The sequence below is a fragment of the Alkalimonas amylolytica genome, from assembly GCF_900107845.1.
GTDB classification, from domain to species: domain Bacteria; phylum Pseudomonadota; class Gammaproteobacteria; order Enterobacterales; family Alteromonadaceae; genus Alkalimonas; species Alkalimonas amylolytica.
The window spans coordinates 41747-157089 of sequence record NZ_FNRM01000001.1; the positions used below are offsets into that span (position 1 = coordinate 41747).

Consider the following 115343-nt stretch of genomic DNA (forward strand, 5'->3'; position numbering starts at 1 on the left):
TGGCGGAGCGGACGGGGCTCGAACCCGCGACCCCCGGCGTGACAGGCCGGTATTCTAACCAACTGAACTACCGCTCCAAACCAAGGTGCAAAGCACATCTTGTCAGGGATGTTGCAGTGCGGCGGGAATGATAAGGGTTCGGGTTTTCTGCGTCAACACCTTTTTAGCCGCAATTGCGCAAAGCTTAATCATCCGGTAAGGATAAGTCGAGAATATCGTCCAAATCGTCATTTTTTGCGGCAGGGCCTTGCTGTTTAGGCTCACCGTCTTTTTTCGATGTGCTGTTGTCAGCTGCCGATGCGGCTTTTTTCTTAGGCAACAAATCACGTATTGATTTGCCGGTGAGCATGAGCCAAATAAAAAAACCACCTAGCGATAAAATTAAAACATTCACGCTGATCACCCAGCCCCAAGGAAATGCCGGTACTTGTTCCAACTCTCTTCTGGCGGCTTCTTCAGCCAGGATCTCCTCTGGCAAACGCTCCAGCTCAGGGGCCTGAAAGGTTTGGAGATTCACAGAAAAATCTACATTGGGCAGAGTGAGCATAAACTCCCGGCCATTACGGAGCTCACCAAATGCCTGCACTTCAATCATGTAGCTACCATAGCCGCGATGCTCCAGTTGCAAACGATGAGCACCAAACTCTGGCCGCTGTATACTAAAAGAGTCGGTATCACCATCTGGATAACGTACCCTTCCTTGCAAGATTAGGCTTTGCACTTTGACCTCATCATTCACTACTACAAAATTGATCTGGTGCTTACCCTCTAAATGTTCGGCTTTGGTTAGCTCTACTTTAATTGGGAGTGGGTGAATCAAAACAGGAGCCTGCTCTAATTCTCTGGTATAGAGTGGTGTCTTCACCAGGTATTTAGGGATCCACTCACCGGCTGCAAAGTTCAACTGAAACTCGCCGGTAAAAACACCATCCCGGGCACGTTCATCGAAGCCTCGGCCGTCATCCCGAAATTGAGCTACCTGCACGATGCCGCGGCCAAAATTGTCATACTCCGGGTTATTGGTACTGATAAAAATGACATCCAGCGTCAGGATTTCCCGAAAGTCCCGGGCATTGATGGGCTCACCAGCATTTTGCAAACGAGCTGTCACTTTCAGAGTTTCACCACTCATCAGATGCGCAGGCAAGGGATCGACATCCAGAATAATATCGCTTAGCACCATAATTCGGCTTTCCGCTAAAATGCGCCCTAGCGCCTGCCACGGACCAGCCATTGGTCGGGGGATATTGATCAAATCGTAGTTACGACTGGCATGCCATTCTACTTGCTGCTCTTCAGCATTACGAACATTGATCTTGCTGCCATCTGGCCGCACCAGAATCACAGAAGGAGAACCGGGCCGGCGAAACATCAGTAAAGTAATATCATCCACTTCGCCGTCAATTCGAAAGCGATTTTCAAACAGCGAAATTTGGTTGCGGGTTGGCAGTTGCTGCAACATCTCAAAGCCAACATCAAAAGGAGTATCCTCCAGCAATTCTGGAAAACTCAGCTCGAGCTGCTCCAGCTGTTCCATGGTTAACTCTGGCTGCGACTCCGGATCTGGCTGAGCCGATACTGCCCAAGTTAACAATACCAGCAGGCATAGCAAATAACTTAGTGCTCTGGCCATAACACAGCTCCGGATTTTTTAGCTATAAGCTGCAAACGCTCCTGATGCGCCAGCAACTCCTGCTCGCTGGCAGCAATCACTTTCAAGGCCCCATTCCGTCGGATCTGTATCGGTTGCCGTTCACCACGACTATCGTCTTGCTGCTCTGACGCCAGATTAAGACTCACCTGACCACCGGTCATCCGCAGATAAACATCCGCCAGGATCTCAGCATCGAGCAAAGCCCCGTGTAAGGTGCGATGACTGTTGTTAATATCGTAGCGACGGCAAAGTGCATCCAGATTGTTTTTCTGACCTGGATGCAGATCCCGTGCCAGCTTCAAGGTATCCAGAATAGCGCAGTAGCCAGCCACAGCTGGCAAGGCTGGCCGGAGCATACTGAACTCGTGGTCAATAAAACCAACGTCGAAGGCTGCGTTGTGAATAACCAGCTCGGCCCCTTGAATGTATTGATAAAAGTCATGGGCAATGTCCCGAAACTTCGGCTCGTGCATCAAGCGTTCATTGGTAATACCGTGCACCGCAATAGCCTCGGCTTCAATGTCCCGCTCCGGGTTGATATAGACATGGTAATTGTTGCCGGTAAAACGCCGATTCACTAGTTCCACGCAGCCAATCTCAATGATGCGGTGCCCTTCTTTGGGGTTAATACCGGTTGTTTCTGTATCGAGTACTATTTGACGTTTTGCCATCTGAGGTTCCGCTACCATCGCTTTTACGGTAAATTATAACAACTAAGCCTCTGCTCTGCGCTACTTGCCTGCGAAGCCAACTCATTCAAGGACATCTGTATGCAAAAAACCGTCACCATCTTTACAGATGGCTCTTGCCTTGGCAACCCTGGTCCTGGTGGTTATGGCATCGTACTGCGCTATCAACAGCATCAAAAAGAATTAAGTGCTGGCTTTTTGCAAACCACCAACAATCGAATGGAACTGCTGGCTGCCATTGTTGCGCTGGAAACCCTGAAGTCGCCATGTCAGGTTGAGTTGTTTACCGATAGCCAATACGTGCGACTTGGCATTACTCAATGGCTGCCAGGCTGGAAACGCAACAACTGGCGTACCAGCCAGAAAAAACCAGTGAAAAACCAGGATTTATGGCAACGGCTCGATACCGCCAGTCAGCGCCATCAGATTAACTGGCACTGGGTAAAAGGCCACTCTGGCCATCCGGAAAATGAGCGCTGTGATGAATTGGCACGTGAAGCGGCAACGCATGGCGCTACCGCTGTTGATGAAGGCTTTACTGTCAGCCAGGATCAATAAAGCTTAACCGCCTTGCGCCAAAAGCTTTTCCAGCTCGGCAATAAAGCTGGCATCTGTCGGGCTGGTGCGACTGCCAAAATGCAACACTGTCTGCTCATCGGCACTGACCAGGTACTTATTAAAGTTCCAGGATGGCTGCTTGCCACTTTTATCAATCAAGGCGCGAAATACCGGATTGGCACTGCTACCACGTACCGATGTTGTGGTAAACATTGGAAACTGAACGCCATAATCTAAGTAGCAAACCTCAGCAGTTCGTGCTTCATCACTGTGCTCCTGGCGAAAATCATTCGACGGGAAACCAAGTACCACCAGTCCCTTGTCACGGTAACTGTCGTGCAATTGCTGCAACGCTTCAAACTGGGGGGTGAAACCGCACTTACTGGCCGTGTTCACTACCAATAGGGTTTTGCCTTTGAACTGCTCGCACAAGTCGACCGTTTCACGGGTATTCAGCTGCTGCATGGAATGCCCCAGCACAGCACCACATTGACTGGCCAGTACTGGACCGCTTAAGGCCGCCGTCACTGCAACGGCTAAAAACCATTGTTTCATCATGTTCTCCTGAAAACTGCTATTACTACAGTCTGGCTGATACGCGCTGTCAGCGCAAATGGATCAGCTAAGCGCCCATCCAGAAACAACTTTTTGGATAAGAGTGATGGAATAAACCAACATTTGATGCTTGATTGGTCTACAATAGGAAACATTGATAATGAAAGTATCTGCGATGCACTCAATCTCTGCAATCACCTATCAGCACACTATGACCCAAATAATTACAACACCATGAAAATTTTGCGTAAATTATCGCAGCATAAATACCATCCGCTCGCAATAGCTACTTTGCTGGCAGCTTTATTGATCAATACCGCTTTTGTCTGGTATCTCGAGACACAGCGCAGCCAACGCCAGCAACTGGCCATGAACCAGACAGCCCAGGCATTTCTAAATCAGTTGCAACTTCGGTTGGAGCGCAGCTTCACAGCGGCTTATGCTATAGCCGCCGGCATCAACCAGGCTGGCGCAGAGCAAATCGAATTTAAAGCCTATGCCAGAGAGCTGCTGAGTTACTATCCTGATATTCTTGCGATTTCACTGGCTCCAGATGGAGTGATAAACGATGTCTACCCTTTAGAAGGCAATCAGCAGCTACTTGGCTTTGATTTATTTGCTCACCCGGAGCAAAGCAAAGAGGCAGAGCGTGCTAAAGCAGCCGGCAAGCTAAGATTAAACGGGCCCTTTCCTTTGGTTCAAGGCGGCATGGGTGTTGTGGCACGCTTGCCTTTGTTTCAGCTATCGGATGTAGTGAGCTTCCAGGGATTTATCAATGTCACTTTGCGGCTTGATCCAATACTGGATAGCCTGCACCGTGATTATTTCCAACAAAGCCACTATGCCTACCAGCTATGGCGTTACGATGCCGATGAACGCCGTCAAATCATATGGCGACACGCTAATCTGCCTCCAGGCAGTACTGCATTTACACTGGCATTAGCTGATAACCCCTGGCAATTGGATATGCACTATCAAGCTACTTGGCAAGAACGGCTCACCTTCTGGCTTGAAGTGATGTTTGCGCTTTTTTCCAGCCTGCTGCTCTATAGCTTTGCCTTATTTTACCTGCAACTGAGCAGTCAGCGCGGCTTACTTAAGCATCAGGTAGCCGAACGTACCGAAGAGTTACAACAAACACTGCAGCGCTACCGCTCTTTTGTACAGGCATCCAATACCGGTGGTTGGGAATACGATCAAAGCCGTAATTTCCTGCAATGTAGTCAGGAGTACTTCAGTATGCTGGGGCGAAAGCGGGATCAGTACGATCAATCTGGCCAGGATAATCTGAGTACCTGCTGGCTGGATTTACTGCACCCGGATGATGTTACGCCAGCAAGTAAGGCTTTTATTGATTACTTGCAACAGCCAGTTAGCATGTACGAGAGTCAGTTCCGGATGCGCCATCAAGATGGTCACTGGGTATGGATTTTATCGCGTGGCCGTACCATGCTGAACGAGGATGGTAGCCCATCCACTATTACGGTTGGCACTCATATTGATATCAGCACACAAAAGCAGGCCGAGATGAGGCTACGGCTGCTGGAGCAATTATTTGAGCAAAGCTCCGAAGGTATGCTGGTAACGGATCCGAACCATACCATCTTATTGGTTAACAAAGCCTTCACCACCATCAGTGGTTACAACAGCGATGAAGTCATTGGCAAAACCCCCAAACTGCTTTCATCCGGCAAACACAACAAAGACTTTTATGAGGCCATGCAACAAGCCATTCAGCGCCATGGTAACTGGCAGGGTGAAATCTGGAATCGCCGCAAAAATGGCGAGCTTTATCCGGAGTGGTTAAGTATTTCACAAATCCGGGACACAAGAGGCCAACTTAGCCACTATGTCGCGCTGTTCAGCGATATCAGCAATTACAAGCAAAATCAGGAAAAGCTCAATTTGCTGGCGCATTTTGACACCCTGACTCAATTACCAAACCGCACTTTACTGATTGACCGGACCGAACAAGCCATTCAGCGAGCCAAACGTGCTGGTCATCAGATTGCCATGTTGTTTATCGACCTGGACCGCTTTAAAAAGATCAACGATGCGCTCGGCCACGAGGTCGGTGATGAGATCCTGGTACAGGCTGCCCAGCGCTTGCAAACCATGACCCGCAGCCAGGATACTCTCAGCCGTCTTAGCAGCGATGAATTTATCCTGTTACTGCCTGATACCAACCAGGAAGCTGCCGGCCGGCTGGCAAAGCGAATTCTTGAAACCATGCAAACGCCCTATCAATTTGCTAGAGATCCACTCAGTATCTCAGCCTCTATTGGCATCGCTATCTACCCGAACGATGGCGATAACTTCTTTGAGCTAAACAAGCACGCCGATATCGCCATGTTCAAAGCCAAAGAAGATGGCCGCAACAAATACTGTTTCTTTACCGCCGGCATGCAAAATCAGTTCAACCGTCAACTGCAACTGGAAAACGCGCTGAGACTGGCGATTGAGCACAATCAACTGCAGCTGGTGTATCAACCTCAGCTCTGCCTCAACAACAACAAACTTACTGGCTTTGAAGCCCTGCTACGCTGGCAGCATCCGGAGCTGGGTTTTATCTCACCGGCAGAGTTCATTCCAGTAGCCGAGCAAAGCGGTTTGATGATCAAGCTCGGTGAATGGGTATTGCAGCATGCGATTCAACAGCAAAAAAAATGGTTCCAGCAAGGCTATACCGAGTTGGTGATGGCCATCAACTTATCACCAGTTCAATTTCGTCAGCCTGAGCTGCTCACTATCATCAGCACCCAACTTGAGCTTGCTAAGCTGCCAGCGCAATGCATTGAACTTGAAATTACCGAAAGTGCTATGGTCGAGGATGCCGAGCAAGCCATCAAAACAGTCGATGCTATTCGCCAGAAAGGGATTTGGATTGCGATTGATGATTTTGGTACCGGCTACTCCTCGCTCAGCTATTTAAAACGCTTTCATCTCAACAAGCTGAAAATCGATCAGTCTTTTGTACGTGAACTGTTGGATAGCCTGGAGGATCGCGCCATTGTCACTGCCATTATCCGGATGGCGCAGAGCCTGGGGTTAAAAACGATTGCCGAAGGGGTAGAAACTGCCGAGCACCAGAGCTTGTTGCAACAATTAGGCTGTGATGAAATTCAGGGTTACCACTATGGTCGCCCCATGCCAGCTGAAGCTGCCACCGCATTTTTGCAACAACAAATTGCCTCCCCTCCCAGCCAGCCTTGATGCAATCCGTGCTGGTTGAAAACATCCTTCTCGTTCGAAAAAGTAGATAAAAAATATCTAATTTTTTATCTACTTAAAAATCATAACCTTAGGTTAAACCCCGTACCTTTATTGCTTAATTTTTGCTCCCCCTTAAAACCGTTTGCTGCGCGGACCAGTACAAATATCTGAACATTGACCGGAGATAGCAAGTATGCGTAATTTCAACCACGTCTTTTTAGACATGAGTGTACAAAAGAAGTTGTTCAGTGGCTTTGGCGTTGTACTTGCCATCTTAGTTGGCATCAGCTGGTTAAGTTTGCAAGCACTTGGCAGCCTGAATGAGCGTTTTGCCCTGCTCAATAAGGTGAAAACCATCAGTATTTTAGTAGGCGAAGCCAGGCAGCAGGAAAAGAACTTCATGCTGCGACAGGATGAAGCCTATATTCAGGATGCCAATGCCCTGATCGATCAAAGTCTACAGATTGCTGAACAATCGCTGAGCGCCTTTACCACATCAGAAAGTATTCAATTAATGCAAACGCTACAGCTTGAAGCCAGAGCCTACCAACAGGAGCTGCAAAACTACACCGGCCTGGAGCAACGCAGCCAGCAGCGGCAACAGCAAATGGAACAAAGCGCCCGTCAGGCGCTGCAGATCTTTAATGAGCTGGAGCAGGACTTTAACAGCAGAGCACTGAACGAAATTCAGCGTCAGGGCGATCAAGCCAGTATCGAAGCTTTGCAACTGTCGCTGCTCGCCAGTGAAGCGGCCAGAACCTTGCTGGAAGCGCGGCGGCTGGAACGTACTTTTGTACTGACCGAATCGGCACAGGATTATCAGGCGTTGCAGCAACAATTAAATCAGCTGGATCAACTGATCAGCCAGTTACAACAAACAGGAATAAACGGTGGTCTGGGTCAGCAATTAACGCTGGCGAGCAGTCAGCTTAATCAGTACCGTAGCGAATTTACCGAGTTCCGCCGCTTGGTTGATGCAACCAATGCTTCTGAGCAGCAAATGACAGAGCAGGCACGAAATGTAGTTACCGGAGCAGAAAGCTCGCTTGAACGTCAACTTGAACAAATGCAACAGCAGCAACAACAAGTTCGCTGGATGTTGATAAGCGCCAGCTTACTGGCCCTGCTGATTGGCCTGGTCGCAGCCTTGGTGATCACTCGGTTAATCGTGCGCCCACTGCAACAGGTGGTTGCTGTAGCGGATAAAATTGCCGCCGGTGACTTAACTACGGATCTAAGCAGTGATCGCAAGGATGAGCTGGGCCAGCTAACCAATGCGATGCAGCGTATGACGGTCAGTCTGCGTCAGCTGATTCTCCGCCTGTCCAGTGGCATTACTCAGCTTGCCAGCTCAACCGAGGAAATGGCGGTAATTTCTCAGCAAACCAGCGCCGGGGTTAGCCAGCAAAAAGTCGAAACCGAGCAGGTAGCCGCCGCCATGAATGAAATGACAGCTACCGTGCAGGAAGTGGCCCGTAGTGCGGAAGAAGCATCTATGGCAGCAACCAACTCAGCAACACAAGCCGAACTCAGCAATCAGATCCTGGATAAAACCATGACCGGCATCAAGCAGTTGGCAAAAGATGTCAATCAATCCGCGGTGTCCATTGCCGAGCTAAAAGAGGAAGCCGACAGCATCGGTTCCATTTTGGATGTGATTACTAACATCACCGAACAAACCAATCTACTGGCGCTCAATGCGGCCATCGAAGCAGCGCGGGCTGGTGAAGCGGGTCGCGGCTTTTCTGTGGTAGCTGACGAAGTACGGCAGCTGGCAACCCGGGCGCAGGCTTCGACCACGCAAATTAATGAAGTCATTCAGCGCCTGCAACGTAAAGCCGAGCTCGCTATGACAGCCATGCAGGCCAATACCGAACGGGCCAATGAAGTGTTTGAGTCCACAGATGATGCCAGCGAGGCAATTGAAAACATCTTAAAGGATATCCAGAATATCCAGCAAATGAACCAACAAATTGCCGCTGCAGCACTGCAGCAAAGCACGGTGGCAGAGGAAATCAACCGCAGCCTGACCAATATTCAGGTAGCCACCGAGCAATCCTCCGTCGCCATTGAAGAAACCGCCAAGACCAGCAGCACTCTGAGCCAACTGGGGCTGGAGCAACAGGAACTGACCCATCAGTTCCGCTTATCAGCCGCCTAGGCAACCCACTGGCGGCTTAGGCCGCCAGTCATTTCAGGAGGTGCAGCATGCTGGAATCATACGCCAGACTAACCCCAGGTGCTTTTTATCTATTTCAAGCTGATAGCTTAGGCCGTTATAGTCTGCCAGCCATCAGTGAGCAAGTCGAAGCCATCTTAGGCTACAGTGCCACCGAGCTGAGTGCCAAACCGGAGTTAGTCTTTGATCGCATGCACCCGGACGATCGCAAACGCGTGCAAACAGATATTCAACATTCGCGCTGCAACTTGAGCATGTTTCACTGCGAATACCGGGTAAAACATCGTCAGGGACACTGGGTCTGGTTGGCTGCTCATTCCGAGCCTGAGCAGCTGGACCAAGAGTACACGTTGTGGCGCGGTTTTTTATACGATATAAGCGCCCAAAAGCAGGCTGAACAACAACTGCTGCAATCCGGCAAAGAAGCCAAAGAGTTGTTGAATCATATGATGGATGCGGTAATCAGCACCGATCAGTCCGGCAAAATTCTAAGCTTTAATCGCTCGGCACAGCTACTGCTTGGCTATAGAGAATGCGAAGCGATAGGCCAGAACATTGCCCTGATCATGCCCAGGTCGCATGCAAAGCGACACGACAGCTATCTGGAAGAGTACCAGCAACATCAAATACCAAAGGTTGTTGGCAATAAACGCCAGCTGGAAGCCAAACACAAAGACGGTCAGTTGATCCCAATTGAACTTAGAGTCAGCGAAATCAGCGACCAGGAGGGCAAACGCTTTTTAGGCGTATTGCGTGATTTATCCGCGCACCAGCAGCAAAGCAAAATGCTGCAACAATTGCAGCAACGCGATCCGCTGACCCAGCTCCCCAATCGACAAGCGTTCTTAAAGGCCCTGGCCGAAACGGTTCGCAGCAATCTGCAGAGCCCAATGCACCATGGCCTGGTTTTGCTGGATATCGACGCCTTTAAACAACTGAATGATGCAACCAGTCATAGCTTTTGTGATCAGGTGCTGCTTGAGTTGACCAAACGCCTGAAACAACAGCTGGGAACCATGCAGCAGCTGGCCAGGGTCGGCGGTGATGAATTTGCCATTATCTGGCCATTGCTTTCAGCCGATGAGACTGAAGTGCTACCCACTTTATGCGAACAGGCGGAGCAGATGTTAAACCTGCTGGCCAACCCCATCCGATGTCAGCGTCAGGGCTGCCGCCTGACCGTCAGCATTGGCATCTGTTTGCTAAGCCCCGGTATGCGGCCCGATCAATGGCTGCACTACGCAGAATCAGCAGTGCAGCATGCCAAACTGCGGGGCAAGAATAACTACCAGGTATTTACCCCTGAGCTTGCCAGGAAGCAGCGAACGGAAGCCCGACTGGCGCTTGATCTTCGCGATGCCCTAGAGCAACAACAGCTCGAACTCTTCTTGCAAGGGCAGTTTGATCAGGCCGGTCAGCTAACCGGGGCGGAAGCTCTGCTGCGCTGGCATCATCCGGAGCATGGCTTGGTTCCGCCCGATACCTTCATCCCACTGGCCGAAGAGTCCGGCTTGATAGTGCCCATAGGTCGCTGGCTGGTTGAACAAGCCGGCCAACTGCTGGCGAGCTGGCATAGCAACCCACTCAGTCAATCACTGCAACTGGCCATCAATATCAGCTCGCGCCAGTTTAGCGACCCTTCTTTTGTCAGCGACCTGCTTAATTGTCTGCAGCGCTATCGCTTTAACCCTAACTTGCTGCATCTGGAGCTGACCGAAAGCTTGTTGATAGACAATGCCAGTGAGGTCGCTGATATCATGATGCGTCTAAACAGTCAGGGGCTCACTTTTTCGTTGGATGACTTTGGTACCGGTTATTCATCGCTGGCCTATCTGAAACGTTTGCCACTGCAAACACTTAAAATTGATCGTAGCTTTGTACGGGATCTATTAAACAACCCCAACGATGCGCTGATTGCACGTAGTATTGTCTCACTGGCGCACAACCTTGGCCTGAGTGTCATTGCCGAAGGTGTGGAAGAGCAGGCTCAGTTGCAGGCATTAACCCAGATGGGCTGTGGCTGTTTTCAAGGCTACTACTTTCAACGCCCCATGCCAGTAGCGGAATTCGCCGCCCGCTATTTGCAGCACAACGCGCGCTCCACCGCCTGACAACATCAGCTATAACAGACGGCAGCCACATGGCTGCCGTCTGTTATGCTCAATTTAACTGCCGTAATAAAGTCAACTAAGCCGTGAAAAAAACTCCGCCCGGGTGCGGGCATCTTCACGGAAAGAGCCGCCAAGGGCGGTAGTCTGGGTTTTCGAGTTCACATCCATTACACCGCGTGCTTTAACGCAGTAGTGCACGGCTTCGATGCTGACTGCAACATTGTCAGTTTCCAGCAGGGTTTGCAGCGCCACCAGCACCTGCTCAGTTAAGCGCTCCTGCACCTGAGGACGCTGGGCAAAAAAGCGCACAATGCGGTTGATTTTCGATAAACCAATCACTTTGGTCGACGGAATGTAAGCCACAGTGGCCGTACCATCGATGGTGATAAAGTGGTGCTCGCAGGTACTCGACACACCGATATCCCGCACCTTGATCATCTCTTTGACATTCATTTTGTTGTCAATCTGAGTGACTTTCGGGAAGTTGCGATAATCCAGGCCAGAGAAAATTTCATCGACGTACATTTTGGCAATGCGATGCGGTGTTTCCGCCAGGCTGTCGTCTGCTAAATCCAGGCCCAGGGTTTGCACCACCTCAGTCATTAAAGCCGAAATTTTCTGGTACTTCTGATCACGGCTTAGCCCGGTCTCCTGCATCGGAGTTTCCAGGCCCTTTTTTTCAAGTGCGCTGCGAACGCGTATGGCTTCTTCAGATAACATAGCTTTTCCAAAACAAGGGGGAATCTACCCCTTTATACAGCGGCCCCCTGCAGCTGGTTCAACCGGAAGCTGCCACGGGTGCAAAACAACCGACTATTGTACCAGACGAAGCGCTGCCAGCAAAACCGTCGGCTCCACTTCCGGGCCATTCAGCTCACTGTCCCAGTTGGTGCCAATTAAAAGGCCATCGTCGTACATTTCTTTTAACCAGCCATCACAAAACACATCCAGCGGGATGGCTTCGGGCTGATAATCGGCCCATTCATCGCTGCAATGCGCTTTGGCATCGGCTTCAGAGGACCAAAATGGGATCACATCGGTCTCTTCAAATTCAACCGACTCCACCACCAGCAAATCTTCACCCTCTGCCAACGCATAAACCACCCCATTGGTTTTAGCGGCTTCAACAAACTGTTGATATTTCGGATCGTGCTGTGCTTCAGACATAAGGCTTCACAAAGTTGACATCAATACTTCCTATTAGAACAGAAATCAGGGGCAAAGTGCCAGTGTTATCGGCTGCACATCGGGTACTCAACCATCAACAAATGAACTAAGCAGCGCAACTGAATTCGATGATAGAGCTAGATAGCAGCCAACCACACCCTCGGCTGAACATCAGCCTTGGTCTGCTGATCAGGTAGAAGACTTGTTAAAAAACATCGAAAGAACCATAGCTACTTTAGATGAACTTTCAAGACGGACCGGGATCCCACAAGATCTGAAGCAGAAAATCCTAAAAAGTACAGCATGGCTAACCAGCCAGGCATCCTGGCTGAAAAATACTACTACGGTGAGCAATCAAATTATTAATCAGAGGTTTTCTCAGATACCAGTGGAATTAACATCAATCTTAATCTCATCAGGTATAGTAAAAGCAACATCGACCAGGCCAAGCTGGCAACTCTTAGTGGGCTTAGCAGTTACTGCAACTCTGGATGCACTTGGCAACTATATAATCCAGGAAATTAATCGTAACTCCCCACCTGAAACCAGAGACTGGACAATTGAAGGTTGGGTATGCGGTATAGCAGGCATGCATCGCTTCCGTTGTGATGGCGACGGACTCATGATTCCCTAAGGAGACAAATATGTTTTTTCCAATTATTGTGTTAGATATTGATAATCAAGGCATTGAATTTATCAGTGCCGCTCAATCCAAAGTAACCGTTTTTCATAATATGGCCTTTCATCAAACGGGCTGGATTGATACGCGAAGCCCGGTGCTGGTGCTACTACCGGAAGGGCAAAGCTGCCCTTCTCAAGTTAGAGAAACGTTTTTTGCTGTAGACGAGGAGCGGCCGTCCAATGCTTACGCATTGACAATTTTTGATACAAACAAGGATACGCGCATTGATGCCAACGATGACTTTTACCCCTACCTGCATCTATGGCTTAGCCGAAATAAAGATGGCGACTGCCAACCTAGTGACGTTTTCCCTTTATCTGCCTTAGGCATTACCATTAATCTGGATTTTGAGCGGGTTGATGAATGGACTGTAGAAGGGCATAAAATAAACTATAGCTTTACCTTTGATATGGACTATACCGACAGGCATGGCAATCCGGTGGTAGTGCACGGGTTGCAAGGACTGGATGTGGCCTTGCATTCAATCCCTGTTCGAAATTAAGATCGTGAATGCAGGCAATTCTACTTGCCTGCATTCTATTGAGAGCGTTTATGCAGATTGTATTTACAAAAAAATTAGGGCTTTGGTGTTTAAGTAACGGCATTATCGTTGCCAGTGCCCTCCTGGCTACTTGGCTGGCTTTTTTAGATTACCTTGGAATTCTAGGTGCTTCTACAAGGCGCTATGGTGATCCTGCTCTATGGATGATGTTTTTAACTGGTGTTGCTTTACTAGGCCTTGTTTTACTGATCTTTTGGCTTGTGCGCTACCCAAAAACCATCAGCCTTGATGTTGCGCAAAATACTCTAATGCTTGGCAATGTCTCCAAGTCGCTGCCAGACACTGTGTCATTTCATATCACCAGTCACAGCTACGACAATCTAAAATGGTTTGGATTACGCTGCAAAGTAGGCAAAGTGACCGTCTTAAAGTTGCCGGTTGGGTTTGAAGCCAATACAAATTATCCAGAACTACTCAGCTACCTCGAGCAAAGAAACCGGCCCTTTGAGCTTCAACACGCACATTGGTTTACCAACCAACAACAACGCGATGAGGACAAAGCGCTGAATGAGCGTGGCAAGGCGTTTCTAAAAAGTAAGGATGATAAAAATAACGATGTGTAATACTCTGAATGCTACCAAGAAGATTCAGCCAGTTTATTCATACATACTACGCGATTATTTCTACCGCTATCTTGCTGGAGATATCGTCCTTCGTGAAGGGCGTACTGTTTCACGCCGGCAATTTATTATGGCTAAATCGGGCATTAAAAACCCTGACTCTATAGCCATTGGGGTAGTAGCTGCCACCCAACGATTTTCTGATGCGGTTGCATTACTATGTCATAACCCAAAAATCGACATGGCTTTGCTCTGTGAAGTAAACAGTCTGCTCAGAGAGCGTACAACTCGTTTACCTGTTATACGCTCCAACCCACTACAGCTTCAATCAGCCTGCGGCCTTTATCAGCATGACTGTCCTGCGCCATCTTTATCATTGAAGATAACACAACAAGCACTCAGCGAGTTTGAGAATACCACAGCAACGATAGAGCAACTGATGGCGCTGATGGCTTCCATCATCAATGCACACCCTTTTTCAGATGGAAATGGCCGCACAACCAGAGCTATTTTTGAGGCTGTCTGTAACGCAAAACAGTACCCTCACTTGTCTCCATACATCTTTGTATTAACCAACAACAATATGGATGAGTTATTGAGTTTTCACCGCTCGCTTTGCAATGATAAGTTTCAGGTGAGAGGCCAAAAGTTTCTTGATAATTTCTTAGCCTGGAATGTATTGTTTCAGCAAAAGCTGAACACTTTACTCCATGAAACAACCGCAAAAATAAGCAGCAAAATGCTGCTTATGCAAACCGGCAATTGGTTTCGACCTTTACTTACCAGCTTCTGGCAGAATCCTATCATCAGCGTAAAAAGCATAACAACCAAAACAGGGGATATTGCCGACGCCAAACAAGGACTGGATACCCTACTAACCCAGCGCGTTCTCACACTTCACACCATTGCCAATGAGCTATGCTTCGTTGCTGAGGATATACTGAGTCTTCACGAAGCAATTGAAGCAATGTTGTTTGCTAACGATAATAATTAACCTTTTGTATTACCATTAGTCGTGACTTCACTGCCTGTCTTAAATCACGTACAATCCCAGCAATTGCAACCAATGATGTGGACGCTATGGCACAGTATATTTACACCATGCATCGGGTCTCGAAAGTAGTCCCGCCGAAAAAAACCATTTTAAAAGATATTTCGCTGTCGTTTTTCCCTGGTGCCAAGATTGGCGTACTGGGTTTAAATGGCGCTGGTAAATCCACCCTGCTGCGCATTATGGCTGGGGTAGACCAGGACTTTGAAGGCGAAGCCCGGCCGCTTGCCGGCACCAAAATTGGCTATTTGCCGCAAGAGCCGGTACTGGATACCAGCAAAACCGTGCGGCAAATCGTTGAAGAAGCCGTGGCCGATGTGAAGCAGGCTTTCAGCCGGTTGGATGAAGTCTATGCCGCTTACGCCGAGGAAAACGCCGATTTTGATGCGCTGGCCAAAGAACAGGGCGAACTGGAAGCGCTAATCCAGGCCAAAGATGGCCACAACCTCGACAACACGCTGGAACGGGCCGCCGATGCACTACGCCTGCCTGCTTGGGATGCCAGCATTGAACATTTGTCCGGTGGTGAGCGCCGCCGGGTGGCTATTTGCCGCTTATTGTTGGAGCGGCCGGATATGCTGCTGCTGGATGAGCCAACCAACCACCTGGATGCCGAATCTGTGGCCTGGCTGGAGCGCTTCCTGCACGATTACCCGGGCACAGTGGTCGCCATTACCCACGACCGTTATTTTCTCGACAATGTTGCTGGCTGGATTTTGGAGCTGGACCGTGGCTATGGCATTCCCTGGGAAGGCAACTACTCGTCCTGGCTGGAGCAAAAAGAAGCCCGGTTGGCACAAGAAGAGCGCAGCGAGCAAGCCCGTCAGCGCTCCATTAAACAGGAGCTGGAATGGGTTCGCACCAACCCGAAAGGCCGCCATGCCAAGAGCAAGGCGCGGATGGCCCGCTTTGAAGAGTTGCAAAATACCGACTTTCAAAAGCGCAATGAAACCAACGAACTCTTTATTCCACCAGGCCCACGCTTGGGTGACAAGGTGCTGGAAGTCAGCCATTTACGCAAAAGCTTTGGCGATCGCTTGTTGATTGAAGATTTAAGTTTCAGCATCCCGAAAGGCGCCATTGTCGGCATTATCGGCCCGAACGGTGCCGGTAAATCAACGCTGTTTAAGATGATCACTGGCTCCGAGCAAGCGGATTCCGGCAGCATTGAGCTCGGCGATACCGTACAGGTGGCGTCGGTTGAGCAGTTCCGTGACAGCATGAACGCTAAAAATACCGTCTGGCAGGAAATCTCTGACGGCCAGGACATTTTGCAGATTGGCAATTTCCAGCTGCAAAGCCGGGCTTATGTCGGTCGCTTTAACTTTAAAGGCAACGATCAGCAAAAATTCATTGGCGATTTATCCGGTGGTGAGCGCAACCGGGTGCATTTAGCCAAGCTGCTGCGCGCTGGCGGCAACATGCTGCTGCTGGATGAACCGACCAACGATTTGGATGTGGAAACCTTGCGGGCACTGGAAAACGCTTTGCTGGACTTCCCGGGCTGCGCCATGGTGATCTCGCACGATCGCTGGTTCCTCGACCGCATTGCCACCCATATTCTGGATTACCGTGATGAAGGTCAGGTGAATTTCTTCGAAGGAAACTACTCGGATTACGAAGCCTGGATGAAAGAAACCCTGGGTGCCCAGGCACTGGAACCGCATCGTATCAAGTACAAGAAGATCTAAGCCCTACCGCACAGCCACGCTCTACTCAGCGCGTGGCTGTTTCTTTTCCAGCGCCTGCATAATATCGCGCCAGCTTAAGATGCCAAGCGGCCGGTTAAAGCTATCCACCACCGGAATGCAAGACACGCCTTCGCGGTTAAACAGCCGCACGGCATCCATCACCTCAGCCCCTACCGACAAACTAATGGGCTGGCGATGCATCACCTGATGCACCCGCTTTTTCAGTGTTGCCAAATCTTTGGTGGTCTCAGCGGCAGTGCCAAGATTCGGGCTTAAGGCTTTAAACAAATCCCGGTCAGAAATCACGCCCATTAACTGTTTATTATCCACCACCAGCAAATGATGAAATTTCACCTGATCGAAAATTTCTTTCACCACCGCCAGGGTATCATCGGGTGAGACGCTGACCGGGTTACGACTCATCAACTGAGTGATAGCAGGCATGTTAAGGTGTCCACGATACAATAACTAAGCTAAGTGTATGATCATTTGCCGGAAAAACAAAAGCCGCAACACTACCAATAAAGGAGTAACTGCGGCTTTGTAAAGCGAAGTAGCGCTTACTTCAGTACTGTGGCTACGGATTTGGCAAAATAATCGATGTTGCTGTGATTCAGGCCGGCAATGCTGACCCGGCTGGAACCTACCATGTAAATACTGAACTCATCACGCAACCGGTCGATTTGTGCTTTATTGATGCCAAGGAAGCTGAACATGCCATGTTGACGGGTAATAAAGCTGAAATCCTGCACTATGCCTTCGGCTTTGAATTTATCCACGATCAACTGGCGGTAGTCGTTGATGCGGTTACGCATCTCGGCCAGCTCCTGATGCCACAGCGCGGTCAGCTCCTGACTATCCAGAATATGGCTTACAATGATGGCGCCATGCGCTGGTGGCATCGAGTAAATGCTACGCACCACGCTCAATAACACCGAACGGGCTGTTTCGGCGGCCTTGCTGTGCTCAGTCAGCAGGGTACAGGCACCGATACGTTCACGGTACAAGCCAAAGTTTTTCGAACACGAGCTGCATAAAATCAGCTCTGGCACTTCGGCAGCTAAGTGACGCAGACCAGCGGTATCTTCATCAAGACCAACACCAAATCCCTGATAAGCCATATCGACCAGCGGAGTAAAGCCGCGCTCTTTGGCAAGCTGAGTAAAGCGCTGCCACTGGGCAAAGGTTAGGTCCAGGCCGCTTGGGTTATGACAGCAGGCATGCAGTAAAACCACATCGCCCGGCTCAACGTGCGCCAACTCAGCAAACATTTGCTCTTCCAGCAAACCTTTGCTGTTGTAATCGTAGTAGCTGTATTCTTTAACGGTAAGACCGGCCGCCTGAAACAACGAAATGTGATTGGCCCAGGTCGGAGTAGTGACCCAAATGGTCGCTGAAGGATTGGCTCGTTTAATAAACTCAGCCGCAACCCGCAAAGCACCGGTTCCGCCTGGAGTATGGGCTGTGGTGAGGCGCCCAGCCAGCAAAGCCGGATGTTCCTTGCCAAACGCCAGCTGCTCAATGTGCTGGTTAAAATTCAGATCGCCAGCCATGCCAATGTAGGTTTTACTGTCTTCTTTCGCCAGACGCAGGGCTTCGGCTTTTTTCACGCACTTGAGTACAGCGGTGTGCCCTTGCTCGTCTTTGTACACCCCAACACCCAAATCAATTTTATGCGGGTTTGGATCCTGCTGATAAGCAGCCATCAGGCCAAGGATCGGATCTGTTGCCACTGGCTGTAACTGAGAAAACATAGTGCTCACCTGTTTTAATCACTGCATGGTTGATCTGCTGCTGGCAAGTACGCCGGTACCATCAAGCAAATGGCAATCAGCAAGGCCAGGGCAGCAGGGTTAAAGACGTCTTTTTGAAAAGCTTCGGCATCAATAATGCCAACTATTCTGCCTGATTGATCAAACAGAGGCAAACAAGCTTCGGCTAAAACTTTGGGATCGCACGTGTAGTAATCACCGCCCTGTGCCAGGTACTCTGGGATATCATTAATCACCCGCGCCTTACCCGTCAACCCAACAGTGCTGTTGTTGCTCATGCGGGCAAAATCCGGCGTTAACGGAAATTCAGGCCGGGAAGGAGCACCATAATAAGCGAGCTTGACCAACACCGCTTGCTGCTCCCGATTGGATCGGGCCTGATAAATACCAAACCACTCCATACCGGTGCGGGTTTCAAACGCCTGACAAAATAACTGCAGTAACTGTAAAGCCTGTTCGGTCTCTGTACTCTGCCCACCCAGGATGACGGTTAAATCATAGGGTTGGTCAGCTAACTGACCAAAGAGTGAGCAAGCCCCGCCCTCACCGAGCTCAGGAACAAGGTAACTCCAGCGAACCTCAGGGCGAACAGCCTCATCCAGAAAGTGTTCCAGCCACTGTACTTCCCGCTCAATTTCATGATCATCCAGCTGCCACACCGTATCTAAGCCAGTTTGCTGAATGTATTGGCGGATCAATGGATTATGCTGAGACAATTTAGACATCCAGATTTCTAAAATAATGATGCGCCATTCTAGGCAAAAAATGGCAAAATGCCAACTAGATTTGAAGCGAGACATCAAGCGGAGCAAGCATGAACCGTAAAACCCTATCCTTAGCCGACTGGCAGCAACAAGCCGGCAAGAGCATTACCCCTACCCCCTCCTCTAAAGAGGCGCTGGTGTATAGCACCGATACCGGTAAGATAGTGGCAGAAAAACCAGTAAAGGCTGAGGGTCAGGCTTATGCCGATGGTAAGCTGCGGCTGCAACGTCAGACTAAAAAACGTGGTGGTAAAGCTGTCATTCTAATCAGTGGCATTTCAGGCAGCCAAGATGAATTGCAAGGAGTGTGTAAAGCATTAAAGCAGGTATGCGCCTGTGGCGGCAGCGTCAAAGATGGCGCTATTCTGTTGCAAAACGATCAACGCGCTCAGGTAGAGGCTGCTTTGCACAAATTGGGCTACACTACTGTTTGGGCAGGTGGTTGAGCGAACCAGGCAATTTAGTGTCTGCTTTTTTTACATCAAGGCGAAAGAAACACAAGCTGCCACTAAGGTAATTACCATAATAAGATGATTTTATTTAAGTAATTATTTAAGGAATGAATTTTGCATTAATTTTAACCACTGAAGGTTTCAGGGATGCTCAGTACCTTCGCAGTTCAGTAATCAGTAAAAAGGATACGCCAACTATGGGTTTTAACAAATCAGCTGTTTTAGGTTCCGCCGTTGCCATCTTGTTTAGCGCAACTGCCGTTGCAACCCCTATTCAGGTTGATACCGGTACTATTTATAACATCAGCATTGTCGATGACTTTAGCAATCATCTGGACTTGGATGGTATGAAAGTGACGGCTTGTTTTACAACAGGTAGCTGTGAGCAGGTGGTTTTTAATGGTGCCAATGCTGCAGCTGTTGGATCAGGCTGGTCTCTCTCGCTGTTTGGCGATACCTTCATTAACCCATTCTTGTTTTCTACTGATGTAGCCGCAACATCGCTGACACTAAATGCATGGTTTGCCGGATCCGTTTTTGATATTAAGACGGGTATTGCTGGCTCGCCTGGTAGTATGTCTGGCAGCCCTTATACCATTGAAGATGATTTCCTCTTCAATGATGATGATTTCGGTTGGGCAGATTTTGCCGCTGAAAGTGTTACATACAGCAATGAGGCCTGGCTCAATGGGCAGTTCTATGGTGATTTATACACCAGTATGCGAATTGAGTTTAATAGTGCTGGTGTTACCGGCAAGATGTCTTTCATTACTGATACCGATAATGTCACCTTTGTTGTGCCCGCTCCTGCCACCACTTTTTTATTGCTGGTTGGCTTGACTGGTCTGGCAATTAAACGCAGATTGCAATTTCGCCAGCGTTAAACGCAACACATCTCGAACGAAGGGTGCCGCTATGGCACCCTTTTTTGTGGAAGAAATTTATTGTTGATAACGCTGTTGATAGCGCCGATGCAACTGCTTATGACGGTTATCCAAATCAACCGTTCGGCCATCAATCCACATCCGCTCAACTCTGTGTCCCAGGTAATCAAAAATATCACCATCGGACACCACCAAGCTGGCGCTTTTACCCACTTCAATAGAGCCTAAACGATCGGCCACCCCGGCAATGCGGGCTGCATCCAGGGTTAACGCTTTCAATGCATCAGTCTGGCTTAAACCATAGCGGGTGACATGACCGCTGGCAAACACCAAATTGCGCGTATCCCAGAAACCATCCAGTGATAACGCAAGCCGCACGCCGGCATCACGCAAGATCCCTGGTGCCGCAAAGGCCTGATCATAAGCTTCATCGCCTCGGGTCGGTAAACCAAAGGGAGCCGTGTAAATCACATCGACATTGGCCGTGGCCAGTTCATCGGCCATACGCCAGCTGTCACGACCACCAACAATCACCAACCTTGCCTGATAGTGCTTTGCCAGCAACATCGCCTGGCGGATTTGCCGTGGATCATCAGCATGCACAAACAGCGGCAACTCGCCTTTGAAAAAGGGCAGCATCCGGTGCCAGCGCGAGTCCAGGCCATGATTCAAACCTGCCTGTTCCGCTTTAAAGTAAGCGTGGGCCTGTTCAAAGTAGCGGTGCAACTGCTGCAATTGCTGTTGCTGCTGCTCCCGCTGCTTATCCGGGCTTTGACTGGCTCGCCAACCGGTACGAATCGTCATAGAAGGCCAGTTAATATGCAGCCCAACATCGGATTGCACCAGAGCATCTTGCCAGTTCCAACCATCGAGTTGCATCAAAGCAGAACGTCCTGTAATCATAGCACCGGATGGATAAATCAGGCTGTGGCTAAAACCATTGCTACGAATGGTTGGGATCACCACAGAGTCGGCATTAAAGGCCACTTCTACCCGTAAGTCCGGATTGGTGTTGCTAGTCTCCCGATCATCCCGGGTGGCACGCACTGCTTCTACCTCAATCAGACCCAGCTGGTTGATCAACGCAATTAAACCGGGATACAGATGCTTACCGGTCAAGTCATGCAGCTCAGCACCTACTGGCACCTGCAATTGAGGACCAATGGCAGCAATCTTACCATCGACCAGCAATACATCCTGCACCTTCGGCTCAGCGTCAACCACAGTATGCACCAAAGCGTTCTGCAATAGGATGGGGTGCTGCTGCGGGGTACCTGGCACCGGATTAACAGCCAGCACAGGCAGCGCCACTGTCATCGCTACGAACAGGGCCGGCAAACTGCCACAAAGCTTAGAGAAAATTGTCTGCATCTTCATTGGTTTGCTCCTGCATGATGATGTCCTTGATGGTGACCGTGGTGACCATGCTGATGGTAGCGCTGATGACCGAAGCGGATTTGCAGCCAGTCTTCGTGATCATCACAATGCCAGATTGGGTCCTCATCTTTATACCCTCCACTACTACCCTGCCGAGCTGACTCACCGGCCGTCAGTACTTTTTGGATCAGTTGTAAGCGCTCCTGCTCCAGTTGTTCGCGCTTCGCGATATCGCTGGCGCGATCAAAGTAACGGGCTCCTTCAATCCAGGTTTGCTGCACCTGGCTGTATACTGACAGCGGATGACCATCCCACAGCACAAAGTCCGCCCGTTTACCGGTCTCAATCGAACCGACCTGATCGGCAATTTTCAGCTGGATGGCCGGGTTGATGGTGACCATTTTCAACGCTTCGTGTTCATCCATATCGCAATACATCACTGACTTGGCAGCTTCCTGATTGAGACGGCGCAACAAGCCTGGATCATCGGAGTTGACACTGACATTCAGCCCTTGCTCGTGCATCAGACAGGTATTGGTTGGAATGGCATCATTCACTTCCATTTTAAAGCCCCACCAGTCGGCAAAGGATGAAACAGAAGCACCATGTGCCTTCATTTCACTGGCAACTTTGTAGCCTTCAAGAATATGCGTAAAGGTCTGAATGCGGAAACCCATCTCTTCAGCCAGCTCCATCAGCATCAGAATTTCAGATGCAACGTAGGAGTGAGTATGGATGTGACGCTCACCATTGAGTATTTGAACCAGAGTATCCAACTGATAATCCCGTCGTGGTGGCGCTACCTGTGCCCTGTCACGCCGTGATAAGCGTTCATAGGCCTGCCATTTGGCTTGATACTCTTTCGCCGCCTGGAATTGATCACGGATAAAAGTTTCCACCCCAACCCGGGTTTGTGGATAGCGGCTGCTAAACTGAGCACCCCAGTTCGATTGTTTGACGTTCTCACCCAGTGCAAATTTAATGCTGGGCGGCGCGTCTTTAAACTTCATACCTTCGGCATCCTGTCCCCAACGCAGACTTAGAATTTGCGCCTGCCCCCCGATCGGGTTGGCACTGCCGTGCAGCAATTGAACCGCGGTGACACCCCCGGCTAAGCCGCGGTAAATATTGATATCATCAGGGTTCACCACATCACCTAAACGTACCTCAGCAGTATTGGCATGCGATCCTTCATTGACCCCCTGGGCAGTAGCAATGTGGGAGTGTTCATCAATGATACCTGGCGTCAAATGCAGGCCTGTTGCATCAATCACGTTGTACCCTCTGGGCGTAGCCAAGCCCTGACCAATGCGTTGAATACGGCCATCCCTGATAATGACATCGGTTTCTGTTAAAACACCGGCATCGGCAGCCGTCCAAACAGTTGCATTGCGAATATGCAGGTTTTGCCGACTTGGTAGCTCGGCCAGCCCAAAAGCACGATTTGGATAGGTAAGCTGTGAAATCATAGGGGCCGGTTCCGTTGGCTCAGTAGCCTCTTTGGCTGGCGAAGGCTGTCGGCTGGCTTGCACCATATTGCGCTGACCATTGGCTTCAAGCCAATACCCCGTTAACTGATTGTCTGACAGCACCCCACTGAATTGGATGACCTCAGTGCGCTCTAGCAGCTCTTTTAAAGCAAGACTGAACTGCAACTGAGGGCCCTGCTGCTGAAGATGCTCCAGTTTGACGCTCTTATCCGCCAGTTTCAATTCACCTTTGTAAGCCCCGGAGCGACCGGTCAGAGTCAATTCTGCCGGCTGACCAGCTAGCTGTACCGAATAACTCCCACTAAAATCCGGGCCTGGTGCTTGATGCAGCACCGGCTGACCACGCAGCCAGGTTGCGACAATAGCACCATCATCAAACAGATTGCCACGGCTAACCACCAGATCAGCCCGGTAACCCGGTTGCACCTTACCAAGCTGGCTGGCAACGCCAAGCAAATCGGCTGGAACTGTGGTCAAGGCAGCGAGCGCCTGTTGCTCAGTTAAGCCATACTGCATAGCACGACGCAGATTCGGCCAAAAGTCTGCGACTTTATCCAGGCCGTGGCTGGTTAGAGCAAAGCGAACACCAGCCTGAGCTACAGCGGCAGGGTTTGCCGGTGCTCGCTCCCAGTGTCGTAAATCAGCCAGGCTGACATCCAACTGGGCATCAACGTAGTGCACATCCGGTGCTGCTGGGAAGCTAAGCGGTAAAACTAAAGTACGGTTGCTGGCTTTTACCTGCTCCAGCCGGCTGTACTCATGGCCCGAACCAAGCAAAGCGACCCGCTCCAAACCAAACTCGGCCAGCAACTGGTGGGCTCGCAACAAAGACTGCTCATCGCTGGCTTCAAACAATACGCCCTGCTCAGGCAACGTAGCTAATGCTGCCAAGGCTGCATTGTATTCAATCGGCTGACTATGAAAGCGTAAATCCGTCTTACCATAAGCACTTTGGTACCAGTTTGCATCCGATAAAGTCTGACGAATAAGCGCCATACTGCCCATCAACGAAGAAGGGTAACTCTGGGTGGAGCTGCCCTTGCTAAAGGACATAAACTGCTTGCCATTGGCTTTTAAGATCACTTCATTAGGCAGGCCTTCAGCTAAAGAAGCCACTACGGCTGAACCACGGAAGATGCCGTCGTGCCGCGCCGCCTGAACGGTGGTAAAGCCTTGCTCAATCAGTGGTTTTGCCTGACCTGCATTTGGTTTGAACTCATCAGCCCAACGACGCTCTGCATGGATGGCAGCATTGCTGGCATTGCCACCTTTACGCTCATTTTGATACTGAGGGGGTTCACCAAAGCGAAAGCCCCCAGCAGCTGTTGCCTGTTCCACCCCATATTGGGTGAAAGGGTCTATAAAGCCTGCGTAAACATAGTGACCACTTAAATCATGCTGTTGGTAGCCGGCTGGAACAGAGCCACCAGAGCGAACCGACTCAATCACACCATTACGAATTAAAATGGTGGCATTGGGTACCGTCCGGCCTGGCTCGGTTGTGACTGTGGCATTGGTTAGTGCGACCAGATTCGGAGTTTTATCCCGGATCCCCAGTTGCGGGGTGGTCTGTGCGGCATAGAGGACAGGCGCTGCCAAGGCAACGGCCACCATACCAACCCAGGGAAATTGTTTCGTCATTGTTGTGTTCCTGATGTTGGGATCAGTTGATTGTAAATTCCAGTTGATTGAGCTCCTGCTCAGCCAAAGGCATACTAAAATAATAGCCTTGCACCAAAGTGCAATCATGCTGCTTTAGAAATGCGACCTGCTCGACGGTTTCTACCCCTTCGGCCACCACCCTCAAATTCATTTGCTGTGCCATAGCGATAATGGCAGATACAATATCCATATCATTGGTGTCTTCCGGAATATCCTGCACGAACGAACGGTCAATTTTAAGTTCATCGACCGGGAAGCGTTTCAAATAGCTCAGCGAAGAATAGCCTGTACCAAAATCATCGATAGATAAAGAGACCCCCAGGCTTTTCAGCTGATTTAACTGATGAATAGCCGCATCGGTATCGCCCATCAGCATGCTTTCGGTAATTTCAAAAATAATTCGCTTAGGCTCTACCCCGGTGCGTTTTAAAATTCGTTCCACCGTTTCTGCCAGGCTGTTATCGCGGAACTGTCTGGCTGACAGGTTGATAGACAGGTCCACATTTAAACCGCGGCTGCATTGGCGCGCCAGAAAGCGACAGCCCTCCCAAAGGACCCATTCCCCAATTTGTACAATAAGACCCGTGCTTTCAGCTACTGGGATAAATCGAGCTGGTGGCACCAGCTTATTATCAGGTCGCAACCAGCGTATTAAGGCTTCGTAGCCGACAATATGATTGGTGTTCAAATCGATTTTAGGCTGGTAATACAACATAAACTGGTGTTCGCGAATGGCTTCTCTAAGCTGGCTTTCCAGCTCAAGTCGCTCTTTTGCTGCTTCATTCAGATCCTGACTGAAGAAATGAAAGGTATTCTTACCACGGGCTTTGGCCTCGTACATGGCTAAATCGGCATGTTTAAGCAGCAGCTCCTCATCACCAGCATCTTCCGGTGCCATGGTAATGCCAATGCTGGCACTGATGGCAACCTCTTGTGAACCCAACTTAACCGGCATAGCAAAGGAATGCTGCAAATTCTCTGCGATCAAAGCTGCCTGTTGCCGGCTTTCAATGCCACTTAAAATTACTGCAAATTCGTCGCCACCGAGCCTGGCGATGGTGTCCTCTTCCCGCAAACGGCTAATTAACCGCTTCGCAACCTCTTTGAGCAATTCATCGCCTGCATCGTGACCAAGGGTATCATTGATCAGCTTGAATTCATCCAAATCAAAGTACAGCAAAGCAAAGGCATAATGGCCGCGCTGGGACATCGCCAGCGCCTTGCGCAGTTGCTCACGGAAATACCCTCGATTAGCAAGTCCTGTCAGGACGTCGAAGTAGGCCAATTGCTCCATCTTCTGCTGACTCTCTTTAATAAAGGAAATATCCTGCAAAGCACAGACGTAATTGGTCACAGTACCTTTTTCATCTCGAATCGGCGCAATGGCCATCGACATCCAGCACTGTTGGGCCTGATGTGCCAGCAAAATATCACCGCGCCAATGGTGGCGTGACAGAATGGTTTGCAACATTTCCTCACGCACAAAAGCCATTTCGGTGGCGATTAAATCGGTGATGGATTTACCTGCAGCCTCTTCTGCAGGCAACAGCAATAAATCCACCAGAAAGGGGTTAAGGTATTCAATGCCCAACTGAGCATCGGTTAACACAATACCTGAGCTGGAAAAGGCTACTGCTTTGGTCAGTTTCTTGGTGGAGCGCTCGGCTTGTTCCTTTTCAGCTATTCGGGTATTTAAACCTTCCAGTAACTCAGCAATTTCCCCCGACATACCTTCGACAGCACGATTCAGCACACCTATTTCATCACTGCTCTGATCAAGCTTTAAGGTATGGTAGCCCCCCCTACCTAGCCGCACAATAGCATCCGATACCCGGTTCAGACGCTTTAACACCAGCCGGTAGATAAAGAATTGCAGCAGCACTGCCACAATCAAAGCAATCAGTACGAAAAGTACGAACACCTTGGATTGAATACTTTGCAAGGTTTTAAAGGTGTCGGCTTTAGGCCGGTAAACGGTCAAAAACCATCCCAGGCGCTCAATGGGGGCCGCTTGCAATAAATACTGTTCGCTACTGGCGCTAAGAAACTGATTGCGTTCCGGCTCTGTTAGTAATTGCTGCTTAAAAGCTTTTAGCTCTGGATCTGAAATTTCCATGCCTTGCAGTAAGGTATTCATCCGGGCATCGCGCTGTGGCTGATGCCCGGGAGCAAGTAACAGATTGCCAGATCGCTCAAACACCATCAGTTGGTACTGCCTGCTCAGTAAAGCTTGTGAGGCCAGGTCAGCAAAGAGATCGTCCAGAATATAGTCGGCTCCGGTCACGCCAACGAACCTATCATCAAGGTAGACAGGTACAATCAGGCTGGTCATCCAATGTTGCCAGATGTCATCAAAATACACGGGGGTCCAGCGCGGTACGCGCGCCGGATTCTGTTCTGGCGTTGCCAGCCTAAAGAATACGTCCTGATCAAAATTGTGTTCCGCATCGACTTCCAACGCCCAGTCTGCCGGAGAAATGCGGATAAAATGATCGTGACTGATAAAATAGAAATTAAAAAAATCCTGTCGCATCATCGCAGCCAGCTCAGGCCAACTGCCCTTGCTGGCTGAAAACCAGCGCTCCGCTGATGTGCCAACCTGTGCTGCAGGCAAAAAAGCGCCTGAGACAGAATCGCGGATCCGCACAGCGCCATCCGCTTGCGGCTGCATTGCCATGCCAGGTGAACCACCATCTACAGACAAAGCGCGGGTAAAAAGCTGATTGGCGGCCAGCGCTTTTTTTTCTTTTTGCGTGATCAGTTGCTCGACTTGCTTAGCCGTATGCTGCGCCATCTGAGCCAGACTGGCTTGCTCTTGCTCCAAGACCACAACGCGTTGCAAAAACAACACACCCGACAAAACCGCAATACCAGCGCCAAGCGTACAAATGAACACCAGCAGCGCTAACTTAACGCTGAGTGAACGCATTCCTGTGGGTTTTTGCAAATGCAGATCTTTCACTACAAAGGAGCCTGTTGTTGTTTTTGCTGGCCAAAACTGTGGTTAGATCCTGACCACACTTTAAGATACTACACTTTTTGCTACAAGTCCCTTAGTATACTAGAGAACCAGCCAACAGGAGTTACCATGAAAAAAGCTCTCATTTCAATCGCCTTGCTTTGTTCGGGCGTTTTATTAAGCCAGGGCGCTCAAGCCAATGCCTTTGTCAATGGCGAGGATGCGGTAAGCTACCGTCAGGCAGCCTTCCAGACGATTCGGTTTAATCTGGTGGATATCAACGACATGTTTCGCGGCAATGTACCCTACGATCTGGAGCGGGTTCAACGCCGGGCTGAAGCACTGGCCACTCTAACTCAGTTGCCATGGGAGGCGTTTAATATCCCTGGAGCCGATCATGCCAGCGGCAAGGTGAAAGCTGCGCTTTGGCAAAATCTGGAGGACTTTAACCAGCGTGGTGAGAAATTCGCCGCCGATGCTGCTGCACTGCATGAAGCGGCTCAAGGTGGCGACCGTCGTGCGATCCAGGGTGCTTTCCGTGAATTTGCTAATAACTGCAAAGCCTGTCACGACAACTACCGGGCCGACTAAGCGTCTCAGGGGTTTAACACAAAGGGGCCTTGTTGGCCCCTTCACTTTATTAATAGGATAGCATCCGAATTAAATCCGCTCCTTGCCACCAGTAAAATGCCAGCCAAAAGAGCACAACCAGAATAAAGTAACTCCAACCAGCTTTGGGTGTCGGCACTCCCATATCTTTGGGAGCACTCAGCTTGCCATGCAGCATGCCCAGAATCACATTGTGATGGCGCCAGCTATGCCAGACAGCAGCCACTACATGCACTGCCACTGCTATCAACAAAATATCAATCCCTAACTTATGCCAGCGGGTGGCTAAAGACACCACATCGCTGGAAACATAGCGCACCAGCGGGCCATCGGTAAAAATATGGTCGGTGGTCATTAAGCCAGATACAAACTGCAATAAGACCAACAGCAACAAAGCAAAAATCATGTAAGATGAAGCCGGATTATGCCCCATGACAGGCTCCGGCCGGCGTAAATAGCGGAGCGCTTTTAGCGGGCTGGCAGCAAACTGACTAAAGCGGGCACTCTGACTGCCATAAAAGCCCCAGCAAATCCGTGCCAACAGCACCGCAGCCAAGGTATAAGCCAACAATTGATGCCACTCCATCAAGCCTTCGGTACCGGTATACCAGAGCCCGGCCAACAGTATGAATTGGCTCCAGTGAAAAAAACGTACCGCCGGATCCCAGACTTTTTTCATCACCGTCATGCACAACTCCCAAATTATGCTAACCTTCTGATTTCATGCCAAAGAGTTTAGCACATGCGCTGGTTAAAATGGATGCTCGGTGGCTTACTGCTGCTGGTTCTGATCGCTATGATGACCGCTTATTTGTTGCTGCGTGCCAGTTTGCCACAGTATCAGGGCGAAGTGCTGGTTCGGGTAGCCGATGAGGTATTGATCAGTCGTGATCATACCGGTTTTGTCCAAATCCAGGCACAGACAAGGCAAGATGCCGCCTATGCGCTCGGCTTTGTTCACGCCCAGGAACGTTTTTTTCAGATGGATTTGCTGCGCCGAAATGCGGCCGGCGAACTATCCGCCTTGTTTGGGCCACTTGCCCTAAGTGCCGACCTGGAGTTACGGCAGCATCGTTTTCGCAATCGGGCTGGTGATATTTTGATGCAACTACCCCTGCCAGAACTGCAGTTACTCACCGCTTACAGTCAGGGCGTCAATGATGGTTTGCAACAACTGACTGTTCGCCCTTTTGAGTATTTCCTGTTGCAAGCCAAGCCTGAACCATGGCGCGAGGAGGACTCGCTGTTAACCATTTTCAGTATGTACCTTGAGCTGCAACGAGGACACGGCTTCGATGAGCTGGCGATGGATGCTCTAGCCAAGGCCATTCCTGAGGACTGGCTGGCTTTCTTGCAACAGCATCATGAGCAGTATCAAGCTGCCATCGATGGTAGCACCAAGCCCGCAGTACCTATGCCCTTATCCCCCTACCCTGAGATGCTGCGCCAACAAGCAACCGCCTGCCGTGATTGTAGCATCAAAGACAGTGTTGATATTGGCAGCAACAACTTTGCGGTGGCTGGCGCTTTGACCGAGCATGGCAGTGCTATCCTGGCCGATGATATGCACCTTGGCATCCAGGTCCCTGCCACCTGGTACAAAGCGGATCTGCACTGGTCAAGTGATCATGGCTCAGAACGTGTTACCGGACTAACCTTGCCTGGAGCTCCCTCCATGGTAGTAGGCAGTAATGGCCATATCGCCTGGGGCTTTACCAACAGCACTGCCGATTGGCACGATGTGATTGCCTTGCAACTGAGTGAAGACGGCGACCAATACTTTACGCCTGATGGTTGGCAAGACTTTATCTGGTATGACGAAGTGATTGAAGTCAAAGGCCAGGCAGCTACCCAGCTTAGACTGAAAGAAACACAATGGGGCCCATTGCTTCCGGCTGCTCCCGGGCAACCGCGATATGCACTTCGCTGGGTTGCTTATGATAGCGAAGCGGTCAATATGCAGCTAATGCAACTGGAAACAGCCCGAACGGTGCAAGAAGCACTTAGTATTGCTCCAATGGCGGGCATACCAGCGCAAAACTTACTGGTAGCCGATTCAATGGGACAAATTGGCTGGGGCCTTATGGGCCCGATACCAAAACGCCAAGTCACTGACTGGGACACGCCGCAGGACTGGAGTAGCGGCGATAATAGCTGGCTTGGTTATCTGGCTGCTGATGAACACCCGAAATTAATCAATCCAGAGCTGCATCGGCTGTGGTCTGCCAATGCCAGGGTAGTCGGCGGCAGCTCCTATCAACTGCTTGGTAATGGTGGTTATGACATGGGAGCCAGAGGCTGGCAGATTCAGCAACGCTTGATGGCCAAAACACAGTTTACTGAACAGGATCTGCACGCTATTCAGTTGGATCATCAGGCAAAAATGCTAAGACCCTGGCGACAACTGTTGCTTGAGCAGCTAAGCCCGGAGTTTATCCAGCAGCATCAGCTGCAAAGCTATCAACAGGAAGTTGCGGCTAGCAGTGACTATGCTGCCACCGATGCCATCGGCTATACCCTGGTGCGTGCCTTTCGGCTAAAAACGCTGCAGTTGATGTTCGCACCACTGAGCGCTTATCTAGAGTCTGAGGGATTTTACAGCTACCAGTTAAAATACCCATTAGCAGCTCCTGGCTGGCAGATGCTGCAACAACGGCGGAACGATACCTTACCAGCGGCTTTTGGTAGCTGGGATGATTTATTGCAAGCGGCTGTGCTGCAAAGCTATGCTGAGTTAACCGTTGAACAGCAAACATTGAATGAGTTGAGCTGGGGCCAGCAGAACAGGGCGCGCTTTCGGCATCCATTGGCAAATGCTGTACCACTGCTTGGACGTTATCTGAATATGCCAGCCGATCAACTGGCCGGTGATAGCCATATGCCGCGCGTACAGCGACCTGGCTTTGGTCAATCACAGCGCATGGTGGTTGCCCCCGGCTTTGAACAGCTTGGCATACTGACGATACCAACGGGTCAGTCCGGTCATCCGCTGTCGCCATTTTATCGGGCCGATCATCACTATTGGCTGCACGAGCAGGAGTTAGCTTTTCTGCCTGGCCCGGAAAAATACAGTTTGCTGCTGCGACCAGCACATTAGCAGTTGACTTTAGCCATCCAGACTGATAAAAAAACAGAATGAAACGCTATCATGCCAACGCACTCTTTTTTCGTTTTTTTACCACCCGACCTGGGAGGTAGTGTTGCGCGCGTGCAGAACACCAAAAACCTCCCCCGACGGGAGGTTTTTTTTTGTTATCAGATAACGACCCAATGCAACGAGGATGATCCGTCATGGAACTAACTGAAGTACGACAACAAATCCAACATACTGATCAGGAGTTGCTGCAATTGCTGGCAAAGCGCCGCAAACTGGCTTTGGCGGTTGCCGAAGCAAAGATCAGCCAGAATAAATCTATCCGTGATCAACAGCGCGAAGAAGAGCTACTGCTACGGTTAATTGAGAGCGGCAAAGCATTAGAGCTGGATGCTCACTACGTTACCCGCTTGTTTCATGTGATCATCGAAGATTCCGTACTACAGCAGCAAGCCAAACTGCAGGGCGAGCTCCGTGGCATGCAGGGGCCCTCAGTCAAGGTGGCGTATCTTGGTGGTCAGGGCTCTTACAGTTACTGGGCCACCCAAAAATACTTTACCCGCCGGGCAGAGCAAATTATTGATATTGGCTGCGACAGCTTTAACGAGATCATCAAGGCGGTTGAAACCGGCCATGCCGATTATGCAGTATTACCGATTGAGAATACCTCCTCGGGGAGCATCAACGAAGTCTATGACTTGCTGCAACACACCCGCTTATCCATTGTCGGTGAGCTAACGCATCCTATCGATCACTGTGTGCTAGGTTTGCCCGGCGCGCCACTCAATCAAATTCGCCAGATTTGCGCACACCCCCAGGTTATTGCCCAATGCAGTCAGTTCCTGCTTGGGCTTACCAATATCAAGGTCGAGTATTGCGATAGCTCATCTGATGCGTTTCAGCGCGTTCAGAAAAAGCAAGATCCAACCATCGTTGCTATTGGCGGAGAAGCTGGCGGTAAAATTTATGGCCTGGAAGTTCTGGCACGCGATCTGGCCAATCAAAAGGACAATGTCAGTCGCTTTATCGTAGTCGCACGCAAAGCAGTGACCGTTGCCAAAGCCATTCCAGCCAAAACCACCTTCATTATGTTTACCGGCCAGCAGCCCGGAGCTTTGGTCGATGCCTTAACCGTGCTAAAGCGTCATGGTATCAGCATGGCTAAATTGGAGTCCCGTCCAATTCCAGGCAACCCATGGGAAGAGATGTTTTACGTCGATGTGCTGGCCAATGCCAACGATTACGCCATGACCCGAGCGCTGGAAGAGTTAAACCGGATTACCAAGTTTATCAAGGTACTGGGCTGCTATCCCAGTGAAGATATTCAGCCAACACAAGTACCGGCTTAAGCGGCACTATAGATGCGGATCTCAGCGGGAGCCGCTGGTCGCTTCCACCTCGGTGTTACCCTGGCTGACATTGCGTCGCCAGGGCGCCTTGCATTGAAAGCGCCCAGCGACTCTTAAGCTCGCATCTTGAGGTGACTTGGGTATAAAAAAAGGCACCAAACAGGTGCCTTAAAAAAACAGGGAGGGTGAAATCAAAAATTAGCTATTAGCACGGGCACGGATAGCTTCAATCACCGGTGAGCCAGAGAAACCATTGCTTTCTGCCCATTCAATATCACCAGAAGAAGCCACTTGGCTGCCTGGCAACTGACGGATAATAAAATCCGCAGTATCGTTCGCATTGTGGCGAATGGCGTGACGCACCAGTGGCAAGCCATCACACAGGATACCGTCGTAGACATTGCGCAGGCGCAGACGGTGATCACTCAAAGTTTTACGTAAATCGTTACGACTATCCGCTGCAACGTATGAGCAGATAGAAACAGCAAGCTGTTGATCGGCCTGGGCCTGTGAGCTGAATACACCAGTGGCTGCAAGAACAGACGCTAAAGCTACAAATTTCAATTTCATTTTCTGGCTCCAAAACAGTAATTAGTCAGAATCCATTCATCATTGAATGGTGATTAGCTTGTGCTTGCGAAAGGTCGATATGACTACTGCTGTTGCAGTTCACATTAAGGTCAGAACGACGCTTAATGGCAGCCCAGCTATCATGGGAAACAGAGTTTCCGTTAGATCTGAAGCTTTGCGCGATCACCCTTTCGGATGTCTTGCCTTTCGAAGTGCGCATATAGTAACCAGCCCAAACGGCTTTGGCAATAGCGTCATAAAAATTTCATCGTTTAAATCGGACAACCTGCCGTTTCCATTAAAGGCTGATTTGTTGTCCTTTAGTCGCAATTTCGACTTCCAAGCCCTGTGCAGCCATTTCCTGCTGCAACACCTGCTGTGCCTTACTTTCACCATGCACCAACCAGAACTTTGGCTGACCACCAATGGCCTTAGCCCACTGCAACAGCTCGCTTTGGCCGGCATGGGCGGAAAATCCCCCTATGGTGTGTACTTTAGCCTTAACGACAATATCTTGACCAAACAGCTTGATGCGTTGCTCGCCATCGACCAGCCGTCGTCCCAAAGTGCCTTGTGCCTGAAAGCCAACAAAAATCAGATGATTGGAGTTTTTCCATAAGTTATGTTTAAAGTGGTGCACGATGCGGCCGCCATTGCACATGCCACTGCCGGCAATAATGATAGCCCCTTGCTTAAAGCGGTTGATAGCCATGGAGTCTTCCACCGTTTCCGATAGTTTCAGAATAGGCAGGAAAGAGGCCAAATCGCGCACATTTTGCTGCTTCAGAATGCGGGTATCATCTGGGTCCATACTGTGAAAGAAGCGGTCATAAATTTCAGTGATGCTGATCGCCATTGGGCTGTCTAAAAACACCACCTTTTGTTTTAGTTTGCCCTGATGATACAAAACACCGAGATAGTACAAAATCTCCTGCGAACGGCCCAAAGCAAAAGCTGGAATATACACATTGCCGCCCGCCTCGTAGGCGGCGTCGAGCGCAGCCGCAAACTCCGCCACCGTGTGCTCCACATCCTGATGATTGCGATCGCCATAGGTACTTTCCATCAGTACCACATCGGCATGTTCAATCTGCGTAGGATCGTGCATCAGCACAGTAGCAGGATTGCCCAGATCACCGGAGAATACCAGGTGCCGCATGCCTTGCTTACCTTTTAGCCATAGCTGCACAATGGCCGAGCCAAGAATATGACCGGCATCGTTAAACTCCAGCTCCATACCCGGCATCGGCACCAGGCGCTTGTTGTAGGGTTGAGGTTCGCATAAATCCACTACCCGCTCTGCATCGCTCAACTGCATCACCGGTTGCATTTCTTTTTTACCGGCCCGGGCAGCTCGCTTGTTTTTCCACTCCAGATCTTTCAAATACAAATGCACCGAGTCTTTTAACAGTACCGGCAGTAACTCAGCGGTGCCCTTGGTGCAGTAAATTTTGCCATGAAAGCCTTTGGCAACCAGCAAAGGCAACAAGCCACTGTGATCAATATGCGCATGGGATAAGATCACCGCATCAATATCTTTGGGCCGGAACTGAAAACGGAACTTGTGCCACTCGCGGATTTGATCGCTTCCTTGCACCATGCCGCAATCGAGCAGTATTTTTTTATCGTTTAAATCCACCAGATAACAAGAGCCGGTGACTTGTCCGGCTCCGCCGATGAAAGTGAGTTGCGCATTAACTGGCATGAAGTTCTCCTGATTCTGTTTCAGTAGGGACAGCCGCTTGCTGCCGCTCGTAGTGTTGTTGGATTTGGGCAACCCCCAACATCGCCTTAGTCAAGTGATGATCGAAGCGGCGCAGCTCAGCCAGTCGCAGCAACCACTCTCCGCCCTGCCCACTATGCAAAGCTGCATTTAACTGCTCAGGTGCTACCAGCTGTTGTTTCTGTTCAGCCCGCCAGCGACTGATCTCGCGATACAATCCAGAGATCTGGCCGGCACCAGCGGGTAAACTCAACGTGGCCAACTGACGCCAAAACTCAGCCTCTACCCGAATGCTGGCTCGGTCATGCTCAAAGCGATGTTCCAGCTGAGGCAGCATTTGCAACAAGAGCTCGACCCTCAGCTGACTTTTTGCCAGCGCATTCAATAAGTCGGACTCATCCGATTGCAGCGGCTGCTGGCCTAGCTGACTGCTGAACTGAGCAATGGTACGTTGCGATTGACGCAGTTCATCCAGCACGGACTGCTCCACGGGTTTACGATCCACGCTGCCAGCCAAGCGGCATAACTGCTGCAACACCTGCTGCTGCTCCATGGTCAGAGTTTTAAGTGCAAGCGCTGGTATAGCCAAACTGGACTGATCAAGCATCCGCAGCCGGTCACTAGGCTGACGGCGGAAACGACCATTTAACCACAGCACCAACCGATCGCTGATCGGCCACATCAGTATCACGCCCAGCAGGTTAAACAAGGTATGAAACAAGGCCAGACTAAAAGCGGCATGATGGACATCAAACAACTGGTGCTGCAACCACAGCAACAGCCAAAGCAAGGGCTGCAACAACAGCAAAGCCACCACAGCGGTAAGTACATTGAAAATCAAATGCAGCATAGCCAACCGCTTGGCTTTAGCTGTGGCGGTTAAAGCAGACAACAAAGCGGTCGAGGTGGTACCAAGATTAGCACCAATAACAAAGGCAGCGCCCAGACTAAGTGGCACCACACCACTGGCAACTGCGGTAATTACCAGCGCAATCACGGCCGCTGATGCCTGCATAATGGTGGTTAACAAGGTACCAATCAGTACAGCCAGCAAAATACCCAGAATGCCAAGCTCAACCAGCCAGCCAAACTCGATATCGACAAAGGCTGCATCAAAGCTGTCCTTTAGCAAGCCAATGCCCAAAAACATCAGACCAAAACCCGCCAGGCCCTGACCACTGCCTTGCCAGGCACGCTGTTTAACAAAAGACTTTAACAAGATACCAATGCCTATCAGCGGCAGTGCCAGGGCATCAATTTTAAATTGCAGACCAACCAGGGCAACAAACCAACCGGTAAAGGAGGTGCCAACATTGCTGCCGTAAATCACATAAGCAGCATTGCGAAGTGACAGCAGATTGGCGTTAACAAAACCGATGGTGGTCACTGTGACAGCGGTGGATGATTGCACAGCTACGGTTGCAGCCGTGCCGATTACCAATCCATGGACAGGTTTCCCAGTCCAGCGCTGCAGGCCAGTAACCAGATTATTGCCGGCGGCTTTTTTCAGGCCGAGCGTCATCCACTCCATGCCAAGCAGAATAAGGCCAAGAGCGCCGAGCGCCATTAATCCATCGGTCATCATCTGACTGCTACAATCCTTTTGGTTGTGACTGCGTCATTGTGACACAGCTCAATGCACGTTAATCTTAGTTTAAATCAAAGCAGGTCGCATTCTTTACCGTATTTGCCTGCATAAAAAACAACCACTTATCAGGAGTCATTATGTCCAATCACCACCACAATGGGTTACATCGGCGTCATTTGAACAGTGCACAGGACTCCGTAGAGGCCATTAGTCAATTGCAGGATCATGCCTCCTATCGCCTGGCTTTTGCCGATCACAACTTTTTGTTGCAGGATGAATTGCGTCATGTACGGTTACAGCTGGAGTATTTAAAGCCACAACTGGTGCTCGAGCAGCACGGTATTAATGCTACTCTGGTGGTGTTTGGCAGTGCTCGTTTTCTGGCTCCGCAAGATGCCAAGCATGCGCTTGAGCAAGCTGAAAGCGCCCTTAACGCCGCACCTGCAGACCAGAAGCTGCAGCAACGTGTTCAACAGGCCAAACGTGATCTGAGCAATAGCCGTTACTACCAGGCATCGCGGGATTTTGCCTATCTGGTCGCTGAGCACAGCCAGCGCAGGCCGGAAGAGCAGCTGACCATTATCAGTGGTGGTGGCCCTGGTATTATGGAGGCTGCTAATCGGGGCGCGATGGAAGCAGGCAGTGCCAGCATTGGTCTGAACATTGTGTTGCCAAAAGAGCAGCATCCCAACCCCTACATTACGCCGGAGTTTTGCTTTCAGTTTCACTACTTTGCCATTCGCAAGATGCACTTTTTACAGCGCGCTCGCGCTCTGGTCGCTTTTCCGGGCGGCTTTGGTACTTTGGATGAGCTGTTTGAAACCCTGACCCTGCTGCAAACCAAAAAGGCCGAAGCGGTGCCAGTGGTATTGTACGATGAAGCCTTTTGGCGGCGCTTGATCAACTTTGATTTGCTGGTCGAGACCGGGGTTATCAGTTCAACCGATCTTGAACTGATTCGCTTTGTTGATACGCCAGAACAAGCCTGGCAGGTGATCCGTGATTTTTATCAGCTAACAGATATCTAAGTGCGCTTAGCTTCTGCCATCGGTAGCTTTTTGCAGCAGCTGCCGGCTTTCATCCAGGAACTGGCCGGCCAGCTCGCCGAAATAGGCCTTGCCTTTATTAAATTCGGCCATCAGCGCCGCTTTGTCGGCGCCTTGTACCAGGTCAAGCACCTGCGAAAAACGCTGTAAGTAGCGCTCAAGCAACTCCGATGTTTGAACCGAAGACAGCATGATATCGGCATAAAGCTCGGCATTTTGCGCAAACAAACGACCTATCATCGCCAGCTCCAACCGGTATATCGGCGAGCTTAGTGCGAGCAACTCGCTGAGTTCAGCGTTTTCTTCAGCCAGATGCACGCCATACACCAAGGAAGTGAAGTGACGCATCCCCTGGATCAGCTGCATACGTTCATCGTGTACTTCGGCACTTTGCTCAACCAGTTCAGCACCCCAGACCACCAGTTGCTGACGTAGCCAATCCGAGCGATCCGCGAAGCGGCCGTCACACACCACAATCACTTGCTTCACCAGATTACTGACATCTGGACCAAACATCGGGTGCAACCCCAGCACCGGTCCAGCATGTCTGGCCAGCATGCAAGCCAGCGGTTGTTGCTTAATACTGGTGATATCAGCCAGCAGACAATCTGCTGGTAATTCCGGTAATTGCTCAATCAGCTGGCAAGTTAAGGTAATGGGTGTTGCCATTAGCACCAGGGCTGCGCCCTGGCACAGCTGTGGCGCTTTGGACCAATCATTGGCTTCCAGTACCTCGACCTGATAGCCAGAACGTTGAAACAAACTGACAAAGCGGCTGCCGAGGGCACCGGCCCCGCCGACCACTACCACTTTGCCTCCACCTGACCGGCAACATACAAAGCTGTGTTCCTGCGTTTGATAAGACTCGCGCATCACCCGGCGCAATACGTCCTCGACCAGCTCTGGTGATAAACCATGCTGCTCGGCTTGCTCCCGCCTGGCTTGCAGCAGAGCCTGCTCGCGCGCTGGCATATAAACGGGCAAACCGAACTGTTGCTTCACCCGGCCAACTTCGGCGGTCACCTGAGCACGTCGGGCCAGTAGCTGCACCAACTCGGTATCGATGGCATCAATCTGCTGACGCAACGGCGTCAGCGCCTGTTGCTCCGGTGTTTGAGTCATGCCGCTGCCACCAGTGTTTGCATGCGCAAATGGCACTCCGCCAGCAGCTTGGCCGTGGTTTCCCAGTCGATGCAGGCATCGGTGACAGAAACACCATACAAAGGCGCCTTGCCGTTCACAATGTCCTGCCGACCGGCGTGCAAATGGCTTTCCAGCATAATGCCAATAATGGCGGCATTGCCTGCCTGGCGCTGAGCAATCACCTCTTGGGCGACCAGCCCCTGACGGTTGTGATCTTTGTTGGAGTTGCCGTGGCTGCAATCCACCACGATGGCAGTCGCCAAATCCAATTTATTCAAAGCCGTCACCGCCTCGGCAATACTGGCTGCGCCATAATTTGGCTTTTTTCCACCCCGCAAGATGATATGGCCATCCGGGTTGCCCTGGGTTTCGACCAGAGCGACTTCGCCACGTTGGTTCATACCAATGAAGCGATGCGGGCTGGCCGCCGATTGCAAGGCATTCAGTGCTATGCCCAAATTGCCATCGGTACCATTTTTAAAGCCAACCGGCATCGACAGGCCACTGGCCATCTCACGGTGCGTCTGGGACTCGACGGTACGGGCACCAATGGCGGCCCAGCAAATCAGATCCGACATGTACTGCGGGCTGATCGGATCCAGCGCCTCGGTCGCGGTTGGTAATTCCATTTCAATCAGCTTCAGCAACAACTCTCGTCCCCAGGTCAGGCCGGTTTCCAGATCAAAAGAATCGTTCAGATGGGGATCATTGATAAAACCTTTCCAGCCAACAGTGGTGCGCGGCTTTTCAAAATAGACCCGCATCACGATGTAAAGACTATCGCTATACCGCTGCTGCAACTCTTTTAAGCGCTCGGCGTATTCCAGCGCGGAGACTGGATCATGGATAGAGCAAGGGCCGGTCACCACCAACAACCTGGGATCGCGACCATGAATAATATCGGCAATTATCTGGCGCGACTGCTGCACAAAGACGGCCCCTTGTTCCGATAGCGGTAAAGCTTGTTTCAACACATTAGGCGGGCTTAAAGGTCTTTCTGCGGCAATGCGCAGATCATCAACACGGGTGGTCATCAGGGAGACTCCTCTAAAAGCACCCTTAAGTGTATGGCAGGCTGGCTGCTGTTGCCGTCTCATCGGAGCAGGCCCTTGCCACCCGTAAACTTAAGAGTACAAATCGTATCTAATTAATTACAGATTGACAGTGTACCCAGATGAAAAGCCAAGTTCAACCCCATTAAGGCCATTATTTTCGGGGGTTCCCACACAAATTGATTCAGCTGAATGCGTAACGAATACTATACAAAAGGAATGCCGAAGCTGATCTTAACGCAACTCAGCTCTAAGCTGCTGATAGGCCTGCCGGATCCGAACAAAGTGCTCGGCATCACCGCCACGATCCGGGTGATGCTTGAGCGCCAAACTTCGGTATTGGCGCTTTAACAGGGCTAGATCGCAAGGCCAGCTTAGCTGCAACAAAGTACAGGCCTGCTGCCGGCTGAACTCTGGCACTGATACCACAGTCCGGCTGGCAAACTGCTGCCAAAAATCCTCCAGCTGCTGCGCCAGGGTGTCAGCATCCATCTGGTAGAAATTCGCCCAATCCAAATAGTACTGAGCGCGGCCTTGATCCTGAGCCGATAATTGCTGGGCCAGGTATGGTAAAAGCTCAACTTTCGCCAGGCCAATGTCCAGCCAGGCCACTTCATCAAGCAGCCATTGTTTCTGAATACGATACAATAGGTGCTGCAGCACAAAATGACGTTGGAACAGCGCATAGTGTGGATCCGAGGGCGCATTGGTTAGCTGCAGGCCAAGCCGTTGCAACAGCTGCTGTTCAGTGACAATACCGCTGCTTTGCAGCAGGATGGTTTCCAGCTGGCCTTGCAGTAAATGTAGTTGCGGGGTAGGAAGCGGTGCTTGCATATAAGTACAGTGCCAGAGCCATGTTGTTGAGGCAAGCCTCCCCAACAAAAAATCGCCCGGCCCCATGGTGACACACGTCAAGATAGCTTGAAACACGCAACTGCGTGGAGCCCCGGACGGGTCACGCAGTACAAAAAAGGCCGGCCTATAAAGGCCAGCCTTTTTGAGTACAGCAAAAAGTGCTTAGTTAAGCTTTTCGCGGATACGCGCTGATTTACCTGAACGATCGCGTAAGTAGTACAGTTTGGCACGACGTACCGCACCGCGACGCTTAACAGTGATGCTATCAACCAAAGGGCTGTGCGTCTGGAACACACGCTCTACACCTTCACCATTCGATACTTTACGTACCGTGAATGAAGAATGCAGGCCGCGGTTACGCTTGGCAATCACCACACCTTCGTAGGCCTGAAGACGGGTTTTCTCGCCTTCTTTTACACGTACCTGAACGACCACGGTATCACCCGGGGCAAAAGCTGGTACGTCTTGCTTCAGTTGCTCATCTTCAAGCTGCTTGATGATGTTTTGGCTTACTTTGCTCATAACAATCTCTCTTTACCTGGAGTTAACTGTCTTTCTGCTGCAGCGCCTGGTGTTCCTGTTGGAACTCTGCCAGTAACTGTCGCTGCTCCTCAGTCAGAGCCAGGAAATTTAACATATCTGGCCGTCGTAACCAGGTCCTACCGAGGGCCTGTTTCAGACGCCAGCGTCTAATTTTGTCGTGGTGACCACTCAGCAAAACCTGTGGTACCTCTTTGTTTGCTAACACTTCGGGCCGGGTATAGTGTGGACAATCCAGCAAACCGGATGCAAACGAATCCTGCTCTGCCGATAAATCATGCCCTAGCACGCCAGGAACCAATCGTGACACTGCATCAATCAATGTCATGGCCGGTAACTCGCCCCCGCTTAACACGTAATCACCAATTGACCATTCTTCGTCAATTTCGGTTTCAATCACGCGCTCGTCAATGCCTTCGTAGCGCCCTGCAACCAGCAATAGCTTGCTATGCTGCGCCAACTCCTGCACCCCTTGTTGGTCTAACTTCCGACCTTGCGGCGAAAGGTAGATGGTGTGCACCTTGCCTCCTGCAGCAGCTTTAGCTGCGCGAATGGCGTCGGTGAGTGGCTGTACCATCATCAACATGCCAGGTCCGCCCCCATAAGGCCGGTCATCGACGGTGCGGTGTTTATCCGTGGTAAAATCCCGCGGATTCCAGCACTGCACATCAATCAGCCCATGGCGCAAAGCCCGCCCGGTCACCCCATACTGCGTAATTGCCTGAAACATCTCCGGGAACAAGGAAACAACCCCGACCCAAAGCTTGCATGGTTCCGGCATTAAAAAGCGGGATCCCAGTCGACGACAATACGTCGCTCAGTCAGGTTAATGTCTTTAATGACCGTATTGGTTAAAAAAGGCAGCAACCGTTCTTTCTTACCAAATGCATCGGTGCGGTTGGCTTTCACCACCAGCACATCGTTGGAACCGGTTTCCATCATGTCGCTGACCTCACCGAGGTGATAGCCCGCTTCATTCACCACCGCCAGACCCATCAGGTCTTTCCAGTAGTAATCACCCTCGCCAAGCGCTGGCAATACACTGCTTGGTACGGCAATATCGGCATTGACCAGACGCTGCGCCTGATCACGGTCCGCGATCCCATCCAACTTGGCAATCAAACCATTGCTATGGCGTTTCCAGCTGGTAACCTGCATTTGTTGTTGACGCCCCTGAACACTGACTACCCAGGGTGTATAATCAAAAATCCCTTCCGGGAAATCCGTATAGCTGTTCACTTTCAGCCAGCCGTTGATACCGTAAACCGCACCAAACTTGCCAACCAAAATCAGTTCATCGTTCGAACTCAAGCGACAACTCCACAGATCAGGCTAAATTAAGCCGCAGCTTTTTTAGCAGTTTTTACCAGGTTTGCAACACGCTCACTCAAAGATGCACCTTGTGCAACCCAGTGATTCACGCGCTCCAGGTCCAGACGCAGTTTTTCTTCCGTGCCGCTGGCGATTGGGTTAAAGAAACCAACACGCTCAATAAAACGGCCATCACGGGAAAAACGGCTGTCCGCAACCACAACTTGGTAAAAAGGACGCTTTTTCGCGCCACCACGTTGTAAACGAATAGTTACCATACCGTCCTCTAAGTTTTCGTTCAGGTTTTAAAAAATAACAACACCTCCGACGGTTCGGAGGGCTGGTGCATTGTACGGATTTTTACCCCGATTGCAAGGCATTTCGCGGCTTATCGGGGCGGCAGCATCCCTGGTGGTAACTTGCCGCCAAGGCCACGCATCATCTTCATCATGCCGCCCTTGCCCGACATTTGCTTCATCATCTTCTGCATTTGAGTAAACTGCTTCAGCATCTTATTGACGTCCTGCACCTGAGTACCCGAGCCTGCGGCAATGCGTTTTTTGCGCGAGCCCTTGATCAAATCAGGAAACTGGCGCTCTTTTGGCGTCATCGAGTTGATGATGGCCTCCATCCGGATAAACTGTTTATCATCCATCTGACCGGCGACATTGGCAGGCAGGTTTTTCATGCCAGGCAATTTATCCATCATCGACATCATGCCGCCCATATTGCGCATCTGGCCCAACTGATCACGAAAGTCTTCCAGGCTAAAGCCTTTGCCTTTCATCATCTTCTGCGCCACTTTGGCCGCTTTGTCTTTATCGACTTTTTGCTCGATTTCCTCGATCAGACTTAACACATCGCCCATACCAAGAATGCGGGACGCGACCCGATCCGGGTGGAATGGCTCGAGCGCATCGACTTTCTCGCCCATCCCGATAAATTTAATGGGCTTGCCGGTAATATGACGAATGGATAAAGCCGCACCACCACGCGCATCACCATCGGCCTTGGTCAAAATCACCCCGGTCAGAGGCAAAGCATCGTTAAAAGCTTTGGCAGTGTTGGCTGCATCCTGACCGGTCATGGCATCAACTACAAAAAGAGTCTCGATAGGCTTAACCGCCGCATGCAGTGCCTGGATCTCCTGCATCATGGCATCATCAATATGCAGACGACCGGCAGTATCTACCAGCAGCACATCAAACAAACGAGTGCGGGCATGGGCAATCGCCGCGTTTACAATAGCTACCGGCTGCTGCGAAAGATCGCTCGGGAAACACTCTACGCCGACTTCTTTGGCTAGCATTTCCAGCTGCTTGATGGCCGCTGGCCGATAGACGTCGGCACTGACCACCAGCACTTTTTTCTTTTTGCGCTCGGTTAAAAAGCGCGCCAGCTTAGCAACCGAGGTGGTTTTACCAGCCCCCTGTAAGCCCGCCATCAAAACCACCGCCGGTGGCTGGGTATTGAGCGCCAACTCTTCGTTGGCCTCGCCCATGGCATCTTCCAACGCTTTGCGGACAATTTTAATAAATTCCTGGCCAGGAGTCAGGCTTTTGCTGACTTCCAACCCAACCGCTTTTTCTTTGACCTGTGCAACGAAGTCGCGTACCACCGGCAAAGCCACATCGGCTTCCAGTAAGGCCATCCGTACTTCGCGCAGAGTATCTTTGATATTGTCTTCGGTCAGACGCCCGCGACCACTGATGTTCTTCAGCGTTCGGGTCAGGCGCTCTGATAAATTTTCAAACATGGTGTTCACCCAGATTTCGTTGCCTGGTGTCAGTATACCTGAGTCCGCTGCTGGCGTCAGCTCTGAGCAGGCACAGCATACGCAGCTTTGCCGTTGAAACTGCCTTGATGCCGTTTTAGGCATTGGTATTCAGCACAAGTTGCAATACAATGACTATCTGACTGTAATTCAGGGAAAGTTTTGCATGCACTCGCTGTTGTTGCCACTATTTGCCATGCTGGCTTATGCACTGGCGGCAGGCACTATTCTCAGCCGTTTATTTCATCCGGCCGGACCGGCGCTCAAGCTCACCTTCAGTGCGGCCTGTTTAGGCCTTGCCCTGCATGCAATCTCCTTATCGGCCGCTTTATTTACCAGCGATGGCCAGAACTTCAGTTTGCTTAATGTCAGCTCTTTAGTCAGCTGGTTGATTACCATGGCAGTGACGCTGACGGCTCTACGCTCTCCTTTGGTGCTGCTGCTGCCTGTGGTCTATGGTTGTGCTGCGCTGGTCCAGTTGGCCGTATTGTTGCTGCCACAAGGCACCCAGCTGCTGCAGATTGATCAAAACCCCATGTTGCTGCTGCATATCCTGGTGGCTTTTATTGCCTATGTGATTTTAATCCTGGCCACCTTATACAGTGTGCAGGTGAGCTACATCAGCTACAAACTGAAACACAAAGCACTCAGCATGACATCTCAGCTGCCACCGCTGATGCAAGCCGAAGTACTGCAGTTCCGTTTGTTGTTGATTGGTACTGTGCTGCTAGGAATCACCTTGCTCAGCGGTGCCCTTTTTACCAGCGATTGGCTTGGCAAACAAAACCTGCACAAAAATGTACTGAGCCTGTTGGCTTTTACGCTCTTTGCGCTACTTAGCTGGGGCCATGCCCGGCTTGGCTGGCGCGGCAAAACGGCCATCAGCCTGACTCTGCTGGCCAGTGTGCTACTCACTCTGGCGTACTTTGGCAGTCGTTTTGTACGCGAAGTACTGCTTAGTGGTAGCTTCTGATGTTTTACATCTGCCAGTGCACCGTACATACTATGCATTCCATTCCTTTTAGGTCATACAGGTAACCCACATTTGGACGCGATAGCAACCAGTACCTTATTTATTATTCTTGGTGTACTTATTTTTATCTCCGCGTACTTCTCTGGCTCTGAAACCGGCATGATGTCGGTGAACCCTTACCGTCTGAAACATCTGGCGAACGAAAAGAACAAAGCGGCTATCCGTGTCAGTCAGTTACTAAAACGGCCAGACCGTCTGATTGGCCTGATCCTGATTGGCAATAACCTGGTCAATATTGCCGCATCGGCCATCGCTACTGTGATTGGCCTTCGCTTATTTGGTGATATTGGCATTGCTATTGCGACTTTTGGCCTGACACTGGTGATCCTGGTATTTGCGGAAGTCACCCCAAAAACCCTGGCAGCCTTGCACCCAGAGCGCGTGGCTTTTCCGAGCTCGGTGATTTTAAAGCCCTTACTAAAAGTGCTGTACCCGATGGTTTGGCTGGTGAACCAAGTCACTAACACCTTTTTAAAGCTGTTTGGCATCAGTGCCGAGCAGCATCAAGGCAACAGTTTAAGCGCCGAAGAGTTGCGCACGGTAGTGCATGAAGCGGGCGCCCTGATCCCAGAGCAGCACCAGAGCATGCTGGTAGGTGTGTTGGATCTGGAGCACGCCACGGTAGAAGACATCATGATCCCACGCAATGAAATCAGCGGCCTGGATGTGAATGATGACTGGAAACAACTGGTACGCCAGCTGGCCAACTCACCGCACAGCCGTTTGCTGCTGTACCGCGATACCATTGATGATGCGCTCGGCTTTTTGAACACCCGCGACTTGGTGCGCCCTTTGCTGAAAAAACAGCTCACCAAAGCCACCTTGCTGCGCGCTGTGCGCGATATTTACTACATTCCGGAAGGAACCCCTCTCAGTACTCAATTGCTAAAGTTTCAGGCGTCGAAAGAGCGTATTGGCCTGGTAGTCGATGAGTACGGTGATATTCAGGGCCTGGTGACGCTGGAAGACATTCTGGAAGAAGTAGTCGGTGACTTCACCACCGATGTGATTGATGATAACCACGAGGAAATCATCGCTCAGCCGGATGGCACTGTGCTGGTGGAAGGTGGTATTAACCTGCGCGATCTCAACCGCGAGTTGCAGCTGAATTTTCCGACCAATGGCCCGAAAACGTTGAATGGCTTGGTGCTGGAGTATTTAGAAGAAATTCCGCAAGGTAGTCTGAGTCTGAAGCTGGCGGGTTATAAAATGGAAATTGTCGAGGTACAGGATAATATGATCAAAACCATCCGCCTGTTTCCGCTCTCCAAAAAGCGGCGCGACCACTAATTCATAGCCCGGAGTCAATCCGGGCTACCACAAATGCACACCTCAAAAACCAATTAAACGGCGGAACCAGCCACGCTGCAGCTCTTTTTCGCAGCTGGCTAATTGGGTTGCATACATCTGAGCCCGGTCATCCACCCGCCGCGCTACGGAAATCAGCCAGGTTTTATTGCGATAGGTACCGCGCTGAAAGCCACCCCATCCCTCATGGTAGTTCAGGTACTGATTGTAAGCATCCCACTTGGACACTCCGTTGATACGGTAGGTTTTATCCATGTACCAGCCCATAAAGTCGATGGCATCGGCAAAGTTGCCGCGACTGGCAAAACGGCGATTGGTTTCGCGCTGGTAATCGGCCCAGGTCTCGGTTTTTGCCTGGGAATAGCCATAAGCCGAGCTGGCACGGCCATAAGGGATAAAACCTAAAAAGTAGCGCATCGGTGGCCGGGCATTATGCCGGAAACTACTTTCCTGAAACATCATGCTCATCGGCACATGAATAGGAACCCCCCATTTATCACGGGTATTGGCGGCTGCTTTGTACCAGGCCCGATGCTCTTTAAAAATATCACAGAGGTTGCTGCTGTTTTGTGGTGGCGGGGTACTGCAACCTGCCAGCAACAAAGCTGCGGAAAAAGTACCGCTGATTAAAAAAAGTTTTGTTTTCATCTGAACTTTATAAATCTCATTGCTTCTAACCAAGTGCAAGGATGCAAATCAAGTTTTACGTTTCCCTGGATTTCAATCCTGTATCGCGGTCACCCCTCTCCTGGTGACCGCTTTTTTTAGCGTTCACTTTCCAGTGAACACGGCTTAGGCGCAAAATAATCATCCAGGTATTGCTCAAAGCTTAAGGTATCGGCAGCTTCCACGGCCGCTTGTTGCTGATGCGACTCTTTAGCCATCGTCTGCAAGCTCTGCTCATCATAATACTCATAGCTTCGCGCCAACAACTGCTGACGGTACTGCTCGGCGAGGTTCAGTGCGAAAGGCCCGTTGTCTTGCTGTTTGCTCAAAAGCTCGTCCAGTAAGCGACCCGAATAGGTATTGGACGGATCCAACAGGCTCACGTAAAAGCTGCGAATACAATCCTGATAGCTGCTGCCGCCATAGGCCTGATCCAGCCAGGCAGCAACATCGGCTAAATCGGCAAATATCTCTTCAGCCCAATCCAGCATCAGGCGCGGTTGGCCCTGCTGCAACAACTCCAGATTTTGGCGGCGGCCATCAGTGACCACTTTTTTTAGGTTTTGCTCGGTGACCAACTGCTCTTCATGACTTAAATCTGGGCTGTCTTGCAGTAGGCAATAGCATAAAAACACATCCAAAAAGCGCATTTGCCCGGCACTGACACCGACCGGACTGAATGGATTGACATCCAGTGCCCGTATTTCGATGTACTCAACCCCGCGTGCAGCCAACGCGCAGGTCGGCCGCTCGCCACTTTCGGTGGTACGTTTGGGGCGGATGGTGGAATAAAATTCGTTTTCAATCTGCAAAATGTTGCTGTTCAGCTGCTGATAGCCCTGCTTAGCATCACAAGGAATGCTGGCGTACTCCTCAGATGGAAGGGTAATAGCCTGATGCAAGCCTGCGATGTATTCATCCAGCGAGTTGTAGGTAACTTTCAGCCGCGACTGCGCACTGTTGGTATAGCCTAAATCACTCATCCGCAGCGAAGTGGCGTAAGGCAGGTACAGAGTCCCCTTACCAAGCTGCTGGAACGGGTACTTGCTCTGCCGGCCTTTGATAAAGGAGCTACACAAAGCCGGCGAAGCACCAAACAGATACACAATCAGCCAGGCCATACGTTTGTAATTGCGTACCAGCGCCAGATACTGCTCCGAAATAAAAGCCTGATTGGCCGCTGTCCGACCAGAAATAGTGGCGAAGTGTGGCCAAAAACCCGCTGGGAACGAAAAATTAAAATGCACCCCGCTGATCGCCTGCATCATGCTGCCATAGCGACGTTTTAAGCCCTGACGATACAAGGTTTTCATCCGGCCGACATTGGAGCTGCCGTACTGGGCGAGCTGAATTTCATCTTCATGTGCGATGTAACAAGGCATGCTCAGCGGCCATAAACGCTCATCGGCCAACTGCTTCAGGGTAAAGGTATGCACATCGGCTAACTGCGCCAGGGTGGTCTCAATATCGGTTGAAACCGGTGTGATAAACTCAAGCAGCGTCTCAGAAAAGTCCGTAGTGATCAGCGGATGTGTTAAAGCAGAGCCTAAGGCCGCTTGATGCGACGTAGCCGCCAGAGTGCCATTAGGTTGAATGCGCAAACACTCGCGCTCCAGACCACGGCGAATACCAACAATACTTTGCAAATGCTCGGCAGCATAAAGTGCAGCCAAGCGTTGTTTAAGAAGTGAATTCAACAGATATCCTTCCTCAATTGAAGGCTCGTATTAAGGAGCGACAGCCATCTAACCTGCCGCTCACTGTACTTTGGAAACACGCCTGGAACAAGGTATCTCAGGCAGTAAAATGTTACTTTTGTTCCTGTTCTGCTTGTTCGGCTGGCGCATCCTGATTCGCCTTCGCTTTTGGCTCTTCAAAATCAGCAGGTGTAACATCTCCCACCACATGCTCCAACTTGAGCTTATTAACGCTGCGAATGGTGGTAACAGGGCCAGAGCAGGCATACAGCAGGAAAATCAGCAGCAGCATTTCAGCCGGCCTTGCTGCTATCACCACAAAAATCAGTACCACCAGCAAAATGGTGACAAAAGACACTTTATCGCGCCAGTTCACATCTTTGAAGGAGTGATAGCGGAAGTTACTGACCATCAGCAAGCCGGCCATAATGGTCAAGATCCCAAGCAGGTAACCGAAGTCATTGCCATCCAACTGATAATAAGCACCAGTCCAAACCAAACCTGCTATCAAGGCAGCTGCGGCCGGACTTGCCAACCCCTGAAAGAAGCGGCCATCCGTTACCGACAAATTGGCATTAAAGCGGGCCAGCCTGAGCGCGGCACAAGCCACAAACAAGAAGGCCGCCAACCAGCCAAACTTACCGGTATCGGACAACGCCCAGTTGTACATCACCATAGCCGGTGCCATGCCAAAAGATAACATATCGGCCATGCTGTCATATTGAGCACCAAATTCGCTCTGGGTGTTGGTGAGGCGTGCGACCCGGCCATCCAGGCCATCGAAAATCATCGCCACAAAGATAGCAATGGCGGCAGCTTCAAAGTGGCCATTCATGGAAGAAATAATGGCATAAAAGCCGGAAAACAAACCGCCTGTTGTCAGCAGGTTTGGTAATAAATAGATGCCCTTACGTGGCTGTGGCTCGGTTTTGCCTGTATCTGTCATATATTTCTGCTACCAGAAAAATCATCGGAATAATGCTGGGTAATGTAGCATGGATTGGAAAAAGGCAAAAGAAAAGCCGCGGCAGTCGGCAGGCTAACCCGCCGGCAACGCAACAACCAGACCACATTAGCACAGCAGTGTTTTTAATCTGCCGCGTTGTAAAACCACATCCGGTTGGCACCTGCTTTTTTAGCCTGGTACATTGCTTTGTCTGCCGCTTCCAGCAACTGCGCTGGTTTAGAGGCATCATCGGGATACAACGCAATGCCAATGCTGACGGAAATACGCACCAACTGCTGTGCTATGGTAAAAGGCCGCACCAGCTCATCAATCATGTTCTGCGCCACCAACTCTACATCCTGAAGCAGCTTGGCACCTTTGAGGATCACTGTAAATTCATCGCCGCCTAAACGGGCAATGGTATCCTCATCCCGGCTGCAATCCATCAGCCGATTAGCGACATCCGTCAGCAAGCGGTCCCCTGCCTCGTGACCAAGCGAATCGTTGACGGCTTTGAAGGCATCCAAATCCAAAAAAAGCACAGCAAGTGTTAATCGACTGCGCTTTGCATGCTTCACCTCCTGCTCCAACCGGTCCAGAAAAAGCCGTCGATTGGGTAATCCGGTCAACAAATCGTGGTGGCCGTTGTGCCAGATTTTTTCTTCGGCCAGTGCTTGTTCGGTAATATCCCGCGAAATACAGACCGTAGCTTCGGTTTTTTTCTGCTCGTCCAGTACCGGCGCCAGCAGATAGTCAAAGCGCTCACCCAAGCCCGAAGCAAAGGTATGCACAAACTTGCCCCGAAAGGTCGACTGCCCGGCAATGACCTTCGCCAGATTGCGCTGAAAATCCTGCGCGAATGAAAAACCAAGATCCAAAATGGATTTACCCAGGATGGCGCTAACCTCCATAGCAAAAAGATCAGCCGTTGCCTTGTTGGCGTAGATAAAGCGACCTTCAAGATCCAGCACGTAAATGGGATCCGGCGATGCCAGCAAAATAGCGCCAAACAGTCTGGTTTCCATTTCTTTGATGGTGGCGTACTGCTCGAGCGATTCGGCCACCGCCTGATCGATCGCTTCATGAAAGCGTGTCAAATCTTTCAGTTGTTGGCCGGTAATGGTGGGATAAATGTCGGTCCATAACGATACCACACTGGCCCTCAGGGCTCGAAACTCGGATACAGTCTCAAGCACACTGAAGCCACTGGACTGGCGAGCACCACCATGCACCTCGGCCGATGACAGCCCGCTCCCGTCCGGGCCACAACCTTTCGACTTTGCCACCTGCTCGGCCTCACTTTGATAGGATTCCAGATCATCGGCAATCTCCAGCAGCATGTCTTTGGCATGGTCGCGCAGCCCGGCTTTATTCAAAACTCTGGCATGATGGATGGTTTTGGCAAATGCCTCCCAGGCCTGCAAGATAGACTCGGTCTCTGCACGGATAAAGTCAGCCAGCCGCATATGAGGGTGCATAATTTTGCTCACAATAAGGAAAATAACAGGCTCCCAGCATGGAGGGGAAGCAGCCAGCATAGCGAATGCTAAAAGGTAGGTCTGTTCGATGGATCACTTACGCCTGGTTTTCAGGCCGTATTCACACGCTAGCCTGGCTTTCCAGGCCAGCGACTGCCTCTTACCGTTAGCTAGCAAATACCGTAAAGCTCAGGCTAACATAGACACCATAGCCCAGCAGCAGTAACCCACCTTCGAGTCTACTTAACCGACTGCCCGTATATAGAAAGAGCAAAAGAATCAAAGACGTTCCTAACATGACCCATTGGTCGAACTGCAGGATCCGCTCATGGACAGGAAGCGGCTGTAGCAACGCGGAAATCCCAAGTATTCCCAGGAGGTTGAAAATATTGCTGCCCAGAATATTGCCAATCGCTACATCGGCATGCCGGCGAAAGGCCGCGATAACAGATATCGAAAGCTCAGGCAAAGATGTACCAACCGCTACCAGGGTCAAACCTATCACAGCTTCTGATACACCAAGCGACCCGGCTATGCCCACAGCGCCCTTGAGCAGTACTTGAGAGCCGATGATCAAAAGAACCAAACCCAACACAACCGCCATAACGATCCATAGCGTTGTTTTTGGCAAAGAGGCCACTTCTTCTCCTTCAGCGATGTGCAACCCTGCGGATGGCGCGACTCCGCTGCGCTCAGTCCAATAAGCCCAGCTCAGATAAGCGATGAGCATCAAAAGGAATATGGCGGCATCCGATCTGGCCAAAGCATCCCCACCAACAAGCATAAGAAACAAAATGCTGGCGGCCACAACCGTGACACCATCACGCCGCAAGACCAGCGGCTTGACAGCAAGGGGCGATATCAGCGCACACAAGCCCAGAATCAACAGGATGTTGCCGATATTACTGCCTACCACGTTCCCCACGGCAATATCGGGTCGCTCACTAAGAGCCGCATCAATGGACACTACCAACTCAGGAGCAGAGGTACCAAAACCAACGATAAGCAAGCCGCTAAGCAGAGGTGAAATACCCAACCGGTTCGCGGCTGCCAAGGATCCTCTGATAAGTGCCTCGCCACCAGCAGTGAGACACAAAACGCCGATAGCGACCAACAGCAGGTTCAACATCATTTTAAGCTTCCGGTTGCGAAGGTTGTAGGCTGCACCGACAAAACGAACTCGTTAATTTTATCGGGAAGTCATTCTTGTTTTGTTGCTGCAATGCTTACTAGTTAGCCAATCAGGATAGCGAGGCGCCTCAAAGCGCCCCTTATCCCACACCACCGTGCATACGGATCACGTACACGGCGGTACTGAGAGCACCAAAACAAACAGTCACAAGTGAGTGGACGTCACACGGAACAGTATATACGTTGTGGGGGCGATAGTGCGGGTAATTATAAATTTCACTAACAACTAACAGCTTAAAGCGCAGGGGCTCTATGCTACACTTACGTGAATGCCTGAGTGGTGCTAGCCAAGCCAGTGTAAGTGTTTAAGCGTGGCATAGGCCACCAGAGCTTAAACGTTAAGCTAACTTACCTAAGTTAGACAAGGTATCATGCCGAACAATCAGCCGGGAAATTACAATTTAATCCCCGAAGCGGCGTTGCTGGCGCCGCTGCCCTCGCATATACGACGGCGTTTTATGCAGGCGCTGGAGTTAATGCACCAAGGGTTAGCACTGCAGCTTACCTGGGAGCAAATTGCGCGGCAAAGTGCGATTTCTCCGTCACATTTTCACCGGCAGTTTAAAGCCTTATTTAACGAAACCCCAGGGCATTACTTAAGCCGGTTGCGCCTGCAGTTTGCTACCGAGCAGTTGCTCAGGTTTCCTGAGCAGAGTATTACCGATATCGCACATAAATCAGGTTTTTCTGAATCACAAGCACTTGCCAAAGCGTTAAAACGCACATTAGGGCATACTGCAAAAGCAATCAAGCAGATGGCAACTCACGCTACTCCGCAACAAACTGCTGATTTAATGGCGAAGCTTGCTCAACCCTTTATGCAGGGTACTATGGAACAAGCCCTGGCAGAGAATATTCCGGCTGAGTTGTTATGGGTGAGCCAGCGCAGCGCAAAAATACTCGAGGTGGATAATTGCGATTGGCAAGTACTGGCTGAACAATTTGGTGCGGGATGTGCAAGTCTAATGGTACTTAACCCCGTTAATCAGCTAGACCTTGCATGGCAACATATTGACGTGAGAGTGTGCGACTTAGATGCTGAAGCGTGCAGCCACAATTTTCTGCTAAAAGAAGGGTTTTATTTATCTGCGGTGGTAACCTTAAGGAGTGCAGTTGGCTACTTAGCCGCTGTCGATGGCTTATTTACTATTGCCATGCAGCGCGGCCTGGCAATAGATTCAGACGGTTACTTTACAGAGCAGTTATTAGCAGGTAGTGATGAGCACGGTGCCACCTTGTTATTTCAGCTGCCCATTGTGGATTAACGATGACCCGGCGCAATGTTTTGCTTCAGGCCCCACTAATTTTCCGCAGTACCGTTTCCAGCGGGCCACGTTGGAAAAACTTCGCGTAAACACCCACCAGTAGCATGGCAATAAGGGCTATGATGCTGGCAATACTCAGTAAGGAAAAATAACCGAATTGGCCGAACCAGCCAAGACCATAACCAGCAAAAACCAAGCCTGCAATGATCCCTTGCAACACATAGCTGGACAGTGAGTTTTGCCCAGCTAAGATCAACACTTTAGGGATGTATGTTACGCCTCGGGCAAGCCGGATCAACACGTAAAGGTATACTGCCGATAGCATAGGTGCGCCTACTGCAATAGCAATGAACCCGAGGAATTGAAGCCAATCCGACGTCAGGTAATCTTTCATGGCCAATGCGTACAAAACATTCAGCGGTAAACCTAGCGCAAGCAACCAGGGAGTGGCCTTTTCAAGTTTGCTAAACGCCCTATGGCCCGGCTGAAAGAAATGACTTTTCCCGGCGGCTAAGCCGCACGTGAAGGCAGCAAAGACCAGCGGGCCCTGTATCAACAGCAGCGCAATAAAGGTTACCGGCCAATCATATAGCCTTGCCAACAGGGTTTCAGTGTAGTGACCACCAAGGCTATACTCAGGTTCTGGTATTTCACCTGCTAATACCTCTGCCAAAATAAACGCCAAACCGCTTAAACATATTAAACTTAGCGGGATCATCCAAATAGCCGTGCGCAGTAATTTATGGCTATCGGTTTCTTTTACCAACCAAAGCAGACTGCCAAATAGCGCATATAACACAAGGATGTCACCACTAAACACTAAACTCGCGTGTAACACACCCAACAGCATCAGCCCCAACATCCTGCGCCAATAGCGCTGGTTAAAGTTATAGCCCTTCTTTTCAGCCTGGTTCAGTTGTATTGCCATACCCCAGCCAAAAATAAACGAAAAAAGTAAAAAGAACTTAAACTGGAAAAAAACTTCAATGATAAATGCCGCCAACCGATCTGCAGTGTTTGCTGGCACGCTGAATATCTCGGATATGGGTAAAGCCATAAAGGGCACATTAACCAGACAGATACCAACTAATGCTGCCATTCGGATGATATCAACTTCGTAACTACGTTCTGTGGACATGCTTTTTCCTCAAATGAATACTTGGGAATTATGAGCAAATCCGGATGTTAAAACGTGTCTCAAACTGCTGTGTTGGCATAGCAAGTTGGTTGCATAATTGCATCAGGGCATGCAATAGCCGGTAAGTTTCGGAGTTTAACGCGGAAAAACCAGCAACTGCGTACTATAGCTTAAAACATGCATATGCAATATTTTCCCCAATGTGGCGACCTCCCACAGCATCCCCCCATTACTAGGATTGCGCTCCAAATTATAACCGAGTGTGATGTCTTTAAAAAGTCATGAGGTTGTTGCCGTGATTCGAGTGTTACTAGGGCTCTTTCCAATTAATTATGACCGGTTCATAATTAACTGGAAAGAGCACTAGAACCCCTTGGCCGCGTCGGGATGGATGCTGTGAGTAATCGTCAACCCAAGCTTTTGGGACAAAAACTCATCAAAAGAATACCATACGCCGTCGATGAGGATCTTCTTGGTCCATGCACAGACTGTGGCGACCTCGTCAATGCCGAGTTCAGGGACTGTCTTAATTAGTGTCGTCAGGCTGCCGATCGCCTTGTGTGCGGCGAGACGAACTTCCATCTGATCAATAACGAGACCGGCAAACTCAACCAACGCAGCTTCGTTCTCGGCGTTAAAATCCCTGGGTTCGAAATCAATAACATTCATCGTACCAAGCCTGTGACCATCATGAGTAACGAGTGGCACGGCCGCATAGAAACGAAGACCCAATGCCCCCACTACTAAGGGGTTCGCCAAGCTTCGGGGATCATCAATCGCATTTTTGACAACGTACGCTTTGTCACTGAATATGGCTGATGCGCATAAACCTGGAGCACGCTCGACTTCCGTCGCGCTTAAACCAAACCTCGATTTGAACCAAATGCGATCTTCATCGACAAGAGAGACTGTAGCAATCGGAACCTGAAAAAAGCGGGCCGCAAGTGCCGTTATGCGGTCAAAAGCGCCATCTGGGGGAGTGTCAAGAATCTCATATCCTTTGAGGACTTGCAGACGCTCCTCTTCCTGTCGTTTATCGTCTAACATGCTAACTCCAAAATTTATAGGTTGTCCCAGGACACCCATTGCCATCCTTCTATTGCTATCACTATACACCAAGCCACAACTTTCGGTGATTACTCTTTGCCAAGCATTGAAAGCCCGAAGCGGCCTCCCCCCTAATATCCTAACTCTGTAGCAAGCCCTAATGCTACCACGACAAAATAATCATGAAGTGGATACGCAGAGGCCAACGCTTCAATCAGCCGACACAGCAGTGCTCGGCTGAATTGATAGCCACCATGTGCTGCATCGATTTCCTCATCTCCGTCATCAACGGGTAGGGATAATTATCACGATCATTTGATGCAGTTAGTATGAACAAGTCAATGTCAGGGTAAAAGTGGAAAGTTGCAAACGAGTAGCTATTCGAGCCATCGTGCCAAACACTTGTAAACTCTTCAGCCGGGTTTGAAATTACCCAGCCGTAACCGTAGTAATGGATTTCACTTGGCAATCCAGAGGAATTTGTAAGTAAATGATGGATTGTAATATTCTTTTTATCAGCAGGCACATCTGGAAAGAATTTATCGATGGTATCGGAGAGTGATAACTTCCCTTGCTCTACCAGCAACATAATGGCCGTTGCGGTAAACTGCTTGGTCACTGAGCCAATATCAAAAACAGTGTGCTCATCAAAAGCGCGTTGATTTTTCTGTCCGCGAAGCCAAAGCTTTGATGGAAAATAATGGCATTAGAGTTTGCAACGAGTACCGTTCCGGAAAACGTGGATTGCTCAAGCTTTTGCTGCCAATGATGCAAAGGTTCCGCAGCAGCTACCGATAAAGCGGCTAGTAGAGCCAATACAGCGGCAATTACCGTACGAAATTTAAGTTTTATCCCTGTTGCTCTCAAAGTTATCTATCCTTGTTTTGGCTAACGCTTTAGATAATAGGCCCCACACCAGCGCTAAAAAACACCCTTACTTCAGGATGCTCCACAAACCAGAAAGCGCCTTTTCATCGCCTTGTTGGACTGCCGCGCTCCGCTCTGTGGTTTTGATGGCAATTGTTAGTGCATCTAAACTCGAATACATGCTAAGTAAACAAAGCCTCAAGCTGTGCTTTTTGTTCAGGGCTAAGCTCATTTAACGTCTTCAATGCATCTTTAAGTGCTGCTTTGGCATCTTCTGCCATTTTGAAATGTAAGTAAGCCTTAATTAAGGCTGTATGGGCATTCAAAGATTGAGGATAATTTGCTCGATTCCACTTCAGTAATGCCAACGCATCGTCTTGCCGGTTTAAATATTGCAGCCACCCAGCGTAACCGTTGGCTTTATCTTGCGGGATCATGATGACAGTTTTGAGTAGCTTCGAGCGACTAGCAAATTTTGCCTGCAAATTTGCCAACGTTTTAGGCTCACCTTCTGGAATAGCCCACTCTGAAAATATATGTTTCAACCCGGCATATTGGCCTTGCAACACGGTCGTATTGTGGGTTTCGTTGCTAAAAGTCTGGGACGCGACGACCAACTTGTCAGATGGATAACGAGCTAGCAAATCAACAAACCGTTGATACGACTCTGTCATGGTTGGTTCTTCATTAGCTATCGACACATACAAGCGCCCTTGCAACTGCTCGCTTTTTAAAGCCTGCTCAGCTAATACAAGCAATTGATGGCTATTCCAATATAAAGACGGGCTGATGGCGATAACAGCATTAAACAAGCCAGGTCGTTTCACCAATGCATTGATAGCAAACTGACCACCATGCGACGTACCCGACAGTATTTGATAGTCCAGAGTACGGTACTGTCGTTTCACAAAAGGAATCACTTCGTTCTCAACAAAATCTAAAAATCTATCTGCATTTTCCAGTTGATTTGGGTTTTGCTTCTCTGCACTGGTCACCGTCAGATCTCTTTCGCGAGTTTCTCGCGGGTTCACAATACCGACCACAATCATTGGCGGCAACTGCTCGAATTTTGCTAAATAATCTACCGTACCGGCCGTATGTGGGCCCTGAATGTCGCCATCGGTCAGGTACAACACCGGATAACGCTCCTGACTATTTTGATAACCCTCAGGCAGATAAATCACTAGGTCACGTTTTTCGCCAAGCACAACACTATCAATCACCAGTTCTTGCAGTACAGGGAGGCGCGCTGCAGCCCAGCTACTCCAGTGGCTTCCCATTATGAGCAGCAGTAATCCATAAATTATTTTCTTCATTGTTCTTCCTTAATTATATAGCGCTAACATTATATTTATGCGCCAGCTCGAAAACTGATTTTCATATATTCTGTACAAGGCTCGGTAAACTATTAAAAATCCAAACTTTGCAAAACAGTTCCGGTTATGGAACCAACAAAAACCCCGGTATCTGAACCGGGGTTTGATTGCTTATCTAATGGGATTTATTCCCACTCAATGGTCGCTGGTGGTTTGCCGCTGATGTCGTACACCACGCGGGAAATACCGTCGATTTCATTGATGATACGGTTAGAGACCTTACCCAGCATATCGTATGGCAGGTGAGCCCAGTGGGCGGTCATAAAGTCAATGGTTTCAACGGCCCGCAGCGAAATTACCCAGTCGTACTTACGGGCGTCGCCCATCACCCCGACCGAGCGTACCGGCAGGAAGACGGCAAAGGCCTGGCTGACTTTGTGGTACAAGTCCGCTTTGTGCAGCTCTTCGATAAAAATCGCATCGGCCCGGCGCAGCAAGTCGCAGTACTCTTTTTTGATTTCGCCAAGTACCCGCACACCCAGGCCTGGGCCAGGGAACGGGTGGCGGTAGAGCATGTCGTACGGCAAGCCCAGCTCTAATCCGATTTTGCGCACTTCGTCTTTAAACAGCTCGCGCAGTGGCTCGACCAGGCCCATTTTCATATGTTCTGGCAGGCCACCAACATTGTGATGCGATTTAATGACATGGGCTTTGCCGGTGGCTGAGCCTGCTGATTCAATCACATCCGGATAGATGGTGCCTTGTGCCAGCCAGCGGGCATTTTTTAGCTTCTGCGATTCTTCGTCGAACACTTCGACAAACACCCGGCCAATGGTTTTACGCTTTTGCTCCGGATCGTTCTGGCCTGCCAGCGCATCCAGAAAGCGATCTTCGGCACTGACATGGATGATGTTCAGGCCAAAGTGGTTGCCAAACATATCCATTACCTGCTTGGCTTCGTTTAAGCGCAGTAAGCCGTTATCAACAAAAACGCAGGTCAGTTGCTCACCGATAGCTCGGTGCAGCAGCATAGCGGTGACCGAGCTGTCGACACCGCCGGATAAGCCCAGGATCACTTGATCCTCGCCGACCTGCTCACGAATCCGCAGGATGGCGTCTTCGATGATCGAAGCTGGTGTCCAGAGTTTTTCACAGCAGCAGATATCGACCACGAAATGTTCCAGCATCCGCAGGCCCTGGCGGGTATGGGTCACTTCCGGGTGGAACTGCACCCCATAGAACTGGCGCGCTTCGTCAACCATACCTGCATGCGGGCAAGTGTCGGTGCGGGCCACGGTTTCAAAACCTGGCGGGATCTCGATGACTTTATCGCCATGGCTCATCCAAACATCGACCAGTGCAGTGTTGCTGGCGCTGATGTGATCTTCGATGTTGGCAAAAAGACGGTTTTTAGCGATGACTTCGACCTGAGCATAACCAAACTCACGCATATCGGAGCAGGATACTTTACCGCCCAGTTGCTCGGCCATGGTTTGCATGCCGTAGCAGATGCCAAGAATAGGCACGCCGGCCTCAAACACATACTGCGGTGCCCGTGGGGAGTTAGCCGCAGCGACACTTTCCGGGCCTCCGGATAAAATAATGCCGGTTGGGTTGAAGTCGCGGATTTGCTCCTCGGTAACATCCCAGGCCCACAGTTCACAGTACACCCCGATCTCACGAATGCGACGGGCAATCAGCTGGGTGTACTGGGATCCGAAATCCAGGATCAGAATGCGGTGCAGATGAATGTTTTTGCTCATAGTGACCTTTTTAAATCCAATCGTTGTGAAAGCAAACGGCTGGCAAGTGCCAGCCGCTGTGAAACGCAGCCTTTACCCCATACGATAATTCGGCGCTTCCTTGGTAATTTGCACATCGTGCACATGCGACTCACCCATACCGGCAGCGGTCACTTTGACAAACTGTGGCTTGGTACGCAGCACCTCGATAGACTCACTGCCCGTCAGGCCCATGGCTGAGCGCAGCCCGCCCATTTGCTGGTGAATGATGTTCTCAATCGGCCCCTTGTAAGCCACTCGGCCTTCAATGCCTTCCGGCACCAGCTTCTCGGTATTGTCGCTGCCCTGAAAATAACGGTCGGACGAGCCATGGCGCTGGGACATGGCACCCAAAGAGCCCATACCCCGGTAGGACTTGTAATAACGGCCCTGATACAGCTCCACTTCGCCCGGCGACTCTTCGGTACCGGCAAACATCGAGCCCACCATCACGCAATGGGCACCCGCGACCAGCGCTTTGGCAACATCACCGGAGAAGCGGATACCGCCATCGGCGATGATCTTAACGTTCGTGCCTTTCACGCCTTCGACCGCATCAGCAATCGCAGTGATCTGTGGTACGCCACAGCCGGTCACAATACGGGTGGTGCAAATAGAGCCAGGGCCGATGCCCACTTTCACCGCATTGGCACCGGCTTCCGCCAGCGCTTTAGCACCTTCGGTAGTCGCGACGTTGCCTGCAACAATTTGCAGATCCGGGTACTGGGCACGGGTTTGCTTCACCCGGTCAATCACACCCTGCGAATGGCCATGCGAAGTATCAATCAGCAGAATATCGACACCGGCTTCGACCAGCGCAGCAATGCGCTCGTCGGTACCAGCGCCTACGCCAACCGCAGCGCCAACCCGCAGCCGGCCCAATTCGTCTTTACAGGCATTTGGCTTGCTGGCCGCTTTGTAGTAATCGCGTACGGTGATCAGGCCTTTTAATTTAAAGGCATCGTCCACCACCAGTACTTTTTCGATCCGGTGCTTGTGCATCAGCTTAAAAGCTTCTTCACGTGAGGATTGCTCATTCACAGTGACCAGCTGCTCTTTTGGTGTCATCAGTTCAGAGACTTTGGTACCGGCACTGGCTTCAAAGCTCATATCACGACCGGTCACGATACCGACCAGATTGTGGCTGGCATCCACCACCGGAAAGCCTGAGAAGCCGTGTTGCTGTGCCAGGGCCTGCACTTCACGGACCGTCATATCCGGCGATACCGTCACCGGATCGGATACCACACCACTTTCGTATTTTTTCACCCGACGAACATGCGAGGCTTGCTCTTCGATGGTCATGTTTTTGTGGATAAAACCCAAGCCACCTTCCTGCGCCAAAGCAATTGCCAGGCGAGCTTCGGTCACGGTATCCATTGAGGCGGAGACCATCGGAATATTCAGATGAATGCTGTCGGTCAGCTGAGTGCGTAAATCGGCAGTATGGGGTAGTACGGTGGAGTGCGCCGGAACCAGTAACACGTCGTCAAAGGTGAGGGCTTCTTTCATGATCCTGAGCATCGCAACAATCTCGCTTCTTGGGAAAAACCAAAGGAATGTTGCGGCGCAATTTTAGCGCTTTTTCGCCTTTGGAACAAACGATTTTTTACTTTTGTGATAGAGTAAGGCGCAAAGTACAGGCAACCTCTGATATCGGCATGCAAAACAAAGACATTTACACTGTTTCTCGTTTAAACAGCGAAGTCCGTATGGTGCTGGAACAGCAATTTCAGCGCATCTGGTTGCAGGGAGAGGTGTCTAACTTTGTCGCCGCGGCCTCTGGCCACTGGTATTTTTCACTCAAAGACAGCGGCGCTCAGGTCAAAGTCGCCATGTTTCGCCAGAGCAATCGCATGGCCAGCATCAAGCCACAAAATGGCCAGCAGGTGCTGATCAAAGCCCGCATCAGTGTGTACGAGCCGCGCGGCGAATACCAGTTGCTGGCAGAATTGCTGGAAGATGCCGGCAGTGGTGCACTGCAATTGCAGTTTGAACAAGTCAAAGCACGGTTACTGGCCGAGGGCTTCCTGGCCAGTGAACGCAAGCGGCCGTTACCCGCCATGATCCAGCGCTTAGGGGTAGTCACCTCGCCGACCGGCGCGGCAATTCGCGATATTCTTACTGTGCTTAAACGCCGGGCACCGGGTATGCAGGTGATTATTTATCCCAGCCTGGTGCAAGGTGCCAGCGCTGCCGGTCAGCTGTGTCAGGCGCTTAGCCTTGCCTATCAACGCAACGAAGTGGATGCCATTATCATTGGCCGTGGCGGTGGCTCGCTGGAAGATCTCTGGTGCTTTAACGACGAACAACTGGCCCGGCTGGTTGCAAAAAGCCCGGTACCTATTGTCAGCGCCGTTGGTCATGAGATTGATGTCACCATCAGTGATTTTGTCGCCGATATCCGCGCTGCCACCCCATCGGCCGCCGCCGAGCTGGTCTCCAGCGATCAGTTGCATTTACTGGAGCGGCTGCAGCGACTGCAGCGGGCTTTGGTGCAGGCGCAGCGCCAGCAGCTGCAGCGCTTTGCGCCCAAAGTAGCACAACTGGCCCAGCGACTGCAGGCCAGGCACCCTTCGAGGCAACTGCAACAGCAACAACAGCGGCTGGACGAGCTTGGTAGCCAACTGCTGCGCCGCCTGCAACAACGCTTGCAACAACTGGCCCTACAGCAAGCCAGCCTGAGCCGTCAGCTCAGTGCACTATCACCGGCCAAAAAACTGCAGCAGCATCAACAGCAACTTGCACAGCAACAACGATTGCTTGGCCGCGCGATGCAACAGCGGCTGCAGCAGCAACAGCAGCGCTGGCAATTGCTACTGGCCCGGCTGGATACGGTCAGTCCGCTGGCAACGCTGGCGCGTGGCTACAGCATCAGTTTTGATGAGCAGAACCAGGTGATAACCAACAGCGCCGCATTGGAAAAAGGCCAGTTGGTTCACACCAAACTGGCCCAGGGATCTTTTGTAGCAAGGGTGACCGCTACCGAGCGTTAATGCGGCTCGGTACTGACCAACTGACCATTGATGATCACCTGGCTGACCTGAGTGGTGTACTCAAAAGGATCGCCGGTATAGAGCACCAGATCGGCATCCTTACCAACGGCAATGGAGCCCACCCGCTCATCAATGCCTAAGATGCGGGCCGCATCAATGGTAATCGACGCCAGTGCCACCTCATACGGCAGGCCATAAGCCGCGGCAATAGCCGCTTCCCACAGTACCACCCGGGTTTTCGGCACATAACGCTCGTAGCCACTTTGCAAAGCAAACGGAATACCGGCCTGGTGTAACTTTTGCGCCGTGATAAAGCTGGCATTTTCCAGCTCACCAAACTGCCGGGCCATGGTCGGGTGCAAGATCACCGGCACCTGAGCCGCTTTAATCGCATCCAGCATCAGATAAGCTTCCGCAGCACCATCCAACACGATACGAATGCCAAACTCTTCGGCAATCCTCAGCGCCGACTGCATATCCTGTTCCCGATAGGCGGTGATCAGCAAAGGTGTACTGCCATTCAACACGCCAACCAGAGCCTCCAGTTCCAGATCGCGACTCGGCGCTTTGCCTTCCTGCGCTTCTTGCTGCTTTTGCTGATACTCCTGCGCCCGGATCAATTGCTGTCGCAGCATGGCAATTTGCTTCGAGCGGGTGCCCGGGCTGCGGTTTTCTGCACCAAAGGCACCAGGACCAAGCTGGGCGGCAATCATCGCCAATGGTTGCATCATGCCATCATCAACATGATTACCATGGCTTTTGCGCACCATAGTCTGGCCGGAAATCAGTGCACCCGGGCCGTGACCAGTATGAAAGGTGGTCACACCAAGGCTGCGCACCCAGTCCACCAGACGTTCGCGGGCATTAAACGCATCCAGAGCGCGCAGTTGCGGCTGCATGGCGGCCGAGGTTTCCAGTTGATCCTGATCGTGCGGCTGGTTTAGATAACCGGCCAGGCCAACCACAGTGCGGGCATCTATCAGACCCGGTGTGACCACGGCCGCTTGCAAGGTTTTGGCACCAGCCGGCAAACGCAGCTGGCTCTGACGACCGACCTGACGTATTTTGCCATCTTCGACCACAATAGCGCCTGCTTCAATCACCGGGCCAGCCTGGGTATAAATCCGCTCTGCCAGCACCACCAGCGTTTCCGCCTGAAGATTAGCAGCCACCAGGCTCAGACCCAGCAAGTAGCTTGTTTTTTTCAATGCACCTTTCATTGTGCTGCCTCCAACTGCAGTACCTCACTGGCCACCTGATCACGACCGGCCCCATAACCGCCGGTAGCAAAGAGTGCCTGCTCAGGATCTGCCAGATCAAACACTTTCACACCCTCGACCCAGGTTTGCTCCACCCGGGTATAGACACTGAGTGGATCACCGCTCAGCACAATGAAATCAGCGTCTTTGCCAACCGTCAGGCTGCCGACTCTATCTTGCAAGTCCAGCATTTTGGCGCCATTTAACGTGACTGACCGCAGCGCTGTGTCTCTGTCCAGACCAAATCGCACGCCCATAGCAGCAGAGCGCAGGAATAAACGCGAATCGGTAATAGGATCGTCGGTATGATAGGCCAGCAACACCCCTGCATCGGCTAATACCTTGCCGTTATCCGGCAGTAAGTTCATGACTTCCAGTTTACCACCAGGGCTGTCGATATGAATGATGGAAGCCGCCACGCCAGCTTTGGCAATGGCATCGGCGACCAAAGCACCTTCACTGACATGATGCAACACTACCCGGAAATTAAACTCATCCGCCAGCCGCAACACCGTCAGGACGTCGTCGTGGCGATGGGTGTGATGGTGCACGATGCGCTCACCGGCGAACACTTCGCACAAGGCATCGTGACCGATATGACGAGGTGGCGGCGAATCGCTGCCTTTTTTATCGCAGTACTCTTTGGCCGCCACCAATTGGGCGCGCATCAAAGCAGCCGCTTTGCCACGGGTGCCAGGAAAAGGCGAAGCGCGCAGTGGATTGGTGCCATTGGCCATTTTAATGCCGCCAGCCATCGCCCCCGACTCGGTTCGAATGGCCAGAGCTTCAACACTGCTGCCATTGCGTAATTTTAGATAATTGGTCTGGCCGCTCAGTAAATGGCCGGAGCCTGGCATCACATTGACGGTGGTGATGCCACCGGCTTTGGCTTTCATCAAACCGGCGTGGCGGCTGTTGATGGAGTCCAGCGCCCGCACATCCGGCTGAATAGGTGCGCTGCTGTCGGCACCAGCTACCTGACCGATGTGCGAATGCGTATCCACCAGGCCTGGCATAATGATTTTGCCATCCATACGGTGGATGCTGGCAGCCGCCGGGATCGGTACATTGGCGCCAATGGCACTAATGCGGCCATCTTGCACCAACAGAGTGCCATTTGGAATAGCCGGACCATCGATAGGCAGTAAGGTGGCACCAACAAAGGCTTGCAGCCCTTGCTGGGCATGCAGCGAAGCTGTCAGGCAACTAAGCAGCAGTACGACAATTTTCCGCATGAAACAGGCCTTTTATTATTGTAGGAGGGTTCAGCATAAGCAGGGACCTGGGTGGGCACAAGCAGCATCTGTCCTGAAAACGGAGCGGGGTATCGCAAACGCAGCGCGGGCAGCACAAGCTGCCCGCTTTATTTTAGGCTTCGTAGGCAGCCGGGCTGCCAAAAAGCCGGCGTTTGAGTGCCCTGAAAGGACGTTTCATATCCTCCAGAATCAGATACAAACAAGGCACCAGCACCAGCGTGATTAAAGTGGCAAACAACACCGCAAAGCTTAATGATACCGCCATTGGGATGACAAACTGTGCTTGCAGGCTGGTTTCAAACATAATCGGCACCAAACCAAAAAAGGTAGTCAGTGAGGTCAACAAAATGGCGCGAAAACGCATTTTACCGGCCCGCACCACCGAGTCTGCCAGTGATAAACCTTCCCGCCGCGACTGATTGACGTAATCGGTTAGTACCAAACTGTCGTTGATCACCACCCCGGCGGCGGCAATCATGCCGAAGAAGGAAAACAGCGACAAATTCATCCCCAGCACAAAGTGCGCCAATACGGCACCAATCATACCGAACGGGATCACCGACATCACAATCAGCGGCTGGCTGTAGCTTTTCAGCGGAATGGCCAATAAAATATAAACCATCAGCAAGCCAGCAATCATATACAGGAACATCTGATCGCGCTGCCGCTGCTGCTCTTCAATCTGGCCGCCCAGCTCCGTCCGTACGCCAGGGAAGCGCTCTAACAATTCTGGCATCACTTCAGAGCGTACCAGTCGTACCACCTCCGACGTGGTGACCTGAGCCTGATCAACATTGGCCGAAACCCGCACAGTTCGAAAACCATTCTCGCGGTTAATACGGGAAATCCCGGGTGTTTCGACCAGCTCAGCGACATCACCAAGCAGTACAAAGTCACCGGATGGCAAGCGAACCTTGCTGTAATCCAGCGCCGCGATTTGCTCGCGTTGCAAGCGTGGGTAACGCACCATCACCCGCACCTCATCACCATCACGGATCATGCGCTGCGCTTCCAGGCCGTAAAAACCAGAGCCAACCTGCGCAGCTAAATCGGCTGGCGTTAAGCCCAGCTGATACGCCACCGGCTTTAACTGTAAATTCAGTTCTTTGCCAGCAGAGTCAATGGTGGAACTTAAATCAAACACGCCAGGAATTTTGGCCAGATCCGCAATCAAGGCAAGGCCTGCCTGGTTCAACTGATCAATATCACGGCCAAACAAGCGGTATTCCAGATTGTTCTGTCCGCCCATGGTCATGACATCATCCTGCACCCGGATCAGCCGCACACCCGGTAGCTCTGGCATGTTCTCCCGCCAGCGCCGTGATAAGGTAAAAGCATTGAAAGGCCGATCATCCTCAGCCACTAGCGTAACCACTACCTGGCCGCTGGTTTGACTGTTTAAAAAAGCAAATACATCCTGCACCAATGGCTTACCGGTTTCTTCCCGAACCCGCTGTTCCTGCTGGTAAATCATGGCTTCAATCGCCAGTAAGCTTTCCAGCGTTTGCTGCTCGGAGGCGTTTTGGTGCATTTCAAAGCGGATTTGCGGATAATCGTGTGGTACCGGCGGCATCATCACCACCCGCAGATGATTGGACGCCATCAGCGCAATGCTGACCATCAACAAGGCGACAAAGGCCGCCAGAGTCGCATAACGATGGCTGATGCAGCGCTGTAAAAAAGGCTGATAGCGTTGTTCAATAAAGTACTGGAAGCGTTGCTGGAAGCGGCTGCGCCAGTGCTCTTTGGCCAAGGGTTTGATTTTGCTGTGCGCCAAATGCGCCGGTAAAATCAGTTTGGACTCGATCAGGCTAAAGATCAGACAAAGCACCACCACAATGGAAATGTTACGGAACTCATTCGACTCCATACCCTGGGCAAACATGAAGGGGGCAAACACGGCGATGGTGGTCAAGACACCGAAGGTGGCCGGGGTGGCGACCCGTCGGGCACCACGTACGATGTTATCGACACTGTGGCCCTTTTGTTCTGTCTCGTGATAAGCACTCTCCCCTATCACAATGGCATCATCCACCACGATACCCAGCACCATGATAAAGGCAAACAGAGTCACGATGTTGATGGTAACACCGGCAAACGGCATCAGCCAGATGGCACCTAAAAAGGCGATCGGTAAACCCAGCATCACCCAAAAGGCGACCTTGACCCGCAAAAACAGCATCAGCATTAAGAATACCAGTACCGAGCCCTGCAACAGGTTGCTCCACATCATGTTGAGACGGCCATTCAGGTAATAGGTCATATCGACCAGTGCATCCAGTTGATACCCTTCCGGCAATTGTTCATTTTTAAACGCAATGTACTGATGCACACTGCGGGCCACATCCGGTAAGGATTGGGTACTGGAAGCCTCAATCTGCAAAAAGGCAGCATTTTTGCCATTGCTGCGCATGTAGTTGACCCGTTCTTCGAAACCATCATAGATGCTGGCAATATCGCCCAACAATACCCGCTCGCCCTGAGGTCCCAAAATGACCGGAATACGGGCAAATTCGTCCGCCCGGTAAGCACGTTGCTCCGAGCGGATGGTGATCATGCCGGACTCACTGCGGATCATACCGGCCGACAAATTATCGGAATAATTACGAATGGAACGGCTGACATCCTGCAAGCTCAGGTTATAGCGCTGCAGCGTTTCCGGCGAGATTTCCACCGCCACTTCCCAGGCTGGCATCGAGTTGAAATTGACAAAGTTGATCTGATCCAGCAGCAACAGCTCGTTTTGGATTTCACGTCCAAGTGCTTTTAGCTCCAGTGAATCCTCACTGCCGGTCAGCACCAGCTCGACCGCTTGCTGACGCCACTCAACCTGGTAAATCGTCAGTGGCTCCATGCCTGCCGGGAAAGTACCGATAGAGTCGACCCGCAGCTTGATTTGATCCAACCGGCTGCTGATGTCCTCGCCCACTTCCAGCTCAACGCTGATGCGCCCGGCTCCACGCCAGGCAAAACTGCGCACCCGTTTAATGCCCTCAATATCTTGCAAGGCCTCCTCGATTTTAATCAGGATGCCTTCTTCAATCTCCTGCGGTGCGGCGCCCCGAAAGGTGGCGTTGATATGAACGTAGTTCACTTCTACTTGCGGAAACATCTGCCGTTGAATGCTGTTGTAGGTGACAAAGCCCATCACCAAAATAAATACCATCATCAGATTGGCAGCGACTGGATTATTGGCAAACCAGGCAATAATACCCCGTTTCGGATCGATGTAATCCATGCGTTACTCCACCTTCGCCAGTTCACTGCCATTAATGTCGGTACGCACCTGCATGCCCGGCTGCGGAAAACTGGGTGCCAGCAACACCAGCTTGTCACCGGCTTGCAGGCCTTGCTCAATCAACACGCTTTTGCCTTCCTGCCGTACCACCTGCACCGGCTGACGGCGCAGGGTATTGTCTTCATTCAGTAACCACACTTGTTGGTTTTGTACCGAGTCCTGCGGCACTTCAAACAAAGCCGGATGCGTTTGGCCAGACAGCACCACTTCGACGTAGTGACCAAAACGCAGCACCGGCTGCGCCGAGTTCAGGCTGTAGGGATCATCCACCTGTACTACCAGGTGCCCCATACGGGTCTGACCGTGGATGACCCCTAAATCACGTACCACTTCAGCACGGCGCAAATGACCTTCGAACTGCACTTCGGCTGGAATCCCAGCCACCGGCTGCGGTAAAAAGCGGGCGTCGAAACCAGCTACCGGTACATGGATTTCGGCCTGCTCGACACTGTATATCTCCCCCAAAGCCGTTGCTGCGGACACTACCTGACCAAGACCGACACTGCGGCTCACCACCAACGCATCGTACGGTGCGACAATTTGGGTACGCTCCAGATCACGCTTGGCCTTTTGCAAAGCGGCCTGGGCCGACTTCACGCCGGCCTCGGCGCTGTGCAACTGCGGCTTACGCAATCCCAAAGCGGAGACCTCGCCAGGTGATAGGTGACGAAGCTCCTGCTCAGCGACCCGCGCCAGGGCTTTTTCCTGTTCCAGTGCTGCATAGGCGGCGGCCACGGCAGCTTCTGCCGAGAGCACGGCAGCCTGATAATCGGCATCATCCAACTGCGCCATGACTTCGCCTTTGGCAATGACGCCGCCGGCAACAAAACTGGGGTGAATAGCAATGATGCGGCCCGATACTTCAGGCGTTAAGCGGGTTTTTTCTTTCGGCTGCACCTCACCAAACACTCGCACTTCAAAACGGTGCGCTCTTGGTTGCAGCGTTTGGGTGCTGACCAAAGGGGCTTGCACCCGTTCGGCATCAGCCTCGACAGACTTTGGTGCAGTACTAACAATGGCAACTACCAGAACGATGCCAAGCAGCAACACCCCGACAGCAATGGCAACTTTGGTCCATAAGCTCATCATAGCTTCCTTATACGAGCAAAAATTACCCTATAAAGTAGCAGATAGCCGGGCATGGCGATAATGAAGAAGTGTTAACTTTTATGAAGGCTGAAACACTTTGTTGCAACTGGCTGAGTTGCAACAAAGTCTGCCAATAAGCACTCGCTAGCTTTTTTTAATTTTTTGACGGGCTTTCAGTAAGCGCTCGCGCTTGTATTGCTGGTTCGGCGTCATGCTAACCCGCTTTTTCTCGGTGGCAAAAGGGTTATCGCCTACACAAAACTCAATACGGATCGGGGTGCCCATAATCTGCAACGCTTTACGGTAATAGTTCATCAGGTAACGCTTGTACGAGTCAGGTAAGGCACTGACCTGATTGCCATGGATCACCACGATCGGTGGGTTGTACCCCCCAGCATGGGCATACTTGAGCTTCACACGGCGGCCATTGACCAAAGGCGGCTGATGATCATCCTGCGCCATTTTCATAATTTGGGTCAGAATCGAGGTGTTGATGCGCTTAGTCGCCGATTGGTAGGCTTCTTCCACCGACTCGAACAAGTTACCAACGCCGGAGCCATGCAAGGCGGAAATAAAATGCAGGCGGGCAAAATCAATAAATCCTAGCCGGCGATCCAGCTCCCGCTTGACGTCATCTTTGACGCCTTCGTTTAAACCATCCCACTTATTCACGGCGATAACCAAGGAACGGCCAGCATTCAGTGCAAAACCAAGCAGGCTGAGATCCTGATCGGCAATGCCCTGCCGGGCATCCAGCACCAGCAGTACCACATTGGCTTCTTCAATAGCCTGCAGCGTTTTAATGACGGAGAACTTTTCCACTTTATCATCAATTTTGCCGCGCCGACGCACTCCTGCGGTATCGATCAGAATGTAATCACGCTCATTGCGCTGCATCGGAATATAGATGGAGTCTCTGGTAGTCCCTGGCATGTCGAATACCACCACCCGCTCTTCACCCAGAATACGGTTGGTTAAGGTCGACTTGCCGACATTAGGCCGGCCAATAATGGCGAGCTTGATCGGCTTATCCTCGAACGCCTCAGCTTCATCAACTATCCCCTCTTCCTCCGAAAAGGAAGGATCCGCAGACTCGTCCTCATCGAGCGCAACAGCTGCTGGTAGCGAGAGCAAAGGCCGTAAGGCTTCGTTTAATAACACCGATAAACCACGGCCATGCGCAGCAGCTATCGGCCATACCTGGCCCAGGCCCAGACTGTAAAACTCGGCTATGGCACTGTCTGCATCCAGGCCATCGGTTTTATTAGCGACCAGAAAGACCTGCTTTTGTGCTTTACGCAAATAATCGGCAATGCCCATATCCCCGGCGGTCAGGCCAGCTCTTGCATCCAACATAAAGAGTACAATATCGGCTTCATCAATAGCCCGCAGCGATTGATCGGCCATCTCCACTTCGATACCTTCGGCATCGCCATCAATACCACCAGTATCCACCACAATGAAGGATAACTCTTCGAACTCGACTGAACCGTATTTGCGATCCCGGGTCAGGCCAGGAAAGTCAGCGACCAACGCATCCCGCGTACGGGTCAAACGATTGAACAGGGTCGATTTACCAACATTGGCACGACCAACCAGAGCGACAACCGGTAACATGAGCTCACCTCAAAATAAAAATAACAGGCTCACAGGAGCCTGTTATAGCTTAACGCATAAATTTGGTTTAGACCTGCTTTAAGGCTGACGCAATACCACCAGCTCACCATTACGGCTTTGCAACACCAGGTATTCGCCATTGGTTACTGGCGCAACATACATGCCTGAACGGTGGAATTGGTGGCGTGCTACCATATCGCCACTGCGGCGATCCAGCCAATGCAGATGCCCTTTGCTGTCGCCAAACACCAGATAGTCACCAAAAACCGTAGGAGGGGTCAGGAAATGACGCTCCAGTGCAGTTTGAGACCACAGCTCCTGACCATTACGGCGATCAAGCGCATGCACCCGGCCAACCGAATCAACGATGAAGAGTACGGTATCCGCCAGCGCCATATTGCGAAAGCTTGCATAATCACGCTTCCACAGGGTACGGCCTGAATTTAGTTCCAGTGCTACCAACTCGCCATTGTAGGCGATGGCGTAAACCGTATTACCCACTACCAATGGGCGGGCATCCACATCCACCAAACGAGCCAGATCAGTGGCACCTTGTGGCGTAGCAATCACTTCCTCCCACGCCGGTAAGCCATGCTCTGAAATCAAGACACCTACTTTTCCTGAGCCAGAGCCAAAGACCACACCACCGGGTACTATGGAAGGCTCAGCGACACCACGAATGGTCAATGCCGGCAATTCCTGTTCATAGGCCCAGCGCTGGCTTCCATCGGCTGGGTTCAACGCGACAATAAAACCCGAACCGGTATTTACAACAATCATGCCATCGCCTGCAGCCGGAGCAGCCAGCACTTCCCCAGGGACCTTGCTGGTCCAGCGCCGATCACCAGTGGCAGGGTCCAGTGCAATCACCTCGCCATTCTCGGTACCAAACAGCAGATGACCAAACCCATGCGATAAACCACCGGAAACACGGGCAGTGGTATTGGATCGATTACTCAGTAAACGCCAAAAACCAATCACGCTGTCACGACGGGTATCGTAGGTCCAGATACGCTTGCCACTCTCAAGATCAAAAGCACTAATAAGACCGGTCCGGCTGGCGGCATAGAGCTTACCATCCAGAATAAGTGGTCGCAGACTGGAGTCAAAGTGTTGTACGCCATCAGCTGCGGTGTGATCCCAGGCCAACACCGGCTCAAACTGGTTGTTCACACTTGGCAGTACCAGTTTTTCTTTCTTGGATGAACAGCCACCCAATAACATCAAAACCAGGGCGCTTGCTACTATAGTTCGCATCGACATCAAATTCACAGCATGCCCTCTGTCTGAACATGAGCCAGCTCATCGAGTTTAATTTTCAACAACTGATTGGCTTGTGCACCTTCACTCGCCTTGGCCAACATGTACGCTTGCTTCGCTGCCTCGGCATTGCCCTGTGCCAGATGAATATCACCTTTCAGCTCTTGCTGTTGCAGCTTAAAACTGACTGGCATGTTGCCCTGTAATAAAGCCAGGGCCTGACTGTATTGCTGTTGTTGCAAATGCACCCGAGCCAGCCGTAAGCGTGCAATAGCATCAATCACTGGGTCCTTGGTATTGGCAATCACCCAACCTAGCTGCTGCTCAGCCAGGCTGAAGTCGCCAGCCAGGACTGCATCACGCGCTTTGAGCATGGCAGCAAAGGTGGCATAAGCGGTTTTGCTATTACTTTCAATGTAACGTTCCGCATCCTGCACCCAGTCAGCAGACTGCTGTTCCTGTGCCTGCAGAAGTCGCTCAAAGCCCGTCGAGGCCTGTTCCGCTTGTGCAAGTTGATGCCCCTGATAATAACGGAAGCCGTACAAGCCACCTAAGCCCAGGATAGTCCCTGCAACGATGGTGATGCCATACTCTTTCCAGAAGCGCTTAATGGCTTCAACCTGTTGTTCTTCACTGCTGTAAACGTCCATAACTGCTCCGTTATTCTTTCGCTAATTCGTTTTGCAAAAAACTGACCAACCCGGTCAGCGCAATACGTTGCTGCGGCTGATCTTTTCGCAGCCACTTGATCGTGATGCTATCCGATGCCAGCTCATCACTACCCAGCACTAAAGCCAGCTCCGCGCCGGACTTATCGGCTTTTTTAAATTGTTTTTTCATGGCGCCACCGCCGCAATGCTGCATCAGCCGCTGCTGCGGGAAAGCCTGGCGTAGCTGTTCGGCAACCGGAATCAATGCAAGTTCCGCATCCAGCCCGGAGGCCATCAAATACCAGTCGGCCTGGGCCTGCTCTGCGGGTGCTAACTCCAGTGTTTGCAGCAGCAGAATTAACCGTTCCATACCAAGTGCAAAGCCCACTGCAGGGCAAGGCTTACCACCCAACTGTTCCACCAGACCATCATAACGACCACCGGCACAAACCGTGCCCTGAGCCCCTAAACTGTCGGTGACCCATTCAAACACAGTTTTGTTGTAATAATCCAGCCCCCGTACCAGACGAGGGTTGACCTCAAACTCAATACCTGCTGCCGTTAGGCGCTGTTGCAGCTCAGCAAAGTGCTCGGCAGACTCGGTATCCAGATAATCTGACAAGCTGGGTGCCTTGCTTAACAAGTCAGCCAGGGCCGGGTTTTTACTGTCTAAAATACGCAGCGGGTTGCTATGCAATCGCCGCTTGCTGTCTTCATCCAGCAGCTCATGATGATCCGATAAATAGGCCACCAAAGCCGCCCGATACTGCTGGCGCGCTTCCGGGCTACCTAAGGTATTTAACTCCAGCCGCACATGGCGACTTAAACCAAGTTGCTGCCATAAATGGGCGCTCAGGCGAATCACTTCAGCATCAATATCGCTGCTGGCGATGCCAAAAGCTTCCAAACCAAACTGATGAAACTGACGATAACGGCCTTTTTGCGGACGTTCATGCCGGAACATTGGCCCCATGTACCACAGACGTTGTTCCTGGTTGTACAGCAAACCATGCTCATTGCCTGCCCGAACACAGCAGGCGGTTCCTTCCGGTCTAAGGGTCAGGCTATCGCCATTGCGATCGCTAAAGGTGTACATTTCCTTCTCGACAATGTCGGTTACTTCGCCGATCGAGCGCTTGAACAGCTCAGTCATTTCGACGATTGGAAAACGAATTTCCTGGTAGCCGTAGCTTGCTACCGTTTGCCGCAGTTGTTGCTCGACATATTGCCATAGCCCACTGTCCTTAGGCAGACAATCATTCATGCCACGAATGGCCTGTACTTGTTTTGACACCTTATTCTACTCGGCTTTGCTAAAAAATAGACGGGATTATAGGAGCTTCAGTGGCAAACACCAAGCTTTCCCGTAGCTTTCTTACTGATCCAGCTGGGTAACGGCAATCTGTTGCTGTTTGCGCTTCAGATAATCACGCACCTGCTGCTCCAGCTGTTCAGCGATCAGGTTATTGTCCAGCCGTAGTTTTTGCCGCTCACCATTGATGTAAAAGCCACTCATCCGGTTGGCACCCGCTACCGCCAGATCAGAGACCAGGGCTTCACCAGGGCCGTTCACCACGCAACCGATGACCGAGACAGTAAGCGGCTCGACTACGTCCTCTAACCGTTGCTCCAGAGCATTCATGGTCTTGATCACATCAAATTCCTGCCGCGAACAGCTTGGACAAGCAATGAAATTAATGCCGCGGGAACGAATACGGAGTGACTTTAAAATATCGAAGCCAACTTTCACTTCTTCGACCGGATCTGCCGCCAATGAGACCCTCAGCGTATCACCAATACCTTCGGCCAGCAGCATGCCCAAGCCGATCGCTGATTTCACAGCACCAGCACGGGCACCACCGGCTTCCGTAATACCTAAATGCAACGGCTGCTTAATCTGGGTAGCCAGTAAACGGTAAGCACCTACCGCCAGGAAGACGTCCGACGCTTTGACACTGACTTTAAACTGCTCGAAGTTCAGCCGATCAAGGATCTCAACATGGCGCATGGCCGACTCAACCAGGGCTTCAGCGGTCGGCTCGCCATACTTTTGCTGAATGTCCGCTTCCAGTGAACCGCCATTGACACCGATCCGGATTGGAATGTTGTGGTCTCTTGCGCAATCCACCACGGCACGGATCCGATCTTCCCGGCCAATATTGCCAGGGTTAATTCGCAAACAATCGACACCATATTCGGCTACTTTAAGGGCGATACGGTAATCAAAATGAATATCCGCTACCAGCGGCACCGGCGACTGCTGTTTAATCAGCCGGAAAGCTTCAGCCGCATCCATGGTAGGAACAGACACACGCACCATATCGGCGCCGGCAGCAGCAATGGCTTTAATCTGGGCGACCGTGGCATCCACATCGGTGGTTTTGGTGTTGGTCATTGATTGCACACTGATCGGGGCATCGCCACCAACCGGCACAGTGCCAACCATAATCTGGGTGCTCTTACGTCGTTTAATTGGATTATCAGCAAACATAGCTTAGTCTTGTAACGGAACAGAAAATTTAGCGACCCGACCAGATCGGAAGCCAGACATATCGACCGGTTCTGTATCCAGCTCAATCTCAACCACCGACGGGTTGCCTAGAGTCACGGTAAAAGGGGCCCTGCCTTGCACCTGCAGCTGATAACCAGCGCGTTTGGTACCGAAGGCAACTCTGGAGCCATCAGCATCCACCACATCAATCCAGCAATCATCGGCAAAGCGCATACTCAACTGTTGGCTTGAGGCAATTGGCGGGTCTGCCAGTAAAGCAACACTGGACTGGGTTGATTCATTCTCAAAAATGGTCGGCGCGGTTTGCTCAGCGAGTGAAGTGGGTAACTCGGGTAGCACCGTATGCATCTCTGGATCGGGTTGGCTGTCAGCTGCGAGCATAGTCAGCGGCTCTGGTTCAACTGAATTCACGATTTCGTGCGGTACACCAGCATTTTCGCTCTCTGCAACAGGGGGTTCCCCGATCAACCAATGCGTTTGCCACCACCAAAGTAACAACAAGCCGAGCAGAACGGCCCCAACCAGGTAGGTTAACAGCATAAAGCGGCTCTCGGTCGCCTCTTTTTCCGTACGGTTGGAAAAGCTATGCATAGCACGGGGTTCTATGGCCTGATTACCATGGTGGCGCTCGTAGGCAGCCAAGACCTGTTGTTCGGAAATCTTCAACAAACGGGCATAGGAGCGCAGATAACCACGAATAAAGGTCGGCAGTACACTTTCTTCGTACTGATCGGTCTCCATGTTCTCAATCAGGGATAGACGTAAGTTTAGCTGGCTAGCGACTTCTTTTTGCGACCACTGCCTGTGCTCACGGGCAGCCTTTAATAGCTCACCTGCGCTGTGCTCTGTTGTTTCTGTTGGCGTTTTATCAGTCGTCATGGGATACATCAGCCGGGTCTTTCAGGTAAATACGTTGCCCTATATACACTCTGCTGCGCTCGGTCAGATTGTTCCAGTTCAGCAGTCGGGCAAGACGAACATTGTAGCGCATAGAAATATTAAACAGCGTGTCACCCTCTGCAACCACATGAACATCCGGTCGTTCCACAGCAACCACAGCCTGAACCGGCAATTGTTCAGGCGGCTCAGCCAACCATAAGCGCTGACCAGCCCTTATCGTTGCGCCAGGCGATAATTGATTCCATTGCTGCAGTCGCTCTAAGCGAATGTTGTAACGCATAGAAATGGCAAAGAGTGACTCACCTTGCTGTACGATATGGGAGGCCACTTCATCGTATTCAGCAGCTGCGGTAGCTAATGAGCTATCGTCAGATAGTGTGTCGGATTCAAGTGGCTCAGCAAGCTCTCGTTCAATACCCGGGGTATGGACCGATGCCAAGGCTGAGAGTTCAGTTTCCAGCATGGGTTCGGCTATATTTTCTGTCACTCCATGCTGCGTCATTTGAGTTCGTGACGACTCCGCAGGCCAGTTTGGTTCAACGACCTGGGTGATATCAAGAGCAAGCTCAGGCAGAGCAAGGCGCTCCAGTTCTAACGCAGTTGTTGCAGGATCCACAGATTCCGCCGGTAGCTCTGGCATTGTCCAGGATGGTGCCGCCAGCACTACCTGATTTAATGATGCCTCCGTAATGGAGTTGGCTTCGTCAGCAGCTTCCGTTGCATCAACTATAGGGGATGCTGTGGTAACAACATTTGGTCTAGAGCGAGTCAGCGACTGAGATTGACGCGCAACTTCAGGCTCAACGCGAGGCTCTGAGCGGCGCACGATACGGATCTGGGGTTGCTCTACTTCGGCCTCGGGCTGTGCTGCTGGTGCAGGCAGCTCCAAATTGGAAATTAAATACTGTTTATAGCGCTCGCGCAGTTGCTCGTACTCACTATCCTGCAGCCGGCCCTGCCGCATCAGGCGGGCTGCTTCGCTATCCGGATAAACCTGCAATAACAGCTCTTGGGAATTTCGTTGCGTTTCGCTATCCAGCTCTTTATCGGCAATCAGGTAACTCAGTAAAGAGGTACTGGCCGAGACATGACCCAGACGCTGGATACGGGTGAGATGTTGGCGAGCTCGTTGATGATTGCCCATGGCATAATCAAGGCCAGCCAGGTTTAACAGACTGCTAATGCGGTTGCCGCTGTGCAGCACAGCAGACTCCAAATAGTGCTGAGCACGGCTAAAGTTATTTTGTTGCAACTGACATAAAGCCAGGTTCTCGTAACTTTCCGACACCCGCATATAGCCTGGTCGCCGAATCGCATTTAGCAGCAAAACTTCAGCTTCATGGTATTTGCCTTGCTGACAAAGGAAAGCACCATAATTATTGTAGGTATCGGGATTGTTGGCATCACGGGCCAATGCTTGCTTGTAAGCCGCCTCCGCTTGCTCTGGCTCATTCACGCTCTGATAGTAATAAGCCAGCGCATTGTAGACCTCGGGTAGCTGAGGTGCCAATGCCCTGGCACGCTCCAGATTGAAAATTGCCTGAGCATTTTCACCACGCTGCAGATAGTTCAGTCCCAGTGACATCCGTGTTCGAGCGGCTTCCGTGTTATCCACCTGCCGCTGCTGCACTGGTCGTTCAGAGCCAACATAAGTACTTTCAGACACGCAGGCTGACAATACCAATGCACTCATCACAACCAAGCTAACCGACAGTTTTTGCATAACTTTTGCCCTGGCTCCCACCCTTAGGATGTCATTCTGACTGAAATTGCCTGACCTTTCATTTGTTTTTTTAATAAACGTTTGGTTCTATCGACCACATCCCCTACAAGCTGACCGCAGGCGGCATCAATGTCATCGCCACGTGTTTTACGTACCATGACGGTAAAGCCATGTTGTTGCAAGACTTTATTAAAACGATCAATCCGCGAGTTGCTTGAGCGGGCATAAGGAGAGCCCGGATAAGGATTAAACGGAATCAGATTGATCTTGGCTGGTGTATCGCGAAGTGCATGCGCCAGCTCATGAGCTTGCTCCATACTGTCGTTAATACCTTCCAGCATGACGTATTCTACCGTCACTTTATCATTGGCCTTGGACCACTCAACATAACGACGGGATGAGGCCAGAAAGTCTTCCATGGGATATTTTTTATTCACAGGCACCAGCTCATTACGCAGCTCGTTATTTGGTGCATGTAAGGAAATAGCTAATGCTACATCGATCTTACCCAACATGGCGTCAAGTGCTGGCACTACCCCAGACGTACTTAAAGTGACACGGCGCTTGGACAGACCAAAACCATAGTCTTCCATCATCAGTTCCATCGCCGGAATCACATTATTCATGTTCAACAAGGGTTCACCCATGCCCATCATCACCACATTGGTGACCGGCTTTTCCCCAGTATCGCCATAACTACCAATCAGCTGACCCACCCGCCAGACCTGACCAATAATTTCAGCTACCGTCAGATTTCGATTAAAGCCTTGTTGGGCTGTCGAGCAAAATGAACAGTCTAACGCACAACCAACTTGAGATGACACACAGAGAGTACGACGATCTTTTTCCGGGATCCAAACGGTTTCAACTTCCTGGCCACCATCCAACCGCATGACAAACTTGATGGTCCCATCTTTGCTATCCTGACGGCTCGCCACTTCAGGAGCACGGATCTCAGAACACTGCTTCAGCTTTTCCCGCAGCACTTTGTTCACATTGGTCATTTTGTCGAAATCATCGACACAGTAATGATAGATCCATTTCATCACCTGATCGGCACGAAATGGCTTTTCGCCCAAATCAGCAAAAAACGACTTCATTTGCTCGCGGGTTAAATTCAGCAAATTTGTTTTTGCAATGGATGTTGTCATGCTATCAATTCCTGTCTAACCATGGCGTTTACTGTGTTCACCAAAGACGCAACAAGGGGGCCAGGCCCCCTTGATTCAGTACTGCTTTAACCGATTAACGGGTACGAGAGCAAACTTCTGCATCGGTGAAGAAATAAGCGATTTCGCGAGCAGCAGACTCAACGGCATCTGAGCCATGAACCGCATTTTCGTCGATGCTGTCGGCGTAGTCAGCACGCAAAGTTCCAGCCAAGGCATCTTTCGGATTGGTTGCACCCATGATTTCACGGTTTTTACGTACTGCATCTTCACCTTCCAGCACCTGCACCATGACAGGACCTGAGGTCATGAAAGCAACTAAGGCACCAAAGAAAGGACGCTCTTTGTGCTCAGCATAGAAGCCCTCGGCCTGCTCTTTGCTCAAGTGTAGCATTTTTGACGCCACAATACGCAGGCCTGCCGCTTCAAAGCGCTGGTAGATTGCACCGATCAGGTTTTTGGCAACAGCATCCGGCTTAACAATAGAGAAAGTACGTTCTAAAGCCATGAAAGGACTCCTTGAATGATTGGGTTAAATTTTAAAGGCGCGAAATTATACGTGATCCAGGCAAAAAAACCTATTTTCTGTAGCAAACTTTTTCAGGTAAAAAAAAGCTTCCGATCATGGAAGCTTTTCTACCAGGCTATGGCTTAGTCAGAAAGTGGCCACTACCCGGATGCTATCATCGACATCGCTTGCCGAAATATAACCTATAGCTGATGGATCTGCCGCAACCGCTGCTTTCATCGCTGCAGCATTAGGGTGCTCGGCCGGAGGAGTACCTTTTCCGGTAAACACCAATCTGGACCAATATGCTTTTAACTGCGCCGAGCTGCGATTCAGTACCTGAGTATCGAAATGCTCTCGGGCGGGTACGCCTTCTGCCAGGTTCAAAGGGGTGGCCCGACTGCCGTCGCTAAAGCTATTTCCTCTTCCTAAAAACAAACGATTCAGTTCTGACTGATCGACACTCGCATTGTTGGCTGGATGCACAATTATCGCAATTTCAGCAACTACCGAGCCACTTAGTAGTAGCAACACAGCAAGCATGGCTTTTACATAACTCATAGCACCTCCTTAAAAGACCAGGTCAACACCGAAGGAAATCGATTTACTGTCACCCGCAACTTCCCAACCGGGTACACCTTTATCCTTAACGTCGTCGTATTGAATCTTAAAAGCAGCATTGGAATGAAAGTCCCAACGCAAACCAAGGCTGGTTGTGCTGTGCTTTTCATTCTCACTGTCAAAATCAGCGTACGACAGGTAAGGCGTGAAAGCATTTATTCGGTAGCCAGCCGATACCATGTAAGTATCAAACTTACCGCCATCAAGATCCAAGCGGTTTAACTCTGATAACAACAACCAGTCACCAAAATCCATATTGACTGAGATGCCGGCAAATTTGCCCCGTCGGGTCAGAGAGTCCCCCCAGGTCACCCGCTCAACCACACCACCGACGGTGCGATAACGCTCGTTTATGTAGGTCATGTAGGTAAGGCGAATATCCAGCCAGTCTTTATTCAGATTGATCACCCCCCCTATGATATCTTTCCAAATCTCACGAATTGGATTGGAGCCGAAAAACTGTGACAACAGTTTATTTTCCTGATCATCCTCGCGGCCGGTATAAATATTACCGCTAATATCCCAGTCACCAACAAAGTAGTTAAACTGAGCATTGATACCGGTGTAATTAAAGATTTGCCAAGTGTAATTATCTGCCGGTGGCCGGATCCATAAATAGGCATAGCCCACATCAAAAAAGTCTGAGTAATAATACAATGGTAAACGCTTTTTGCCTGCCTGCAGTGTCCAGTTCTCATTTAAATCGTAGGACAAATAGGCCCATTCAAAGCGGGCATCAAAGTCATCGGCTCCTCTTGCGACCACTTGCGCCGTGGCCGACAAACCATCCATCAGATTTGCCCTAAACTGCAAGCCAAATCGAGTATCCGGCTTGAAAGTCCAATCCTTTTCATAGACTCCAACCAATGGATAATTAGCCAAAAAAGTTGGAGGTAAATCAAAGCCCTCAACCCCACTTCCGCTAAGTACCCGACCGCCAATCACGGAGGCATAGCCTGAGATATCTATATTCGCATGGGCCAATGGCTGCATCAGCAGCAAACCCGTCGCCGTCGCTATCAAGGTTTTCTTCATCATGTTCTCCTGCTCCACCTAATCAAGTTGCAACACAACCCGAACCCGCTCATCCGCTGCCGATGCAGGGACATAACCTATGATGCTGGGATTGGTAGCAACCAATTTCAGCACCTCTTCGTGTGAATCAGCTTCTTGCGGTGGTGTGCCTTTACCGGTAAACACCAACTTCGACCAATAGGCCTTTAACTGAGCAGAACTCCGACTCAAAGCGCGCTGATCAAAGATTTCACGTGCTGGCATACCTTCTGCCAGATTAATGGGCACCGCCGACTCACCATTGGGAAAAGTTCTGGCCCGGCCAAGGTACAGTCTTGACACATCATCAGTAGTTAACTCAATGGCATTGGTCGGATGAACAACAATGACCAATGCATCTGCCAACACCGACGCGTTAAGCGCGAGAACTGCGACCAGTGCAGGAATGCATCTGAAGTTCATATCATTCTCCTTAAAATACAATATCGACGCCGACAGCAACCAGATCGCTACGGTTGTCAGTTAGGGTATTTTTTTCATTGCTGTACTGTATTTTAAATGCCGCTGCCGGGTGAAAGTCATAACGTAAACCGGCATTCCAGGTCTTGGTATCTACCGACTGGCTTTCTACTACAGCAATCACAGGTTGTAATAATTGAGCCGGCAGTAATGGGGTGTATGGCTGGTATATGTCTGATTTGCTGCGGTGATCTTCCCGTTCAAAGGAAACAAAAGGTGTGATGCTGTCAAAACGATAGCCCACTGACAGATAATAATTTTCTCGCTTGGCAAAGAAAGAGTTTTTAACATTGATGCGATTGTACTCAGAAATCAGTACCCACTCCCCCTGATCCATGGTGATACCAAGACCAATAAACTGACTTTGATCATCGTTAAAATCAAGCGCAGAGACCAAGTCGGGTACGCCTGCCTGCGTTAAACCGCTAAAGAGTGGCGCTAGCCCCGGAGCATCAATGCTTACTTTGCCGCTTAAATAAGCAGTACGCACCGACCACCAGCCCCGCTCCAGCTCCCAGGTTACGCCGGCAATGTTATTTATATCCGCCCTGGCTGGATTACCAGCCAAGCTGATATTACCGCTGAAGGAACCAAGCAGCAGTTGCAGGGTGGAATCAAACTCTCCCAGTTGCGTGGTCCGGTAAAGCGATAGTCCTTCCAGGTTATTAAATCCCAAGCCGTAAACGCCCTGAGGTACCCGTAACCAGTCGTAGGCAAAGCCTACATCCATAAAATCAGAGAAGCGATAAAATGGGGTACGGAGCCGGCCAGCATTAATCCGCATCGTATCGGACAACTCATAGGTCAAAAATGCCCACTCAAAGCGGGCATCAAAATCATTACTGCCCCGCCCCATCAGCTGAGCGGTAACTGACAAGCGATCACCTAAATCTGAGCGAACCTGGATAGCAAATAAACTTTCGTTTTTAAAGTCCCATTCATTGGTATAACCATACAGTGATTTATCACTGGCTGTACTCATCCCACCCTTGATTGAAGCAAAACCATTCATGTGCACATTTGCACTTGCAACACCACTGCAGAGAACACTCACCAGGCTGATCGCCAAGATAGATTTCTTCATCAACATCTCTCCGAAAAAAATAATGGAAGAATCCGGGAACTTTTTTCAGCCTAGTTCAGAGATGTAAAAAAGCCAGTAAAAGCCAGAAAAAACAACTTTCTGGCCTTTAACTGGCTCTAAAATGGGAAACTTAGATCAAGGCAGATCAAAAAATCTAATGGTTTTCACTCACCATATTGATGGTGTACTTAGGAATTTCGACGACTAAGTCTTCATCAGCTATATGCGCCTGACAACCCAAGCGGGATTCAGGCTCCAGGCCCCAGGCTTTATCCAGCATGTCATCTTCCAGCTCATCGCTTTCATTTAAGCTGTAAAAACCTTCCCGTACCACCACATGACAGGTGGTGCAGGCACAGGACTTTTCACAGGCATGCTCAATCGAAATACCGTTACGCAACGCTACATCTAAAATGGTATCGCCTTTGGCCGCTTCAAGCTCGGCACCTTGTGGGCACAGTTCTGCATGCGGCAGAAAAATAATTTTTGGCATGGTTAAACCTCATCCACCTTGTGCCCTTTCAGAGCGTTTCGAATTGATTGATCCATTCTAAGGGCTGCAAACTGATCGGTGCTGTTGTTGACACGCTCAATGGCCACTTTGATGGCATCGGGATCATCGCCCTGCCGTTGCTGCTGCAATTCGGTCAGTTGCAGCTCAATACGCTTGCGTTCTTCAGTCTCCAGTAGGTGACCATCGCTTGCCAGGGCTGCACGTACAGCCTCCAGTACCCGATCGGCCTCCACCTGTTGCTCCAGCAGCATGCGTTGTTGCATATCGGCTTTGGCGTGCTGCATCGAGCCTGTGATCATGCTCATTATCTGCTCATCAGTCAGCCCATAAGATGGCTTGACTTCAATACTGGCAACCACTCCGCTGCTTTTTTCCTGCGCCGTGACATGCAAGAGACCATCGGCATCGACCTGGAAAGTGACCCGGATATGGGCTCCGCCGGCTGGCATAGGTGGAATGCCATGCAGCTCAAAGCGCGCCAGCGAGCGATTATCAGCCACCAGCTCACGTTCACCCTGCAGCACATGAATGGCCATCGCGGTCTGACCATCTTTGAAGGTGGTAAACTCCTGAGCTTTGGCCACCGGGATCACGGTATTGCGCGGAATAATTTTTTCCACAAGACCGCCCATGGTTTCAAGCCCCAAAGACAAGGGGATCACATCCAGCAGCAGCGTATCCTGTTCGCTTTTGTTGCCAACCAATACATTGGCCTGAATAGCTGCACCGAGAGCCACCACCTGGTCTGGATCAATGGACGTCAATGGCTCTTGACCAAATAGCTCAGCCACTGTCTGACGCACCAGCGGTACCCGGGTGGAACCTCCCACCATCACTACCGACAAAACCTGATCCAGCTGAAGGCCAGCATCGCGTACAGCGGATTTACAAGCTAGCAGAGTTTTACGCACCAGTGGCTGAACCAAGCTTTCAAAAGTCGCGCGATCAAGGCTACCACGGAATTCATCATCGCCAAGTGGCAGTACGAAATCAGCTTCAGCAACCTGGCTCAGTTGTTCTTTTAACCGTCGCGCTAATAGTTTGTACTCGCGCAAGCTCTGGGCTGAACGCTCTGTTTCGCCGGTTTGTTCAAGTAACCAACCAACAATGGCCTGATCAAAATCATCCCCACCCAGCGCTGAGTTGCCACCGGTGGCCAATACCTCGAACACGCCTTTTTGCAGACGCAGGATGGAAATATCAAAGGTGCCACCGCCTAAATCATAAACAGCCACCACCCCTTCCTGGCCGGAGTCCAGACCATAGGCCAAAGCTGCAGCGGTTGGCTCATTCAGTAATCGCAGGACATTAAGGCCTGCAAGCCGGGCAGCATCTTTGGTGGCCTGACGCTGGGCATCATCAAAATAGGCCGGCACGGTAATTACCACACCGGTTAGCTCACCGGCTAAATGCTCGCTGGCGATAGCGTGCAGACGCTTGAGAATTTCTGCCGATACTTCAACCGGGTTTTTTACGCCCTGCCGTGTTTGCAAGGCCAACAGGCCGGATTGGTCCACCAGCTGGTAAGGCAACTGCTCCGCCTGGTTGGCGATTTCAGCAAAGCCCCGGCCCATAAAGCGCTTGACCGATAAAATGGTATTCTCAGCGTCAAATACCGCTGCATCCAGGGCGGACTGGCCGACGTCGGTCTTATCCTCACTGACAAAGCGCACAGCAGATGGCACCATCGGCTGATCATCGCTGCCCATCAGAATTTGCGCTTCGCCACTGCGTACCGTGGCAACCAGAGAATTGGTGGTGCCCAGATCAATGCCAGCGGCCAGTTTGTGTTGATGCGGCGCCGAGCTTTGTCCTGGCTCAGCGATTTGTAGTAATGCCATGGGTAATTGTCTTATCGTTGCTGTTCAATAAACTCAAGCTCTTGCTGCAGTTTATCAAAGAATTTAAGTTTACGAAGAAGAGATGCGGCGTGTTGATTGCCGGTTTCTGATTGCGTTTCCAGCGCTTGGCTAAGCTCATTGCGCAGTTGCTGCTGGCCTTGCTGCAGCTCCTGCTCCAACTGCTGTTGCAGCCCCTGGGTTTGCTCGGGAGCAGAAGCAATCTCGGCCAGTTGCTCACGCAGCTCCATTTGCTGCATTAAAAAAACCGGGTCCTGAAAGCTTTGTTGTTCGTGCTTAAGATCAATGCCACGGCATTGCAACAAGTATTCAGCACGGCGCAGAGGATGCTTGAGTGTTTGGAAGGCATCGTTGATCAAGGCCGCTTGCTGGACCGATTGGCGCCGGTCGCGCTCGCTGGCGTTGGCAAAATTATCCGGGTGAAACCGGCGTTGCAGCTTTAAATAGTGCTGGCTCAGCAGGGCTGCATCCAGCTCCATGCTTTGTGGAAGTTGAAACAACTCAAAATAATTCAAGGGCCATGTTCCTACACTGTGAAACTTTCGCCGCAACCACACTCACCATTGACATTGGGGTTGTTAAACTTGAAACCTTCGTTTAACCCTTCCCGGGTAAAATCCAGCTGAGTGCCATCAATGTAGACCAGGCTCTTGCCATCCACTATCAACTTAATGCCTTGCTGATCGAAAACTTCATCGTCCGGATTCAGCTCATCTACAAACTCAAGCACATAAGCAAGGCCGGAGCAACCAGTGGTTTTCACACCAACCCGCAGCCCGATGCCTTTACCACGATTGCTGAGAAAATGGCGAACCCGGTCCGCCGCTGCATCCGTCATTGTTATGGCCATGCTTACCCCTGAGCACCTTGCTTTTGCTTGTAATCGGCAATGGCTGCTTTGATGGCATCTTCAGCCAAAATGGAGCAGTGAATTTTTACCGGAGGCAAAGCCAGCTCTTGGGCAATTTCGGTGTTGGTGATTTTTTGCGCTTCATCCAGCGTCTTCCCTTTTACCCACTCGGTAACCAGCGAACTAGAGGCAATAGCACTGCCACAGCCATAGGTTTTAAAGCGGGCATCTTCAATCACACCCTGCTCATTCACTTTCAGTTGCAAACGCATCACATCACCACAAGCCGGTGCACCTACCATGCCAGTCGCAATGGTTGGGTCGTCTTTGGCAAAAGAGCCAACATTGCGCGGGTTTTCGTAGTGATCGATTACTTTATTGCTGTAAGCCATTGCTTTAACCTCCTGAGTCAGTTACTTCGTTTAGTGAGCAACCCACTCTACTGAATTTAAGTCGATGCCATCTTTGTACATATCCCATAACGGCGACATTTCGCGCAGCCGGGTGATGGCCTCGTTGACAATTTTCACAGTATGATCGATGTCTGCTTCGGTAGTGTAACGACCAATACTAAAGCGGATAGAGCTGTGTGCCAGCTCATCGCTCAACCCAAGCGCCCGCAGAACATAAGAAGGCTCCAGGCTGGCAGAGGTGCAGGCTGACCCCGATGAAACAGCAATATCTTTCAGAGCCATGATCAGCGACTCGCCTTCCACATAGTTAAAGCTGATGTTGGTGATACCCGGCACGCGCTGTGCTTCATCACCGTTTAAAAACACCTGCTCAATATCCTTTACGCCATCCCACAGCCGTTGACGCAGAGTTTCAAAGCGCTGGCGCTCTGCTGCCATTTCCTCTTTAGCAATACGGAAGGCTTCGCCCATACCCACCAGTTGGTGCGTTGCCAAAGTACCAGAGCGCATGCCGCGCTCATGACCACCACCATGAGTCTGTGCTTCCAGCCGAATTCGAGGTTTACGCCGAACGTACAAGGCACCAACCCCTTTAGGGCCATAAATTTTATGGGCTGAAAACGACATCAGATCCACTTTTAACTGTTGCAGATCGATATCGACTTTACCTGCAGCCTGGGCCGCATCGACATGAAATACGATGCCCTTTTCCCGGCACAACTCACCGATAGCAGGTATGTCCTGAATCACACCAATTTCATTGTTGACGAACATCACGCTGATCAAAACGGTGTCTGGCCGGATTGCTGCTTTAAGTACCTCAAGATCAATTAAACCATTGGCTGCGACATCCAGGTAGGTCACTTCGTACCCTTCCCGCTCCAGCGCACGCATGGTATCCAGCACTGCTTTGTGCTCAGTTTTCAGGGTAATTAAATGCTTGCCTTTCTTATGGTAGAAGCCAGCAACACCTTTAATGGCCAGGTTATTGGATTCGGTGGCGCCTGAAGTCCAAACGATTTCACGCGGATCGGCATTGACCAACTCTGCCACCTGACTGCGAGCCAGTTCAACTGCCTCTTCAGCTTGCCAACCAAAGCGGTGTGAGCGCGATGCAGGATTGCCGTACTGGCCATCAAAGGTCAGGTACTGCATCATTTTTTCAGCCACTCGCTGATCGACCGGGGTGGTTGCCGCATAATCCAAATAAATAGGTAACTTCATCTTGGGCTCCAGTTAGGCTGCCTACAGCTGGCAACTTACTTCAATCTTGTTTACCGGGGAGGACGCCGCTTCTGCTTTATCCTGACGTTTCGCCACACCTTGAACGTCGCTTTGTTCAACCAATTCTGCCAACGAGATACTGGTCAGGAAGTCTTCAATCCGCTGGCTTAGATCACTCCACAAACTGTGGGTCAGGCAACGCACCCCACCCTGGCAGTCGGACTTTCCCTGACAGCGGGTGGCATCGATGGATTCATCGACCGCACTGATAACTTCAGCCACGGCAATCTTTGCCGCCTCACGCCCCAGTTGATAACCACCACCCGGGCCTCGCACGCTGCTGACCAAACCACGTTTGCGTAAACGGGCAAACAGCTGCTCGAGATACGACAGTGAAATACCCTGCCGCTCAGAAATATCGGCCAGAGAGACTGGCCCGCTGCTGTGATGCAAAGCAACATCCAGCATGGCTGTCACTGCGTAGCGTCCCTTCGATGTCAATCTCATGCTGTACTCCGGATGGCTCTGTCATTAAGCGTTGTATTGATAGCAGCCATTGTACATTCCCGACTATTTTAGTCAAGTATTAAACCCGACAGTTTAGTCAGGTATTATGTCCGGCATAGCGTCCCGCTGAGCCACCATTCGGTTAACCTTGCGCAACTACTTTTGTGGCTCGTTCCCCGCCAGACGCTTTTGCACTGAAGTCAGCATGCCGCGCAAAATATTGTACTCAGCCTCTTCCGGCCGTGCCCGGTTGAACAAACGTTTTAACTTGGTCATCACCAGGCCTGGGTGTTGACGAATGATAAAGCCGGTCTGATCCAGCGTTTGCTCCAGGTGCTGATAAAAATTGTCCATCTGGCTAGCTGTTGGATAACTGACTGCATCTACAGCATCGGCATGCACAGCCTGGGCGAGCGCCGCAACACGTACCTCATAGGCGATGATTTGCACCGCCATCGCCAGATTCAATGAACTGTAATCAGGATTGGCCGGAATACAAACATGATAATTGCACAATTGCAGTTCTTCGTTGCTTAAGCCATTGCTTTCACGGCCAAACACCAGCGCTACCGGATGACTGCCAGCTTCTTTGACGGCCAGCTCACCAAGGGCTCTTGGTTCCAGCATGGGCCATGACAGAGTGCGTGAACGCGCACTGGTGCCCACGACCAGGCCGCAATCAGCAACAGCTTGAGCCAGCGAATCAAAGTGCTCGGCTTGGCTAAGTAATTCGCTGGCGCCAGCCGAAAGTGCGTAGGCATGGCCATCCAATTCAGCTTTAGGCTGCACCAAACAAAGCTGACTTAAACCCATGGTTTTCATCGCCCTGGCAACCGAGCCAATGTTGCCGCTGTGAGTAGTTCCCACCAGTACAATTTTAATCTGATCCAGCATAAGGCACCCTTTTTGAAGGGGGGCTATTCTATCACAGCCAAACGCGACAGGGACAGACTCTACCCAACATAGCCTGGCGATAAAACCAAAAGAGGTAGTATCGAGGTCATGCCAGCCATTGGTTATAGTCAACAGCTGAACGGTAAATCGCTGCATTTTTTGCTGGCCTTTGCTACACTAACCCACCTCGGCGGTGTGCGTGGTGTCCAGCCAATCCGATCCTGGACGCACCGGGTATAAACAATGCTTCCAACCCTATAAAGGATACCCTCATGACTGCAACTGGTAAAAAATTGAGCTGGCTGGCGCTGCCAGCACTTGCATTATGTACCTCACTATTCGCTTCTGAAACCGCTATCCAGGCTGCAGTAGAACATCCCAGTCGAACAGCTGCCAATACAGAGCGAGACCAATACCGTAATCCGACCGCCACACTGTCTTTTTTTGAAGTGCGGCCGGACAGTACTGTGGTAGAGATATCACCAGGCGCCGGCTGGTATACCGAAATTCTTGCTCCTCTTTTGCACCAGCAAGGTAAGCTGTATGCTGCCCATTTTCCGGCCAACAGTTCATCCGAATTTGCTCAGCGATCACGTGCCGCTTTCTCTGAAAAAATGGCATCGCACTCTGTCTACAGCAAGGTCCAAATTAGCGAGTTCGCTCCTATCACAGGTGTTCAGATTGCACCGGACGGCAGTGCCGATGTGGTGCTGACCTTTCGCAACCTGCACAACTGGTACATGCAAGGAGGGGAAGATGCCATGCACATTGCGTTCAATCACTTTTATCAGGCCCTTAAACCAGGTGGCGTGCTAGGCGTAGTCGAGCACCGCTTACCTGAAGCCAAACGTGACAGTAATTGGGTTCAGAGCGGGTACTTTCCGCAAAGCCTGGCCATTGAACTGGCCGAGCAAGCAGGCTTTGTGTTTGAAGCCAGCAGTGAAATCAATGCCAATCCCAGGGATACAGCCGATCACCCCCGTGGTGTTTGGACTTTACCGCCCAGCTTGCGGCTTGGCGAGCAAGACCGGGATCGTTACTTAGCCATTGGCGAGAGCGACCGAATGACTTTGAAATTTCGTAAACCTCAACAGCAATAATCGGACAAACGAATGAATGTACTGGTAGTCGGCGGCGGTGGCCGCGAACATGCACTGGCCTGGAAAGCGGCCCAATCCCCCCTAGTGAGAAAGGTTTTTGTGGCGCCCGGCAATGCCGGTACGGCACTGGAATCAGCCTTGCATAATGTTGCCATCGCTGCAGATGATGTACCGGCCTTGCTGGCTTTTGCCAAAGAACAACAGATTGCGCTGACCATTGTCGGGCCGGAAGCTCCGCTGGCCAAAGGCATTGTTGATGCTTTTCGCGCGGAAAACCTGGCGATCTTTGGCCCGACTCAGGCCGCCGCTCAACTGGAAAGTTCCAAAGCCTTTGCCAAAGACTTCCTGGCCCGCCATCAAATCCCGACAGCTGCCTACCAGACCTTCACGGAGATTGCACCGGCCAAAGCTTTTGTGCAGCAGCTGGGCACTCCTATCGTGATTAAAGCCGATGGCTTGGCCGCTGGCAAAGGCGTCATTATCGCTCAAACGGATGCCGAAGCCTTTGCCGCTATCGACGATATGCTGGCAGGTAACAAGTTCGGCGACGCCGGCAGCCGGGTGGTGATTGAAGAGTTTCTGACAGGAGAAGAAGCCTCCTTTATAGTAATGGTGGATGGCAGCCATGCACTACCGTTTGCTTCCTCACAGGATCACAAAGCCCGTGATGAAGGCGATAAAGGTCCGAATACCGGTGGCATGGGTGCATATTCACCCGCCCCAGTGGTGACCCCCGCAGTACATGATTGGGTGATGCAGCAGGTGATTGAACCAACTGTCCGTGGTATGGCAGCAGAAGGCAACGTATTCACCGGCTTTTTGTATGCCGGTCTGATGATAGCACCGGATGGCACGGCTAAGGTATTGGAGTTCAATTGCCGCTTTGGCGATCCGGAAACCCAGCCCATTATGATGCGACTGGAATCCGATCTGGTGGCGCTGTGTCAGGCTGCTGTTCAGGGCAAGCTTGGACAAAGCGAAATCCAGTTTAGCTCCGATGCTGCAGTTGGTGTAGTACTCGCCGCTGGCGGCTACCCGGACAGCTACGCCAAAGGTGCCGAAATTCATGGCCTGAACAACGCAGACTCGGCCAAAGCCAAGGTATTTCATGCCGGCACTGAGCTCAAAGATGGCAGGGTAGTCACCCATGGTGGCCGGGTACTATGTGCCACCGCTTTGGGCGAGAATGTCACTGCAGCCCAACAAGCCGCTTATCAGTTGGTGCAGCAAATAAGCTGGCAGGATATGTTTTATCGTAAAGATATTGGCTACCGGGCGGTAGCCCGCGAGCAAGGTAGTAAAACAGCCTGATGTTTAAAACCCGCTTCGGCGGGTTTTTATTCGGTACTCATACACAAGCGATCAAGTAGCGAGTTGACGATGAAAACCTTCTACAACTTTTCTTTTGCGGTATGCCTTGGCCTGACACTCATTGGTTGCAGCCAACCAGCTGCTGAACTGTGCCAATTACCGGCCAAGCCCATCACCTCGATTCAGGGAGAAGGCGAGCAAAGCCCTAAACTCGGCCAAACCGTGCTAACCCAGGGTGTGTTGACGGCTTATATTTACCCCGAGAGCCCCAGGGCCGGTTGGTTGTTGCAACAAGCCGGGCAACCGCAGCTAAAGCTTAACTCCCAGGCTATCTTCTTGCCGGATGATGGCCGCCTGACCGATTTGCAGCCTGGCCAGTTGCTGGCCGTTCAGGGCCGGGTAGCTGAAATAGAGCAGCTGACCAGTTTGATCGATGTACAGCTGCAAAGCTGTGGTCAAAGCCAGCTTGAGCCGCTCAAGGTACAACTGCCGCTGCCCGAACATCTGAGTTGGGAGTCGCTGGAAGGCATGTGGCTGTCGTTCGAGCAACCTTTGGTGGTCAACAGCACCTTTGGGCTTGGCCGCTACGGTGAGCTGACCCTGGCTGATAAACGTTTATGGACGCCGACTCAAATCCACCTACCAGGCGAAGCCGCTCAAGCCCACGAAGCGCTGCAAGAACGTCGCATGCTGGTGCTGGATGACGGTAGCCTGGTGCAAAACCCAGAGCCATTACCTTACCCCACTTCAGGGTTGAGTGCGGCGCAGAGCCTGCGCCTTGGCGATACCTTTAGTGGTGTAGAAGGCATTCTGTTTCAGGATCTGCGTGGTTACCGGTTGGTGCCGACCCGCCAGCCAGACTGGCAACCACACAATCCAAGACCAAAGGCACCCGCTCCACGTCAGGCTGGTGAACTGCGGGTTGCCAGTTTTAATGTACTGAACTTTTTTACCGGTGCCGATCAGGATCCCCCCTTCCCGACCCGTCGTGGTGCCAGCAGCCAGCTTGAATTGGATCGTCAGCAAGCCAAGCTAACCGCCGCCATTTTGGCGATGGATGCCGATATTGTCGGGCTGATTGAGCTGGAAAATAATGGTTATGATACCGGCAGTGCTATCGCCACTTTGGTGGCCGCGCTAAATGCTGCGACCAAGCGCCCATATGCTATCGTCCGTACAGCTGAGCGACCGGGTACCGATGCCATCAAGGTCGGGCTGATTTACCGGCCAGATGCAGTACAACGAACTGGCACTGCAGCCACCCAACCACAGGCTCCTTTTCATCAGCTGCATCGGGCGCCGGTGGCACAAAGCTTTTTGGATCTGTCCTCCGGGAAAGTGCTGACGATCAGCGTCAATCATTTCAAATCTAAAGGCGGCTGTCCGAGGCGTGAGCACCCACACTATGCCGAAATGCGCGATCAGGGCGATGGCCAGGCTTGCTGGAATGCGGCTCGGCTGGAAGCCGCGAGCGCCCTGCACAGCTGGCTGCAGCGACATCCAACCGGGGTAGAGACCCCATACCAGTTGCTAATGGGTGATCTTAATGCCTACCGGATGGAAGACCCGATCCGGTTGCTGGAGCATCAGGGCTGGCAGTATCTGGATGCTACCGAGGATCAACCGTCCTATTCTTTTGTATTTCGGGGAAAAAGCGGATCGCTGGATCACGCCTTGGCCAGTCCGGCGTTGGCCGGGCTCAAGCCAGAGGTGAAACACTGGCCCATTAATGCCGATGAGCCAGTTTTGCTGCAATACAGCCTGGAGTACAAAAGCCCGTCACAGCAACAAAGCCTTTTTGCGCCAACACCATACCGCTCATCGGATCATGATCCGATTATTTTGACCTTTCGGATGCAATAAACAGCAGCGCCGGGCTAGCTGCCCCAGATAGCCCGGCCTATCATGCCAAAAGCAGCCGCCATGCTGACCAGCCATACCAGGGAGCGCAAGCTGGCGAAATCGTACCAGTAACAGACTAAATACAGCACCCGGCATAGCACAAACAACCAGCCAAGACCAAGTACCCAGGCATCCAGCTGGCCGCTCACCGCAACGGCCAGCACAGCGCAGCCATAGATAAGCAAGGCTTCAAAACTGTTGTAGTGGGCGGCATTGGCCCGCTGACCAAAACCACTGAGCCCGGCTTGCTGTAAGCGCGGATTGTGGTTATCGTAACCCTCTGGCTCGCGGTGCATTGCCACCACCAAGGGTGCTTTGGCTAAATACGGCAATAGCATCGCTATAAAAAGGGTAAGTAGTAAGCTGGTCATTATTTTCTCCCGGACAAACAAAAAGGACGAAGCATGGTAGCACGAGCAACAATGGCGCAATGGCTGGAACCGTCCACCGAACACAACAAACGCTATCTGTGGGTCGATATCGCCTTGATTTTGCTGATTGGCCTGAACATTATTGCGCTGATCCTGCAGTCCATTGAGACACTTGACCAAGCCTATCACCACCATTTCTTTTATTTCGAAATCTTTTCCATCACTGTCTTTACGCTCGAATACGGCGCCCGGATCTGGAGCATTGTCGATGTCCCAGAGTATCAGCAGCAAAGTGGCACCGACTGGCAAAAACGCTGGCGTTATATCTGCTCGCCGATGGCCATTATCGACCTGCTGGCCATTCTGCCGTTTTATCTTGGTTTTATTATTGAGCTGGATTTACGTTACCTCCGGGTGTTCCGTTTGCTGCGGGTTTTTAAACTTACCCGCTACTCGCGGGCCATGCAGCTACTCATGAACGTGTTTAAAGAAGAGCGTTTTTCATTATTTGCAGCTTTTGCGGTGCTGTTTATCATTATGCTGGTAGCCGCCTGCGCCATGTATTCGCTGGAGAAAGACATTCAACCCGAACATTTCAGTTCCATTCCGCAAGCCATGTGGTGGGCTTTGGTAACGCTGACCACAGTCGGCTATGGCGATGTGACCCCAGTCACCGATTTGGGCAAACTCTTTGGCGGCCTGATTACGATTGTCGGTATTGGCATGGTGGCCTTACCGGCCGGTATTTTGGCTTCCGGCTTTTCCGAGCAGCTGTCGCGCCGTCGTCAGTTCTATCAACTGGCATTGGATCAGGCCTATAAAGATGGTAACTTGCTACCAGATGCCGCACCTATGCTGGAAAAACTTCGCTCTGAGCTTGGCGTTAGCCATACCGAAGCGCGTATCATGCAGCAGTTGATGGAAAAGCGCTACCAGGCCATGCATGCAACGGAGCAGGATTAAATGAAAGCAACTTGCCTGAAGGTCGCAGGTCTTATAAGGTATGGATCCAATACCATAAGGTGGGCTTGTCGTGTCTGATAAAAATCCAATCATTGCCATTACCGGCTCCTCCGGCGCAGGCACCAGCACCACCAGCAATGCATTTCAGCATATTTTTCGTACCCTTGGGGTAGACGCCGCCTTTATTGAAGGCGATTGCTTTCACCGTTACAGCCGGCCGGAGATGGATTTGGCAGTACGTAAGGCGATGGAGCAAGGCAAGCACATCAGCTACTTTGGTCCAGAAGCCAATGACTTTGGTGCGCTGGAAGACTTTTTTGCCAGCTACGGCAGCAATGGCAGTGGCCGCTATCGCAAGTATCTGCATACCTTTGAAGAAGCAGTGCCCTACAATCAACTACCCGGGACTTTTACGCCATGGCAGGAGCTGCGCCCCAATACCGATTTGCTTTTTTACGAAGGCCTGCATGGTGGCGCAGTCACCGATCAGCACAATGTGGCGCAGCACGTCGACCTGCTGATTGGCATGGTGCCGATTGTGAACCTGGAGTGGATCCAGAAAATCATCCGCGATACCCATGATCGCGGCCACAGCCGTGAGGCGGTGATGTCCAGCATTGTGCGCAGCATGGACGATTACATCAACTTTATCACCCCGCAATTCTCCCGCACTCACATCAATTTCCAGCGGGTACCCACGGTGGATACCTCCAACCCCTTCAGTGCCAAAGACATCCCCTCACTGGATGAAAGCTTTGTCGTGGTCCGTTTTCGCGGCATCAAGCACGTGGATTTCCCCTACTATCTGCAGATGATCCATGGCTCTTTTATGTCGCGGGTCAATACGCTGGTAGTACCGGGCGGCAAGATGGGCCTGGCGATGGAGCTCATTTTAACGCCATTGATCGAAAACCTGATGAAAAAGCGCGCTAATACCCGCGGACAGTTGGATTGGTTGGGACGCTGAAGAAAACCCAAACGCTCTTGGTATAAAAAAATAAATCATTAAAAATAAACACAAAAAATCAAAAATAAAACACTTTCATTGCTAACTTAACTCATTAGAATTACAATCCGGAAACTTAACCTTGGAAATGGAAATTCTAATGATAAAAGCGTTAAATTATTTCACTTTGCTTGCTGTGCTGCTCCTCACTGCCTGTGGTGATGGTGACAGTAATCCTCCCTCTGGTGGTCAAACAGGGGGAAGTAACGACAAACCTCCTTTTTTAATCGAAGCCGGTTATCTGGGTGCCTATGGTGCCATCGCAGTGAACTTGCCGGAGGGAATGCTGCAACTTGCTCACTACAGCCATACGCTGGTACATCAACAAGTTCCATTCGGGGGTTTTCAAATATGTAGCAATGGCGGTGGCCGAACCTTGTCATTGAGTCAACCACTGCCTATAGCCTCCGGCACAGTATTCACCGATACATTGGAAGACTGTTTTGTCGAAACGCTTTACTCAATTCTAAATGGTGAAATCAAGCTAACAATCAATCAACATAACAGTACCGCCCTTGGGCATAGCTACTCGTTGGAGTTGGATCTGAGTAAGGTTGTATTTCGCGATTACCCCGAACTCACGGTATTAGACACGGTGAGCATCACTTTATCCACCGAGCAACTACTCAGGACAATGGTGGTACGCCCCACACACAATCAAGTAAGATTTCACTTCAGCGACGGTGATGTGTTTAGCCTGAGTCAGTTTCAATTAACCAGCAAACTCGATCTGGCGACAGCTATGTACCGTGCTGACTATCAGGGGCGTATTGCTCTCAATCACTTCAGCCATGATTTGGCAATATCCACCATGGAGCCATTGCAAGGCTATTTGGGTGAATACCCTCACCAGGGGCAAATTGAACTCAGCGATAGCCGAAATAATAAATTGCTGCTGACAGCCAATCAGGTGGTCGATTCCGAATTGGTCAAGGTGCAACTGAATCAGGGGGCAACAGCTCTATACTATTGGAATGAATTTACCGACGGCACCTACTGGAGTTGGCCTGGTTTATACAGCCCAGGGGCCGCCCAACGCTTTCGCCACGATAATTTCGATTTTCTGGGTTCGGTTGGAACAACAAGTTTCAATGATTTTCCGAGCCTAGGCACATTATCATTTCTATTTTCTCGCCCGGTTGCCTCAGTGGATGGCTATGCGCTAGGCAGCTTTTTTAATCACTCGGTATGGGGGCAGCCATCCGTAGCATCTGAGGTAGCCATTGAAGGAGCTATGGTTCATATCCGCCCAAAAATAGCACTAACACCAGGTGATATCTATACCCTGGAATCTTTTGGTGCCGTTAACACTCTGGGCATGAACCGATACGTTTACAGTGACATCCAGTTGACTATCAGCACAGCAGTTCATGCCAAAGTAGCAAAAGACCGCCTTTCGGTACAACCGGGATCCGAGCTTGTATTATCCGCTGCCAACTCAATCATAGCGACAGGATTAGCAGCTAGCTATCATTGGCAAGAGTTAACCGACTTTGGTGTTACCTTCACGCAGAACAACACGAAAGAAACCAGCATTCATATACCTGTGGGCAGCACACCCGGGATTATTCGGATACGTTTAACGGTAGAGGATGAGTTGGGTCGCAGTCACAGCACTGATGCAGAGCTGCTGTTGAAGGATACCAGCACCAATGTACTTTACTACAACAGTGAGCAGGGGGATTGGATTGGAGGAGGACAAACTCGCTTCCTAACCAATATGTCAGGCCAACTAACGAGCTCTAGCTGGGATAGAAATACGTTAACTGTGGAATATTCAGGTACTGAACATAACCGCTCTGTTTGGTGGTATCTGAGTCTTGCTGCGCCTGAAGGAAAAGACTTAACACCCGGCTTATATCAAAATGCAACCAGAGCTGCTTTTAAGCCAGCACATGGCAACGGCTTGGACTTTACTGGTAACGGCCGGGGTTGCAATACCCTTATCGGTTCCTTTGAGATTTTTGACATTGAATTTACCGAGTTTACCAATGAGTGGGGTGAGCAGCAATTTGATGTCAGCACTTTGGCAGTGGACTTCACACAATACTGCGAAGGCGGAGAGTCTGCTTTACATGGCAAAGTACGCATAAACTCCAGTCACCCAATGTAGATACAGAACTGATAAAGAAAAACCGCTCAGCTGAGCGGTTTTTTTTGTGTTCATTACCAAGCTTACTTCACATCCGGCAAGTTACGGCCGTAGAAAATTTCGCGGATTTCTTTAAACACCTTGCTGCTAATTTCTTTCACCTGCTCTTTGCTCATCGAGTCGGTGCCAACACCAAACAGGTAGTTGTCCAGATCGCCTTGCTTTAGCATCATTTTGGTGTGGAACAGGTTTTCCTGATACACATTGACATCGATCATCTGAAAGGCGTTTTTGGTGTCGTCGTCCATAAAGTTCTGGATCGAGCTGATGGGATGATCGATGTAGTGTTTGGTGCCGCTGACATCACGGGTAAAGCCACGTACCCGGTAGTCGATGGTAACCACATCGGATTCAAAGCTGTGAATTAAGAAATTCAGCGCTTTTAGTGGCGAAATGATGCCACAGGTCGACACCTCGATATCAGCACGGAAGGTACAGATGCCATCGTGTGGGTGCACTTCCGGATAGGTGTGCACACAGATGTGGCTTTTATCCAGATGCGCCACCACAGTTTCTGGCAAAGGGCCTGGGTTCTCCGAGTTATCCGGATTTTCCAGCACCGGCTCCTCACTCACCAGAATGGTGACACTGGCTCCCTGAGGATCATAATCCTGCCGTGCAATGTTCAGCACATTGGCACCTATGATATCTACTACTTCGCACAGAATATCGGTCAGACGGTCGGCATTGTACTGTTCATCGATGTATTCGATGTATTCCTGCCGATGCTGCTCGGTTTTAGCGTAACAGATATCGTAGATGCTAAAGCTTAAGCTTTTGGTCAAATTATTAAAGCCATGCAGCTTTATTTTCTCAAACGGATTGATCACTTAGTGTGCTCTCCACTACCGCTGCCTGCGGCAACAGTTGTTTGACGACAGGAAGTTAATCGGCGCAGGCCAACCCTTCCGCGGCTTTTATACTAAACGAATGAGTCACTGTAAGGCTTTTCGCCAACATCAGGGATACCGAACAGTATTTATCGGCGGATAGCTCTACCGCCCTTGAAACCTGCTTGTCACTGAGGTTCACCCCAGTGACTTCAAAGTGCAGATGCATTTTGGTAAAGACCCGGGGAATGCTATCCGCCCGCTCGGCCGTTAGTTTTACTTCGCAGTGCAGCACTTGTTGCCTGGCTTTTTGTAGAATGCTCACCACATCCACCGAAGAACAGGCGCCCGCAGACATCAGCAACATCTCCATGGGGCTGGGTGCCGTGCTTTGTTCCTTATTGGCATCAAACACCACTTGATGACCGCTGCCAGACCGGCCAACGAAGGTCATCGAGTCCAGCCATTTTACGGATGCTTCCATCGCAAAAACCTCGGGATTACCACAAAGGGGGCATATTCTAGCGAAAACTTTGCCAGGCTGCCAGCGTAAGCTTAGGGGAATTGTACTAATCGAACAGATCAGCCACAGCGTTGTCGAACAGGTTTTTAATCAGCAGTGCTACTTCGTTAATAATTTCAGCTTGCTCTTCAGTCACAGGCTTTTCCAACACGCTGGACAATACCTCCTGAAAGTCGTACATAATGCCATCCACCTCGCGGATAATGACACTGCGGTGATTCATTTCCAGCTCGGTATGCTGAGTGCAGAGTTGGATGATTTGTTCCGCAATGCACTCTTCTAGAAACTCACCGACACTTTTATTATCCAATCTGGGCGTACCGGCCTGCTCAAACAACGACAGATTCTCTGCCAGGAACTGGATCAAGTGTTCGTAGCCGGGTTTATCGATCACCATGGTCGCGATACTGCCTTAAGAGTGCTGTAGTTGCCTAACAGTTAAGCAAAATTTAGCCCAGAAAACAAATCGGGGCCTAAGCCCCGATCAAATATTTTCTGCATACACAGGTTAACTTAGAACTTGAGACCTGGTGAAAGCTGCTCTGGCAGCTGTACTTTATCTAGTTCGACCGATGCAACCGGGTATGCACAGTAATCAGCCGCGTAATACGCACTGGCACGATGATTACCACTTTTTCCGATGCCACCAAAAGGTGCTGCTGAGCTGGCACCGGTAATTGGACGGTTCCAGTTGACAATGCCAGCCCGAATACGGCGGAAAAAGTGCTCGTACAGTTCAGCGCTATCACTGAGCAGGCCGGCCGATAAACCAAAGCTGGTCCGGTTCGCAGCATCAATTGCGGCATCGAAATCGGTAAAGCGGAAGACTTTCAGCAAAGGACCAAAGTGCTCATCATCCGGAAAATTCTGGATGTGGCTGCAATCGATGATACCTGGAGACACCAGACCAGTGTCCGGCTGAAGATGCTTCATCGCCAGCAACGAACGACCACCCATTTTTTGCAGTTGCGCCTGCACGTCCAACATGCCTTTAGCGGCTGCCACCGAAATCATCGATCCCATAAAGGGCTGATCGTCATCGTCGTACAACCCAACCTTGATATTGGCTGTCACATCCAGCAAACGGGCTAGAATACGATCGCCTTGCTCGGTCGCTGGCAAAAACAGTTTGCGGGCACAAGTACAACGCTGACCGGCTGAGATAAAGGCCGATTGCACAATATCATGCACCACAGCATCAATATCTGCCACATCCTGAACCAGCAAGGGGTTGTTACCGCCCATTTCCAACGCCAGAATTTTTTCTGGCCGGCCGGCGAATTGCTGATGCAGTATATGACCGGTACGGGAGCTGCCGGTAAAAAACAAGCCGTCGATATCGTCATGACTGGCTAATGCTTTGCCAGTTTCCACCTCACCTTGCAGCAAGTTTAATACACCAGCCGGTAAGCCAGCCTGCTGCCACAATTGTACGGTCAGTTCGGCAACCTTAGGGGTCAACTCACTTGGCTTGAACAAAACAGTATTACCAGCCAGCAAAGCCGGCACTATATGGCCATTCGGTAAATGACCAGGGAAGTTGTAAGGGCCAAATACCGCCACCACGCCATGCGGCTTGTGCCGTAAGAAGGCTTTGCCTTGTGGCATGGGATTTTCTTTGCTGCCAGTACGCTCTTGGTACGCACGCACGGAAATATCAATTTTGCCAATCATGGCAGCCACTTCGGTACGGGTTTCCCACAATGGCTTGCCAGTCTCTTCAGCAATGCAGCCAGCCAACACTTCTTTTTTCGCCGTTAACTGCTCACCAAAGGCTTTGACAAAGCCTAGGCGCTCTTCAAAGCTGAGCTGTCCCCAGTTGTACTGGGCAGCGCGGGCAGAGGCCACCGCCGCGTTTACCTGAGCAACTGAAGCCGCTTTACCTTGCCACACCTGTTGGTTTTTGGCCGGGTCAATGGATACAAACGAATGACCTTCGCCGGCCACCCACTCCCCTTGAATATACTGTACAGGACTTGTCATGCTACTCCCCTAATTTAGTGTCCACCCCAAAACTATTGCTTCAGAATGACAGGAATTAAATCCTGGTTAAACGAACCCAGTCGCCGGCTTGTACCAGCAACCCTTCAGCGCAGGCAGCAGGCAGCACGACCTCATCGCTGTCTTCTGGCACAGCCAGCTCCAGCCAGGTGGCACGAAAACTCTGCAGCTTGGTGTTGCATATCATGTAGGGTTGCCCTTTCCCTACCTCACCAATACGTACCTGCCTTTTTTCACTATCACGCGCCGAGCGGATATGTTCCAAATTAGCCTCAACCGTTGGGCCTGCATCGAAAATATCGACATAGCCACGATGCGAAAACCCTTCCGACTGCAACAAAGAAATCGCGGGTCGGGTTTTGCCGTGTACCTGGCCGATGACTGCTTGCGCTTCTTTGCTAAGCAAGCTGACATAAATCGGATACTTAGGCATCAGCTCGGCAATAAAGACTTTCTGACCAATGCCGGTCAGATAATCAGCCGTGGGAAAGTCTACTGAAAAAAAGTGCTCCTGTAACCATTGCCAGAAGGGAGAGTTACCGTTTTCATCTGAAACGCCACGCATTTCGGCAATGATTCGATCAGAGAAGCGCTCACTGAACTCTTTTAAGAATAAAAAGCGGAACTTGGACAGCAACTTGCCATTATTCTTTTGCCGACAGTTCTCCCGCAAAAACAAGGTACAGAGCTCACTGGCCCCAGTATAGTCATTACAAAGAGTCAGAATATCGACTGTCTTGTACACATTGAGCGAACGCGAACTATGGACCACTTTACCCAGATGATAATGATAAAAGGCATCATCCAAACCAACCGCAGCCTCCAGCGCACTAGTGCCCATCACCAGACCTGTCTCAGTATCTTCCAGTACAAACAAATAGCCTTCATCACCAGGCGTAGTAACGGTCTTTTGAAACGAACGCTCTGAGCGGCTGATTTTACGCATCAAGAGCTCATCGTTGACCGGTAAGGAGGTAAAGCCATGGCCAGACTCTACCGCAATGTCGTACAAGGCAGCGTAGTCATCGGCACGGATTGGGCGAATCACAATCATTGTCGCTTGCTCCAGTTGTATACCCGACAGTCCTCAACATGCCCCTTAGCTGCGAGCTTCTGAAACCCCGACGCTTAGTCATTCTAAGTGATTAGGGTGAGCAATTGCCGCTAACATCTGCGCAATGTGAAAGACGAGGGTCTATTTAGATAAAAGAGGCAGCCAGGCCGCCTCAGTGCTTCATTTCGACGTTTAGACGCCTTATTGCTTTTTTATCGGTTAAGCCGCATTCACCACTTGAGCAACGGCTTGCTCAAAACGATCCATACCATCCTGAATATCCTGCTCAGTAATCACCAATGAAGGCGCAAAACGCACGACATTAACGCCCGCGACCAGCGCCATTAAACCATGATCAGCAGCCGCCAGGAAAAAATCACGGGCCCGGCCCTGGTACTTCTCATTGAGCACAGCTCCAAGCAACATGCCTTTACCGCGCACTTCGCTGAACACCTGGTACTGTTCATTAATTGCAGCCAAACGCTGCCTGAACAGTTGCTCTTTGGCTAGCACGCCCTGCAGCACTTCTGGCGTATTGATGGTGTCGATCACCGCCTCAGCAACGGCACAAGCCAAAGGGTTGCCACCATAGGTGGTGCCATGAGTCCCTACTTTCAGATGCTTGGCAATCTCGGTAGTTGTCAACATGGCGCCGATGGGGAAACCACCGCCCAAAGATTTGGCTGTGGTTAAAATATCCGGCTCTACCTGGTAGTTCATATAGGCATACAAGCTACCAGTACGGCCAACGCCAGTTTGTACTTCATCCATTACCAACAAAGCCTGGTGTTGATCACACAGGGCCCGCACCCCATCCAAGAACTCTTGAGTTGCAGGAATAATACCACCTTCGCCCTGAATCGGCTCCAGCACCACGGCGCAGGTGCGCTCACTCATTAATGCTTTAACACTGTCCAAATTATTAAATTCAGCATGCAGTACAGCACCTGGCTTAGGACCAAAACCATCGGAATAACTGGCCTGGCCGCCTACCGTGACCGTAAAGAAAGTACGGCCATGGAAACTTTTGCTAAACGAAATAATTTCATGCTTGTGCTCACCGTGCACTTCAAGCGCCCAGCGCCGCGCCAGTTTAAAAGCTGCTTCGTTGGCCTCAGCACCCGAGTTGGCAAAAAATACTTTTTCAGCAAAGGTCTGCTGTACCAGCTTGCTGGCCAGGCGCAACGCTGGCTCATTAGTCAGCACGTTACTTAAATGCCAAAGCTTACCTGCCTGCTCGGTTAAAGCGCTCACCATAGCCGGGTGGCAATGACCTAAACTACTGACTGCAATACCACCAGCAAAATCCACATACTCACGGCCGTCCTGGTCCCACACCCGTGAACCCTGCCCCTTAACTGGGATCATTTTTGCAGGGGCGTAATTGGGTACCATCACGTCATCAAACAAACTGCGGGTGACCTGAATTTGTTCTGCCATTTCTTGCTTACCTCTTTTGCTAGTGGCTTGGATGCAGCACTGTGTGTAGCAGCATCGCATCTTTGATGAGCTTATTATTGCAGAATATTTCGGCGCTGTCTGCACCTCAAAACCTGCCAAAGCCAATAAAATCAAGGGCTGCAGATAGATTTGCACAGGGAGTGAATAACTAAGCAGAGACTATTCAGCACAAATTCAGCCAGCAGTTCAAGCAAGCAAGAAGCCATCGTCGCTGGCCAGAAATCAGCAGCTAACTGCAGCTACTTAAGCACTTTGCATGTTTATTGGAAAAAAATTTATACATCCACATCCAATTTAAGCAGATTGGTCTGAAGCAATAGCTGCAAGGCATCTTTTGTCATGCCTACAGCTTTAAGCATACTTTGCATTTCAGCCGGCTCCAATCGTTGGCGTTTTTTTAATTGCTGCCATTGCACAAAGGTCTGCGCCTGCTGAACCACCCGAGCCATTGGCGAAGCTCCGCTGTAACCAACTCCCTCGGCCAGTTGATCCAACGTCTGACACAAGGGTAAGCGTTGCAACCCCCAACGAGACGTTAAATCCGCACTAAGTACAGCTGCATGCTCTGTTAACTGCTCGCTCAGAAAGTCAGCTTCTGGCTCTAATACGTCCAGTGCATCAGTCAGCTTAATATCACGCGCCTCGCGTGCTTTGAGCAGCTCATCCCGCTTGACCTGTTGGTAGGTTCTTAAATAGCTGCGCACCACTGCAACATGACCCAGGGTATGGAATAAGCCACTGCAAAACGCAGTGTAACGATGTTCGCGATACAGCTCAGCCAGAATTTTCGCAGCATTGGCTGTTGCCAGACTGTACTCCCACAACACAGTTTTTAAACCATGGAAAGGTTCTGTGGAGTGCGGCATGCATCGCTTCATCGCATAGAGTGGAATAATAAACTGCAAGGTCTCCAGGCCAAGAAAACGCAGACCGGTTTTTACGTCTTTAATTAAGCCGCCTGAAGCCGTGCGACCACGGTATTTGGGTTGGTTGATAAGCTTTAATAAGTCTTCAACCAACCAAGGGACTTTTTTAATCGCAGGATCCAGCTGATTAAGAGTGACCGCTTTCGCACTCAGTAAATCCAGTAAAGCAAAAAAGTCTGGCGTTAACTCAAACAAGCTGGCTTTGACATCATCCAACGACGTCAATCGCTCCGCCAACAAGTCAGCAACCTGATCATGCAAATGTGCCTGAGCAAACTCGCCAAACTGTTCTTTTGCTTTGGCATCAGCCATCCGTGCTTTACGGGCAGCGGCTTCGACCGCCAGCAAGGTTCTTTGCTGCGAAAGCTCTTGCTGGCTTGTTTTGCCTTGTCGTCGCGCTGGATCTACCCCAATCAGGACATCAAAAAAGCGTAATGAGAAATCGGTTCCTACCGCAGGGGCATTCATTGCTGAATCTTAGCCTCGCAATTTATTTAGAAAAATTTGTTTTTCATACTGCTCAGCCAGCCAGGTGCTGTCAAGCAACTCCTGCTACCGGACGTTTATTTTGCTGCAAAAATTGCTGCAATAGCACCAAGCCGGCATCGGATAGAATGGCTTCCGGGTGAAACTGCACACCAAGCAGCGGCATGGTGTTGTGTTTAAGTGCCATCAACTCATCCGGTTTAGCATGGGCCGTTTCGGTCCATGCCAGAGCAGTCAGCTCGACCGGCAGGCTATCTGCAGCCACCACCAGCGAGTGATAGCGGGTGATACTCAGCGGATTCGGCAATCCTTGAAAGATCGACTGATTGCTATGCCGGATCCAGGAGTTCTTGCCGTGCATAACCTGACGAGCCCGCACCACCCTGGCACCGAAAGCCTGAGCAATCACCTGATGCCCAAGGCACACCCCGAGGATTGGAGTTTTGCCGGCAAAGTGCCGGACAACCGCCAATGAAACCCCGGCCTGATCCGGTGTACCTGGCCCAGGCGAAATCACCAGATAATCCGGCGCTAACTGCTCTATACCTGCCACATCAATGGCATCGTTGCGCCACACCAGCACCTGCTGGCCTAACTGCTGAAAATACTGCACCAGATTCCAGGTAAAGGAATCGTAGTTGTCGATCATAAGTAACATGACTGGATCCGTACTGAGTCGCGAATTATCAACTAACAGCTAATAACAGAGATGATTGCCGCCTATTCTATGCAAGCACGCGATTACGACCAAGTGATTTCGCTTGATAGAGCCTTTCATCTGCAGCTGCCAGCATGGCTTCGGCATCAGAAAAGTCAGCATCTGAGCACGCGACACCGGCCGAAAAAGTACAATAAAAGTCCTGCCCTGCTGCATGAAAAACAATGCTTCGGAAACTTTCCAGGATCGTTTCCAGCATAGGCATTGCATCCTGCCGGCCGCAATTTGGCAGAACCAGCAGGAACTCTTCACCGCCATAACGCCCGGCTTTATCGGTGCGTCGAATGCGCTGTTGCAGCATCGTTGCCAGGGTGGTAATGACCACATCGCCAATGGCATGTCCATACTTATCATTGACGGATTTAAAATGATCAATATCCAACATCACCACACTTACGTTTTTGCCACTTCGCTTAGCGCGTTCAAACTCAAGCTGGGCAACCTCCTTAATGGCACTGTGTTTAATAAGCCCCGTTAGGCTATCCTTTTCAATCAGGTTGCGAAGTTCACGGCTTCGTGCCAGCCGCACCTGCACGACCTTGACCAATTGGGCATCGTCAATCGGTTTGGTCATAAAATCATCGGCTCCAAAAGCCATGGCTTTTAGTTGTTGGGCCTGGTCCCTCTCCGCAGACAGATAAACAATCGGCAAACTCTTTAAAGCATCATGTTGTCGAATCACTCCGGCAAGCTCGGGCCCGGAATACAGAGGCATATGTAAATCCATCAGAATCAGTTCTGGCTGAAAATGCAAAATATCCTGAATCAGCTGGCGAGGCTCGGCCAAAACCATGCATTCAATACCGGCAGCTTGCAGTGTTAACGCGTAGTGCTCGGCTAACAAAGCATCATCATCCATCACACACACCCGTCCCTTTTGCTCGGACTTCAGCTGCATCAACTCGGTAATACGCCCCAACATCGCCGGTATATCCAGTGGCGAGACATAAAACGCCTGAGCCTGATGCCTTGCAGCCAGAATTCGCAAATCAAAATCATCCGATGGCGAGTACAGCATCCAGGGAATTTGCTTCTCTTGCATCGCCTTCAGCAAATCGGTTTGTTTGAATACAGAGCCTGCGGTGGCATCCAGCTCTACCGCCGAATAGATTAATGCCGGTGAGATTGCATCAAGAGCCTGACAACAAGCGCTAAAATCAGTAAACACCTCAATAGAATAACCAAATGCTGATAACTGCCGGCTCAGATCATCTGTTAGCAGCGCGTCATTGAGCAGCAACCAGATCAAATTATTTTCTTGCTCCGCGGCTTGTTTCACAACGGGCGTGTTTAAAGCAGTATCGATGACAGAGGCTACATTGCGCTGAAAGTGCTCGGTCAGTTCAATTAACAACTGCAATGTTCTATCACTATGTGGCTCAGAATTCTGTAGTGCTATAGCGGTTTGCTCTATGCCGCTGGCCAAATCCCCCAGAGATTTTTGACCAAAAGTCCCACAGGAGCCCGACAGTTGATGACTATCCGCTATCACTTCAGCAAGGAAAGACTGCTCTCCTTGGGCAATAGCCTTTGCAAGCTGGCACAGACGGTCAGCTTTCGTCGTTAGCGTGCCAATGAAGCGTTGCTGCAAAGCAGCAAAACGTTGCTTGTAATCCACTTGTTTTTGTTTGGATGTCACCAAACCTCCTAACGCTGAGCGGTTATTCAAGCCTGGCGCGGAAAGCGCACATAAAAGCGTGCACCACTGCCTGCTTTTGATTCAAAGCCAATGCTACCTTGCATGCCTTCAACCAACTCTTTACACAAGGCCAAGCCCAGCCCTGTACCACCTTTTTCTTTTGCGCTGCTGGCATCCGCCTGGGAGAAGCGCTGAAAGAGCTTATCTTTAAAACCTTCCGGGATACCAGGCCCTTGATCCTGAACAGCAATCTCAACAAAGTCATCCGCCACTCTGGCTTGTAATTGCACTTGCCCCTGCTCTGGCGAAAACTTGATGGCATTGGACAATAAATTCGCCAGAATTTGCTGCAAACGATGTTCATCAACGTAGATGGTCATTGCCTTTGCCGCTTCTGAGATGTGCATTGAGAGCGTTAAGCTGGATCTTGCGATATAGGTGGCATGATCAGCCAAAGCCTGCTCAAGCAGCGGCAATAACGGCTGATGCCGGAGCTCAAAATTCATTTTGCCGGCAATCAACTTTTCAATATCCAGCAAGTCATTGATCAACTGTTGCAAGCGGGCATTATTGCTGGTAGCGACATCAAGCAGCTTTTGGCCTTTCCCGGTCAGTAGCGAGCTTTGAGTCGCCTGCAGTAATTTCAAAGCGCCGTTTATTGAGGTAAGTGGCGTTCTGAGTTCATGACTCACGGTCGAAATAAACTCATCTTTCATCTGCTGCAAACGCATCCGCTCGGTCACATCCTGCACCGAGCCAATCATCATCAGTTCGGGGTTATCAGACTCAGGCAGCATTTGCGCCAGCTCATGTACCCAGCGGATCTCACCACAGGGTCGGATAATACGGTGCACTACATCATGCAAGCCAGTTTGCTTTGCTTTTGTTTCGCTGGCCTCAACCAAATGCAAATCATCCGGATGTACGGTACTTTTAAATAAAGCGACACTGGGCTCAGTCACTTCTGCATTAAAACCAAACACATCATAAATCATCGGCGACCACCACAGCTCCCCCGTTTTTAATGAGGCCTGCCAGTAACCGATTAGCGCTTGCTGACTGGATAGCTCCAGACGCTGCTGCGCCAGATGCAACTGCTCGTTGGCCTGCTCCAGTGCCAGGTAGTGCTGTTTGGTTTCGGTCATATCGTAAATATAGCCATGCCAAAGCACACTGCCATCGGGCATGGCTTCAGGCATGGCTCGGCCAGACAGCCACAGGACATCGCCTTGCCGGTTAACTACCCGATATTCATGCTGCCAGAGCGATAGCTCGACACTGGAGCGCTCAATACTATCGGCTACAGCCGGTAAGTCTTCAGCCAGGATGCACTGAAACACTTGGCTGGCATCTACTTTGGCATCTTCCGGGTTCACCCCATAAATTTTTTTCAGATTGGCGCTGGCATAAGGGAAACTGGAACGGCCATCCGGCCATTGTTGGAACTGATAGACCACACCTGGGAGCTGCTCGGCCAACTTGAGTAACTGACGCTTGAGTGTTTTTTCATTGGTCACATCCAGAATAAAACCATCCAGATAGCGAAGACTGCCATCCTGGTTGTACTCCCCCGTACCGCGCTCTTCCACATAGCGCACTGAGCCGTCTTTATGCAGCACCCGGTACTGCAGTAACCAACTTTTTTTTTCAGCAACGGCTTTGGCGATTTCGTCTTCCAGTCGCGGACCGTCCTCCGGATGGATCACACTGGCATAGCTGCGAACCTTGTTCTGGATAAAATCACTGGCCGGATACCCGGATAAGGGATCAATGCTGCCACTCATGTACACCATGGTCCAGTGCTCATCAGCCAGACAGCGGTAAGTAATGCCGGGAATGTTCGCCACCAGCGTTTGGAACTGATCACGGCTTTGTTGCAACGCTTGCCGTACCTCCATTTCCAAAGTTAAATCCATATGACTACCCACCATGCGAATGGGTTGGTTATCTGCCGACCACTCGATAACTTTACCAACGCACCGGACCCAAACAACAGTACCGTTTTTGTGGTGATAGCGGACCACATTATCAAAAGGCACTTCTCCCCGGCTGGCAATATGCTGCTCAAAAGAAACCAGCACTTTGCTCAAGTCGTCCGGGAAAATAATTTTTTGCCAGGCCTTGGGCGAGTTCTCCATCTCATCATCGTGGTAGCCAAACATCTGCTTAAATGAAGGGCTCAAATACTCGGTATTCTCCTGAATATACCAATCCCAATAACCAGCCATGGTTTGTTCCAGGATTTGCTCAAACAACCACTTTTGCTCTTGCAGTTGCTGTTCAGCCTGTTTTTGCGCGGTGATATCGGCATGAGTGCCATACATCATCAAAGGCTTACCGTCTTCTGTCCAGCTGACCACACGGCCGCGGTCATGCACCCAGACCCAATGACCGGCTTTGTGTTTCATCCGGCATTTCACATCGTAAAAAGCAAGCTCGCCCTGAAAGTGACGCTCCAGCAAGGTACCAGATTCTTTTAGATCATCCGGGTGCGCTAAACTGGCCCAGGTTTCAATACTGATTGGCGCAAGCTCTTCCAGGGTGTAACCCACGATCTCAGCCCAGCGCTCATTGAAAATGGTGGCCCCGGTTTGTACATTCCACTCCCAGGTACCAATGCGGGTGCCTTCCAGTACAGAACGATAACGTAATTCGCGCTCTGCCAGTTGCTGGTGGGCCTGTTCTTGTAAACGGTCTGCAATTTCTTGCTGAATAGCATCGGCAAATTGCCGCAAAATTTGCTGCTCCCGTTTATTCAATGCCCGTGGCTGACTATCAATCACGCACAGGGTACCTATGGCACTGCCTTGCACTTTAAGCGGCGCTCCGGCATAAAAACGAATATTGGGTGCGTCGGTTACCAATGGATTATTGGCAAAGCGCGGGTCGAGGCTCGCGTCAGGTATCTGGAAAATACCATCGTCCAAAATTGCATGACCACAGAAGGAGATATCACGGCCCGTTTCACAGGCTTCAAGTCCCTGGCGGGATTTGAACCATTGCCGGTTTTCATCAACCAGAGATATCAGCACAATCTCGGTTTGCAGACATTGCTGTACCAGAGCGGTTAACCGGTCAAAACGTGGTTCACTGGCCGTATCCAGCAGGCCAGTCTGCTGCAATACCATCAAGCGTTCCGCTTCATTGGCCGGGAAATCAGGTACCTGCATCATGAGCTCCTATGGCTGCACCGCTTGCTGGTAGAGTTCACGCAAGGTATCGCCCAGCTCCATCGGCTCAAAAGGTTTTTCCACCACAGCTATAGCCCCTGCATCCAAATACTGCTGTTTTTCTGCCTGCTGGATTTTGGCGGTCATAAAGACCACCGGTGTAGCGGCTAAGGATGGTAACTTTCTAAGCTCTGCCAGCGTTTGCAAGCCATCCATTTTTGGCATCATCACATCAAGCAGAATCAGCTCTGGTGCAAAAGCCTCTGCCTGCCGAAGTGCAGAGTGACCACCATCACAGCTGAGTAGCTCGAAGCCTGCAACATCCGCCAGGGCCATTTCAGCGACCATGCGAATAGACTCATCATCCTCTACATGCATTACCCGGGTTAGTTCCATTCGAGCTTCCTTTTATTTGCTAGCATTTAATTCAATATAGCGTTGATTTGCTGCACAAGTCTCTACTAGCGGTAACTCAAACCAAAAGCAAGCGCCATGACCTGGTTGGCTATCCACACCGATGCGCCCGCCCGATTGCTGAATGATTTCCCGGCATATGGCAAGGCCCAGACCCGTACCACTGTATTGCTTGGTGGTACCATCGCTCAGTTGCGAGAAGCGCTGAAACAGGGCTCTGATCTCCCGAGCGGTTAACCCTGGGCCCTCATCAATAATATTAATACGAACAAAAGACTGTTTTGGCTGAGTGGTCACTCGAACCACACTGCCGCCCGGTGAGAACTTCACCGCATTGGATAACAAATTGGTCAGGACTTGCTGGACCCTGGCCGGATCGGCCAGTACTTGTATTGCCCCGACATCCTCCAACAGAAGTTGGCTTTGATTGCTGTGTGCATAAGGCATGTTTTGCTCAATAGCCTCTTGCAATAACTCCGCCAATCCAATGCATTGCGGTTGAAAGGTTACCTTGCCCGCCACCAACTTTTCCATATCCAGCAAATCATTCACCAGACTGGTGAGTCGTTTGCAATTTCGCTGAGCAATATCGAGCATTTTCTTACTTTTATTCGTGAGTTCACCCGCCGCACCGGCCAGCACCAGGGATATGGAACCTGAAATGGAGGTGAGCGGTGTTCGCAATTCATGACTGACGGTAGAAATAAATTCATCCTTCAGTTTGTCCAATTGGTTGCGCTCGGTTAAATCCTGAACGATGGTCCAAATCATCTGCTCGCCAGCCGGGTTTTCAAACAAGACCCCATTGAGCTCGATTGGAATTAAATGGCCTTCTTTGTGCCGGTACTCTTTGCGGTATGGCCCATACAGCCCTTTACTCTTTAATGACTCAAGCTGCTGTTGTTCATCATTGGCATAGCTTTCCGGTGTTAGATCCCAATAGCTTAAAGCTGCCAGCTCCTGCTGGGTATAACCAACCAATCGTTCCATGGCTAAGTTCGATTCAATAAAAGCACCATCCGCCATACGGTTGAGTAAAATAGGCAAAGGAGACAAGGTAAACAAGGCACTTAAGCGCTGTTCGGACCATTGCAGCTGCAACTGCTGATTTTTGATAGAGTGAGCCGTAGCTTTTTGTAATCTGAGCGCCAGAAACACAATAAGGGCTAAACTAAATAAGCACGCAATAAACCACAGCAACCAAAGCCGTCTGTTCTGTGCTTGCTGGGCAAGCATCAAATCGGTAATATCCCGCCAGGCCAATAATACCAGACTGGCTGATTGTTCCGATGGTTGCTGATAGCCATACCAGGGTGTCACACTGACCAAGTAATGCCGTTCACCGCTGGCCACCCGATGCATTTGTGGTTGAGTCACCGACTTCCCTAAACCGTTTTGCTGCAGCCAATTGCTTAAAAAGCCGGATGGTGTACCATCAATCAGCCAATACTGAGTGCCCGCCTGAAAATTTTGCATATCGCTATGCATGACCTGAAGCGCATCACGCCCAACCAACAATGAGATGCCTGAGCTGGTAATCCCTTGCTTTTCCATCAGCAGCTGTTGCTGTCTGATTAAAGAGCTAACGCCAAAACCCACTTCAATAACAGCCAGCGTGGACTGTTGCTCCCCCTTCACCGGAACCGCCGCACGCAGCCCGATGCCATGACGGCCCACCTCCAGACCAGACACAACAGCCCCTTCTTGCAACACAGACATCACCAAAGGTCGGACATCATGCAGGCGGTCACTGTGCCGATCAGGTCGATGAGCACGCAATAAGGTAAACGCATCAGGCCCTAAATGCAGGTGAAGCTGCCGTACAGCAAAAGGTTGCAATGCTTGCCATTGACTTAGCAACTCAGGCAATAACTGCTGCCGTATTGCGGCAATCTCTTCTGTCTCCCCCCTGCCAGGCGATAAGACTCAGCAGCATTCAACACGCCCTGCCGGATGGTGCTATTAGCATGCACCAGCTGCGCAGCCAACACCGCATCCTGTTGCAATTGCAGAGGGATTTTTTGCAAATACTGACTGTTGGTTTGATGGTGCTGTAAAAGCTCAATGGAAAAAGTGCGGTTGCGTTGTTGCTGTGCTAGCAAAGCTGCCAATAAGGTCACTAGAATGAGCGTAGCCCCAATACTCGACAGCCAAAACATAGTTTGCCCGCTGGACCTCATGCGATAGAGCACCTGGATGATTTAGTTTTTATTGACCTATCGATTCTAGCTGAATTGGTTCGGTTGCGCCAACCTGCTGCCAAACCAGACGGCCAGTAGCCAAGCAAGCAGCGAAATAAGCACATAAAGCACGGCCAAGTGTCCATGGCCGGCCAGCAGCAGCTGCAATCCCTCCAGGCTAAACACCGAGAAGGTAGTAAAACCGCCGCAAAAGCCAGCCAATACAAATTGCTTCAGTGGCTCGCTGGCCTGCCAGCGTCCATTCGTCCCCACCATGGTGGCGTAAAAGCCAATCAAGGCAGAGCCAAGCAAGTTCACCAGCAAAGTGGCCCAGGGCCAAAGTGCATCGGGCTGATGCAAGAACACAGAGAGTAGCAAGCGTAGGCTGGCTCCGAGACCAGAGCCAAGCCCAACCAACAGGTAAATCACAGGCGGATTTCTCACGCTTGCCCCCAGTAAAACCCCAGGGTAACAGCAGCAAGCCCAAGCAACACGGTAAGCAACACATTCAAAAGCGCTCGCTGCCACTGACCGGCTTGCCACAGGCTTAAGGTTTGCAGGCTAAAACTTGAGACGGTGGTATAAGCGCCCAAAAAGCCGATGCCAAGCACCAGCCATAGCAGCTGAGCCTGCTCCGCCTCAGCGACTCTGGCAGCGAGCAGGCCCAACGTCATAGCGCCACTGCAGTTAACCAGCAAGGTCCCCCAGGGCAATGCCATGCCCAGTTTTCGGCTGAGAAAGTTCATTAGCCAGAAACGCACAATGCCGCCCAAAGCGGCAGCACTAAAAAACAACAGCCAGAACCCTGCTGAAAACGGCAGTATCTGGCTCATCAGATAGCAGCCTTAAGGTAAAACAAAACCAACGGCATCGTACACCTTTCGCAGCGTTTCTGCCGCCCGGCTGCGGGCTTGCTCAGCGCCCTGATGCAATACTTTGTGCATTAAGTTTTGATCAGCCCGGATTTCTTTGAAGCGCTGC

General features: G+C 50.8%; 102 protein-coding genes, 1 tRNA gene and 1 riboswitch (1 of these 104 cut by a window edge). Of the genes, 25 read left to right on the forward strand and 78 right to left on the reverse strand.

Going from position 1 to position 115343, the window contains the following annotated elements; translation table 11 throughout:
* From BLW37_RS00185 to dnaQ, 3 genes are all read right to left on the reverse strand, one after another.
* A tRNA-Asp gene (locus tag BLW37_RS00185) sits at positions 1 to 77 on the reverse strand.
* Positions 78 to 184: 107 nt separating this feature from the next.
* Positions 185 to 1633 carry a TIGR03503 family protein gene (locus BLW37_RS00190; RefSeq protein ID WP_091337767.1) on the reverse strand — a complete coding sequence of 483 codons (1449 nt, stop codon included), beginning with the start codon at positions 1631 to 1633 and terminating at the stop codon, positions 185 to 187.
* Positions 1618 to 2325: a DNA polymerase III subunit epsilon gene (dnaQ, locus tag BLW37_RS00195; protein WP_091339473.1), complete on the reverse strand. Its 708-nt coding sequence runs from the start codon at positions 2323 to 2325 to the stop codon at positions 1618 to 1620. Before dnaQ ends, BLW37_RS00190 begins: the two co-directional genes overlap by 16 nt.
* 99 nt (positions 2326 to 2424) lie before the next feature.
* Here dnaQ and rnhA point away from each other — a divergent pair, with 99 nt between their 5' ends.
* Entirely contained in the window at positions 2425 to 2901 is a 477-nt protein-coding gene (rnhA, locus tag BLW37_RS00200; protein WP_091337769.1) for a ribonuclease HI, read from the forward strand.
* Between the two features lie 3 nt (positions 2902 to 2904).
* Here rnhA and BLW37_RS00205 read toward each other — a convergent pair whose 3' ends face one another.
* Entirely contained in the window at positions 2905 to 3456 is a 552-nt protein-coding gene (locus BLW37_RS00205) for a glutathione peroxidase (protein WP_425426588.1), read from the reverse strand.
* 243 nt (positions 3457 to 3699) lie between these two features.
* Here BLW37_RS00205 and BLW37_RS00210 point away from each other — a divergent pair, with 243 nt between their 5' ends.
* The 3 genes from BLW37_RS00210 to BLW37_RS00220 all read left to right on the forward strand — a co-directional run bounded on the left by BLW37_RS00210 (position 3700) and on the right by BLW37_RS00220 (position 10959).
* Positions 3700 to 6669 carry a bifunctional diguanylate cyclase/phosphodiesterase gene (locus tag BLW37_RS00210; RefSeq protein ID WP_245785558.1) on the forward strand — a complete coding sequence of 990 codons (2970 nt, stop codon included), beginning with the start codon at positions 3700 to 3702 and terminating at the stop codon, positions 6667 to 6669.
* A 193-nt stretch (positions 6670 to 6862) separates the two neighbouring features.
* Positions 6863 to 8830 (forward strand): methyl-accepting chemotaxis protein, encoded by a 1968-nt coding sequence (locus BLW37_RS00215; RefSeq protein WP_091337775.1) that lies wholly within the window; start codon positions 6863 to 6865, stop codon positions 8828 to 8830.
* A 47-nt stretch (positions 8831 to 8877) separates the two neighbouring features.
* Positions 8878 to 10959, forward strand: a complete 2082-nt coding sequence (locus BLW37_RS00220) for a putative bifunctional diguanylate cyclase/phosphodiesterase (protein ID WP_091337778.1) — start codon at positions 8878 to 8880, stop codon at positions 10957 to 10959.
* A gap of 72 nt (positions 10960 to 11031) precedes the next feature.
* On the opposite strand, the gene folE is transcribed toward BLW37_RS00220, so the two are convergent.
* Together folE and BLW37_RS00230 are read right to left on the reverse strand one after the other, a co-directional pair.
* A complete protein-coding gene (gene folE, locus BLW37_RS00225; protein ID WP_091337780.1) occupies positions 11032 to 11679 on the reverse strand; it encodes a GTP cyclohydrolase I FolE in 648 nt (215 codons plus the stop codon).
* A 93-nt stretch (positions 11680 to 11772) separates the two neighbouring features.
* Positions 11773 to 12126 (reverse strand): DUF2750 domain-containing protein, encoded by a 354-nt coding sequence (locus BLW37_RS00230; RefSeq protein ID WP_091337782.1) that lies wholly within the window; start codon positions 12124 to 12126, stop codon positions 11773 to 11775.
* Positions 12127 to 12328: 202 nt separating this feature from the next.
* On the opposite strand from BLW37_RS00230, the gene BLW37_RS18570 reads away from it, so the two are divergent.
* The 5 genes from BLW37_RS18570 to ettA all read left to right on the forward strand — a co-directional run bounded on the left by BLW37_RS18570 (position 12329) and on the right by ettA (position 16672).
* Complete coding sequence (locus tag BLW37_RS18570) at positions 12329 to 12760, forward strand: hypothetical protein (protein ID WP_139243636.1); 432 nt, start codon at positions 12329 to 12331, stop codon at positions 12758 to 12760.
* A 10-nt stretch (positions 12761 to 12770) separates the two neighbouring features.
* A complete protein-coding gene (locus BLW37_RS00235; RefSeq protein ID WP_091337785.1) occupies positions 12771 to 13310 on the forward strand; it encodes a hypothetical protein in 540 nt (179 codons plus the stop codon).
* Between the two features lie 50 nt (positions 13311 to 13360).
* Positions 13361 to 13933, forward strand: coding sequence for a hypothetical protein (locus BLW37_RS00240; protein WP_091337787.1), 573 nt, complete (start codon positions 13361 to 13363; stop codon positions 13931 to 13933).
* A complete protein-coding gene (locus tag BLW37_RS00245; protein WP_091337789.1) occupies positions 13911 to 14924 on the forward strand; it encodes a Fic family protein in 1014 nt (337 codons plus the stop codon). Before BLW37_RS00240 ends, BLW37_RS00245 begins: the two co-directional genes overlap by 23 nt.
* An 86-nt stretch (positions 14925 to 15010) precedes the next feature.
* Positions 15011 to 16672 carry an energy-dependent translational throttle protein EttA gene (gene ettA, locus BLW37_RS00250; RefSeq protein WP_091337791.1) on the forward strand — a complete coding sequence of 554 codons (1662 nt, stop codon included), beginning with the start codon at positions 15011 to 15013 and terminating at the stop codon, positions 16670 to 16672.
* 21 nt (positions 16673 to 16693) lie between these two features.
* Here ettA and BLW37_RS00255 read toward each other — a convergent pair whose 3' ends face one another.
* From BLW37_RS00255 to BLW37_RS00265, 3 genes are all read right to left on the reverse strand, one after another.
* Positions 16694 to 17116: a CBS domain-containing protein gene (locus BLW37_RS00255; protein ID WP_091337794.1), complete on the reverse strand. Its 423-nt coding sequence runs from the start codon at positions 17114 to 17116 to the stop codon at positions 16694 to 16696.
* Positions 17117 to 17232: 116 nt separating this feature from the next.
* Entirely contained in the window at positions 17233 to 18426 is a 1194-nt protein-coding gene (locus tag BLW37_RS00260) for an amino acid aminotransferase (protein ID WP_091337798.1), read from the reverse strand.
* 14 nt (positions 18427 to 18440) lie between these two features.
* A complete protein-coding gene (locus BLW37_RS00265; RefSeq protein ID WP_091339476.1) occupies positions 18441 to 19169 on the reverse strand; it encodes a GAF domain-containing protein in 729 nt (242 codons plus the stop codon).
* A gap of 89 nt (positions 19170 to 19258) precedes the next feature.
* Here BLW37_RS00265 and BLW37_RS00270 point away from each other — a divergent pair, with 89 nt between their 5' ends.
* Both BLW37_RS00270 and BLW37_RS00275 read left to right on the forward strand, forming a co-directional pair.
* On the forward strand, positions 19259 to 19654 hold the full coding sequence (locus BLW37_RS00270; protein ID WP_091337800.1) for a translation initiation factor: 396 nt from the start codon (positions 19259 to 19261) through the stop codon (positions 19652 to 19654).
* A 113-nt stretch (positions 19655 to 19767) separates the two neighbouring features.
* A complete protein-coding gene (locus BLW37_RS00275) occupies positions 19768 to 20544 on the forward strand; it encodes a PEP-CTERM sorting domain-containing protein (RefSeq protein WP_139243637.1) in 777 nt (258 codons plus the stop codon).
* Positions 20545 to 20601: 57 nt separating this feature from the next.
* Here BLW37_RS00275 and BLW37_RS00280 read toward each other — a convergent pair whose 3' ends face one another.
* From BLW37_RS00280 to BLW37_RS00290, 3 genes are read right to left on the reverse strand one after another with little or no spacing between them, the layout of a single operon-like run.
* On the reverse strand, positions 20602 to 21921 hold the full coding sequence (locus tag BLW37_RS00280; RefSeq protein ID WP_342744188.1) for an amidohydrolase family protein: 1320 nt from the start codon (positions 21919 to 21921) through the stop codon (positions 20602 to 20604).
* Positions 21918 to 25025 (reverse strand): amidohydrolase family protein, encoded by a 3108-nt coding sequence (locus BLW37_RS00285; RefSeq protein ID WP_425426595.1) that lies wholly within the window; start codon positions 25023 to 25025, stop codon positions 21918 to 21920. The genes BLW37_RS00280 and BLW37_RS00285 overlap by 4 nt, the downstream gene beginning before the upstream one ends.
* Before the next feature lie 49 nt (positions 25026 to 25074).
* Positions 25075 to 28035: a bifunctional diguanylate cyclase/phosphodiesterase gene (locus BLW37_RS00290; protein ID WP_171907501.1), complete on the reverse strand. Its 2961-nt coding sequence runs from the start codon at positions 28033 to 28035 to the stop codon at positions 25075 to 25077.
* A gap of 126 nt (positions 28036 to 28161) precedes the next feature.
* Here BLW37_RS00290 and BLW37_RS00295 point away from each other — a divergent pair, with 126 nt between their 5' ends.
* The gene (locus tag BLW37_RS00295; RefSeq protein WP_091337806.1) at positions 28162 to 28623 is read left to right on the forward strand and encodes a c-type cytochrome; all 462 of its coding nucleotides are present in this window, start codon (positions 28162 to 28164) and stop codon (positions 28621 to 28623) included.
* A gap of 49 nt (positions 28624 to 28672) precedes the next feature.
* Here the strand turns inward: BLW37_RS00295 and BLW37_RS00300 are convergent, their stop codons facing one another.
* Positions 28673 to 29329, reverse strand: a complete 657-nt coding sequence (locus tag BLW37_RS00300) for a cytochrome b/b6 domain-containing protein (RefSeq protein ID WP_091337809.1) — start codon at positions 29327 to 29329, stop codon at positions 28673 to 28675.
* A 54-nt stretch (positions 29330 to 29383) separates the two neighbouring features.
* On the opposite strand from BLW37_RS00300, the gene BLW37_RS00305 reads away from it, so the two are divergent.
* Together BLW37_RS00305 and BLW37_RS00310 are read left to right on the forward strand one after the other, a co-directional pair.
* The gene (locus tag BLW37_RS00305; RefSeq protein ID WP_091337811.1) at positions 29384 to 31738 is read left to right on the forward strand and encodes a penicillin acylase family protein; all 2355 of its coding nucleotides are present in this window, start codon (positions 29384 to 29386) and stop codon (positions 31736 to 31738) included.
* Between the two features lie 194 nt (positions 31739 to 31932).
* Complete coding sequence (locus tag BLW37_RS00310) at positions 31933 to 33084, forward strand: chorismate mutase (RefSeq protein WP_091337814.1); 1152 nt, start codon at positions 31933 to 31935, stop codon at positions 33082 to 33084.
* Between the two features lie 198 nt (positions 33085 to 33282).
* Here BLW37_RS00310 and BLW37_RS00315 read toward each other — a convergent pair whose 3' ends face one another.
* The 3 genes from BLW37_RS00315 to BLW37_RS00325 form a co-directional block, all read right to left on the reverse strand.
* Positions 33283 to 33654 carry a DUF3718 domain-containing protein gene (locus tag BLW37_RS00315; RefSeq protein ID WP_091337817.1) on the reverse strand — a complete coding sequence of 124 codons (372 nt, stop codon included), beginning with the start codon at positions 33652 to 33654 and terminating at the stop codon, positions 33283 to 33285.
* A 124-nt stretch (positions 33655 to 33778) separates the two neighbouring features.
* A riboswitch (cyclic di-GMP riboswitch) is annotated at positions 33779 to 33869 on the reverse strand.
* An 83-nt stretch (positions 33870 to 33952) separates the two neighbouring features.
* Positions 33953 to 35359 (reverse strand): MBL fold metallo-hydrolase, encoded by a 1407-nt coding sequence (locus BLW37_RS00320; protein WP_091337820.1) that lies wholly within the window; start codon positions 35357 to 35359, stop codon positions 33953 to 33955.
* On the reverse strand, positions 35349 to 36962 hold the full coding sequence (locus BLW37_RS00325) for a Na/Pi cotransporter family protein (RefSeq protein WP_091337824.1): 1614 nt from the start codon (positions 36960 to 36962) through the stop codon (positions 35349 to 35351). The genes BLW37_RS00320 and BLW37_RS00325 overlap by 11 nt, the downstream gene beginning before the upstream one ends.
* Positions 36963 to 37102: 140 nt before the next feature.
* On the opposite strand from BLW37_RS00325, the gene BLW37_RS00330 reads away from it, so the two are divergent.
* Entirely contained in the window at positions 37103 to 37993 is an 891-nt protein-coding gene (locus BLW37_RS00330) for an LOG family protein (protein WP_091337826.1), read from the forward strand.
* Positions 37994 to 37999: 6 nt separating this feature from the next.
* On the opposite strand, the gene tyrA is transcribed toward BLW37_RS00330, so the two are convergent.
* From tyrA to ffh, 8 genes are all read right to left on the reverse strand, one after another.
* Complete coding sequence (gene tyrA, locus BLW37_RS00335) at positions 38000 to 39133, reverse strand: bifunctional chorismate mutase/prephenate dehydrogenase (RefSeq protein ID WP_091337828.1); 1134 nt, start codon at positions 39131 to 39133, stop codon at positions 38000 to 38002.
* On the reverse strand, positions 39130 to 40191 hold the full coding sequence (locus BLW37_RS00340) for a 3-deoxy-7-phosphoheptulonate synthase (protein WP_425426596.1): 1062 nt from the start codon (positions 40189 to 40191) through the stop codon (positions 39130 to 39132). Before BLW37_RS00340 ends, tyrA begins: the two co-directional genes overlap by 4 nt.
* Before the next feature lie 249 nt (positions 40192 to 40440).
* Entirely contained in the window at positions 40441 to 41040 is a 600-nt protein-coding gene (locus BLW37_RS00345) for a DNA-J related domain-containing protein (RefSeq protein ID WP_091337833.1), read from the reverse strand.
* Between the two features lie 183 nt (positions 41041 to 41223).
* Entirely contained in the window at positions 41224 to 41583 is a 360-nt protein-coding gene (rplS, locus tag BLW37_RS00350) for a 50S ribosomal protein L19 (protein ID WP_091337836.1), read from the reverse strand.
* 22 nt (positions 41584 to 41605) lie between these two features.
* The gene (gene trmD, locus BLW37_RS00355; protein WP_091337837.1) at positions 41606 to 42382 is read right to left on the reverse strand and encodes a tRNA (guanosine(37)-N1)-methyltransferase TrmD; all 777 of its coding nucleotides are present in this window, start codon (positions 42380 to 42382) and stop codon (positions 41606 to 41608) included.
* A complete protein-coding gene (rimM, locus tag BLW37_RS00360; protein WP_091337840.1) occupies positions 42382 to 42912 on the reverse strand; it encodes a ribosome maturation factor RimM in 531 nt (176 codons plus the stop codon). The genes trmD and rimM overlap by 1 nt, the downstream gene beginning before the upstream one ends.
* 26 nt (positions 42913 to 42938) lie before the next feature.
* Positions 42939 to 43190 (reverse strand): 30S ribosomal protein S16, encoded by a 252-nt coding sequence (gene rpsP, locus BLW37_RS00365; protein WP_091337841.1) that lies wholly within the window; start codon positions 43188 to 43190, stop codon positions 42939 to 42941.
* A gap of 110 nt (positions 43191 to 43300) precedes the next feature.
* Positions 43301 to 44668 (reverse strand): signal recognition particle protein, encoded by a 1368-nt coding sequence (ffh, locus tag BLW37_RS00370; protein ID WP_091339487.1) that lies wholly within the window; start codon positions 44666 to 44668, stop codon positions 43301 to 43303.
* A 184-nt stretch (positions 44669 to 44852) separates the two neighbouring features.
* On the opposite strand from ffh, the gene BLW37_RS00375 reads away from it, so the two are divergent.
* Together BLW37_RS00375 and BLW37_RS00380 are read left to right on the forward strand one after the other, a co-directional pair.
* Positions 44853 to 45659, forward strand: a complete 807-nt coding sequence (locus BLW37_RS00375; protein WP_091337844.1) for a cytochrome C assembly family protein — start codon at positions 44853 to 44855, stop codon at positions 45657 to 45659.
* Positions 45660 to 45731: 72 nt separating this feature from the next.
* Positions 45732 to 47009: an HlyC/CorC family transporter gene (locus tag BLW37_RS00380; RefSeq protein WP_091337845.1), complete on the forward strand. Its 1278-nt coding sequence runs from the start codon at positions 45732 to 45734 to the stop codon at positions 47007 to 47009.
* A gap of 42 nt (positions 47010 to 47051) precedes the next feature.
* On the opposite strand, the gene BLW37_RS00385 is transcribed toward BLW37_RS00380, so the two are convergent.
* The 5 genes from BLW37_RS00385 to BLW37_RS00405 form a co-directional block, all read right to left on the reverse strand.
* Entirely contained in the window at positions 47052 to 47675 is a 624-nt protein-coding gene (locus BLW37_RS00385; protein ID WP_091337848.1) for a transglycosylase SLT domain-containing protein, read from the reverse strand.
* 116 nt (positions 47676 to 47791) lie between these two features.
* The gene (gene gshA, locus BLW37_RS00390; protein ID WP_091337849.1) at positions 47792 to 49390 is read right to left on the reverse strand and encodes a glutamate--cysteine ligase; all 1599 of its coding nucleotides are present in this window, start codon (positions 49388 to 49390) and stop codon (positions 47792 to 47794) included.
* Between the two features lie 112 nt (positions 49391 to 49502).
* Complete coding sequence (gene pssA / locus BLW37_RS00395) at positions 49503 to 50336, reverse strand: CDP-diacylglycerol--serine O-phosphatidyltransferase (protein WP_091337852.1); 834 nt, start codon at positions 50334 to 50336, stop codon at positions 49503 to 49505.
* 143 nt (positions 50337 to 50479) lie between these two features.
* Complete coding sequence (locus BLW37_RS00400; protein WP_245785559.1) at positions 50480 to 51814, reverse strand: diguanylate cyclase domain-containing protein; 1335 nt, start codon at positions 51812 to 51814, stop codon at positions 50480 to 50482.
* A gap of 166 nt (positions 51815 to 51980) precedes the next feature.
* Entirely contained in the window at positions 51981 to 52943 is a 963-nt protein-coding gene (locus BLW37_RS00405; RefSeq protein WP_091339494.1) for a calcium/sodium antiporter, read from the reverse strand.
* 433 nt (positions 52944 to 53376) lie between these two features.
* On the opposite strand from BLW37_RS00405, the gene BLW37_RS00410 reads away from it, so the two are divergent.
* On the forward strand, positions 53377 to 54270 hold the full coding sequence (locus BLW37_RS00410) for a helix-turn-helix transcriptional regulator (protein ID WP_091337854.1): 894 nt from the start codon (positions 53377 to 53379) through the stop codon (positions 54268 to 54270).
* A gap of 25 nt (positions 54271 to 54295) precedes the next feature.
* On the opposite strand, the gene BLW37_RS00415 is transcribed toward BLW37_RS00410, so the two are convergent.
* From BLW37_RS00415 to guaB, 7 genes are all read right to left on the reverse strand, one after another.
* Positions 54296 to 55408, reverse strand: coding sequence for a DUF418 domain-containing protein (locus BLW37_RS00415; protein ID WP_091337857.1), 1113 nt, complete (start codon positions 55406 to 55408; stop codon positions 54296 to 54298).
* Positions 55409 to 55771: 363 nt separating this feature from the next.
* A complete protein-coding gene (locus tag BLW37_RS00420; protein WP_091339497.1) occupies positions 55772 to 56455 on the reverse strand; it encodes a GAF domain-containing protein in 684 nt (227 codons plus the stop codon).
* 214 nt (positions 56456 to 56669) lie between these two features.
* Positions 56670 to 57074: a serine hydrolase domain-containing protein gene (locus BLW37_RS18845; RefSeq protein WP_245785560.1), complete on the reverse strand. Its 405-nt coding sequence runs from the start codon at positions 57072 to 57074 to the stop codon at positions 56670 to 56672.
* Positions 57071 to 57322: a hypothetical protein gene (locus BLW37_RS18850; protein WP_245785561.1), complete on the reverse strand. Its 252-nt coding sequence runs from the start codon at positions 57320 to 57322 to the stop codon at positions 57071 to 57073. The genes BLW37_RS18845 and BLW37_RS18850 overlap by 4 nt, the downstream gene beginning before the upstream one ends.
* 182 nt (positions 57323 to 57504) lie before the next feature.
* Entirely contained in the window at positions 57505 to 58638 is a 1134-nt protein-coding gene (locus BLW37_RS00430) for an alpha/beta hydrolase (RefSeq protein WP_091337859.1), read from the reverse strand.
* Positions 58639 to 58823: 185 nt separating this feature from the next.
* Positions 58824 to 60401, reverse strand: a complete 1578-nt coding sequence (guaA, locus tag BLW37_RS00435) for a glutamine-hydrolyzing GMP synthase (RefSeq protein WP_091337862.1) — start codon at positions 60399 to 60401, stop codon at positions 58824 to 58826.
* Positions 60402 to 60473: 72 nt separating this feature from the next.
* Positions 60474 to 61943, reverse strand: a complete 1470-nt coding sequence (guaB, locus tag BLW37_RS00440; protein WP_091337864.1) for an IMP dehydrogenase — start codon at positions 61941 to 61943, stop codon at positions 60474 to 60476.
* A gap of 137 nt (positions 61944 to 62080) precedes the next feature.
* Between guaB and xseA the strand changes: the two genes are divergently transcribed.
* Positions 62081 to 63415, forward strand: a complete 1335-nt coding sequence (gene xseA, locus BLW37_RS00445; RefSeq protein ID WP_091339500.1) for an exodeoxyribonuclease VII large subunit — start codon at positions 62081 to 62083, stop codon at positions 63413 to 63415.
* Here xseA and BLW37_RS00450 read toward each other — a convergent pair.
* From BLW37_RS00450 to trmJ, 25 genes are all read right to left on the reverse strand, one after another.
* The gene (locus BLW37_RS00450; RefSeq protein ID WP_245785562.1) at positions 63412 to 64635 is read right to left on the reverse strand and encodes an amidohydrolase family protein; all 1224 of its coding nucleotides are present in this window, start codon (positions 64633 to 64635) and stop codon (positions 63412 to 63414) included. The two genes, xseA and BLW37_RS00450, sit on opposite strands and share 4 nt — an antisense overlap.
* A complete protein-coding gene (locus tag BLW37_RS00455; RefSeq protein WP_091337867.1) occupies positions 64632 to 65909 on the reverse strand; it encodes an amidohydrolase family protein in 1278 nt (425 codons plus the stop codon). The genes BLW37_RS00450 and BLW37_RS00455 overlap by 4 nt, the downstream gene beginning before the upstream one ends.
* Before the next feature lie 133 nt (positions 65910 to 66042).
* Entirely contained in the window at positions 66043 to 69168 is a 3126-nt protein-coding gene (locus BLW37_RS00460) for an efflux RND transporter permease subunit (RefSeq protein WP_091337868.1), read from the reverse strand.
* A gap of 3 nt (positions 69169 to 69171) precedes the next feature.
* Positions 69172 to 70314, reverse strand: a complete 1143-nt coding sequence (locus tag BLW37_RS00465; protein ID WP_171907502.1) for an efflux RND transporter periplasmic adaptor subunit — start codon at positions 70312 to 70314, stop codon at positions 69172 to 69174.
* A 147-nt stretch (positions 70315 to 70461) separates the two neighbouring features.
* On the reverse strand, positions 70462 to 71934 hold the full coding sequence (gene der / locus BLW37_RS00470) for a ribosome biogenesis GTPase Der (protein ID WP_091337874.1): 1473 nt from the start codon (positions 71932 to 71934) through the stop codon (positions 70462 to 70464).
* A gap of 78 nt (positions 71935 to 72012) precedes the next feature.
* Entirely contained in the window at positions 72013 to 73197 is a 1185-nt protein-coding gene (gene bamB, locus BLW37_RS00475; RefSeq protein ID WP_245785563.1) for an outer membrane protein assembly factor BamB, read from the reverse strand.
* 5 nt (positions 73198 to 73202) lie between these two features.
* Positions 73203 to 73844: a YfgM family protein gene (locus BLW37_RS00480; RefSeq protein ID WP_091337875.1), complete on the reverse strand. Its 642-nt coding sequence runs from the start codon at positions 73842 to 73844 to the stop codon at positions 73203 to 73205.
* A 10-nt stretch (positions 73845 to 73854) separates the two neighbouring features.
* Positions 73855 to 75138, reverse strand: coding sequence for a histidine--tRNA ligase (gene hisS, locus BLW37_RS00485; RefSeq protein ID WP_091337877.1), 1284 nt, complete (start codon positions 75136 to 75138; stop codon positions 73855 to 73857).
* An 81-nt stretch (positions 75139 to 75219) separates the two neighbouring features.
* Complete coding sequence (ispG, locus tag BLW37_RS00490; protein WP_091337880.1) at positions 75220 to 76335, reverse strand: flavodoxin-dependent (E)-4-hydroxy-3-methylbut-2-enyl-diphosphate synthase; 1116 nt, start codon at positions 76333 to 76335, stop codon at positions 75220 to 75222.
* A 3-nt stretch (positions 76336 to 76338) separates the two neighbouring features.
* Positions 76339 to 77235: a RodZ domain-containing protein gene (locus tag BLW37_RS00495; protein WP_171907503.1), complete on the reverse strand. Its 897-nt coding sequence runs from the start codon at positions 77233 to 77235 to the stop codon at positions 76339 to 76341.
* Entirely contained in the window at positions 77225 to 78979 is a 1755-nt protein-coding gene (pilW, locus tag BLW37_RS00500; protein ID WP_091337884.1) for a type IV pilus biogenesis/stability protein PilW, read from the reverse strand. The genes BLW37_RS00495 and pilW overlap by 11 nt, the downstream gene beginning before the upstream one ends.
* A 23-nt stretch (positions 78980 to 79002) precedes the next feature.
* Positions 79003 to 80130, reverse strand: coding sequence for a dual-specificity RNA methyltransferase RlmN (gene rlmN, locus BLW37_RS00505; protein ID WP_091337887.1), 1128 nt, complete (start codon positions 80128 to 80130; stop codon positions 79003 to 79005).
* Between the two features lie 94 nt (positions 80131 to 80224).
* The gene (ndk, locus tag BLW37_RS00510) at positions 80225 to 80656 is read right to left on the reverse strand and encodes a nucleoside-diphosphate kinase (protein WP_091337889.1); all 432 of its coding nucleotides are present in this window, start codon (positions 80654 to 80656) and stop codon (positions 80225 to 80227) included.
* 147 nt (positions 80657 to 80803) lie between these two features.
* Positions 80804 to 81217: a type 2 periplasmic-binding domain-containing protein gene (locus BLW37_RS00515; protein WP_091337891.1), complete on the reverse strand. Its 414-nt coding sequence runs from the start codon at positions 81215 to 81217 to the stop codon at positions 80804 to 80806.
* Positions 81218 to 81226: 9 nt separating this feature from the next.
* Positions 81227 to 82312, reverse strand: a complete 1086-nt coding sequence (locus tag BLW37_RS00520) for a porin (RefSeq protein ID WP_091337894.1) — start codon at positions 82310 to 82312, stop codon at positions 81227 to 81229.
* Between the two features lie 18 nt (positions 82313 to 82330).
* A complete protein-coding gene (locus BLW37_RS00525; RefSeq protein WP_091337896.1) occupies positions 82331 to 82753 on the reverse strand; it encodes a type 2 periplasmic-binding domain-containing protein in 423 nt (140 codons plus the stop codon).
* Positions 82754 to 82763: 10 nt separating this feature from the next.
* Positions 82764 to 83894, reverse strand: a complete 1131-nt coding sequence (locus BLW37_RS00530; RefSeq protein ID WP_091339510.1) for a porin — start codon at positions 83892 to 83894, stop codon at positions 82764 to 82766.
* 154 nt (positions 83895 to 84048) lie between these two features.
* Positions 84049 to 84387 (reverse strand): ISC system 2Fe-2S type ferredoxin, encoded by a 339-nt coding sequence (gene fdx, locus BLW37_RS00535; RefSeq protein WP_091337899.1) that lies wholly within the window; start codon positions 84385 to 84387, stop codon positions 84049 to 84051.
* 2 nt (positions 84388 to 84389) lie between these two features.
* Positions 84390 to 86249: a Fe-S protein assembly chaperone HscA gene (hscA, locus tag BLW37_RS00540; RefSeq protein WP_091337902.1), complete on the reverse strand. Its 1860-nt coding sequence runs from the start codon at positions 86247 to 86249 to the stop codon at positions 84390 to 84392.
* An 11-nt stretch (positions 86250 to 86260) separates the two neighbouring features.
* Positions 86261 to 86782: a co-chaperone HscB gene (hscB, locus tag BLW37_RS00545; RefSeq protein ID WP_091337905.1), complete on the reverse strand. Its 522-nt coding sequence runs from the start codon at positions 86780 to 86782 to the stop codon at positions 86261 to 86263.
* Positions 86783 to 86793: 11 nt separating this feature from the next.
* Positions 86794 to 87117 carry an iron-sulfur cluster assembly protein IscA gene (gene iscA / locus BLW37_RS00550; protein ID WP_091337908.1) on the reverse strand — a complete coding sequence of 108 codons (324 nt, stop codon included), beginning with the start codon at positions 87115 to 87117 and terminating at the stop codon, positions 86794 to 86796.
* Between the two features lie 2 nt (positions 87118 to 87119).
* Positions 87120 to 87509 carry a Fe-S cluster assembly scaffold IscU gene (gene iscU, locus BLW37_RS00555; protein WP_091337911.1) on the reverse strand — a complete coding sequence of 130 codons (390 nt, stop codon included), beginning with the start codon at positions 87507 to 87509 and terminating at the stop codon, positions 87120 to 87122.
* A gap of 30 nt (positions 87510 to 87539) precedes the next feature.
* Positions 87540 to 88754 carry an IscS subfamily cysteine desulfurase gene (locus tag BLW37_RS00560; RefSeq protein WP_091337914.1) on the reverse strand — a complete coding sequence of 405 codons (1215 nt, stop codon included), beginning with the start codon at positions 88752 to 88754 and terminating at the stop codon, positions 87540 to 87542.
* A gap of 21 nt (positions 88755 to 88775) precedes the next feature.
* Positions 88776 to 89261 carry a Fe-S cluster assembly transcriptional regulator IscR gene (iscR, locus tag BLW37_RS00565; protein WP_091337917.1) on the reverse strand — a complete coding sequence of 162 codons (486 nt, stop codon included), beginning with the start codon at positions 89259 to 89261 and terminating at the stop codon, positions 88776 to 88778.
* A gap of 156 nt (positions 89262 to 89417) precedes the next feature.
* Positions 89418 to 90155: a tRNA (cytosine(32)/uridine(32)-2'-O)-methyltransferase TrmJ gene (gene trmJ, locus BLW37_RS00570; RefSeq protein WP_091337919.1), complete on the reverse strand. Its 738-nt coding sequence runs from the start codon at positions 90153 to 90155 to the stop codon at positions 89418 to 89420.
* Positions 90156 to 90427: 272 nt separating this feature from the next.
* On the opposite strand from trmJ, the gene BLW37_RS00575 reads away from it, so the two are divergent.
* From BLW37_RS00575 to BLW37_RS00585, 3 genes are all read left to right on the forward strand, one after another.
* Positions 90428 to 91255, forward strand: coding sequence for a class I SAM-dependent methyltransferase (locus BLW37_RS00575; RefSeq protein ID WP_091337922.1), 828 nt, complete (start codon positions 90428 to 90430; stop codon positions 91253 to 91255).
* 12 nt (positions 91256 to 91267) lie between these two features.
* Positions 91268 to 92566, forward strand: a complete 1299-nt coding sequence (purD, locus tag BLW37_RS00580; RefSeq protein WP_091337926.1) for a phosphoribosylamine--glycine ligase — start codon at positions 91268 to 91270, stop codon at positions 92564 to 92566.
* Positions 92567 to 92635: 69 nt separating this feature from the next.
* The gene (locus BLW37_RS00585; protein ID WP_091337928.1) at positions 92636 to 94429 is read left to right on the forward strand and encodes an ExeM/NucH family extracellular endonuclease; all 1794 of its coding nucleotides are present in this window, start codon (positions 92636 to 92638) and stop codon (positions 94427 to 94429) included.
* A 14-nt stretch (positions 94430 to 94443) separates the two neighbouring features.
* Here the strand turns inward: BLW37_RS00585 and BLW37_RS00590 are convergent, their stop codons facing one another.
* Entirely contained in the window at positions 94444 to 94839 is a 396-nt protein-coding gene (locus BLW37_RS00590; RefSeq protein ID WP_091337931.1) for an MAPEG family protein, read from the reverse strand.
* A gap of 33 nt (positions 94840 to 94872) precedes the next feature.
* On the opposite strand from BLW37_RS00590, the gene BLW37_RS00595 reads away from it, so the two are divergent.
* From BLW37_RS00595 to BLW37_RS00605, 3 genes are all read left to right on the forward strand, one after another.
* Positions 94873 to 95802, forward strand: a complete 930-nt coding sequence (locus BLW37_RS00595; RefSeq protein WP_091337934.1) for an ion transporter — start codon at positions 94873 to 94875, stop codon at positions 95800 to 95802.
* A 70-nt stretch (positions 95803 to 95872) separates the two neighbouring features.
* Positions 95873 to 96769, forward strand: coding sequence for a phosphoribulokinase (locus BLW37_RS00600; protein WP_091337937.1), 897 nt, complete (start codon positions 95873 to 95875; stop codon positions 96767 to 96769).
* Positions 96770 to 96908: 139 nt separating this feature from the next.
* On the forward strand, positions 96909 to 98921 hold the full coding sequence (locus BLW37_RS00605; RefSeq protein ID WP_091337939.1) for a hypothetical protein: 2013 nt from the start codon (positions 96909 to 96911) through the stop codon (positions 98919 to 98921).
* Between the two features lie 62 nt (positions 98922 to 98983).
* Here the strand turns inward: BLW37_RS00605 and speD are convergent, their stop codons facing one another.
* From speD to trpS, 16 genes are all read right to left on the reverse strand, one after another.
* Positions 98984 to 99790, reverse strand: a complete 807-nt coding sequence (gene speD, locus BLW37_RS00610; protein ID WP_091337942.1) for an adenosylmethionine decarboxylase — start codon at positions 99788 to 99790, stop codon at positions 98984 to 98986.
* A 55-nt stretch (positions 99791 to 99845) separates the two neighbouring features.
* Positions 99846 to 100274, reverse strand: a complete 429-nt coding sequence (locus BLW37_RS00615; protein WP_091337944.1) for an OsmC family protein — start codon at positions 100272 to 100274, stop codon at positions 99846 to 99848.
* Positions 100275 to 100359: 85 nt separating this feature from the next.
* Complete coding sequence (locus BLW37_RS00620) at positions 100360 to 100710, reverse strand: DUF3802 family protein (RefSeq protein ID WP_091337946.1); 351 nt, start codon at positions 100708 to 100710, stop codon at positions 100360 to 100362.
* A gap of 116 nt (positions 100711 to 100826) precedes the next feature.
* A complete protein-coding gene (astD, locus tag BLW37_RS00625) occupies positions 100827 to 102296 on the reverse strand; it encodes a succinylglutamate-semialdehyde dehydrogenase (protein ID WP_091337948.1) in 1470 nt (489 codons plus the stop codon).
* Positions 102297 to 102351: 55 nt separating this feature from the next.
* Positions 102352 to 103368 (reverse strand): arginine N-succinyltransferase, encoded by a 1017-nt coding sequence (astA, locus tag BLW37_RS00630; RefSeq protein WP_091337950.1) that lies wholly within the window; start codon positions 103366 to 103368, stop codon positions 102352 to 102354.
* A gap of 219 nt (positions 103369 to 103587) precedes the next feature.
* The gene (locus BLW37_RS00635) at positions 103588 to 104808 is read right to left on the reverse strand and encodes an aspartate aminotransferase family protein (RefSeq protein WP_091337952.1); all 1221 of its coding nucleotides are present in this window, start codon (positions 104806 to 104808) and stop codon (positions 103588 to 103590) included.
* A gap of 296 nt (positions 104809 to 105104) precedes the next feature.
* On the reverse strand, positions 105105 to 106223 hold the full coding sequence (locus tag BLW37_RS00640; protein WP_091337954.1) for an HDOD domain-containing protein: 1119 nt from the start codon (positions 106221 to 106223) through the stop codon (positions 105105 to 105107).
* Between the two features lie 70 nt (positions 106224 to 106293).
* Positions 106294 to 106899 carry an anthranilate synthase component II gene (locus BLW37_RS00645; protein WP_091337957.1) on the reverse strand — a complete coding sequence of 202 codons (606 nt, stop codon included), beginning with the start codon at positions 106897 to 106899 and terminating at the stop codon, positions 106294 to 106296.
* A gap of 67 nt (positions 106900 to 106966) precedes the next feature.
* A complete protein-coding gene (locus BLW37_RS00650; RefSeq protein ID WP_245785565.1) occupies positions 106967 to 108598 on the reverse strand; it encodes a diguanylate cyclase in 1632 nt (543 codons plus the stop codon).
* Positions 108599 to 108624: 26 nt separating this feature from the next.
* Positions 108625 to 111768, reverse strand: coding sequence for a PAS domain-containing protein (locus tag BLW37_RS00655; RefSeq protein WP_171907504.1), 3144 nt, complete (start codon positions 111766 to 111768; stop codon positions 108625 to 108627).
* Between the two features lie 9 nt (positions 111769 to 111777).
* Positions 111778 to 112164: a response regulator gene (locus tag BLW37_RS00660; protein WP_091337962.1), complete on the reverse strand. Its 387-nt coding sequence runs from the start codon at positions 112162 to 112164 to the stop codon at positions 111778 to 111780.
* Positions 112165 to 112176: 12 nt separating this feature from the next.
* The gene (locus BLW37_RS00665; protein ID WP_091337964.1) at positions 112177 to 114051 is read right to left on the reverse strand and encodes an ATP-binding protein; all 1875 of its coding nucleotides are present in this window, start codon (positions 114049 to 114051) and stop codon (positions 112177 to 112179) included.
* Positions 114036 to 114341: a hypothetical protein gene (locus BLW37_RS00670; RefSeq protein WP_091337967.1), complete on the reverse strand. Its 306-nt coding sequence runs from the start codon at positions 114339 to 114341 to the stop codon at positions 114036 to 114038. Before BLW37_RS00670 ends, BLW37_RS00665 begins: the two co-directional genes overlap by 16 nt.
* Positions 114342 to 114407: 66 nt before the next feature.
* Positions 114408 to 114806 (reverse strand): fluoride efflux transporter FluC, encoded by a 399-nt coding sequence (locus BLW37_RS00675; RefSeq protein ID WP_091337969.1) that lies wholly within the window; start codon positions 114804 to 114806, stop codon positions 114408 to 114410.
* Positions 114803 to 115195, reverse strand: coding sequence for a fluoride efflux transporter CrcB (gene crcB, locus BLW37_RS00680; protein ID WP_091337972.1), 393 nt, complete (start codon positions 115193 to 115195; stop codon positions 114803 to 114805). Before crcB ends, BLW37_RS00675 begins: the two co-directional genes overlap by 4 nt.
* 12 nt (positions 115196 to 115207) lie before the next feature.
* Positions 115208 to 115343: the end of a tryptophan--tRNA ligase gene (trpS, locus tag BLW37_RS00685; protein ID WP_091337974.1), read on the reverse strand. Its footprint extends 869 nt past the window's final position; 136 of the gene's 1005 nt are visible here — the last part of the coding sequence; its start codon lies off the right edge, out of view; it ends in the stop codon at positions 115208 to 115210.

Bases quoted from the DNA above. Each gene is read 5' to 3' on its own strand.
- folE (WP_091337780.1), bottom strand. From the start codon at position 11,679: ATGTTATCTGAAGAAGCCATACGCGTTCGCAGCGCACTTGAAAAAAAG.
- BLW37_RS00450 (WP_245785562.1), bottom strand. From the start codon at position 64,635: ATGAAAGGTGCATTGAAAAAAACAAGCTACTTGCTGGGTCTGAGCCTG.
- BLW37_RS00420 (WP_091339497.1), bottom strand. From the start codon at position 56,455: ATGTTAGACGATAAACGACAGGAAGAGGAGCGTCTGCAAGTCCTCAAA.
- dnaQ (WP_091339473.1), bottom strand. From the start codon at position 2,325: ATGGCAAAACGTCAAATAGTACTCGATACAGAAACAACCGGTATTAAC.
- purD (WP_091337926.1), top strand. From the start codon at position 91,268: ATGAATGTACTGGTAGTCGGCGGCGGTGGCCGCGAACATGCACTGGCC.
- iscU (WP_091337911.1), bottom strand. From the start codon at position 87,509: ATGGCTTACAGCAATAAAGTAATCGATCACTACGAAAACCCGCGCAAT.
- BLW37_RS00345 (WP_091337833.1), bottom strand. From the start codon at position 41,040: ATGCAAGCACCGCTTCCTACCCCGCAACTACATTTACTGCAAGGCCAG.
- BLW37_RS00660 (WP_091337962.1), bottom strand. From the start codon at position 112,164: ATGGAACTAACCCGGGTAATGCATGTAGAGGATGATGAGTCTATTCGC.
- fdx (WP_091337899.1), bottom strand. From the start codon at position 84,387: ATGCCAAAAATTATTTTTCTGCCGCATGCAGAACTGTGCCCACAAGGT.
- pssA (WP_091337852.1), bottom strand. From the start codon at position 50,336: ATGACAGATACAGGCAAAACCGAGCCACAGCCACGTAAGGGCATCTAT.
- BLW37_RS00230 (WP_091337782.1), bottom strand. From the start codon at position 12,126: ATGTCTGAAGCACAGCACGATCCGAAATATCAACAGTTTGTTGAAGCC.
- BLW37_RS00400 (WP_245785559.1), bottom strand. From the start codon at position 51,814: ATGCACCCTCATATGCGGCTGGCTGACTTTATCCGTGCAGAGACCGAG.
- BLW37_RS00515 (WP_091337891.1), bottom strand. From the start codon at position 81,217: ATGAGTTATGTAAAAGCCATGCTTGCTGTGTTGCTACTACTAAGTGGC.
- ndk (WP_091337889.1), bottom strand. From the start codon at position 80,656: ATGGCTTTAGAACGTACTTTCTCTATTGTTAAGCCGGATGCTGTTGCC.
- ispG (WP_091337880.1), bottom strand. From the start codon at position 76,335: ATGTTTGCTGATAATCCAATTAAACGACGTAAGAGCACCCAGATTATG.
- BLW37_RS00300 (WP_091337809.1), bottom strand. From the start codon at position 29,329: ATGACGGTGATGAAAAAAGTCTGGGATCCGGCGGTACGTTTTTTTCAC.
- BLW37_RS00190 (WP_091337767.1), bottom strand. From the start codon at position 1,633: ATGGCCAGAGCACTAAGTTATTTGCTATGCCTGCTGGTATTGTTAACT.
- trmJ (WP_091337919.1), bottom strand. From the start codon at position 90,155: ATGCTGGATCAGATTAAAATTGTACTGGTGGGAACTACTCACAGCGGC.
- rpsP (WP_091337841.1), bottom strand. From the start codon at position 43,190: ATGGTAACTATTCGTTTACAACGTGGTGGCGCGAAAAAGCGTCCTTTT.
- BLW37_RS00295 (WP_091337806.1), top strand. From the start codon at position 28,162: ATGAAAAAAGCTCTCATTTCAATCGCCTTGCTTTGTTCGGGCGTTTTA.
- guaB (WP_091337864.1), bottom strand. From the start codon at position 61,943: ATGCTCAGGATCATGAAAGAAGCCCTCACCTTTGACGACGTGTTACTG.
- BLW37_RS00465 (WP_171907502.1), bottom strand. From the start codon at position 70,314: ATGAGCTTATGGACCAAAGTTGCCATTGCTGTCGGGGTGTTGCTGCTT.
- BLW37_RS00255 (WP_091337794.1), bottom strand. From the start codon at position 17,116: ATGCCTGCTATCACTCAGTTGATGAGTCGTAACCCGGTCAGCGTCTCA.
- BLW37_RS00205 (WP_425426588.1), bottom strand. From the start codon at position 3,456: ATGAAACAATGGTTTTTAGCCGTTGCAGTGACGGCGGCCTTAAGCGGT.
- BLW37_RS00460 (WP_091337868.1), bottom strand. From the start codon at position 69,168: ATGGATTACATCGATCCGAAACGGGGTATTATTGCCTGGTTTGCCAAT.
- BLW37_RS00260 (WP_091337798.1), bottom strand. From the start codon at position 18,426: ATGTTTTCTCAGTTACAGCCAGTGGCAACAGATCCGATCCTTGGCCTG.
- BLW37_RS00215 (WP_091337775.1), top strand. From the start codon at position 6,863: ATGCGTAATTTCAACCACGTCTTTTTAGACATGAGTGTACAAAAGAAG.
- BLW37_RS00645 (WP_091337957.1), bottom strand. From the start codon at position 106,899: ATGTTACTTATGATCGACAACTACGATTCCTTTACCTGGAATCTGGTG.
- BLW37_RS00280 (WP_342744188.1), bottom strand. From the start codon at position 21,921: ATGAAGATGCAGACAATTTTCTCTAAGCTTTGTGGCAGTTTGCCGGCC.
- xseA (WP_091339500.1), top strand. From the start codon at position 62,081: ATGCAAAACAAAGACATTTACACTGTTTCTCGTTTAAACAGCGAAGTC.
- BLW37_RS00670 (WP_091337967.1), bottom strand. From the start codon at position 114,341: ATGTTTTGGCTGTCGAGTATTGGGGCTACGCTCATTCTAGTGACCTTA.
- astD (WP_091337948.1), bottom strand. From the start codon at position 102,296: ATGACAAGTCCTGTACAGTATATTCAAGGGGAGTGGGTGGCCGGCGAA.
- BLW37_RS00640 (WP_091337954.1), bottom strand. From the start codon at position 106,223: ATGAATGCCCCTGCGGTAGGAACCGATTTCTCATTACGCTTTTTTGAT.
- BLW37_RS00590 (WP_091337931.1), bottom strand. From the start codon at position 94,839: ATGACCAGCTTACTACTTACCCTTTTTATAGCGATGCTATTGCCGTAT.
- BLW37_RS00620 (WP_091337946.1), bottom strand. From the start codon at position 100,710: ATGGTGATCGATAAACCCGGCTACGAACACTTGATCCAGTTCCTGGCA.
- BLW37_RS00495 (WP_171907503.1), bottom strand. From the start codon at position 77,235: ATGACGACTGATAAAACGCCAACAGAAACAACAGAGCACAGCGCAGGT.
- BLW37_RS00325 (WP_091337824.1), bottom strand. From the start codon at position 36,962: ATGATGACCGATGGATTAATGGCGCTCGGCGCTCTTGGCCTTATTCTG.
- BLW37_RS00655 (WP_171907504.1), bottom strand. From the start codon at position 111,768: ATGCAGGTACCTGATTTCCCGGCCAATGAAGCGGAACGCTTGATGGTA.
- BLW37_RS00585 (WP_091337928.1), top strand. From the start codon at position 92,636: ATGAAAACCTTCTACAACTTTTCTTTTGCGGTATGCCTTGGCCTGACA.
- hscA (WP_091337902.1), bottom strand. From the start codon at position 86,249: ATGGCATTACTACAAATCGCTGAGCCAGGACAAAGCTCGGCGCCGCAT.
- BLW37_RS00605 (WP_091337939.1), top strand. From the start codon at position 96,909: ATGATAAAAGCGTTAAATTATTTCACTTTGCTTGCTGTGCTGCTCCTC.
- BLW37_RS00385 (WP_091337848.1), bottom strand. From the start codon at position 47,675: ATGAAAACAAAACTTTTTTTAATCAGCGGTACTTTTTCCGCAGCTTTG.
- rnhA (WP_091337769.1), top strand. From the start codon at position 2,425: ATGCAAAAAACCGTCACCATCTTTACAGATGGCTCTTGCCTTGGCAAC.
- BLW37_RS00455 (WP_091337867.1), bottom strand. From the start codon at position 65,909: ATGCGGAAAATTGTCGTACTGCTGCTTAGTTGCCTGACAGCTTCGCTG.
- BLW37_RS00375 (WP_091337844.1), top strand. From the start codon at position 44,853: ATGCACTCGCTGTTGTTGCCACTATTTGCCATGCTGGCTTATGCACTG.
- BLW37_RS00310 (WP_091337814.1), top strand. From the start codon at position 31,933: ATGGAACTAACTGAAGTACGACAACAAATCCAACATACTGATCAGGAG.
- astA (WP_091337950.1), bottom strand. From the start codon at position 103,368: ATGATTGTGATTCGCCCAATCCGTGCCGATGACTACGCTGCCTTGTAC.
- BLW37_RS00320 (WP_091337820.1), bottom strand. From the start codon at position 35,359: ATGCCAGTTAATGCGCAACTCACTTTCATCGGCGGAGCCGGACAAGTC.
- guaA (WP_091337862.1), bottom strand. From the start codon at position 60,401: ATGAGCAAAAACATTCATCTGCACCGCATTCTGATCCTGGATTTCGGA.
- BLW37_RS00305 (WP_091337811.1), top strand. From the start codon at position 29,384: ATGCGCTGGTTAAAATGGATGCTCGGTGGCTTACTGCTGCTGGTTCTG.
- tyrA (WP_091337828.1), bottom strand. From the start codon at position 39,133: ATGACTCAAACACCGGAGCAACAGGCGCTGACGCCGTTGCGTCAGCAG.
- BLW37_RS00265 (WP_091339476.1), bottom strand. From the start codon at position 19,169: ATGTCTAAATTGTCTCAGCATAATCCATTGATCCGCCAATACATTCAG.
- BLW37_RS00405 (WP_091339494.1), bottom strand. From the start codon at position 52,943: ATGTTGAACCTGCTGTTGGTCGCTATCGGCGTTTTGTGTCTCACTGCT.
- BLW37_RS00240 (WP_091337787.1), top strand. From the start codon at position 13,361: ATGCAGATTGTATTTACAAAAAAATTAGGGCTTTGGTGTTTAAGTAAC.
- BLW37_RS00285 (WP_425426595.1), bottom strand. From the start codon at position 25,025: ATGGTGGCCGTTGCCTTGGCAGCGCCTGTCCTCTATGCCGCACAGACC.
- pilW (WP_091337884.1), bottom strand. From the start codon at position 78,979: ATGCAAAAACTGTCGGTTAGCTTGGTTGTGATGAGTGCATTGGTATTG.
- der (WP_091337874.1), bottom strand. From the start codon at position 71,934: ATGTTACCGGTTGTCGCTCTGGTTGGTCGTGCCAATGTTGGTAAATCG.
- BLW37_RS00480 (WP_091337875.1), bottom strand. From the start codon at position 73,844: ATGGACGTTTACAGCAGTGAAGAACAACAGGTTGAAGCCATTAAGCGC.
- BLW37_RS00315 (WP_091337817.1), bottom strand. From the start codon at position 33,654: ATGAAATTGAAATTTGTAGCTTTAGCGTCTGTTCTTGCAGCCACTGGT.
- BLW37_RS00575 (WP_091337922.1), top strand. From the start codon at position 90,428: ATGACTGCAACTGGTAAAAAATTGAGCTGGCTGGCGCTGCCAGCACTT.
- BLW37_RS00220 (WP_091337778.1), top strand. From the start codon at position 8,878: ATGCTGGAATCATACGCCAGACTAACCCCAGGTGCTTTTTATCTATTT.
- BLW37_RS00275 (WP_139243637.1), top strand. From the start codon at position 19,768: ATGAATTTTGCATTAATTTTAACCACTGAAGGTTTCAGGGATGCTCAG.
- BLW37_RS00415 (WP_091337857.1), bottom strand. From the start codon at position 55,408: ATGTCCACAGAACGTAGTTACGAAGTTGATATCATCCGAATGGCAGCA.
- crcB (WP_091337972.1), bottom strand. From the start codon at position 115,195: ATGAGCCAGATACTGCCGTTTTCAGCAGGGTTCTGGCTGTTGTTTTTT.
- BLW37_RS00595 (WP_091337934.1), top strand. From the start codon at position 94,873: ATGGTAGCACGAGCAACAATGGCGCAATGGCTGGAACCGTCCACCGAA.
- ffh (WP_091339487.1), bottom strand. From the start codon at position 44,668: ATGTTTGAAAATTTATCAGAGCGCCTGACCCGAACGCTGAAGAACATC.
- trmD (WP_091337837.1), bottom strand. From the start codon at position 42,382: ATGCCGGAACCATGCAAGCTTTGGGTCGGGGTTGTTTCCTTGTTCCCG.
- rplS (WP_091337836.1), bottom strand. From the start codon at position 41,583: ATGAGCAAAGTAAGCCAAAACATCATCAAGCAGCTTGAAGATGAGCAA.
- BLW37_RS00270 (WP_091337800.1), top strand. From the start codon at position 19,259: ATGAACCGTAAAACCCTATCCTTAGCCGACTGGCAGCAACAAGCCGGC.
- BLW37_RS00245 (WP_091337789.1), top strand. From the start codon at position 13,911: ATGATAAAAATAACGATGTGTAATACTCTGAATGCTACCAAGAAGATT.
- iscA (WP_091337908.1), bottom strand. From the start codon at position 87,117: ATGGCCATAACAATGACGGATGCAGCGGCGGACCGGGTTCGCCATTTT.
- rlmN (WP_091337887.1), bottom strand. From the start codon at position 80,130: ATGACAACATCCATTGCAAAAACAAATTTGCTGAATTTAACCCGCGAG.
- BLW37_RS00615 (WP_091337944.1), bottom strand. From the start codon at position 100,274: ATGGAAGCATCCGTAAAATGGCTGGACTCGATGACCTTCGTTGGCCGG.
- bamB (WP_245785563.1), bottom strand. From the start codon at position 73,197: ATGTCGATGCGAACTATAGTAGCAAGCGCCCTGGTTTTGATGTTATTG.
- BLW37_RS00560 (WP_091337914.1), bottom strand. From the start codon at position 88,754: ATGAAGTTACCTATTTATTTGGATTATGCGGCAACCACCCCGGTCGAT.
- BLW37_RS00330 (WP_091337826.1), top strand. From the start codon at position 37,103: ATGTCCAATCACCACCACAATGGGTTACATCGGCGTCATTTGAACAGT.
- BLW37_RS00235 (WP_091337785.1), top strand. From the start codon at position 12,771: ATGTTTTTTCCAATTATTGTGTTAGATATTGATAATCAAGGCATTGAA.
- BLW37_RS00635 (WP_091337952.1), bottom strand. From the start codon at position 104,808: ATGGCAGAACAAATTCAGGTCACCCGCAGTTTGTTTGATGACGTGATG.
- BLW37_RS00525 (WP_091337896.1), bottom strand. From the start codon at position 82,753: ATGAACTTCAGATGCATTCCTGCACTGGTCGCAGTTCTCGCGCTTAAC.
- BLW37_RS00410 (WP_091337854.1), top strand. From the start codon at position 53,377: ATGCCGAACAATCAGCCGGGAAATTACAATTTAATCCCCGAAGCGGCG.
- ettA (WP_091337791.1), top strand. From the start codon at position 15,011: ATGGCACAGTATATTTACACCATGCATCGGGTCTCGAAAGTAGTCCCG.
- BLW37_RS00530 (WP_091339510.1), bottom strand. From the start codon at position 83,894: ATGAAGAAATCTATCTTGGCGATCAGCCTGGTGAGTGTTCTCTGCAGT.
- BLW37_RS00430 (WP_091337859.1), bottom strand. From the start codon at position 58,638: ATGAAGAAAATAATTTATGGATTACTGCTGCTCATAATGGGAAGCCAC.
- iscR (WP_091337917.1), bottom strand. From the start codon at position 89,261: ATGAGATTGACATCGAAGGGACGCTACGCAGTGACAGCCATGCTGGAT.
- BLW37_RS00520 (WP_091337894.1), bottom strand. From the start codon at position 82,312: ATGAAGAAAACCTTGATAGCGACGGCGACGGGTTTGCTGCTGATGCAG.